The sequence below is a fragment of the Xanthomonas euroxanthea genome, assembly GCF_900476395.1.
Taxonomy (GTDB): Bacteria; Pseudomonadota; Gammaproteobacteria; order Xanthomonadales; family Xanthomonadaceae; genus Xanthomonas; species Xanthomonas euroxanthea.
The window spans coordinates 1036970-1148028 of sequence record NZ_UIHB01000001.1 but is presented as its reverse complement, the minus strand read 5'-3'; the positions used below and the strand labels follow the sequence as shown (position 1 = coordinate 1148028).

The window sequence follows — 111059 nt, the reverse complement described above, 5'->3', positions numbered from 1 at the left end:
TCGGCGACTACTTCTTGCTTCTGAGACAGATTGAGAGCCATTGCACTCCTCCGTTAAAGCCGGGATGGGTGATTGGTGATTGGTGATTCGTCGAAAGCCATGAAGCCGCTCCTGCAAATCCCCAATGCCGAATCCCTAATCCCCGCTTCAAACTACTCCGCTCGCGGCTCCTGCCGGTTGCGGTCCAGGGCAGCCTCCTTCCTGGAAGCCGGGAACATCGACCGATGTTCCTTTGGTGGCCGTTCTAGACCTGGAGTGGGCTCGATCCGGGATGTCCCAGACGCGCGTAAACCAGAAAGCTCCAGAAGGGCGACACCATCTACGCCGGCCGGCTCTTGCGAACCTGATTAAGCGATCCCGCTGCATCGACGGCGACTCCTTGCCAGTGCGAGCATCCGTGCCCGTCGTCGATCTGCGCTGACCGCGCCTGCGGTCTTTGACGGCTACCGCCGGACAAGCCGGCGATCGCCTTCAAAATGTCCGTTACCCCAAAGGAGGGAACGGACTCCCAGCACACGGTGACCCGGGCCGGAAAAACAATGCTGTACTCCATCGACGGGTCAGGCCCATGACAGGCCCGACCCCTCAACTCACTTCAGTGCAAGGCTCGACTGGTCGACCGTCACGCCAGGACCCATCGTCGAGCTGACCGACACCTTCTGCAGGTAGGTCCCCTTGGAGGTGGCCGGCTTGGCCTTGATCAGATCGACCAGCAGTGCCTGCAGGTTCGACTTCAGCGCTTCGTCATCGAAGCTGGCCTTGCCGATGGTGCAGTGGATGATGCCGGCCTTGTCGGTGCGGTAACGCACCTGACCCGACTTGGCATTCTTGACCGCTTCGCCCGGGTTGGCCGACACGGTGCCGACCTTCGGGTTCGGCATCAGGCCACGCGGGCCCAGCAGGGTGCCGAGCTTACCGACGACGCGCATCGCGTCCGGGGTCGCGATGACCACGTCGTAGCTCAGGTCGCCGGCCTGCATCTTCTCGGCCAGGTCGTCCATGCCCACCGCCTCGGCACCAGCGGCCAGGGCTTCGTCAGCCTTGGCGCCGGCCGGTGCGAACACCGCAACGCGCACGCTCTTGCCGGTACCGGCCGGCAGCACGGTCGAACCGCGCACCTGCTGGTCGGACTTCTTGGCGTCCACGCCCAGGCGCACGGCAACGTCGATCGACTCGACGAACTTGGCCTTGGCAACGGTCTTCAGGATCTTGATTGCCTCTTCGAAGGCATAGGTCTTGCCCGGAACGACAGCGGCCGCAATGGCCTTAACGCGCTTGCTCTGTGCCATGTCTTAGCCCTCCACCGTCAAACCCATGCTGCGGGCAGAACCCGCAATCGTGCGCACTGCCGCTTCCAGCTCGGCCGCCGTCAAATCGGCTTCCTTGACCTTGGCGATCTCTTCCAGCTGCTTGCGCGTCACCTTGCCCACCTTGTCGGTGTTGGGGCGCTTGGAACCGGAGGTCACGCCTGCGGCCTTCTTGAGCAGCACGCTGGCCGGGGTGCTCTTGGTGATGAAGGTGAAGGTACGGTCGGAATACGCGGTAATCACCACCGGCGTCGGCAGACCCGGCTCCAGCTTGGAGGTCGCTGCGTTGAACGCCTTGCAGAACTCCATGATGTTCAGACCGCGCTGACCCAGTGCAGGGCCGACCGGCGGCGCAGGATTGGCCTGACCGGCCTTGACCTGCAACTTGATGTAAGCAGTTATCTTCTTTGCCATTTCGATACTCTCCGGGTGCTAGCGCCTTGACTGCAGGCTCCCCATCGGACCGGGAAATCACGTGTCCCGGCTTCACGTTTCTGACCACACGCAGATGGCTGCCATGCGGCAGCCATTGATTCCCGGCGGTTCGCCAGGTGAGCGAGCCGCGCACTATAGCAGCATTCGAGGCGGGCGCCTAGACGGCGCCCAACCGACCTCAGCCCTTCTCGACCTGACCGAACTCGAGCTCGACCGGCGTGGAGCGACCGAAGATGAGCACGGCAACCCGCAACCGGCTCTTCTCGTAATTGACTTCTTCCACGACGCCGTTGAAGTCGTTGAACGGACCATCGGTGACGCGCACCATCTGACCCGGCTCGAACAGCACCTTCGGACGCGGCTTCTCGACGCCATCCTGCACACGCTGCAGGATCGCATCCGCCTCTTCGTCGCGGATCGGCAACGGACGGTCGGCGGTGCCGCCGATGAAGCCCATCACCTTGGAAGTTTCCTTCACCAGATGCCAGCTTTCATTGTCGATGCGCGGAATACCGGCTTCTTCGTGGGTCTCGATCTGCACCAGCACGTAGCCGGGGAAGAACTTGCGCTCGGACCGGCGCTTCTGGCCGGCGCGCATTTCGATGACTTCCTCGGTCGGCACCAGGACGTCGCCGAAGCGATCTTCCATTTCGGTGCGCGCGATACGGTCGCGCAGGGCCTGCGCAACGGATTTTTCGAAGCCTGAATAGGCGTGAACGACATACCAACGCTTCACTGCTTGATTCTCCTCAACGAGCCAGGAACCACTGCGTGAGCTTCTGGATGACGAAGTCGAAGCCGCCCAACAGCAAACTCAGAATGATCACAACAACAATCACGACCCAGGTCGTGCGAATGGCTTCCTGGCGCGTCGGCCAGACCACCTTGCGCAACTCGAACCTGGATTCGGACATGAATTCACGGGCTTCCCGGCCTTTGCCGGTCCCCAGAAACACAAACGCACCGGCCACCAACCCCACAATCACAGCCAGCGCGCGCAACTGCGGCGTCCAGGCTCCAAACTGCGTGGCACGCTCGGGTGCAGAAAACCAGAACCACACAAACAACCCCGCGATCACCAGGAGCGCGGAGATGACGTATTTCACGATATCGGCGCTGGCAGCAGACGCGCTTTTGGAAGGCTCGATTTTGCTATTCATCCGGCTCTAGTTACCGATCTGACCCGAATCGCTGGGCCGGAAAGAGGAGTGGCACGCCAGGAGGGACTCGAACCCCCAACCTGCGGTTTTGGAGACCGCTGCTCTGCCAATTGAGCTACTGGCGTATGTACTCGTTTACCGCAAACCCTAAGACAACGAAGGCGGACCGCGGTTTAGCCGGCCCGCCATTCGTTTGAATCCAGCCGCCGCAAGGCGACTGGACACAGGCACTTACTTGACGATCTTGGCAACCACGCCGGCGCCGACGGTACGACCGCCTTCACGGATGGCGAAGCGCAGACCTTCGTCCATCGCGACCGGGTTGATCAGGGTCACGACCATCTTCACGTTATCGCCCGGCATCACCATCTCCACGCCTTCCGGCAGCTGGCAGGCGCCAGTGATGTCGGTGGTGCGGAAGTAGAACTGCGGACGGTAGCCCTTGAAGAACGGGGTATGACGGCCACCCTCGTCCTTCGACAGCACGTAGACTTCGGCTTCGAACTCGGTGTGCGGCTTGATCGAACCCGGCTTGCACAGCACCTGGCCACGCTCAACGTCGTCACGCTTGGTGCCGCGCAGCAGCAGACCGGCATTGTCGCCCGCCTGGCCCTGGTCCAGCAGCTTGCGGAACATTTCCACGCCGGTAACGGTGGTCTTTTGGGTGTCGCGGATACCGACGATTTCGATTTCGTCGCCAACCTTGATGATGCCGCGCTCGATACGACCGGTCACCACGGTACCGCGGCCGGAGATCGAGAACACGTCTTCGACCGGCATCAGGAACGGGCGGTCGACGTCGCGGGTCGGCTCCGGAATGAACGAATCCAGCGCCTCGACCAGCTTCAGGATCGCCGGCACGCCGATGTCGCTCTGGTCACCGTCCAGCGCCAGACGCGCCGAACCGTGGATGATCGGCGTGTCATCGCCCGGGAAGTCGTACTTGCTGAGCAGCTCGCGCACTTCCATCTCGACCAGCTCGAGCAGCTCGGCGTCGTCGACCATGTCGGCCTTGTTCAGGAACACGACGATGTGCGGCACACCGACCTGACGCGAGAGCAGGATGTGCTCGCGGGTCTGCGGCATCGGGCCGTCGGCGGCCGAACACACCAGGATCGCGCCGTCCATCTGCGCCGCACCGGTGATCATGTTCTTGACGTAGTCGGCGTGGCCGGGGCAATCGACGTGCGCGTAATGACGGGTCGGGGATTCGTATTCGACGTGTGCGGTCGAAATCGTGATGCCGCGCGCCTTCTCTTCCGGCGCCGCATCGATCGCGTCATACGCCTTGAACTCGCCACCGAAACGCTCAGCACCGATCTTGGTCAGCGCGGCTGTCAACGTGGTCTTGCCATGGTCGACGTGACCGATGGTGCCGACGTTCACGTGCGGCTTGGTGCGCTCAAATTTAGCTTTTGCCATGGGTGCGTGTCTCGGTAATCGTTTGGAGTTGAAGACGATTGAGTAATGGTGCTCACGAAAGGAATCGAACCTTCGACCTCCTCCTTACCAAGGAGGTGCTCTACCGACTGAGCTACGTGAGCGAGTTTTGCATTATGCCATGCATTTGCGTTCAATGGAGCGGGAGACGGGAATCGAACCCGCACCATCAGCTTGGAAGGCTGAGGTTCTACCGTTGAACTACTCCCGCGCCGGGAACTGCATGCCACAACGTGAAACTGGTGGAGGGAGGTGGATTCGAACCACCGAAGGCGTAAGCCAGCAGATTTACAGTCTGCCCCCGTTGGCCGCTTGGGTATCCCTCCAGCTTTTACTACCGGACCGGTGCGCGATGAAGCGAATTCGGTTCGGGGTGAAGCAGCCCGTTATTTTGTTGTGGGACGCACCCGGTGTCAACAAAAATTTTGAACTCTTCGCCACTCCCGAAAGCGCGCGAAGACCAGCGCCGCGCGCACGGGATCAGACGTTGAAACGGAAGTGCAATACGTCGCCTTCCTGCACGCGATATTCCTTGCCTTCCAGGCGCAGACGCCCGGCATCGCGCGCACCGGCTTCGCCGCGGTGCTTGATGAAGTCGTCAAAGCCGATCGTCTCGGCGCGAATGAAGCCCTTCTCGAAATCGGTATGGATCACCGCCGCGGCCTGCGGCGCGGTCGAGCCAGCCTTGACCGTCCACGCGCGCACTTCCTTGACGCCGGCCGTGAAGTAGGTCTGCAGGCCGAGCAGCTTGTAGGCGGCGCGGATGACGCGATTCAGGCCCGGCTCGTCCAACCCCAGATCGGCCAGGAAGGTGTCGCGGTCCTCGTCGTCGAGCTGCGACAGCTCTTCTTCGATCGCTGCCGAGACCGGCACCACTTCCGCACCCTCGGTCAACGCATGCTTGCGCACTGCCTCCAGGTGCGGATTGTTCTCGAAGCCGTCCTCAAGCACGTTGGCGATGTACATCACCGGCTTGAGCGTCAGCAGGAACAGGTCGCGCACCAGCGCCTTTTCATCCTCGTCCAGACCGGCTGCACGCCCGGCCTTGCCATCGGCCAACGCGGCCTGCAACTTGGCCAGCACCGGCTTGCGCGCCGCTGCGTCCTTGTCGCCGCCCTTGGCGCTGCGCTCGGCACGGTTGAGTGCCTTTTCCACGCTGTCCAGGTCGGCCAGCGCCAGCTCGGTATCGATGGTTTCGATATCGGCGATCGGGTCGACCTTGTTGTTGACGTGGATGACGTCGTCGTTTTCGAAGCACCGCACCACGTGGGTGATCGCATCGACCTCGCGAATGTGCGCGAGGAACTTGTTGCCCAGCCCCTCGCCGCTTGCCGCGCCCGCCACCAGGCCGGCGATGTCGACGAACTCGACCGCGGTCGGAATCAACTTCTGCGGCTTGACGATCTCAGCCAGCTGATTGAGGCGCGGGTCCGGCACCGGCACGATGCCGACATTCGGCTCGATGGTGCAGAACGGGAAATTGGCCGCAGCGATGCCCGCCTTGGTCAGCGCATTGAACAGGGTCGACTTGCCGACGTTGGGCAGGCCGACGATGCCGCATTTGATACCCATGGGTTTTCCAGTGAATGGAGAATCGGGAATCGAGAATGGCAAGAGCAGCGCTCCTCCCATTCCCGATTCCCCATTCTCTATTTTTCCGTATGCAGGCGCTTCATCGCCTCGTTGAAATTACCTTGCATTGCCAGCGGCAGCACGTCGATGGCGGCGTCCACTGCAGTCCCGATTGCCGCGTCGTCGTCGCGCCCTGCCCGTCCCAGCACCCATGGCACTACGCGGTCCTTGTGGCCGGGATGGCCGATGCCGACCCGCAGGCGGTGGAATTTGCCGTGCCCCAGCAGGCGGATGGTATCGCGCAGGCCGTTCTGGCCACCGTGGCCGCCATCGAACTTGAGCCGTGCGACGCCTGGCGCCAGATCCAGTTCGTCATGCGCAACGAGCAACTGCTCCGGCTCGATCTTCCAGAACCGCAACGCGGCGGTGATCGATTTGCCGCTGAGATTCATGAAGGTGGCCGGCTTGAGCAGCCAGACCGGCTGGCCGGCGATCTCGACCTTGGCGGTCTCGCCGAACAACTTGGCATCCAGCCCCCAACGCGCGCCATGGCGCTGGACAAGGGCATCGACGAAACGAAACCCGGCGTTGTGCCGGGTTTGCGCGTGTTCCGGACCGGGATTCCCGAGTCCGACAATCAGGCGGAGTGCAGACATGCCAGCGACCGCGGCCGATCCCACGCAGTGCGAAGGATCGGTCAACGGCTTACTTGGTCTCGGCGCCGTCGCTGCCTTCTTCACCGGCAGCGTCTTCTTCCTCGACCCGCACGTGCTTGGCAGCAACCACCGCCACGTCGTGCTCCTTGCCCAGCTTCAGCTCCGGAATTTCCACGCCGGCCGGCAGCTTGATCTCGGACAAGTGGATCACGTTGCCCACTTCCAGGGCGCCGAGGTCGACCTCGATGAACTCCGGCAGGTCCTTCGGCAGGCAGACCACCTGGACTTCGTTGAGCTCGTGGGTGACGACCACTTCGCTGGACTTGCCGGCCGGCGAGGTTGCCTCGTTGACGAAGTGCAGCGGCACAGCGGCACTGAGCTTCTCGTTGGCGCTGACGCGCTGGAAGTCGATGTGCATGATCAGCTGCTTGAACGGATGGCGCTGCATGTCACGCAGCAGCACCTGCTGCACGTCGCCATTGAGATTCAGGTCCAGGATCGACGAGTAGAACCACTCGTTCTGCTGGGCAAGCCAGATCTGCTCGTGGTTGAGCTGGATGCTGACCGGCTCGAGTTCGCCACCGTAGACGATGGCCGGAATGACGCCAGCGTGACGCAGGCGGCGGCTCGCACCCTTCCCCTCGTCTGCGCGGCGCTCGACCTTGATTTCGTGAGTCTTTGCCATGTTGTTTCACTACCTAGATTGGAATACCGCCTCGCGGCGATGAAGCGTCTCACCCGCGACCAGGAGAGACGTGGTACCGGCACCCGCACACTGCGGGCACCGAATGGGGTTCAGTCGACGTAGAGCGAACTCACCGATTCGCCGAAGGCGATGCGGCGAATGGTCTCGGCCAGCAGTTCGGCCACGCTCAGCTGACGAATCTTGGCGCAGGTGCGCGCAGCTTCGGTCAGCGGAATCGTGTCGGTGACCACCAGCTCGTCGAGCTGCGAATTGTTGATGTTGTCCACCGCCGGGCCGGACAGCACCGGGTGGGTGATGTAGGCCACGACCTTGAGCGCGCCGCGCTGCTTCAGCGCTGCGGCGGCTGCGCACAGGGTACCGGCGGTATCGACCAGGTCGTCGACCAGCACGCAGGTCTTGCCCTGCACGTCGCCGATGATGTTCATCACCGTGGCCACATTGGCGCGCGGACGACGCTTGTCGATGATGGCCAGATCCGCATCGTCCAGGCGCTTGGCGACGGCGCGCGCGCGCACCACGCCACCCACGTCCGGCGACACCACTATCAGGTTGTCGGTGCCATAGGCGCGCCAGATGTCGGCCAGCAGCAGCGGCGAGGCGTAGACGTTGTCCACCGGCACGTCGAAGAAGCCCTGGATCTGGTCGGCGTGCAGATCGACCGTCAGCACGCGGTCGGCCTCCATCGCGCAGATCATCTTGGCGGCAACCTTGGCGGTGATCGGCACGCGCGAGGAACGCATGCGGCGGTCCTGACGCGAGTAGCCGAAGTACGGGATGACCGCAGTCACCGAGGCGGCGCTGGCGCGCTTGAGCGCGTCGATCAGCACCAGCAGCTCCATCAGGTTTTCCGCACTCGGCGCGCAGGTCGGCTGGATCACGAACACTTCCTGCCGGCGCACGCTCTCTTCGATTTCGACCTGCACCTCGCCATCGGAAAAGCGCGTGACCAGCGCCTTGCCCATGCGAACGCCGAGCTCCTTGCAGATGCTCAGGGCAAGCGGCTTGTTGGCATTGCCGGAGAACACCAGCAGATTACGTTGGTCTTGCATGAGGTCTCTCGGGCGGCGGCGAAGAGCGTGCGGGCGATGGTTGAGCTGGACAAACCGACCAAATGCCGGGCTTTCCTTGAATCCCCGCACATGGAGGTGCGGGCTGTTGCAGAAGGATCTGCATATACGACTGTTGCAGAGGGATCTGCATATTGGCAGGGGCGGTAGGATTCGAACCTACGAATGCCAGGATCAAAACCTGGTGCCTTGGGCCTCTTGGCGACGCCCCTGCATCAAACCTGTCTCGCGTCCAGTGCGTCGAGCAGTGGCGAGTGCGCTGCACCTTCCACGACCCACGCCCTCAGGCTGCCCGGCAACTGCGCCATGGCCTGCTCTGCAGCAGCGCGCGTGGCGAATTCGACGAAACACCCGCCCCCTGACCCGGTCAAACGCGGCGTCCCGATCCTGGACAGCGCCTGGAACACTGCCTCGATGGCGGGTTCACGGCGCCGCAGGACCGGCTCGAACGCATTGTCGAGCAGAGAACCCGAAGCGAAGTCCGCTATTTTCACGGGCGCAGCATCCCGCGTCAATTCCCGTGACTGAAATAAGGCCGGGGTGGGCACGTGGATTCCCGGATCGACCAGCACATAGGACGCTGCCGGGAGGCTGATTGGCGTCAGTTGCTCGCCGACACCCTCGGCCCAGGCATTGTGCCCGCGCACGAACACTGGCACGTCGGCACCCAGCCGCAATCCCAGCCCGGCCAGCGTATCGACCGGCAAACCCAGGCCCCACAAGGCGTTCAGCGCGACCAGTACGGTGGCGGCATCCGACGAGCCCCCCCCGAAACCACCGCCGGCGGGGATGCGTTTGTCGACCCGGATGTCGGCGCCGGCCTGCGTGCCCGCGCTGGACTGCAGCAGGCGCGCGGCACGGATCACCAGGTCGTCGTCTTCCGCCACGCCGGGCAGGCTGTCGCCGATACGCCGGATCAGCCCGTCATCGCGCAGGCGAAGATGAATGGTGTCCCCCCAGTCCAGCAGCCGGAACACGGTCTGCAGCAGGTGGTAACCATCGGCGCGGCGCCCGACGATCCGCAGGAACAGGTTGAGCTTGGCCGGCGCAGGCCACGCCGACCAGCCCGCTTGCGCCGCAGGCATCAGGGCGACACCGCCCAGTGGTCGACCAGCAGACGCACCTTGGCCTCGCCATTGCGGGCTTCGATGCGCTGCGGCAGCTCGGGTTGGCCTTCGCCAGCCGGCGCCCAGGCGAGGAAATCGATCGTCCAGCCATCCTGCTGTACGGTCCGCGGCCGACCGGCTGCATCCAGGTCCACGCGTTCGGCGCCCGCGTCGGCGATGCGCAGCGCACGGACCCAGTCCGGCATCTGGTTGACCGGGATGGTCCAGCCGGTTGCTTCCAGCAGTACCTGCTCGGCATCGGGGCCGCTGCGCGGGCCACCCTCCAGTCCTTCCAGGCGTCCGGCGCCAGTGGTGGTGTCGCCGGTGAGCACCCAGCTCTGCCGGGTCACCGGCGCGCTGAGCTGCACGCGGTATTGCGCACCGTCCTGCTGCCAGTCGATGCGGCCGCTCCCGCCCTGACTGCCCTTGCTGATCGCCACCCGGCCCTGGAACGACCAGTTCGGATGCGCCTGCAGCCAGGCCTGGCGCGCAGCTTCGGCCTGGCGCGCGCGCTCGGACACCTGCTCCACCACGGCCGCGCCACTGCCCTGCCCGCGCGGCACGCTGACGCAGGCCGACAGCCCGACCAGCACCAGCCCGCTCAGGGCCAGTGTTCGGATCGCCTTGCTCATAGGCCGAATTTTTCCACGGCGCGTTGCAGCGCGCGGTTGTCCGGGTCCAGACGCCGCGCTTCATCGAAGTAGCGCCGCGCTTCGTCCTGCTTGCCACTGACCCACAGCACCTCGCCCACATGCGCGGCGATTTCCGGGTCCTTGACCAGGGCCCAGGCACGGCGCAGCTGCACCAGGGCCTCCTTGGCGCGGCCCATGCGGTACAGCACCCAGCCGTAGCTGTCGACGATGGCCGGGTTGTCCGGGTCGGCGGTGCGGGCGCGGTCGATCAACGCCAGCGCTTCCTTGTAGCGGGTGGTGCGGTCGGCCAGGGTGTAGCCCAACGCATTCAGCGCCGCCACGTTTTCCGGCTCGGCGACCAGGATCTTGCGCAGGTCGGCCTCGGCACGTGCGACATCGTCGCGGCGCTCCCAGGCCAGGCCGCGGGCGTACAGCAAGGCTCCGTCGTCCGGGTAGGCGGCCAGGCCGCGCTCGAAGGCATCCAGTTCGCCCGGTGCGTCGCCGGCGCGCTGGTGCAGCTCGGCCTCGAGCACATAGGCGTCTCGACGTGCGTCGTCGTCGGCAGTGGCATCGCTCTGCAAGGCGCGGACTTCGGCCAGTGCCTCGGGCTTGCGGCCCAACTCGTACAGCGCACTGGCGGCGCGCAGACGCGCTTCGCTCAGCTGCGGGCCGCCGGGTACGCCGCGATACCACTCCACCGCCTCGTCGTAGCGCTTGAGGAATTCGGCGATCTTGCCGAGCAGCAGGCGGCGGTCCGGGTCGGGCTTGGCGGCAGTGCTCTTGAGCTCGCCGTACAGCGCCTCCAGCGCAGTGCGATCCTTTTCCTTGGCCAGCATGGAGGCACGTAGCCCGTAGGTCTGGGTGTCCTGCGGTCCGGTCGACAACACCCGCGCAGCCGCTTCGGTCTGCCCCATGGCATCGTAGGCAAAGGCCAGCGCGCCACGCAGCTCGGAATCCTTGACCGCCTGCGGCTCGACAGTCTTCAGCAGCGCCAGCGCCTCCTCGTTCTTGCCTTCCTGCTGCAGCTGGGTGGCGTGCAACAAGGCCACGCGCGGCTCCTCGGGGAAACGGCGCACCACTTCGTCGACGATGCGCTTGGCCAGCGCCGGGCGCTCCATGCGCAGGGCGAGCCGGCCGAACTCCTGCCAGGCTTCGATCTGGTTGGGAATGGCGCCGGCCTTGACCAGGTCCTCGAGCACGTCGGCCGAGGCTTCCGGCTCGCGTCCGCCATTGGCCAGGGCGATCAGGGCGAAGCGCCAGCCGCGCGGGTCGGATTCCTTGAGCAGGCCGAGCAGATCACGGCGGGCGGTCCGCAAGTCGTTGCGGCGCAAGGCCAGCGAGGCTTCGGTACTGCGCATGGACATCGACGACGGTGCGCGGGCGCGCCACAACGCCAGGGCCTCGATCGCACGCGGGTCGTCGTTGGCCAGCATGGCGATGCGGGCAGCGCGTTCGGCCAGCCCGGCGTCGCCGGCCTCGGCCTTGGCAGCGTCCAGATAGGCGCGGGCGGCCTCGTCCAACTGCCCGGCCTGCAAGGCAAATTCGCCGGCGAGCACCGGCTCCAGCGAGGTGGTGCCGGCACCCTTGGGCGGCGGCGCGGGCGGTGCTTTCTTGGGTACTGCGGTGGCACTGGTGGAGACTGCGACCAGCAGAAGAACACACAGGATGCGAATCGGTACAGGCATCGGGGGCAACCGGGCCGTAAAATGGGGCCCTGAATGGCCGCCAGCTTATCGCAAGCAACTGAACAATGACGTTGTGGGTGCTCGGACTGAATCACCAGACGGCACCTGTGGACCTGCGCGAACGCGCGGCGTTCGCAGGTGACGCGTTGCCGCGCGCGCTCGAATCCCTGCGCGCGTTGCCGCAGGTGCGCGAGGCCGCGTTGCTGTCCACCTGCAACCGCACCGAGCTGTATGCGATGGCCGACGACCCGCACAGCCTGGTGAGCTGGCTGGAAACCCACGCCCCTGGCTTGAGCGGCTATCTGTATCAGCATCAGGAGGAGCAGGCGGTACGCCACCTGTTCCGCGTCGCCACCGGGCTGGACTCGATGGTGCTGGGCGAGCCGCAGATCCTGGGCCAGGTGAAGGATGCCTGGGCAGTGGCGCGTGCGCACGGCGCGCTGGGAAGCGGACTGGACCGCTTGTTCCAGCAGACCTTCTCGGTGGCCAAGCGGGCACGCACCGACACCCGCGTTGGCGCCAACCCGGTGTCGGTGGCCTCCACCGCGGTGCGGCTGGCACAGGAATCCTTCGCACGGCTCAACGAATCCACCGTGCTGTTGATCGGCGCAGGCGAAACCATCGAGCTGGCCGCCAAGCATCTGAGCGAAGGCCGCGTGCGCCGCCTGTTGATCGCCAATCGCACGCTCGCCCATGCGCAGGCGCTGGCCAGCCAGCACGGCGGCTACGCACTGCCGCTGACCGATCTGGACCGCCACCTGGCCGAGGCCGACGTGGTGTTCTCGGCCACCGCCGCGCGCGAGCCGATCGTCACGCGCGCGCAGGTGGACCAGGCGCTGCGCGCGCGCAAACGCAAGCCGATGCTGCTGTTCGACCTGGCGGTGCCGCGCGACATCGAAGCCTCGGTGGCCGAGCTGGGCGATGCCTACCTGTACACCGTGGACGACCTGGAACGCGCGGTGGAAGACAACCGCCGTGGCCGCCGGGAAGCCGCCGACCAGGCCGAGGCCATCATCGACCTGCAGGTGGCACGCTATGTCGAAACGGTGCAGGCCAATACGCGCCAGGCGCCGCTCAAGCGCTTGCGCGCGTTCGGCGACAGCACCCGTGACGAGCTGCTGGCCAAGGCGCGCCAGCAATTGCACAACGGCAAGCCGGCCGACGAGGTGCTGGAACAGCTGGCGCACGCGCTGACCAACCGGCTGCTGCATCCGCCCACCGCCGCGCTGCGCGATGCTGCGCTCAACAACGACCTGGAATTGACCAGCGCGGCCGACCGGCTGTTCCCGGAAAAGCCCGGTTACCAACATCCCCCTGTCACTACCCCGATCGCGAGGACCGATGACGCCGACCCTGCGCCGTAAGCTCGAAGCGCTGGCCGAGCGCCGCGAAGAACTGCAGCACCTGCTCTCCGACCCCGATGTGGTCAGCAACAACGACAGGTTCCGCACGCTGTCGCGCGAACTGTCGCAGCTGGAGCCGGTGGCCGTGGCCCTGGAAGACGAGGCGCGTGCCAAGGCCGACCTGAGCGCGGCCGAAGCGATGCGCAACGATCCGGAAATGCGCGAGCTGGCCGAGGAGGAGATCGCCGCCGCCCAGGCGCGCCTGGAAGAACTGGATGCGCAACTGGCGTTGCTGCTGGTGCCGCGCGACCCGCGCGACGACGGCAACCTGTTCTTGGAAGTGCGCGCCGGCACCGGTGGCGACGAGGCGGCGATCTTTGCCGGCGACCTGTTTCGCATGTACGCGCGTTATGCCGAGCGCCAGGGCTGGAAGGTGGAGATCGAGTCCGACAGCCCCGGCGAGCACGGCGGCTACAAGGAGGTGGTGGCACGGGTGGTCGGACGCGGCGCCTATTCGCGGTTGAAGTTCGAATCCGGCACACACCGTGTGCAGCGCGTGCCGGCGACCGAATCGCAGGGCCGCATCCACACCTCGGCGGCCACGGTGGCGATCATTCCCGAGGCCGACGACGTGGAAGAGATCGTGATCAACCCGGCCGACCTGAAAGTGGACACCTTCCGCTCCTCCGGGGCCGGCGGCCAGCACGTCAACAAGACCGAGTCGGCGATCCGCATCACCCACGTGCCCAGCGGCGTGGTGGTGGAATGCCAGACCGAGCGCAGCCAGCACGCCAACCGCGACAAGGCGATGAAGCGGCTGAAGGCGCAATTGGTGGAAGCCGAACGCAGCAAGGCGGCCGCCGCCGAAGCGCAGACGCGCAAGTTGCAGGTCGGCAGTGGCGACCGCAGCCAGCGCATCCGTACCTACAGCTTCCCGCAGGGGCGCATCACCGACCACCGCGTGGAAGGCCTGACGCTGTACGACCTGCCCAACATCATCGAAGGCGACCTGGATGCACTGATCGCACGCCTGCTGCACGAGCATCAGGCCGACGAACTGGCACGGTTGAGCGACAGCCCGTGAGTGCGCAGGTCCCGCGCGAGCTGCTGCAGCTGCGCGAGGCAGTGCGGCGCCAGCCGGGCGATTTCGTCGCCTGGCTGATGCTGGCCGATGCAGAACTCGGCATGGGCGCGATCGTTGCGGGCGAGGCCGCGGTGCAACGCGCGCTCGCGCTGCAGCCGGGCCACCCGGAAGCCGTGGCCCGGCTTGGCCGGGTGCGTTGGACGCAGCAACAGCATGCCGAGGCGGCAGCGTTGCTGCGGCAGGCATCGGACCTGGTGCCGCAGCATCCGGGCATCGCGTTATGGCTTGGGCATGCATTGGAAGATGCGGGCCAGGCCGAAGCTGCGGCGGCCGCGTACACGCGTGCGCATCAGTTGCTGCCCGACGAGCCGTATATCACTGCGCAACTGCTCAACTGGCGACGCCGCCTGTGCGATTGGCGCGCGCTGGATGCACTTGCTGCGCAGGTGCGCAATGCCGTGGCGCGGGGCGCTGCGGCGGTGGAACCGTTCGCCTTCCTGAGCGAGGACGCCAGCGCAGCCGAACAGCTGGCGTGTGCACGGACACGCGCGCAGGCCGTCGCCGCGATGCTGCGCCCGCTGGCGCCGACTGCCGTGCGCAGCCGGGGTGCGCTGCGGCTAGGCTTCGTTTCCAATGGGTTTGGCGCGCACCCCACCGGCTTGCTGACGGTGGCGTTGTTCGAAGCGCTGAAGCGCCGGCAGCCGGCGCTGCAACTGCATCTGTTCGCCACCAGCCACGACGACCGCAGCGCGATCCGCACGCGCCTGGCGCACGCCACCACGCTGCACGATGTCACCACGCTCGGGCACCCGGCCACCGCGCAGCACATCCGCGACCAGGGCATCGATCTGCTGTTCGACCTGCGCGGCTGGGGTGGCGGCGGGCGCCCGGAAGTGTTCGCGCTGCGGCCGGCGCCGGTGCAGCTGAACTGGTTGGCCTACCCGGGCACATCGGGCGCGCCGTGGATGGACTACGTGCTGGGCGATGCCTTTGCGCTGCCGCCGTCGCTGGAGCCGTTCTATCGCGAGCGCGTGCTGCGCCTGAACGGTGCGTTCCAGCCGTCGGATACCTCGCGCGTGGTCGCCGAACCACCATCGCGGGCGCAGTGCGGCTTGCCCGAGCATGGCGTGGTGCTGTGCTGCTTCAACAATAGCTACAAGCTCAATCCACGCAGCATGGCGCGCATGCTGGCGGTGTTGCGTGCGGTGCCGGGCAGCGTGCTGTGGCTGTTGTCCGGGCCGGGCGAGGCCGACGCGCGCCTGCGTGCGGTGGCGCAGGCGCAAGGCGTGGATACGCAGCGCCTGGTGTTCATGCCGAAGCTGCCGCATGCGCAGTATCTGGCGCGCTACCGGCATGCCGACCTGTTCCTGGATACGCATCCATACAACGCGCACACCACCGCCTCGGATGCGTTATGGGCGGGTTGCCCGGTGCTGACAACGCCCGGCGAGACGTTTGCCGCGCGCGTGGCCGGCAGTCTGAATCATCACCTGGGGCTGGATGAGATGAATGTGGCCGACGATGCCGCGTTTGTGGCCAAGGCGGTGGCGTTGGCGAGTGATCCAGCGGCATTGAGTGCGTTGCGTGCGCGGGTGGCGGAGCGTCGGCGCGAGTCGGGCGTGTTCGATATGGATGGGTTTGCCGACGGGTTCGCCGACCTGATGCAAGCACTCGCGCGCCAACATGGTTGGCCAGGTAACTAGCGGCCTGCTTGCCTTTCCAAGGTAGATGGCTGTCTTCTGCTGTACCCCAATCCAACTCCCGCTCCGTGCCCCGGCCCGCGCTTGCGGCGCGGGCGCTCCAAGGCACGCGCGCCCAGCTGTGCCTCCTCGCCCCTGCGGGAGAGGTGCTTAAAAGCGTCATTGAATTTCTTCGAGACCTTTTCAGGTCATGGAAACAACGTGCAGAGCGGCAGCGTGGCCGGGGATTGGCGGAGAGCGGCACACGGATGTGCCGCGGCGGCGAGTCAGACAGGATGTCTGCCGAGCCGAGGAGCCGATCCCCAGCCGCGCTGCCGCCCTCACCGAAGCGAGTACCGACAGGCGTCTTGCTTCGCCGTACCCTCACCCCAACCCCTCTCCCGGCGGGAGAGGGGCTACAAGCGGCGCTTCATTAGCTTGTTCAAGCTTTTCAGGTCATGCAAACAACGCGCCGAGCGGCAGCGTGGCCGGGAATTGGCGGAGAGCGGCACACGGATGTGCCGCGGCGGCGAGTCAGACAGGATGTCTGCCGAGCCGAGGAGCCGATCCCCGGCCGCGCTGCCGCCCTGACCGAAGCCAGCAGCTGGGTTTTGCGGCTTCACGCCGTGGTGCTGTACCCGCGCGTCCCGGCTCGCTAGGCTTGGGGCATGCCTTCCAATCTCGACTTCATTCCCTTGCACCTGTGCGTGCTGACGGTGTCCGACAGCCGCACGCTGGCCGATGACCGCTCCGGCGACTATCTGGTCGATGCCCTGACTCACGATGGTCACGTGCTGCACGAGCGCGCCCTGTGTCCGGACGACCGTTACCGCATGCGCGCGATCGTCTCCGCGTGGATCGCCGATGCGCAGGTCGACGGCATCCTGATCACCGGCGGCACCGGCTTTACCGGCCGTGACAGCACGCCGGAGGCAATCACGCCATTGCTGGACAAGACCATGCCCGGTTTCGGCGAATTGTTCCGCGCGGTCAGCGTCGACGAAATCGGCACCTCTTCGCTGCAGTCGCGCGCGTTTGCGGGGCTGGCCAACCACAGCTTCGTGTTCTGCCTGCCCGGCTCCACCTCGGCCTGCCGTACGGCCTGGGAAAAGATCGTGCGTGCGCAGCTGGATGCACGTACCAAGCCCTGCAATCTGGCGACACTGCGTCCACGCCTGGGCGAATAGCCTGCGCGCTTCATCGCTGTCGGAACGCGCATGTCGCACCTGAAACGCAAGGCCTACAAGAAGCTGTTGGCACCGCTGCAGCTGGAACTGGTCAACATGGCCCGCTGGCTGCGCCACACCAACCAGCGCGCGCTGGTGCTGGTGGAAGGCCGCGACACCGCCGGCAAGGGCGGCGTGATCCAGGCCATCGCCAGCCATCTGAACCCGCGCCAGTGCCGGGTGGTGGCATTGCCGACACCCAACGACCGCGAAAGCACGCAATGGTATTTCCAGCGCTATGTGCCGCACCTGCCGGCGGCCGGCGAGTTGGTGTTGATGGATCGCAGCTGGTACAACCGCGCCGGCGTGGAACGGGTGATGGGCTATTGCACCGACGCCCAGTACGAAGCGTTCCTCGATCAGGCGCCGCGTTTTGAACAACTGCTGGTCGACGACGGCATCCTGTTGTTCAAGTACTGGCTGTGCGTGGATCAGGCCGAGCAGGAACAGCGCTTTGCCGAACGCCAGGAAGATCCGCTCAAGGGCTGGAAGTTGTCGCCGGTGGACCTGCAGTCACGCAGCAAGTACGAGGACTACACCGCCGCGCGCGAGCGCATGCTCGAGGTGACGCATACGCCGGACGCGCCGTGGACGCTGGTGGATTTCAACGACCAGAAGCGGGGCCGACTGAGTCTGATCCGCAACCTGCTGGATCGGCTCCCGGACATCGCGGTGCCCGATGACACGCTGCAGCTGCCACCGCTGGATGGCAAGCCGCACAAGGAACGTTACGGAGTACTGGAACCGATCGACGATTACGCCGGCCAGTCCTGAGAGATCTCGTCGCTGGCCGTGGCGCGTGGCAGGGGATACAGGCCGGACTGGCGTTCGGCCTGTTCGGCCTGCAAGACCAGCTGGCTCAGGCGCTGACTGAACAGCTGCATGAACCCGCGGTGCAGCGGGCGCATCGCTTCGATGTAATCCACATCGTCGGCCTGCGGACCGAGCGGGCTGCAGGACGATAGCAGCACTTCGTCCAGGCGCAGCGCGCTGTCGGGCAGACGCACCAGCGCAGCGCGGCGCAACCAGTCGCGCATGCCCTGGCGGTACTCGGCGGCCAGGATGTAGGCCACTTCGACCTGATCCAGGTCCACGTCCGGATTCCACGCCAGCACCTGGATGACCTGCGATCGCTCGTCCAGCATGCGGCTTTCGGCAACCAGGCCGTGCAATTGCTGCAGCAGACGCCATTGGACGCCGGCGGCTTCGCGTTGCGGGGCCGGCAGGCTTTCGATCGCCAGCGCCAGGCGGCGGGCGAACAGTGCAGGCACCTCGGCCAGGACGACCGGGCCGGCATCGGCGCCGAGCAGGAAACGTTCGGTGCGCAGCGTGGCGGTGTCGGGCAGGTAGCCGTCCTGCAGCGGCCGCATCACGCCATGGTCGAGCAGCGACAGCACCACATCCAGCCAGTAGCGACGCTCCTGTTGCAGCGCGCGGTTGGCGGTGGCGTTCTGCCAGGCCGGACGGACATCGTCCAGACGCGCGATGCAGGCCTGGGCATCGAGGTTGTCCCAGGGCGCACGGGTGGCGTCATTGGGATCGAAATTTTCCACGCTGAGCATGCCGCCGCCGAAACGGTGCCAGGCTGCGCCGCGCTGGGTGCCGGCAGGATCGGGCCTGGACGCGGTCATCGGCGCGGCGGTGGCCGGGCACAACAGGGCAGCATAGGCATCTGCCCAGGAATCGGGCAGACGCGCCGACAGCGGATAGCCAGCCGCCGACGGGCCCAGGCCGCGACGAGCAAGTTTCAGGCTCCACAGCACCGCACCGATCGCGATGCCGCCGAAGATCCAGGCCAGCAGCCAGCTGGTGGCCGCCTGCCCAGGCTGCAGCACACGGGTCTGCGGCTGCAGGAACAACAACCAGCCGCTGCCCGCCACGACGCCCAGGTACAGCCATGGCGCAAGCTGCGCCAGGCGGCGGTTGCGATGGTGGGCAGGCGGTTCGTGCCCGTCGGTGTGATCTTGAGATGGAGCGGCCATATAGTTCCCCTGCGCGCCTGATCGCGCTGACAAGGTTATCGGCGACGCATCGCAAGTCTGTTGGCCTGCGCCGGCGGCAGCGACTCAGCCAGTTACACATTCTTCAGTCGGCGGCTGCGCGCAGGGCATGCGTGTCACCGCCGCGACCCGGGCCGCCGGCGGGCCTTGCCACAACCAGGTTTCCAGCGCATCCAGGGCGGCGTCGGTCCCGGCAGCGACCACCTCCACACTGCCATCGGGCAGGTTGCGCGCGTGTCCACGCAGGCCCAGCGCAACCGCGCGCTCGCGGGTGGCCGCACGGAACCACACACCCTGCACCACGCCGGTGACGATAAAGCGCGCCGCCTGCATCAACCGGCCTTGCCGGTGATGCCAACCGCTGTCTCGATATCGCGTGCGGTTACCGGGCCGAGGAACTGCTTGGCGACCTTGCCGTCCGGCCCGATCAGATACGTCATCGGTAACCCGCGCGGCGTGGCGAAGTCCTGGGGCGGCTGGTAGGGGTCGAGGACGGCGATCGGGTAGGACACCGGGTGGTCCTTCAGGAACGCCTGCATGTCGGCGCTGCTGATGTCTTCATAGGCCAGGCCCACCACTTCGATGGTGTCGCGCATGGTATGCAGCGCCGACAGCTCGGGCATCTCCTTCAGGCACGGCGCGCACCAGGTGGCCCAGAAATTGACCACCACCCACTTGCCGCGATGCGCAGCCAGGTCGTAGGCCTCGCCGGTCACGGTCGGCAGCGACAGCTTGGGCATCTCGGCGGTCTGCTGCACCACCGAGGTATCGGTTGCGCCTGCCGGGTCTGCGGGGGCAGCAGGCGTCTGCGCGGTGGGCGCAGGCGCTGCACCGCCCGCAGCGGGCGTGCCCTCGCTGGCGGGCTTGCAGGCGGTCAGCAGCAACAGCGGCAACAGCAGCGCACAGGCGCCGCGCACGAGGCGCACGGTCATGAGGGGTCTCCGGGAAGGTGGGTGTAGAGGTCGCCGACCGGTTGCGCCAGCACGCTGCGCAAGGGTTGACGCAGTTGTTCCAGCGCAGCGGACGCGGCCTGGCCGTAGGCATCGTCGCGGCACGGCAGGGGGCGGTCTTCGATCGGCACGCGCAGCTGGCAGTTTTCGTAGAGTTCGGCCAGCGGCACCACGTCCAGATCGCGCGCCAGCAGCCATTGGCCGCGCTCGTCGCGGCGCAGCAGGCGGATGCGTTTGAGTTCGCACAGCAACTCCTGCATCAGCGTGTCGGTGAGCATCGGCTCCAGCGCCAGGATGCGGTCTTCGTCCAGCCCGTTGCCATGGATGCGTGCCTGGCGGAAACGACCAAGCAGGCGCAGCAGGCCATAGATCTCAAAGCCCGGCGGCAACCGCATCGCTTCGGGCTGGTAGCGAAACGCAGACATCGACGAGGCCAGCGAAGCGCCCAGCAGCACCGACACCCAGCTCAGATAGATCCACAGCAGCAGGATCGGCAGCGCCGACAGTGCGCCGTAGATGCGCTGATAGGTCTGGAAGTTGCCCAGATAGAAGCCGAAGCCCCATTTGACGATCTCCATCAGGATCACCGCCAGCAATGCGCCCGGCAGCGCGTGCCGCAGGCGCACCGCATGCTGCGGCACCACGCGGTAGATCAGCACGATGCAGACGAACTCCACTGCCATCGGCGCCAGCCGCCAGGCGAATTCGGCCAGCCACTGGCCTTCGGTGGTGCGGAACAGCGGCAATGCGAACACGTAGGCGGCCATCGCCATCGAAGCCGCTGCCAGCATCGTGCCCAGGGTCAGCACCGTCCAGTAGATCAGGAAGCGGGTCACCTTCGGCCGTGCGGCGGCCACCCGCCAGATGCTGTTGAAGGTCTGCTCGATGCTGTGCAGGGTGATCAGCAGCGAGGCCACCAGCGCGACCATGCCGGCCACGGTGAACTTGCCCAGATCTTCCAGCGAACGGTTGAGGTAGTTCTGCACCGAACGCGCCGCACCGGGCACGAAGTTGTTGAAGATGAAGTCGGTCAGCGCGTCCTTCCATTCGTTGAAGGCCGGAAACGCCGACAACACGCCGAACACCACGATCGCCAGCGGCACCAGTGCGAACACCGTGGTGTAGGCGAGCGAGGCGGCCGCCTGGAACAGGCGGTCATCGAGAAAGCGGCGCCACAGGAAGCGCCCGAAGCTCACGGTCCGCGCGCGGTCGCGCAGCCGTTCCTTCCATTGGTGGAGTTTGTTCACGCGCGACATCGCGCAAGGGTACCCGATGCGCCGTCATCGCGGCCTTGCCGCAGCCGCAGCGTGCAGCGAGGTGGTGGCTTGGCCGATACTGCGGCAACTTACACAGGCGGTGGATGCGCGATGGCGGAGATTCTGGTGCTGTATTACAGCCGTGGCGGTTCGGTGGCGCGGCTGGCGCGGCAGATCGCGCGCGGCATCGGCGAAGTGCCCGGCATGAGCGCGCGGCTGCGCACGGTACCGCCGGTGGCGGCGGTGACCCAGGCCAGCGCCCCGCCGGTGCCGGACGAGGGCGCGCCGTATGTGGACAAGGCCGATCTGGCCGAGTGCAGCGGGCTGCTGCTGGGCAGCCCGACCCGCTTCGGCAACATGGCCGCGCCGATGAAGCATTTCCTCGATAGCCTGGGCGCCGAATGGGCCAGCGGCACCCTGGCCGGCAAGCCGGCAGGCGTGTTCACCTCCACCGCCGCGATGCACGGCGGCCAGGAATCCACCTTGCTGTCGATGCACCTGCCGCTGCTGCACCACGGCTGCCTGATCGTCGGCATTCCGTTCACCGAGCCGGCACTCAGCCACACCACGAGCGGCGGCACGCCCTATGGCGCCAGCCATGTCTCCGGCGCCGGCGGCGACCCGCAACCGAGTGAGGACGAAGCCGTGCTGGCGCGTGCGCTGGGCCGGCGGGTGGCCGACATCGCCCGGCGCCTGGCCAGCCCGTGAGCCTGCGCGCCACGCACTGGTTGCTGACCGCCGCGCTGATCGCGCTGACGGTGTTGTTCGTGACCTGGTTTCACGACGACCGCCACCGCGCCGCGGCGCTGCTGGTGTTTGCACTGCCGCCGGCGCTGATGGCTGCGCTGGCGCTGCGGAGCGCGCGCGCGCGTTTCTGGGCCGGCGTGTTCGCGCTGGGCTGGTTCAGTCACGGCGTGATGGCCGCCTGGAGCCAGCCGCAGGCGCGTGCACTGGCGTGGCTGGAAGTGCTGCTGGCCCTGCTCGTGGTGGCACTGGTGGGTGGCCCCGGGATGGCGGCGCGCTTCGGCCGCCCTCGCCCTCCGCGTTGACCGGCTTGGGCAACGCATGCGCCGGGGTCGTATCATGACGGCCCTCGCGCGGCCTGCACCGCGCCCGTTTGAAGGACCGGCAGCAATGGAAGACCTCCTGATCGTCACCACCGGTGGCACGATCGACAAGATCTACTTCGACGACAAATCGGACTACCAGATCGGCGACCCGCAGATCGGCCAGATCCTCAAGGAGCTGGGCGTGACCTTCCGCTTCTCGGTGATTCCGATCATCCGCAAGGATTCGCTGCACATCACCGATGCCGACCGCGAACTGGTGCGCGCCACCATCGCCGCCCAGCCGACGCGCCATGTGCTGATCACCCACGGCACCGATTCGATGGTGGAAACCGGCAAGGTGCTGCAGTCGATCGCCGACAAGACCATCGTGATGACCGGCGCGCTCAATCCGGCGCGCTTCCGCGGCTCGGATGCCGAGTTCAATATCGGCTGCGCGGTCGGCGCGGTGCAGTCGCTGCCGGCCGGCGTGTACATCGCCATGAACGGGCGCATCTGGAATCCGGAAAAGGTGCGCAAGAACGTCGCCGCCAACCGCTTCGAGTCGCTCTGACGCCATGAGCAAGGCCACCCGCGCGACCAGGGCCCTGGATGCCGCCGGCGTGGCCTATGTGTTGCACCCCTACGTATACCAGGCCGATGCGGACGCCAAGGGCGTGCAGGCGGCAACCGCCCTGGGGCTGGCGCCGCACATGGTGCTGAAGACACTGATGGCCTGGGTCGACGACCAGGCCGTATGCGTGGTGATCCCGTGCGATCGCCGGGTGTCGTTGAAGAAACTGGCCAGTGCCTGCCACGGCAAGTCCGCGCGCATGATGGAGGTGGCCGATGCCGAGCGTCGCACCGGCTACAAGGTCGGCGGCATCAGCCCGCTCGGGCAACAACGCCAGGCGCCGGTGCTGATCGAAGCCAGCGCACTGGATGCCCCGTCGCTGTGGATCAACGCCGGGCAACGCGGTTTGCTGCTGGAATTGCCGGGCGACGGCATCGTCGCCGCATTGCAGGCGCGGCCCTGCAGTGTCTGCGACTAGACGCGGCGATCCCCGTGCCGCGTGCATGTCGGCTGGTGCCGGCCAGCACCTGGGACATGCAAAAAGTGCCTTCTGCTTGCGGCAGCGATCACGCACGTGCCAGGAGACGTGAGTGATGCGCCGGTGCCACGTGCCCGACGCGCGATCACGCGCATAGGCCGGGCGCAGCCCTGCACCCACCGGCGCGCAGGGCCGCGCGCACGTTCAGTACGTGGCCACCAGCGTGACCGCCGAAAATGCCAGCGTGGCCTTGAGCCGCACGTAATACACCCCTGCCGCAGGCGCGGTCAGCGTGCAGCTGTCGGCGTTGCCCACCACCGCGGTACGGCAGCCATAGGCGGTATCGCTAGGCAATGCGCCGGCGCGCAGCGACAGATCGGCATTGCCGCTGCCTCCGCTGAGCGCCACCCGCAGGCTGCGCGTGCCCGCAGGCACATTGACCTGGTAATACAGCGAACTACCGGTCGCCGCGGCCAGGCCGCTGCGCGCTGCATTGCTGGTCAGGGTGGTCGAGGCGATCACCGCAGCCACCGCACCATCGGCATTGACCAGCCCTGCCCCGCACCCCTGCGGACATGCCACCGGCAATGCACGCGCAGTGCTCTTGAGCATGGCTTCGACGCTGGCCGCACTGAGCGGATTGAGCGCCACCGACTGCATCAACGCCACCACGCCGGCCACGTGAGGCGCCGCCATCGAGGTGCCGCTGTAGACCGCGTAACTGGGATTGCCCGCCGCGGTGGTGCCGCTGTTGAGCGTGGACAGAATCGCCTGGCCGGGAGCGGCGATATCCACGCCCTTGCCGAAGTTGGAAAAACTGGCCTTGGCCCCGGACGACGTGGTCGCCGCCACCGCGATCACGTTCGGGCAATTGGCCGGCACGCTGTTGGAGACATCGACATTGCTGTTGCCGGCGGCCACCACCACGCTGGTGCCGCGTGATACCGCGCTGGCGATCGCATTGCTCAAGGTGGTCGAACAGGTGCCGATGCCACCCAGCGACAGGTTGATCACCTTGGCCGGGGTCGGATTGGCCGGCACACCGGACACCGTGCCGCCGGAGGCCCACACGATCGCATCGGCGATATCGGACAGATAGCCGCCGCAACGGCCCAGCACGCGCACCGGCAGCACCTTGGCATTGAATGCCACGCCTGCCGTGCCGGTGCCATTGTTGGCGGCGGCCGCGACAATGCCGGCCACATGGGTGCCATGCCAGCTGGAGCTGGACGCACTGGCACCGCTGCCGCAGTCGTTGGCCGCGGCCCAGTCGCCCACATCGGCGGCGCTGGTGTCGCGTGCGTTGCCGTCGCGGGCGATGAAGGCGTCGCTGATGAAGTCGTAGCCGGCCAGCACATTGGCCGACAGCTCCGGATGCGTGGTGACGCCGGTATCGATCACGGCCACCACCGCGCCCTTGCCGGTCGCCTTGTCCCAGGCCGGCCGCACGTTGATGCCGGCGGTCGTGGTGCCCAGCGCCCATTGCTCGGACAGGCGGGTGTCATTCGGCACCAGCATCGGACGCATCAGCATGTCCACTTCCACGCGCTTGACCGACGGGTCGGCCGCCAGACGCCGCATCAGCGTTTCCGCGTCGACCCGGTCCAGCGCGCGGTCGGCCACCAGCAGTTGCGGCCCGACGCCCAGCCAGCGCGACGACGACAGGCCGAGCGCGCGCCCGCGCCGCGCCGGCACTGCGCGGGCGATCTCGCGCAGCGAGCCGCTCAGACGCCCGCCACGGTTGCCGGCGCTGCTGTCCTTGTAGCTGACGATGAAACGCTGATGGGCCGACGCCGACCCCAGCCCCTGCAGGCTGACATCGCCGGCGAACGCGGGCGCAGTGCCGCACAGCAGTGCACAGGCCAGCGCGACATGGCGTAACCCTTTGAATGATAGATGGTGCATGGATCGACCCCTCCCCAAGATGTCGTGGTGCAAACGCGGGCACAGGTGTGCCGCTTCGCATCGTGGTGAGGCGCGCCGACTGGCGTCGCTGCCCACCTGCCCACGCTATCGACCCGGTACGAGCGGACCTGAGCGGGGATGGCCAGCCAGACGTGGCGAACCATGGGATTCGTTAAGGCGGCGGCTTGAACGGTAGATGCCGGCGGCGACCGGAACTGAGCCGACCTGCCCTCCCCGTACACCCCAAAAACGCCATTGCCCCGCGTTTTGGCGGGGCAATGGGGATACCAAGCGTGCTGCAGCCACACTGCATCACGCAGACCGACGCGGTGCCAACGGTCCGGCCGCTGGCACCGCGCGTGGCTTACGGGGTCTGGCTGACGGCACCGGCCGCGTTGACGATGCCGGCACCGCAGCCACCCGAGCAGGCGCCCGGCAGCGGACGAGCGGTGTTCTTCAACAGGGTTTCCACCGCCGCCGGGGTCAACGGACGGCTGGCCGCCGACTGCACCAGCGCCACCACGCCGGCCACGTGCGGGGCCGCCATCGAGGTACCGTTGTAGGAAGCGTAGCTGGCGCTGCCCGGGGTGGTGGTGCCGCTGTTGAGCGTGGACAGGATCGCCGAGCCGGGGCCGGAGATGTCGATGGTGCTGCCGAAGTTGGAGAAGCTCGAACGCGCCCCTGCCGAGGTGATCGACGCCACCGAGATCACGTTGGCGCAGCTGGCCGGGGTGAAGTTGGCCACGTTGGCATTGCTGTTGCCGGCCGCCACCACCACCGTGGTGCCGCGCGACACCGCGCCGTTGATGGCGTTCTGGTAGGTGCTGGAGCAGGTGCCGTTGCCGCCCAGCGACATGTTGATCACCTCGGCCGGGTTGGCGTTGGCCGGCACCCCGGACACGGTACCGCCGGACGCCCAGACGATCGCATCGGCGATGTCGGAAGTGGTGCCGCCGCACAGGCCCAGCGCACGCACCGGCACGATGCGCGCATTGAACGCGGTGCCGGCCACGCCGGTGCTGTTGTTGGTGACCGCGGCGATGGTGCCGGCCACGTGGGTGCCATGCCAGCTGGAGTTGGCCGCTGCCACGCCGGAGCCGCATTGGTTGGCAGCGCGCCAGTCGCCCTGGTCGGCCGGATTGCTGTCGCGACCGTTGTTGTCGCGCGCGCGTGCCGCGTCGCTGATGAAGTCGTAGCCCGGCAGCACGTTGGCATTGAGGTCCGGGTGGCTGGTGATGCCGGTGTCGATCACCGCCACCACCACGCCGGTGCCGGTGGCCGTATCCCAGGCCGGACGCACGTTGATGCTCGAGGCGGTGGTACCGAAGCCCCACTGCTCGGACAGACGGGTGTCGTTGGGGGTCAGCGTCGGGTACATGATCTGGTCGACTTCCACGTACTCCACGCTCGGGTCGGCGGCGATCCGGCGCATCAGCGTCTCGGCCTCGGCGCGGTCCAGGCCGCGGTCGGTCTTGAGCACTTCCGAGCCCAGCGCGGTGCGACGCACGTGATTCAGGCCCAGCGCACGGCCGGCGCGTGCGGGCACGGCGGTGGCGACCGACCTGAGCGATGCACGCATCGAGGTCGGGCTCACCGCGGCGCTGGAACCGTCCCTGTACTTGACGATGAAGCGATCCAGGGTGGGCTGCGAATCCAGGCCGGAAAGATTGACCTGACCGGCAAACGCCGGCACCGCCAGCAGCGAGGTCAGCGCGGACACACCCAGGACCACTAGCGCGCGCGTGGGCGCACGACGTTGCGACACATTGGACATCGATCGTTCCTTATTTGAGAGGGTGCCGCAGGTGCGGCGAGATGGCCGAACCATCCCCGCGTGCTGCGGATCGGGTCGGGCGGTGCACGGGCGCGTGCGCCCGGCGAGACAACTGACCGATGTCCATTCCGGTCGAGCGGCAACACATCACCGGCGCCTGCCGATGCGGCAGACGTGGGCGATACGTCGCTGATGGGGTAAAGCCGCTCTGCGGCACCGGATCGGCACTGCCCGGCCATGGCCAGGCAGTGCCAACGTGCCTCAGTAGCTGGCGCGCAAGGTCACGCCGGAGAACGTGCTGTACGCCTTGACCCGCACGTAGTACGTGCCCGACGGCGCGCTGATGCTGCAGGTCTCGGCATTGCCGCTGCGGTACGGGCGGCAGGTGTAGGTGGTGTCGGTCGGCGCACTGCCGGCACGCACGTACAGGTCTGCGTCGCCGCTGCCGCCGCTGATCGCCACGGTCAGCGTGCCGCTACCGGCCGGCACCGCGATGGTGTAGTTCAGTTCCGCACCCGTGGCCGCACCCAGTCCGGTAACCGGCGTGCCGTTGGTCAGGGTGTTGCCGGTGCCGCCACCGTTGCTGCCACTGATGGCGGCGGTCACCGCCGCATCGGCATTGACGATGCCGGCACCGCAGCCGCCCGAGCAGGCGCCCGGCAGCGCACGCGCGGTGTTCTTCAACAGGGTTTCCACGGCGGCCGGCGTGAGTACACTCGGCGCGACCGACTGCACCAGCGCCACCACGCCGGCCACATGCGGCGCCGCCATCGAGGTGCCGTTGTAGGAGGCGTAGCTGGCGCTGCCCGGCGTGGTGGTGCCGCTGTTGAGCGTGGACAGGATCGCCGAGCCCGGCGCCGACACGTCGATCCCGGTGCCGAAGTTGGAATAGCTGGCCTTGGCGCCGGCCGAGGTGGTGGCTGCCACTGCGATCACGTTGGCGCAGTTGGCCGGCAGCGAACCGGACACGTTGACGGAATCGTTGCCCGCCGCCACCACCACCGTGGTGCCGCGCGAGACCGCACCGCTGATCGCGTTCTGCATGGTGGCCGAGCAGGTGCCGCCGCCGCCCAGCGACATGTTGATCACTTCGGCCGGGTTGGCATTGGCCGGCACGCCGCTGACGCTGCCGCCGGACGACCAGACGATGGCGTCGGCGATATCCGACAGCGAACCGCCGCACTTGCCGAGCACGCGCACCGGCACCACCTTGGCGTTGTAGGCAGTGCCCGCTACGCCGGTGGTGTTGTTGGTCACCGCGGCCACCGTGCCGGCCACATGGGTGCCATGCCAGCTGGAAGTGGCGGCGGGAATGCCGGTGCCGCACTCGTTGGCGGCGTACCAGTCGCCTTCGTCGGCGGGATTGCTGTCGCGTCCATTGCCGTCGCGCGCCGTGGTGGCATCGCTGATGAAGTCGTAGCCCGGCAGGATGTTGGCGTTGAGATCGGCATGAGTGGTGATGCCGGTATCGATCACGGCCACCACCACATTGGCGCCGGTGGCCTTGTCCCAGGCCGGGCGGATATTGAGGCCGGCGTTGGTGGTGCCGAAGGCCCACTGCTCGGACAGCCGGGTGTCGTTCGGGGTCAGCGTGGCGTGCAGGATCTGGTCCACCTCCACGCTCTGCACGTTGGGGTCGGATGCCAGCTGGCGCATCAGGGTTTCGGCTTCGGCGCGGTCGAGTGCGCGGTCGGTCCTGACCAGCTCCGGTCCCAGCGCCAGGCGGCGCACCGAGTTCAGGCCCAGCGCCTTGCCGGCCTTGGCCGGAACAGCGCGCGCGGCGGTGCGCAGCGACGTGCTCAACGCGGTGGGACTGGCCAGCGCGGTGCTGCCGTCCTTGTAGGTCACGATGAATTTCTGGTGGGTCTGGGCAGTGGCCAGGCCATCCAGATAGACCTCACCGGCAAAGGCCGGGGTCGCCAGCAACAACGAGGTCAGCGCAGCCGCGCTCAGGATGGTGAGTGCGCGGGGGCACTTGCGGAAAGACTCGTTCGACATCGAATTCCCTTCTAGATCAAAGAGCACCGCCGTGGCGGTGGTAGCCGGTGCCGCCTTCCATAGGTCAGCACCGAGGTCCCGGATCGACCCCCTGTTATCGATCCGTTCAGCGAACCTACCGCACTACAACCAGACTGGACAATAAGAAGTTCGCACTTTCTACAAATCAAATATCAGATTTGTGACACCGTACGGCACCGTTCAGTCAGTTGAAGACATGTTCGGACATGCATAGCCACGCCCCTGCTGCGCTGCGCCCAAAAAAAAGGCCCCTGCGCGACTGCGCAGAGGCCTTTTTTGACGCGATGTGTTGGCTCAGGACAGACGCACCAGCCAACCATGACGATCCGGGACGCGCCCATATTGGATATCGGTCAGCTCCTGGCGCAGCGACATGGTCACCTCGCCAGCCGGGGCGGACAGATCGCCGACCGCAAAGCCATCGCCCTTCAACTCGCCGATCGGGGTGACCACGGCGGCGGTGCCGCAGGCGAACACCTCGGTGATCTCGCCCGACGCCACGCCCTGCTTCCACTCGTCGATGGCGACCTTGCGCTCGATCACCTGCATGCCGCGGTCGCGGGCCAGTTGCAGGATGCTGTCGCGGGTGATGCCTTCCAGGATGCTGCCGGACAATTCCGGCGTCACCAGCGTGCCGTCCTTGTAGACCAGGAACACGTTCATGCCGCCCAGCTCTTCGATGTACCTGCCTTCGACCGGGTCCAGGAACAGCACCTGCGAGCAGCCCTGTGCATAGGCCTTCTGCTGCGGCAGCAGCGAGGCGGCGTAGTTGCCCCCGCACTTGGCCGCACCGGTGCCGCCCTTGGCCGCACGTGCGTATTCGGTGGACAACCAGATCGACACCGGCGCCACGCCCTTGGCGAAATACGGACCGGCGGGGCTTGCGATGACGTAGTAAGAGGCCTTGTGCGCGGCACGCACGCCCAGGAACGCCTCGTCGGCGATCATGAACGGGCGGAAATACAGGCTGGTTTCCGGGGCCGACGGGACCCAACTGGCATCCACCGCCACCAGCTGGCGCAGCGATTCGACAAACAGGTCGACCGGCAGTTCCGGCAACGCCAGCCGGCGCGCCGAGCGCTGCAGGCGCTCGCCATTGGCCTGCGGGCGGAAGGTCCAGATCGAACCGTCGGCATGCCGGTAGGCCTTGATGCCTTCGAAGATCTCCTGGCCGTAATGCAGCACCGAGGCGGCCGGATCCAGCTGCAGCGGGCCATAGGCGCGCACCTGCGCGTCATGCCAACCGAGCTCGTTGGTCCAGGAAATGGCGACCATATGGTCGGTGAAATGCAGCCCGAAGCCGGGCGCGGCCAGGATCACGGACAGCTCGTCGGCACTGCGCGGCGACGGGGAACGGGTGGAAGCGAAGGACACGGACACCGGAAGATTCCTGTATGGCGGGCGAAAGGACGCGGCGCCACCTCTTGGACATGGCGCCTGATGATCAGAGCATGCCGGTCTCGAGACGGGCTGCTTCGGACATCATATGCCGGCCCCACGGCGGGTCGAAGACCAGCTCGACGTCGGCTTCGGCAATGGTCGGGATCATTTCCACCTTGCTGCGCACGTCGTCGACCAGGATCTCGCCCATGCCGCAACCGGGGGCGGTGAGGGTCATCTTGACGTCCACCCGGCGCTGATCGTCTTCCTCGCGATGGCTGACCACCGCCTCGTAGACCAGGCCCAGATCGACGATGTTGAACGGGATCTCCGGGTCGAAGCAGGTGCGCAGCTGCTGCCACACCAGCGCCTCCACCTCTTCGTCGCTGGCATCGGCGGGCAGTTCCAGCCCCGGCGGGGCCTCCTTGCCGATCGCATCGCCATCCTTGCCGGCAATGCGGAACAGGTTGCCTTCGACAAAGACGGTATAGCTGCCACCCAGCGCCTGGGTGATATAGCCGTAACTGCCTGCGGGCAGGGTCACCGAATCGCCCTGCGGCACCATGACGGCATCGCAATCGCGTTCGAACTGGACGGGTTCGCTGCTACGGGAATACATGGGCTGGATATGGGGCCGCGGCGGGTGCGCGCAAGTCCGCCATTCTAGCCGACCACGGCAAGGCCGCTGCCGGTTGCCGGATGGAGCCAGCGACGACGCTGCATTCCATCGGCGCGCCCATCACCGCGCAAAGCACGTCGCGCGCCTTATCATGTGCGCACTGTCAGGAGCTCCAATGCCGCCCACCACCGCGTCCGCCAGAACCGCCCACTGGCTCTGGCCCCCGCTCCTGCTGCTGGGATGCGTCACCGCCCTGATCGCCTGGATGCTGATCGCGCTTGCCGCCGGCAACCAGGCCGGCTGGATGGCGGTACTGACGGCCCTGGAAATCGTCTGGATGCTGCGCCTGGGCACGCTGGGCGCCGGCCCGCTGCGCACCGGCGTTGCGATCGTGGCGACCGCGCTGGTCATCGTCGGTGCCAACTGGGGTATCGCCTCGGCGCACCTGGGTGGTGCACTGGGCCTGGACCCGTGGACCTCGGCGCAGAAGATGGGCACCGGGCTGGCCTGGACCCTGCTGCAGCTGGCCAACAACGGTTTCGACCTGCTGTGCTATGCCGCCGCACTGGTCCTGGCGTGGTGGACGGCGCGCTGAGCCAGGCGCGTTTTGTTGCAATCGCCGGCGCACAGATGCGTTGAAGCGGCGGCCGCGCAGCTTCGGGTAACGCTACTGCTACTGGGTGCTATGCGCTTTGTTGCGCTGACGCAGCGATGCCTGGAGAACTGTGCGACTTGGCTACAGGGCCCTTTACCTGGCTGCGGAGCTCTTTACCTGGCTGCGGGGCCCTTGTCCGCCCACCATCGCGGGACACGCCGCAAGTACGTCCTTGTAGGCTCCGGCGCGGCATCCATGCCGCTCAGGGTCCCGCGACGGTGAGCGGGCAAGGACCAGTCGAGAGGGTCGGTGTGCATGGCAAGAGCGGTGCTGGATGCGTCTCGTTCGATCGTGAAGCATCGGTTTCACCTCTGGTGCAAGCCTCACTACAGATAGCTTTTCAAGTGAGCGCCGAACACCTGTCTGGTGCGGTGTCCTCACCGGTTGCGGGACCGTGTGGCGGCATGGATGCGGCCACCGAGCCCCCAGGGACGGGTTCAAGGCGTGTCCCGCAAGCGGTGAGGGCGCCGCGCCCTCGACTAGCCAGGCTTTTGACTATCTGCAAAAACACCGCTGCGAATCGAAAGCCCGGTGTTTTTCTTAAAGCCCCGCGTCCTGCTCGGGACTGGCTGGACACGGCGAAGAGAGCGACTTGGCGCAGCTGTCCTGCAACGCCGCTACACGGGCCCAGGTGCAGAGGACGGCGCCGCTTCCACGCATGACGTCACAGACGCATCCACCTGATCCGTCGCACGAGGCCTCAGTGCCCGCCCCCGTCCAGCGCCTTCAGCTCGCTGACCAGCGCACCGGCCGCTTCCGCGCCATCGCCGTACAGCATGCGGGTGTTGTCGGCGTAGAACAGCGCGTTTTCGATGCCGGCAAAGCCGGTGCCCTTGCCGCGCTTGATCACCACCGTGTTCCTCGAATTGACCACGTCCAGGATCGGCATGCCATAGATCGGACTGGCCGGGTCGGTCCTGGCCACCGGGTTGACCACGTCGTTGGCGCCGATCACCAGCGACACATCGGTGCTGGCGAACTCGGGGTTGATGTCGTCCATGTCGGCGATCAGGTCGTAGGGCACGCCGGCTTCGGCCAGCAGCACGTTCATGTGCCCGGGCATGCGCCCGGCGACCGGGTGGATCGCGAACTTCACCTTGACCCCGCGCGCGATCAACCGCTGCGCCAGCTCCCAGATCTTGTGCTGCGCCTGCGCCACCGCCATGCCGTAGCCGGGCACGATCACCACCCGCTCGGCGAACGCCATCATCGCCGCCACGTCGCCGGCCTCGATCGGCTTCTGCGCACCGCCGATCTCCTGCGCCTGGCCGCCGCCACCGAAGTTGGAAAACAGCACGCCGCTGATCGGCCGGTTCATCGCCTTGGCCATCAAGCGGGTCAGCAGGATGCCGGCCGCGCCGACCATCATGCCGGCGATGATCAGCGCCTCGTTGCCCAGCACGTAGCCCTCGAACGCCACCGCCAGGCCGGTGAAGGCGTTGTACAGCGAGATCACCACCGGCATGTCGGCGCCGCCGATCGGCAGCGTCATCAGCATGCCCAGCGCCAGCGCCACCACGAAGAAGGCGACGATCGCCAGCGGCTGCAGACTGCTGGCCGCCCAGATGCCGAGCACCAGCACCGCCAGTGCCACCAGCAGATTAAAGGCCTGCTGGCCCGGAAACGTCACCCGGCGGTCGAGCCGGCCATCCAGCTTGGCCCAGGCCACGATCGAGCCGGACAGCGACACCGCGCCGATCGCCGAGCCCACCACCGCCAGCACCACGGTGGTGGTATCCGGCCGCCGCGCCGCCAGGTCGGCGATGGCCTGTGCACTCCAGTGGGTGGTATCGCGGTTGGCGAAGAAGGCAAAGCGCAGCAACTCCACTGCCCCGATCGCCGCCGCCGAGCCGCCGCCCATGCCGTTGTACAAGGCCACCATCTGCGGCATGTCGGTGATGGCGACCTTCCTGGCCGACCACCACGCCACCCCGGTGCCGATCGCCAGCGCGGCCAGGATCAGTGGCACGTTATGCAGCTCGGGCAGGAAGAACGTCGCCACCGTGGCGATCAGCATGCCCAGCCCGGCCCAGCGGATGCCGCTGCGCGCGGTCAGCGGCGAGGCCATGCGTTGCAGCCCGAGCAGGAACAGGGTCGCCGCGACCAGATAGCTGGACTTCACCAGCCACGCCAGCAACGCGGCGATGGAGACGTTCATGGCGCGTCCCCGCCCGGCGGCTTCCTGCTGGGCCTGAACATGTCCAGCATCCGCTCGGTCACCACGTAACCGCCGGCCGCATTGCCCGCACCCAGCATCACCGCGACAAATCCCAGCGCCTTTTCCAGCGTGGTGTCGGCATGCCCGAGCACCACCATCGCGCCGATCAGCACGATGCCGTGGATGAAGTTGGAGCCGGACATCAGCGGGGTATGCAGGATCACCGGCACCCGCGAGATGATCACGTGGCCGGCGATGGCCGCCAGCATGAAGATGTACAGCGCTACGAATCCGTCGCTCATCGTCGTTCGCTCCACTGGCCGGTGTGGCCCGCCGATCATACGCACGCCATGCGTGCCTGGGCGCGTGTCAACCGAATCGGCGCTCGCCCGTTGACGTCGTATCGTCTCCGCGGAAGCTACGCTGTGCTGGTGGGAACCCCTTTCGATCCGCAACCTGCCGCACCGGCCGCCACCGCACCGGTTTCGCTGGACGCCTTCCTGGCCGGCATCGGCCCGCGTGCGTTCCGCTTTGCCGAGGCCGGCCTGCGTCACCGCGAGGATGCGCTGGACGCGGTGCAGGACGCCATGGTGAAGCTGCTCGGCTACCGCGAGCGCCCGGCCGCCGAATGGACGCCGCTGTTCTGGAGCATCCTGCGCAGCCGCATCATCGACCTGCAGCGGCGGCGCAGCTTCCGCCTGAAGTTCTGGGCACCGGCCGAGCGCGCCGACGACGAAGGCACCATCGACTGGGCTGACCCCGGCACCGGGCCGGTGGACGAACACCAGCATCAACAGGCCTACCAACGGCTGGTCGAGGCCTTGCGCAGCCTGCCGGCACGCCAGCGCGAAGCGTTCACGCTGCGGGTGCTGGAAGACCTGGACGTGGCCACCACCGCCAAGGCGATGGGTTGCTCGGAAGGCTCGGTCAAAACCCACCTGTCGCGTGCGCGCGACGCGTTGCAAACACAGTTCGAGGATTTCCTGTGAATCGCTCCCACGACCCGGCCAAGCTGGATGCGCACCTGCGCCAGCTGCATGCCACCGCCCTCACCAGCCTGCCGCCGCAGACCCTGGCGCGCCTGCGCCAGGCCCGTCATGCGGCCGCTCCCACGCGTGCCCGACGCGGTTACTGGTTGCTGGCAACCGCGTGTTCGGGGCTGCTGGCGGTCGGCATCGGCCTGCAACTGCGTCCGGGCGAGCCCACCTCGCCTGCCTCCACCCCGACCCAGGCAATGGCCGGCACCACCACCGATACCGACGACATGCTGACCCAGAATCCGGACCTGTACGTCTGGCTGGGGTCCGACACCGCACTGGCCATGGAATAAGCACGATGACCCGCACCACCCGCCTGTTGTTGACCCTGCTGCTGTGCGCGGCGCCCTGCGCCTCCTTGCTGGCCCAGGCCCATTCCCCCGGACCGCCGGGACCGCCACCGCCGGATGGCCCCGGCCCGCGAGGCCCCGGCCCGCGCGCGGCAGACACGCCGATGCCCGAGTGGGACGCGCTCACCCCGCAACAGCGGCAGGTGCTGATCGATGCGCTGCGCGAGCGCTGGAACGATGTGCCGGAAGAACGCCCGCGCATGTATCGCCACGCGCGCCGCTGGCTGGACATGACCCCGGAGCAGCGCAAGCAGGCCAAGGCCGGCATGGACCGCTTCCGCAACATGAGCCCCGAGCAGCGTCGCGAGGCCAAGGCCTTGTTCGACCGCATGCGCACGCTCAACCAGCAACAACGCAACGAGCTGCAGCAACGCTGGCAGAAGATGAGCCCGGCCGAGCGCAGCACCTGGTTGCGCGAGCATCCGCCAACCGACGACTGACGGCAGCGTCGCCGCGGCGAGCGCGGCACGCCATCGCACGGGTGCATCCCGGTCCCAGGTGGACGTGCGTGCGGCCACTGTAGGAGCGCGCTGGCGCGCGATGGAGCTTCATCGGTAACGCTCCATCGCGCGCCAGCGCGCTCCTACCCGGAAACGCCGACGCGCAAGGCGCATGGACGCGGCGGGGCTATGCAGTCGCTGGCGCCGACCAGCGTGTCTTGGCCAGCAGTTCGTCGTCCCAGTCGAACGACAGCGCGCCATCCTTGATCAGCAATGCGGCGAAGGCATAGACATTGCGCGCGAACATCTCGCTGGCGTGCACCGCGCCCTGGCTGGCCAGATCGAGCGGGCCGGCGATCACCACGCCGTCGAGCTCATACGTTTCGCCCGGCCGGGTGGCGGCGCAATTGCCACCGGTCTCCGCGGCCAGATCGACGATCACGCTACCGGCCCGCATGCCGTGCAGCATCTGCATGCTCAGGATCTTCGGCGCCGGCCGGCCGGGCACGGCGGCGGTGCAGACCACCACGTCCACGCCCTTGAGATGGTCGGCAAGACGGCGTTGCTGTTCGGTACGCTCCTCGTCGGTGAGCTGGCGCGCATAACCGCCCTCGCCGGCCGCGCTCACGCCAAGATCCAGGAAGCGCGCGCCCAGCGAGGCGATCTGTTCGCGCGTTTCCGGGCGCACATCGAAGCCTTCGACCTGCGCGCCCAGCCGTTTGGCAGTGGCGATCGCCTGCAGCCCGGCCACGCCCGCACCGATCACCAGCACCTTGCACGGGCGCATGGTGCCGGCGGCCGTGGTCAGCATCGGAAAGAAGCGTGGCGCCAGCTGTGCGGCGATCAGCATCGCCTTGTAGCCCGCCATGCCGGCCTGCGAACTCAAGACGTCCATCGATTGCGCACGCGTGGTGCGCGGCAGCCGCTCCAGCGGGAATGCGATCAATTCATGCTCTGAAAAGGCCTGCGCGCGTGCAGGGTCGGCATCGGGCGAAAGCATGCCGATCAGCACCGTGTGCGGCTTGCACCGCAGCAGGACATCGATCGGCGGTCCCTGCACGCACAGCACCACGTCGGCCTGTCCCAGTGTGTGTGCCCCGGCCAGTTGCGCGCCGGCCTGCTGGTAGGCCGCATCGTCCATGCTGCTGGCGCGTCCGGCGTCCGGCTCGATCCACACGCTGGCGCCAAGCGCGACCAGTTTCCTGATCGTTTCCGGCGTTGCCGCCACGCGGCGCTCGCCGGCCGCCCGTTCTTTCAGCACCAGCACCTGCACAGCCATGGATTGCTCCGGTCTCGCGCTCCAGTGGCGGCGATGCTAGCAGAGCCACGCACCGCCGCCGGGCGTGCGAACCGGCAAGCGGCCAGCCAGGCCATACCCGAGCAGGTCCGGCCCGTGTTTCAGGGTTCGAGCACGGCGTGCAGCAACGGCGCAAACACCACCTCCGGTGCGAAGGCCAGCAAGGCCGTGTGCTTGCGGTCGATCGCAAGCGAGGCATAGCCATGCACCGCGCTCCAGGCCAGCAGCGTGCGTTGCTGCAGCACGTCCGTGGCCGGAGCATGGCCGTGACGGGCGATCCACTGCGTCCGCACTGTCTCGCGCAGGCTCGCCATCGCCGCATCGCTGGCCTGCACGAGCCGCGGCAGGCTGCGCGAGCTCACCTCCAGCCCCAGCATCAGCCGAAACTGCTGCGGGTAGTCCAGCGCAAACCGCACATACCCCAGGCCACAGCCGAGCAAGGGGTCGGCCAGTTCCTGCTGGGCGGCACGAATGCAGGCGAGCATGCGTTCGTAGCCGTCGGCCGCCAGCTCCGCGAGCAATCCGTCCAGCGAACCGAAGTGATGCGCCGGAGCCGCGTGCGAGACGCCGGCGCGCCGCGCGCATTCGCGCAAGCTCAACCCACGCACGCCGGATTCGCTCAGCAGCTCCCAGCCGGCGCGCCGCAGCGTGGCCGGCAGGTCGCCGTGATGATAGGCAGCAGACGCATCGGTGCGCGACATGGCGGCTTCATTTTTCGGGATTCCAGTGGAGCAGATCATCTTGACGATGACAAGATCCAACTGCAGACTCGCTGATCTTGTCACCAGCAAGATACAGCGCTTCCTCCTCCACAAGGATCCTTCCCATGAGCGCGTCCATCGCCAAACTGCGTCTCCGGATGCTTCGCGGTGTGCTGGCCGGCGCCAGCCGCCTGGCCCCTGGCCCGACCGGGCGCTATCTGGCGCGCCGTTTCGTGACACCTGCGCGTGCAGGGCGGCAGCAGGCGGCCGCCCTCGCGGCAACCTTGACCGACGTGCAACGCCAGACGCTGCACATCGACGGGTTCGACATTGCGGTGTACCAGTGGGGCGAGCTGAGCCAGCAGCCGTATGTGCTGCTGTCGCATGGTTGGTCCAGTTATGGGCTGCGTTTTGCTGCATGGGTGCCGCAGCTGCGCGCACTCGGCTACGCGGTGCTGGCGTTCGATCAGGCCGCGCATGGCCTGAGCGGCGGACAGATCAGCAACATGCCGCATTTCGTGCAGGTCCTGCGCCAGATCGGCAGCCGTTTCGGCCGCCCTGCCGCCTTCATCGGGCACTCGATCGGCGCGGCAGCGGCGGTGTTTGCCAACGACCCGACATGGCGGCCCGAGCGCTACGTGCTGATCGCGCCACTGGTCGAACCCAGTGCCAGTGCGCACCGCCAGTTTCGTGCCTCGGGGATCGCACCCGCCGCGTTTGCGCCATTCGAAAACTGGCTGTGCCAGCTCACCGGCCTGCGTTTTGCCGATCTCGACGCGAGCCTGCACCTGCCACAGTTCGATCGCCCGGCGCTGGTCATCCACGACCGCCGCGACCGCGAGACGCCGTGGGAGGAAGGCGCGCGCTTTGCCGCATTGTGGCCGGGCGCGCAGCTGTTCAGTACCGAGGGCCTGGGCCATAACCGCCTGGTCGATCACGCTTCGGTAATGGCGCGGGCGCTGGAGTTCATCGGCCCGGCAGCGCAGTAACTGCACGCGCGTTGTGCCGCAGGCGCGTGCTGCGGTGGTGCGATGCCCCCGGCACACATGCTGGACGAAGCCTCGCTTGCGCCGGTTGCGGTGCGCTGCATCGCAATCGTACGGCCCTGTGCTGATCAACCACGACGCGGCAACGCGGTGACTGCCGCTCAGTGCACCGTGCTGTTATGCAGCGGATCCAGCCGATCGATCACGCCCTGCATCGCGCTGTCGAACGCGCCATCGTTGATGTGTTCGCGCAGCCGGCCCAGGCGCACCATCACCGCCAGTTCCTCCGGCGAGGCGACGCAGAAGCGCACGCCGCGGCGATTGACGAACAGCAGCCGCTGCGAGATCGGACTCACCCACGACAGCTTGCCTGCCTGCACCTTGCCGTCCTTGTCGACGAAATCCAGCCAGGTGCCGATATCCATCGCGCGGAAACGCTCGGCATCGGCGCTGTCGATGCTCTGCGCCACCGCTTCGGCGCCGAGCACCACGCTGACGCTTTCGGCAGCCGGCGGCGGCAGATTGACCTGCGGCAGCTCCGGCAAGGCCTTTTCCAGCTCCGGACGCGCTTCGGCGATCGCCTGCAGGGTGTCGTGCAGCGCGCTGATCGCCACCACCACCGCATCACCGTGCAGGCCGATGCTGGCGAACACGCGATGCAGGGCCGGCTGCCAGACCTGCAGCCACGGCTTGCCGACGATGTGGCGACGTGCCTCGGCCAGTTCTTCGAGCACGCCGTCGGCCAGGGCGAGGGCCTCGAGGGTGCCGGGACCTTCGTCGCCGTCGCGCAGGATCGCCATGGTCAGGTGGTGCAGCCACGGCTGACGCAGGAAATCGTCCACCGCCCCGGGCAGCGGCGTGCCGGCCTGGGTGCGCTGTTCCAGCTCCGACAGCGCGCGGCTGCGCGCCAGCTCGAGCTTTTCCTGGCCCCGCTGGGTTTCGGTGGCGCGGCGCTCGGCGATCTCCACCCGGCGCCGGTGCTGGGACAGGAAATCGCGGAATTCCTCTTCCAGGGTCATGAAGATCGCCAGGTTCTCGTTGAACTCGGCCACCAGGCGGTCGACGATTTCCTCGACCTTGCCCATCAGCACGCGCTCGGCGGCGCTGTCGCCGTTGTTGCCTTCGCAGGCCTCGGCCAACGAGTTGAGCAGGCGCCGCGCGGGATGGGTCTTCTGCACGAACATCTTGCGGTCCAGCAGCGCGACCTTGACGAAGGGCACCACCAGGCGGCCGATCATTTCGCGCGAGCGGTTTTCCAGGTCGCGTTCGTCCAGCATCACGTCGAACAGCATGCCGACCAGATCGATCGCATCCTCGTCCATCGGGTCCAGGCGCGCGGTGGCCGGATCCACGCCCAGCCGGGTGGCGCTGGACAGCACTTCGTTCTTCAGCCGCTGGGCCAGCGATTCGGTGTCGTCGCCGATGGCCGCCTGCAGCGTCGCGCTCGGCGTAGCCTGCAGCAACGACAGCACCGACATCATTTCGCGCTGGCTCAGCGGGCGTTGCTGGCCCACCGCCACCGAGGCGGCAGAGGCGGCGTTGTCGCGCACGCTGCGGGTCTGCTGCAGCAGTTCGTGCAGCGCTTCCAGCAGCATGCCCTGGCTCCCGCCGGGATGATCGGCCTCGCCACCGTCCATGCCGCCCGCACTGCCGCCGTCGGCCTGGCCACGCTGGGCGGCAGCCTGCATGCGGCCGCGGCTATGCGCCCAGCGGTCCAGAAAGCGGTTGGCCCAGGCCGGTGCGTACTGGTCATTGAGATCGTCGCCGCCCATCTGCGCAGCAGCGCCCTGGGCCTCGGCCTGGACGCGCTCTTCGGGCGTCTCGCCCCGGGGCTGCGCGCGCGGCGGCGGGCGCTTGGGCTGGGAGATTTCCGGCATGACGCCGGCCTTGGCCAGCGTCTCGTCCAGACGCGCATACAGCTTGCCGATCGATTCGGCCAGGTCGCGCTCGCACAGCTTGATCAGCACCAGGCGCACTTCCGGCGCCAGGTCGCAGGTGGCGAAGGCTTCGTGGATCGCCACGCCCAGATGTTCCGGACCCAGCGGATTGGTATCGGCCACCAGCTCCAGGCCGCCGGCAATCCAGCCCAGGCGGCGGTCCACCCGCGCCAGCACCTGCTTGAAGTCGCGCAGCAGCACGGTGGCCAGATTGCGCACCGCCAGCCGCGATTCGAGCACGTGTTCGGGCACCAGGCTCAGCGGGCCGGTGCCGATGTCCCCTGCCAGGACCACCTCGGCCGACAAGGGCTCGCCCAGCAGCAGCGCCTGCCAGCCGTCGTCCAGCTGCTGGCGGAACTGCGTGGTCACCTCGTCGCGCTTGCGGCGCAACTCGCGCATGCCATCGAGAAACAGCAGCTGCGATGCGCCGGCGGACTCGGCGCGATCGAACAGCACATCGTCGAAGTGTGCGACGGCAGCTGCGAACACCTGCGCGAGTGGGGGCACGAACACGGCGTGCGCCTGTTCGAGCAAGCGTTGGTCACGGCCCGGATGTCCCGACGGACTGGGCTGAAAAGTCATGCGCAAAGGCTCCCCGCCCCTGCAGGCGTGAAAATATTCAAACGAGAAACAGCAGACGCGGCCCCAAATTCCGCCACCGCATGGTAGGCGTTTCGCTCGTTTGTTAAGTGTGACACCGTTCGCACTTTACTCGTGACCGCCCAAGGTTTGCGTGTCAAGCCAACATCCTAGCTGCATCGTTGCGGTGGCGCTTGCCCACGCGCGTTCATCGCCTGCGGGGGTTAAGCCTCCAGCCTGTACGGCCGCTCCAGCGCATCGACCACGTCCTGCATCGCGCCGTAGAAGGCATCGTCGTCGCGATGCAGGCGCAGCCGGTCCAACCACGCCATCATCGCCAGCTCCTCCGGCCAGGACACGCACAACCGCCCGCCGCGCCGGTTGACGAACATCAGCCGCCCGGAAATCGGGCTGATCCACGACAGCTTGCCGGCCTGCGCACGGCCCTGCCGGTCGATGAAGTCCAGGCAGGTGCCGACCGGCATGGCACGGAAGAAATCGGCGGTGACGCGATCGAATGCCACCTGCGCGCTGGCGTCCAGCATCGGGGTAAGCGGCGCGCCGACCGGGTCGGCCGGAGCGGGGCTCGGGGGCAGCGCGGCCAGGGTTGGCGCGCGCAGGACCGGATCGGGCGGCCCGGTCACCGCGATCGGGGGCGTGGACACCAGCGCATGCTGCAACTCCTGCACGGCCCGCCCGGCCTCGCATGGCGCCAGCCCGGCCAGGGTGAAGGCCTGCAGCAGCTGCGCGCGCTGCGCCTCCAGCGCCGTGTCGCCAGGGGCAGCCGTCAGTTGCGCCAGTACCGCGTCGCCCAGGGCCACCGCGGCCTCCAGCTCCGGGCCGCCGCCGTCGCCGCGCAACGCCGCCTGTTGCACATACGGCTGCCAGACGCGGCCGAGAAAATGCGCGACCAGCGGCGGCAGCGGCCCACGCGCCAGGCGTTCGGCCAGCGCCTGCGCGGCGGTGCGGCGTGCGCGTTCGCGGCGCTCTTCGGCGTGCTGCAATTCGTTGGCACGGCGCTCGGCGATCTCCACCCGACGGCGGTAGTGCGCGTAACTGGCACCGAACTCGGCTTCCAGCGTCAGAAACACCCCCGGATGCTCGTCGAAATCGCGCACGAGCGTGTCGACCACCGCCTGCACCTGGCCGAGCAAGGCCTGTTCTGCCGCGGTTTCGCCGGCATTGCCGTCGCAGGCCTCCACCAACAGGTTGAGCAGGCGACGCGCCGGGTGGCCATCGCGCACGAACAGGAGGCCGTCCAGCATCGCCAGCTTGGCCATCGGCACCAGCAACTGGCCGAGCACACTGCGCTGCGCATCGGACAGATGGCTTTGCACCAGGATCGCGGTGAACAGCAGGGCCACCAGATCCAGCGCGTCGTCGTCGTCGGGGTTCAGGCAGGTGGTGGCCGGATCCACGCCAAGCGCGGCAGCGGCACGCCTGAGCTGCTGCCGCAGGCCACGCGCCAGGCCCAGGCCGGCACCGTCGATGGCGTCGAAACCGGCCGCAGGCATGGTCTGCAGCAGCGACAGCGCCGAGACCACCTCGCGCGGCGACAGCAGACGCCGCTCGGCAAAGCCGGGCGTACCGATATCCGCATCGGGTTCGCGTTGGCGGCGTGCATGCTGCAGCAACTGGTGCAGGCCCGCCGGCAGCAGCGCGCGGCCGCTGCGCAGATGCACGTCGATCGCCCCGCCGCCGGCCAACGCCCCCTGCCCGCCCGACCAGCCGGCAAAGAAGCGCGCAATCCAGTCCGGCGTCTCGGCGGCCTGCGCGCCTGCGCCGTCGTCCTGGCGCGGAATGCCACGCCGCCGGCTGCGTGGCTGCGGCAGCTCGCGCAAGCGCGCCACCTGCACCAGCGCCTGTTCCAGCGCGCCATAGCGCTGGCCGATGCGTTCCATCAGGTGCTGCTCGCAGACCTTGATCACCGCCAGATGCGCCTTCGGCGCCAGCGGCACTCCCTGAAAGGCCTCGTACAGGGCCACGCCCAGATGCTCCGGCCCGAACGGATTGCTGTCGCCGTCGATACGCAGCCCGCCGGCAATGAAGCCGAGATAGCGATTGAGCCGCATCAGCTCCGGGCGCCACTGGTGCTGCAGCGCGCCGGCCAGATTGCGCACCGCCAGGCGCACCTCCAGATCCTGCTCGGGCAGCAGGGTCAGCCCGGCCGCACCGCGCCCCAGGCTGCGATCGGCCGACAACGGCCGCCCGGCTTCCAGCCCCTGCCAGGCCTTGGCCAGATGCCCGCGAAAACGCGCAGTGATCGGCTCGCGCTGCTGCCGCACCGCCTGGATGGCTTCCAGGAAGTCGTTCTGGGCCGTGCCGGCATCGGCCGCCAGCCGGAACAGTGCCTCGGCCAATGCATCCTGGAATTGGACAAAGGCATCGGCCAGCGGCACCAGCACGATCTCGCGTACCTGATCGAGCAGCTGCGGGTTGCGGCTGGGAAGCACGGGGGTGGACACGAACTGGGTCATCGGGCAGCGCACAGGACGAACACGGAAGGGATGTCACGACCGGGCCGACCTCGGCCCGCCGCCCATGATGCGGCGGACGTTGGGAAGGCCCCGTCTATACTTGCCCGCATCCTCGCCTCGACCCGAAATTATGCACGCACCGTATTCGCTCCAGGCGCTGGACGCGCGCCGCTCGGTCCCATCCAAACAGCTGGGCGAACCCGGCCCGGATGACGACACCTTGCTGCGCATGCTCGCCTCGGCAGTGCGCGTGCCCGACCACGGCAAGCTGGTGCCGTTCCGCTTTCTGCGCATCAGCGGTGACGCACGCCAGGCACTGGGCGATTTCCTGGCCGAGCGCACTCAGGCCGCCGACCCGCTGGCGCCGCCCGCAGCAGTGGAAAAAGACCGCAACCGTTTCAATGATGCGCCGCTGGTGGTCGTGGTGATCGCCGCGCTGCGCCCCGGGCACAAGGTGCCCGAGCAGGAACAGCTGCTCACCGCCGGCTGCGTGTGTTTCGCGCTGCTGCAGGCTGCGCAGGCGCATGGCTTCGGCGCACAGTGGCTGACCGCATGGATGGCCTACGACCCGGCGGTGACTGGCTATCTTGGCCTGGAGCAGAACGAGCGCATCGCCGGTTTCATCCATATCGGCACCCCGCGCATGCAGGTGCCCGAGCGCGAGCGCCCGGACCCGCGTGCGCTGCTGCGCGACTGGGCCCCGTGACCACGCACACCCCCACGCTTGCAGGCGCGCCCCTGGCGGTCACTCGCCCGACCCCGCTGTATCTGGTCGATGCCAGCCTGTACGTGTTCCGCGCCTGGCATTCGATCCCGGACGAATTCCAGGATGCGCAGGGCTGGCCGACCAATGCCGTGCACGGCTTTGCCCGTTTCCTGCTCGACCTGCTCGAGCGCGAGGATCCCGCGCACATCACCATCGCCTTCGACGAGGCGCTGGACAGCTGTTTTCGGCATGCGATCTACCCGGCCTACAAGGGCAATCGCACCCCGGCACCGGATGCGTTGCGGCGCCAGTTCGCGCACTGCAAGGCGCTGTGCGCCGCGCTGGGCCTGAGCGTGCTGGCACACCGCGACTACGAGGCCGACGATCTGATCGGCAGTGCCCTGCACAGCGTGCGTGCGCACGGCCTGCGCGGGGTGATCGTATCGGCCGACAAGGACCTGTCGCAGCTGCTGCTCGAGCACGACGAACAGTGGGATTACGCGCGCAACCTGCGCTGGGGCATGGACGGGGTCAAGGCGCGCCACGGCGTGCATGCGCATCAGATCGCCGACTACCTGGCGCTGTGCGGCGATGCGATCGACAACATTCCCGGCGTCACCGGCATCGGCGCCAAATCGGCGGCGGTCCTGCTGTCGCATTTCGGCAGCCTGGATGCGTTGCTGGAACGCATCGACGAGATTCCGTTCCTGCGCCTGCGCGGCGCGGCGCAGATGGCCGCGCGCCTGCGCGAGCAACGCGAACACGCATTGCTGTGGCGCCAGCTCACCACCATCGCCCTTGACGCGCCATTGGCGCTGACCGCTGCCGGTTTCACGCGCACGCAAGCCGATACGGACATGCTGGGCGGATTGTGCGAAAGCCTGCGCTTTGGCCCGCTCACCCGGCGCCGGTTGCTGGCCGCATGCAGTGGCGCGCCGGCACCGCGCACTCCCGTTTCCCTGGAACAAGGTCTGCATCCATGAACCGACACGACACCCCGCCCACCGTGGTCTACGAAGGCAAGTACCAGCGCATGGTCGTGCGCGGCACCTGGGAATATTCCGAGCGCGTGCATGCCGGCGGCCTGGCCGCGATCATCGTGGCGGTGACCCCGGACGATGCGATGTTGTTCGTCGAGCAGTTCCGCGTGCCGCTGCAGGCGCGCACCATCGAAATGCCGGCCGGCCTGGTCGGCGACGTGCATGCCGACGAGTCGATCGAGCTGTCGGCCATTCGCGAGCTGGAAGAAGAAACCGGCTGGACCGCCGAGCACGCCGAAGTGCTGATGATCGGCCCCACTTCGGCCGGCGCCAGCAGCGAGAAGATCGCCTTCGTGCGCGCCACCGGCCTGCGCAAGGTCGGCGCGGGCGGCGGCGATGCCAGCGAGGACATCACCGTGCACGAGATCCCGCGCGCGCAGGTCGGCGCCTGGCTGGTGCAGAAGATGGCCGAGGGCTACCAGATGGATCCCAAGCTGTGGGCCGGGCTGTATCTGGTGGATCACGCATTGGACGGCACCCCGCGTGGCTGAAGCGACCGCTGACCGCCTGCTGGGCGCCGACGATCCGGCAGCCTTCAGCGTGCACAACCCGCAGGCCGCCTCGCCGTGGCTGTTGATCGCCGACCACGCCGGTCAACGCGTGCCGGCGCGGCTGGCCAATCTCGGCCTGCCACAGCATGCGCTGGACCGCCATATCGGCTGGGATATTGGCATTGCCGGGGTCACCCGCCTGCTGGCCGATGCGCTGGATGCCATCGCCATCGCGCAGACCTATTCGCGCTTGGTGATCGACTGCAATCGCCCGCACGGTTCGGCCACGCTGATGCCCGAGGTCAGCGACGGCACCTCGATTCCGGGCAACCTGCAGCTGTCGGCCGACGCGCGGCAGCAACGCATCGACGAGATCTTCGCGCCGTACCACGCGCGCATCGCGGCGGAGCTGGATGCGCGTGCACAGCGCAGTCAACCGACCGTGCTGGTGTCGATGCACAGCTTCACACCGATCATGGCCGGCACTGCGCGGCCCTGGCATGCCGGCGTGCTGTACAACCGCGACGCCCGGCTGGCGCACCGGCTACTGCAGGCCTTGCGCGAGGAGCTGGATCTGGTGGTCGGCGACAACCAGCCGTATGCGGTCAGCGACAGCAGCGACTACGCGATTCCGGTCTACGGCGAAGGCCGCGGCCTGCTGCATGTGGAGCTGGAGATCCGCCAGGACCTGATCGCCGACGCGACCGGCCAGCAGGCCTGGGCACGGCGACTGGCACGCATCCTGCCGCCACTGGCACAGGCATTGCTGCCGCCCTGAAACCGACAATCACGGTAGGAGCGCGCCCGCGTGCGATGGGGCGTCATCGGTAACGCCTCATCGCGCGCAGGCGCGCTCCTACGGGGCATGCGGCGGCCGCGCTGATCCGCAGCCTCGGTGACGACGGTTGCCTCGTAGGAGCGCACCCGGGCGCGACAGGCCGTCCCGTTACCCTACGTCGCGCCCGGGTGGGCTCCTACCGCTGGCGCGCGAGCGCTGCTGCAGCTTCCCGTGCACGCTCCCGGTTGCGCTCAGGCAAACCCATCGGCCGCGCGCACCAGCGCATCGACGTTTTCCGGCTCGAATGCCGAATGACCGGCGGCCGGGCTGACCTGCAGCTGCGCCTTCGGCCAGGCCTTGTGCAGATCCCAGGCGCTTTGCATCGGGCACACCACGTCGTAACGCCCCTGCACGATCACGCCGGGGATATCGGCGATGCGGTGCGCGTCGCGCAGCAGCTGGTCTTCGACCTCGAAGAAACCGCCGTTGACGAAGTAGTGGTTCTCGATGCGCGCGAACGCCAGTGCAAAGTGCGCGTCCTCATGCCCGGTGACGAAATCATCGTCCACATGCAGGAAGCTGGTGGCGCCTTCCCATACGCTCCACGCCTTGGCCGCGGCCAGCCGCGTGGCTTCGTCGTCGCTGGTGAGGCGGCGATGGAAGGCGGAGATCAGATCGGCGCGCTCCACCAGCGGAATCGCGTTGATGTAGTGCTCCCAGGCATCCGGGAACAGCCGGCTGGCGCCTTGCTGATAGAACCATTCCAGCTCGAAGCGGCGCAGCAGGAAGATGCCGCGCAACACCAGCTCGGTGACCTGTTGCGGATGGGTCTGCGCGTAGGCCAGCGCCAGCGTCGAGCCCCAGCTGCCGCCGAACACCTGCCAGCGCGCGATGCCCAGGTGCGTGCGCAGGCGTTCGATATCGGCGACCAGGTCCCAGGTGGTGTTGTTCACCAGATCGGCATGCGGGGTGGAGCGGCCTGCGCCACGCTGATCGAACAGCACGATGCGGTACTTGGCCGGGTCATGGAAGCGCCGCATCTTGTCGTTGCAACCGCCGCCGGGGCCGCCATGCAGCATCACCACCGGCTTGCCCTGCGGATTGCCGCACTGCTCGAAATACAGGGTGTGGCGGTCGTCGACCTGGAGGGTGCCGTGGTCGTACGGCGTGATCTCGGGATAGAGCGTGCGCATGCGTCGGTCCTGCGGGAAACCGCTAGTGTATCGGCAGCCGGCACACCCACGCCGGGCGCACCCACGCGATCAACCAGGCAAGGTGCACGGCGGTACCCGAAGGCCCGGTGCAGCTGATCCAAGACGCCCGCAGGCGCCGCCAGGCAGGCGCGGTCGCCGCCCGGAACGGACTGCCCCCTGCGCCTGGCCCGGGGCAGAGCGCGCCGTCTGCACACACCTGACGACCGCTTTTCACCGTGGCTAGCCTAACTGTGGCTAGCCGCCCAGCCCGTCCGCAGCGCGCGACCAGCGCCCTGACGTCACCCGATCGCGCTGTTCCAGGTCCTGATGGGTCGCCACCGCATCGAAGCCGCGCGCCCGCAGCAGCTCGGCCACCGCCGCGCCCTGGTCCCAGCCATGTTCGAGCAGCAACCAGCCGCCCGGCAGCAGATGCGCGGGCGCATCGGCAACGATCAGGCGGATGTCGTCCAGGCCGTCGGGGCCGGAGGCCAGCGCACTGGCCGGCTCGTAGCGCAGATCGCCCTGGCGCAGATGCGGATCCTGCGCGGCGATATACGGCGGATTGCTGGCAACCAGATCGAAGCGCTCTCCGGCCAGCGGCGCGAACCAGCTGCCCTGCCGGCAGTCGACATTGCGCAACCGGTGGCTGTCGGCATTGCGCTGGGCAACCGCCAGCGCCGCCGCACTGGCGTCGGTGGCGATCACCTGTGCCTGCGGCCGCTCGCTGGCGATGGCCAGCGCGATCGCCCCGCTGCCGGTGCCCAGATCGGCAATGCGGCGGCCAGGCAGGTTGTCCAGGCGCTCGAGTGCCAGTTCAACCAGCAGCTCGGTGTCGGCGCGCGGGATCAGCGTGGCAGTGGAGACCGCCAGCTCCAGCGTCCAGAACCCACGGCTGCCGGTCAGATACGCCACCGGCTCGCCGCCCTGGCGCCGCTGCACCAATGCGTCGAACGCCCGCGCCACGGACAGGTCGACCGGGTCACGGCCATGCGCGAACAACCAGGCGCGGTCGCGGCCCAGCGCGTGCAGCAGCAGCGGCTCGGCATCGCTGCGGTCGATTCGCTCCACTGCCCGCCGCAACAACTGCTCAGCGGCAAGAGCGTACGGGTCCTGGCTCATGCGGTTCATTCACTCCTGCGCAACATCGGCCGACCATTATCGGAGATGGAATCTGCCCCTGCAGCGGCAGACGCCGTCTGCGCACTCGATAGCCACAGCCTATCTATACAATTCCATCAATCGATTTGAGAAATCTATCGATCCTGCCTACCATGGCGACTGTTCCATCCCCCGTCCCCTTCACCGCACGAGGAAACTCAATGTCTCTCATCAACACCCAGGTCCAGCCGTTCAAGGCGAATGCGTACCACAACGGCAACTTCATCGAAGTCACCGAGGCCAGCCTGAAGGGCAAGTGGTCGGTGCTGATCTTCATGCCGGCCGCCTTCACCTTCAACTGCCCGACCGAAGTGGAAGACGCCGCCGACAACTATGCCGCGTTCCAGAAGGCAGGCGCCGAGGTCTACATCGTCACCACCGATACGCACTTCTCGCACAAGGTGTGGCACGAAACCTCGCCGGCCGTGGGCAAGGCGCAGTTCCCGCTGATCGGCGACCCGACCCACAAGCTGACCCGTGCCTTCGGTGTACACATTGAAGAAGAAGGCCTGGCCCTGCGCGGCACCTTCATCATCAATCCGGAAGGCGTCATCAAGACCCTGGAAATCCACGACAACTCCATCGCCCGCGACGTCACCGAGACGCTGCGCAAGCTGACCGCTGCCCAGTTCGTCGCCAACAACCCTGGCCAGGTCTGCCCGGCCAAGTGGAAGGAAGGCGCCAAGACCCTGGCTCCGTCGCTGGACCTGGTCGGCAAGATCTAAATCGACCATCCCTTGCGGCCTGTCCTCAGGCCGCAAGGACATCTCCGGCCCAGCACTGGGCCGGGGGTGAACCGGAGCCGGTGCCGGGCTGCCCGCCAGCCATCGCCAGCACGCATTCCCGACATCGCGCCGGCTGCGGTTCATCCCCTCCTCCCCGGCGACCTGCCCCACCGCAGCGACGCCACGCCCTCCCCTTGCCCATTCCCAGGAGTTCTCCATGTTGGATGCCAACCTCAAGACCCAGCTGACCGCCTACCTGGAACGGGTCACGCGGCCGATCCAGATCAATGCCTCGATCGACGACAGCGCCGGCTCGCGCGAAATGCTCGACCTGCTCGAAGACCTGGTGCTGCTGTCGGACAAGATCAGCCTGGACATCCACCGCGACGACAACCAGCGCAAGCCCTCGTTCGCGCTGACCACGCCCGGCCAGGACATCTCGCTTCGCTTTGCCGGCCTGCCGATGGGCCACGAGTTCACCTCGCTGGTGCTGGCGCTGCTGCAGGTGGGCGGGCACCCGTCCAAGGCTGCCGCCGAGGTGATCGAGCAGGTGCAGCATCTGGATGGCGACTACCAGTTCGAGACCTATTTCTCGCTGTCGTGCCAGAACTGCCCGGACGTGGTGCAGGCGCTGAACCTTGCCGCCGTGCTCAACCCGCGCATCAAGCACGTGGCCATCGATGGCGCGTGGTTCCAGGACGAGGTGGAAACCCGCCAGATCATGTCGGTGCCCACCGTGTACTTGAACGGCGAGCTGTTCGACCAGGGCCGCATGACCCTGGAGCAGATCGTCGCCAAGCTCGATACCAATGCGGCCAAGCGCGATGCCGCAAAAATCGCTGCGAAGGACGCGTTCGACGTATTGGTGGTCGGCGGTGGCCCGGCCGGCTCGGCAGCGGCCGTGTACGCCGCACGCAAGGGCATCCGCACCGGCGTGGCCGCCGAGCGTTTCGGTGGCCAGGTGCTGGACACCATGTCGATCGAAAACTTCATCTCGGTGCCGGAAACCGAAGGCCCGAAGATGGCTGCCGCGCTCGAGCAGCATGTGCGCCAGTACGACGTGGACATCATGAACCTGCAGCGCGCCGAGCAGCTGATCCCGGCCGGTGCCGATGGCCTGATCGAGATCAAGCTGGCCAATGGCGCCTCGCTGAGGAGCAAGACCGTGATCCTGTCCACCGGCGCGCGCTGGAGGCAGATGAACGTACCGGGCGAAGACCAGTACAAGAACAAGGGCGTGGCCTATTGCCCGCATTGCGATGGCCCGCTGTTCAAGGGCAAGCGCGTGGCGGTGATCGGCGGCGGCAATTCCGGTGTCGAGGCCGCGATCGATCTGGCCGGCATCGTGGCGCATGTCACGCTGGTGGAGTTCGACGACAAGCTGCGCGCCGACGAAGTGCTGCAACGCAAGCTGCGCAGCCTGCACAACGTGCGCATCATCACCAGTGCGCAGACCACCGAAGTGCTGGGCGATGGACAGAAGGTCACCGGCCTGGTCTACAAGGACCGCACCGGCGGCGACATCCAGCACGTCGATCTGGAAGGCGTGTTCGTGCAGATCGGCCTGCTGCCCAACACCGAATTCCTCAAGGGTTCGGTTGCGTTGTCGCCACGCGGCGAGATCATCGTCGACGATCGCGGCCAGACCAATGTTCCGGGCGTGTTCGCGGCCGGCGACGCCACCACGGTGCCGTACAAGCAGATCGTGATCGCGATGGGCGAAGGTTCCAAGGCTGCGTTGAGCGCGTTCGATCACCTGATCCGCTCCAGCGCACCGGTCAGCGCCGACAACGTCGCCCAGGCTGCGTAAGCGCACTCGAGCCAGCGCCCGGCCCGGCCGGGCGCTACGCTCCAGGCGTCCCCCGTCACCGCAATGAGGGCTGCTGCACATGAATCTGCGTGACCTGAAATATCTGGTCGCCCTGGCCGACCACAAGCATTTTGGCCGTGCAGCGACGGCGTGCTTCGTCAGTCAACCGACGCTGTCCACACAGATCAAGAAACTCGAGGACGAGCTTGGCGTGCCGCTGGTGGAACGTGCGCCGCGCAAGGTGATGCTGACCCCTGCCGGCCGCGAGGCGGCGATGCGCGCACGCGGCATCGTGGCCGAAGTGGAACAGATGAAGGAAGCCGCGCGGCGCAGCCAGGATCCGGAAGCGGGCACGGTGCGGCTGGGCATCTTTCCCACCCTGGCGCCGTACCTGTTGCCGCATGTGGTGCCGCGGATCCGCGAGCGCTTCCCGCGCCTGGAACTGCTGCTGATCGAGGAAAAGAGCGATCAGCTGGTGCACCAGCTGCGCGAAGGCCGCCTGGACGCGGCGCTGCTTGCGCTGCCATTGCAGGATGAGCAGCTGCATGCCGAATTCCTGTTCGAGGAACCCTTCGTGCTGGCCGTGCCGGAAGGTCATCCGCTGTCGCGCCATGACAGCATGACGCTGGACGATCTGTCCGAGCAGCGGCTGTTGCTGCTGGAAGATGGCCACTGCCTGCGCGAGCAGGCGCTGGATGTCTGCCATCTTGCCGGCGCCCTGGAAAAATCCGAGTTCCAGGCCACCAGCCTGGAGACGCTGCGCCAGATGGTGGCCGCCAACGTCGGTGTGACCTTGCTGCCGCTGCTGGCGGTCAAGCCACCGGTCGCACGCTCGGAGAACATCCGCCTGATCCGCTTCCGCGAGGACAAGCAACCCAGCCGCCGCATCGCCATGGCCTGGCGCCGCAGCTCGGCCATGACCGCGTTCCTGGAGCAGCTGGCGCAGTTGTTCAAGGAGTTGCCGGAGAGCCTGTTCACGCTGGACCAGCCGGTGACGGGTCCCAAAGCGGTTGCGGCCTAGGAATCGGGAATCGGGATTCGGGATTCGGGGATCGTGTCACGGCTGCGGTTGCTTGGCGTGATGCGTTTTCACTTGCTAGTGGACAGAAGCGACGCGCAAGCGTCGTTTTTTGTTTGGCCGCTGGTGACGGTGCGATGCATCTGGACACGGCCGGCAGCTGCGGCGTCATTGACGCGCGACGGACTCACCCCCGTCGCTGGGCGCTGACGTGCGCGGCGGTGTGCTGACGCATTGCGGCGCTTGCCGGATCCCCGGCCACGGGCCACGACGCGCGGTGCCGCGCCGGCCTCAACCGGTGGCATGCGCTGCCCCATCTCGCCATGCATTGCGATCGGGCAACGGCGCCCTCATCTGGTGAGTGACGCTCACCATGTCGGCGAGCGGTAGTCGTCAAGGAGATTGCCATGACTTCGCAGCACCACAGCGGCTTGCCGCCGTCCATCCTGGTTTCCAGCCATGACCTCGCCCGGCTTGAGGCCCTGCTCGATTCCCCCGCATTCAACAAGCACCCGGCCGCCACCGCGCTGAGTGACGAACTGGGCCGTGCACGCGTCGTGCCGCCCGACCAGATTCCCGGCGATGTCGTCACCATGCACTCCCGCATCGATTGCGAAGATGAGCTGCATGGCGAACGGCATACGCTCACCCTCGTGTATCCGCACGAGGCCGATGTGCAGCACGGCCGCATCTCGGTGCTTGCGCCGGTCGGCAGTGCGCTGCTCGGCCTGTCGGTCGGCCAGAGCATCGACTGGCGCACGCCCGACGGGCGCGACCTGCGTCTGCGCGTGAGCGCCGTGCACGATCAACATGCGCTGGCCGGCGCCTGACTTCCCACGCCAGGCGCGCTACCGTAGCGCGCTGCGTCCTATCCACGACCCGTTCCACGATTCGAGAGAACCCGCATGACTGCATCTCCCTCCAAGCTTGCCCAGCTGCGTGACCTGTCCGTCGTCGTTGCCGACACCGGCGACTACGACGCCATCAAGCGTCTGAAGCCGGTCGACTGCACCACCAATCCCACCCTGGTCAAGAAGGCCCTGGACCTGCCGGTCTATGCCGATCTGATCGAGCGCGAACTGGCCTGGGGCCGCGAACATGGCGGCGAAGACCGCACCGCCACCGTCAACGAAGTGGCCGACCGCCTCACCATCGGTGTCGGCGTCAAGCTGGCCGAGCTGGTGCCGGGCCGTGTCTCCACCGAGGTCGATGCCGACCTGGCGCACGACACCGAGGCGACCATCGCCAAGGCGCGCAAGTTCATCGCGATGTATGCCGAGCGTGGCGTGTCCAAGGACAAGATCCTGATCAAGATCGCGGCCACCTGGGAAGGCATCGAAGCGGCCCGCCAGCTGCAGCGCGAGGGCATCGACTGCAATCTGACCCTGATCTTCAACCGCTCGCAGGCACTGGCCTGTGCCGAGGCCGGCGTGTTCCTGATCTCGCCGTTCGTGGGCCGGATCCTGGACTACTACGTCGCCCAGGGCCAGACCCCGGCCAGCATCGACGAAGACCCGGGCGTGGTGTTCGTGCGCACGGTCTACAACGAGTTCAAGCAGCGTGGCTCGTCCACCGTGGTGATGGGCGCCTCGTTCCGCTCCACCGCGCAGATCGAAGCGCTGGCCGGTTGCGATCGCCTGACCATCTCGCCGGAGCTGCTGGAAAAGCTCGATGCCGAACACGGCCAGCTGCCGCGCAAGCTCTCGCCTGCGCAGGCCGACAACGCGCAGATCACCCCGATCGACAGCGACCGCTTCGCCACCGATCTGGCGGCCGACCCGATGGCCACCGAAAAGCTGGCCAGCGGCATCGACGCCTTCGCCAAGGATCTGCAGGCACTGCGCAAGACCATCACCGACAAGCTCGCCGGCTGATTGCAGCGCCACGGGTCGCACCGACGACGCCTGCAGCCTCCTGGCTGCAGGCGTTTTGATTTGCATCGTCTGGCTGCATGACATGCTGACGCCACCACGCGTGGCGATGCCGGCCGATCGATGGCTTTCTCGAAGGCGAATACACCCGTTCCACCGCGGCCATTTTCGCCCAGCTCGGCGTGCGAGACTGGCGCGGGAACTACAGCCGGCCAAGGGGGCCTTGCCGGGCATCGCTGAGCGTGCGGGCATGTTGACGCCTGCGCGGCCGCCACCGGGCTGCCAAGCGTCTGTTTGGTCTGATCGAAGAGCACATCGACGTCGCTCTCCACACATCGCTTACACCCGCCCGACCCGCACTGCCTAGAATCCGGGTTCCTCAACTGGCGTAGCGGACAATGGCAAACATTGCAGTGGTGATGGTCGACGGCGTGGCCGACTGGGAAATTGGCATTGTCCTGCCGGCGGCGCGCGAATGGTTCGGCGACCAGGTCGCCATCGCCAGCATCGATGGTCAGCCGGTGCAGTCGATCGGCGGGCTGCGCATCACCCCGGACTTCGCCCTCTCCGATCTGGCGCCGCTGGATGCCGATCTGTGGATCCTGCCCGGCAGCGAGCGTTGGCAAGCAGGCGAAATCCCCGGACTGAGCGGCCTGCTGGTCGAGCGCGTGCAGCACCAGCGCCCGGTCGCCGCGATCTGCGGTGCCACCATCGCCCTGGCCTATGCCGGCCTGCTCGACGAACGCGCGCATACCAGCAACGCGCTGGCCTTCCTGCAGGAACACGTGGTGCCGTACGCCGGTGCTGCGCAATACCGGCACGAAAAGGTGGTGACCGCCGACGGCGTGATCACCGCGCCCGGCACCAGCCCGGTCGGCTTCGCGCTTGCCTGCATGCGACTGCTGCATCCGGAACGCACCGACATGCTGGCCCAGCTGCGCGGCATGTTCGCCGGCGAGTTCGTCTGATCCAGCGGATTCAGTCGCACCCGGCGCATTGGCTGCGCTGAGGCGCATTGGCTGCGCTGGACTGGATGCAGCGGGTCGCCGCACCGATCCATTGCACCGATTGGCCGCCGGGATTGACCGCAATGATCCGCCGGGCCGGTTCGCCGCTCGGCCGCCCGCAGCGGCGCCGGCGCGTCTTGCGTACGCCCCACACAAAAAAGATGGCCACGTCGTCTCCGACGTAGCCATTCGAGTTGCCTGGCATGCACTCCCATGCGCTGCCTGATCGTGAGAACGCTGCCGGTCACTGTTGGCCATCGGCACGCCGCCACGATCACGTGGATGACAGCGCTTCAATCCGGCCCGCCTTTCCGTCAGGCATCCAGCCCGATCGGGCAGCTCACTCCCGTTCCGCCAAGCCCGCAATAGCCGTTGGGATGCTTGGCGAGATACTGCTGGTGATCGTCTTCGGCGTAATAGAACGTGGGCGCCGGGAAACGGATCTCCGTGGTGATGGCGCCATACCCGGCGGCGTCCAGCTGCTGCTGGTACGCATCGCGGCTGGCTAGCGCGGCGTCGTATTGTGCCTGTGTCGTGCAATAGATCGCCGAGCGGTACTGCGTACCCACATCGTTGCCCTGCTGCATGCCCTGGGTGGGGTCGTGGCTTTCCCAGAACGTGCGCAGCAGTTGCGCGAACGACACCTTCTCTGCGTCATAGACCACCAACACCGCCTCGGTGTGGCCGGTCTGCCCGGAACACACTTCGCCGTAGGTGGCGTTGGGTGTTTCGCCGCCGGCATAGCCCACTGCCGTGGTGTACACCCCTGGCAGGTTCCAGAACTTGCGTTCTGCACCCCAGAAGCAGCCAAGCCCGAATTGCACCTGGGCCAGGCCGGTGAACTCCCCGCGCAACGGATGGCCGTTGATCAGGTGGGTGTTGTGGAGCGGTAGTGCCTGCTCGCGTCCGGGTAACGCCTCGCCCGGACGTGGCATGCGTTGTTTGAAAGCGCCGATTCCCAGCATGGTGCAACTCCGCAATCGTGAGGATTGCCTGCTGGATGGCGCCGGCCGTAGCGGCTTTCAAGCCACTACGGCCAATGCGGCATCACTTCCTGGTCAACGAGGCGGTGGCGGTGTCCACTTCCGGCATTGCCGAGCTGTGGTGGTTGATGATCAGCCACTTGCCGTCGCGCTTTTCGTACACGAAGGTGTAACGCGCCTGCACCTTGCTCTGCTTGCCGTCCTTGTCGGTCAGCGTGAAGGTATAGACGCCGGCATCCACTGCGCTGTCGTCATCGAGCACGCGCACGGTGCGGTAATTCACCACGCCCTGCGGCTTCTTGGTCAGGAACATCTCGAAGTACTTTTCGATCTGCGCGCGCGAGGCGCGCACCTCGTTGGAGACGGTCGGCAGCAGCACGCCGTCCGGGGCGTACAGATCGGCCACCTTGTCCGGATTGCCGGTGGCCAGCGCCGCGTTCCAGGTGTCGAACAGGGACGCGACTTCGCGTTCTTCGCCGCCTGCCGGCAACGTGGCCTTGTCGGTGTAGTGCATCACGCCGCCAGCCAGCGCCGGGGTGGCAGCCAGAGCCAGAACCAGAGAGAACAGAGTGCGACGCATGGGAAATCTCCGTGTGGTGGATGGGGGTGCCTCATCGGGCAAGCGCAGTATCGAAACCAAGCGGCCCCAACAATTCTGCCGGGTGGCATATACTCAAATATGCTGATCGGCCTAGAGCGAACCTATGGAAACCCCTACCAACGCTGGCGATTGGCGCCTGACGCTGCGACGCGAGGCATCCGACAGCGCACGCTGGCAGGCGCTGTGGGAGGCGGCGGTGGCGCTGCGCCAGGCACAGACGCCGGAGCAGGCCTGCGACGCGGTGCTGGGCCGGGTGCTGCTGTTGCTGGGCCTGGAACATGGCGCGGTGCTGGCACAGCGCGGGCCGCGTGCGCAGGTGCTGGCCAGCCGCGGCCGCGCATTGCCGCCCGGAGCCAGCGCGGCCGGCGACAGCCATGAGGCGGCGTGGCTGATGCCGCCGCGCCCGGCCGAAATCCGCGAGGCCAAGATGCCGATCCATGCGCTGGGCAGCACCCTCGGCATGCTGTGCGTGGCCTGGAACGACAACCGCCCCGCCCCCGGCAACGATGACGTCCAGGCGCTGCAGGCCTTCGCACTGCTGCTGCCGGCGATGGTGGCCGAACCGGCCAAACCGCTCGCCACGCGTCGGCGCAAGCCGGTGCAGGACGACCGCCTCGATACGCTCAGCAAGCGCGAGAAACAGGTGTTGTCACTGCTGCCGCGCGGCCTCACCAACGCCACCCTGGCAGCTGAACTGGGGATTTCTCCCGGCACGGTCAAAGTGCATGTGGAGCGAATCCTGCAGAAACTTGAGGTAAAAGATCGCACCCAGGCCGCGGTGTACGCGGTCCAAGCCGGACTCGCGCTATGAATGCAGTGGCGGTGCGTTGGAACGATTGGCCGATCACCCGCAAGAGCCTGGCGGTGGTGACCCTGCCCTTGCTGCTGCTGGCGGTTGCGTTGATGGCGATCTACAGCGTGGAGCGGCAGAACATCGCTGCCGAAAACGATGTGCGGCAAACGCTGGAAGTGCTGAGCGATCTGTACGAAGCCCACGCGCTATTGGCCGAAACCGCAGCCGGCGTGCGCGGCTATCGGCTGGTGCGCCGCGATGAATTCCTCACCCCGTACCGCGATGCCGAGCCGCGCCTGCAACGGGTGGCCGAGCGGCTGTCGCAACGCATCACCGACCCGGGGCAGGCGCAGCGGTTCGCGCGCATCAAGCCCTTGTTTGCGGAAAAGATGCAGGGCTGGCGCCGTCTGCTGGCGCCGGATCTGAGCCGCGAGGAAGAGATCCGCCAGCTGTGGGACGGCAAGTACAAGCTCGACATCCTGCGTGCCGAACTGCGCGAACTGCGCAATTACGAAACCGCGCAATTGCAGGTACGTACCGCCAAGGCGCAAGGGCTGCGCCAGCGCAACCTGATCATCACCCTGAGTGCGGCAATGCTCGGCGGCCTGGGCGCGGTGTTTGCGGTGGCGTGGTTTGCCTCGGCGCTCTCCGGGCGCCTGCGCACGCTGGCCGCCAATGCCGACCGGCTGGGCGAAGGCCTGCCGCTGGCACCACAGCCGCGTGCCGGCGATGAGCTGGGCCAGGTCGGCCAGCGCCTGGCCCAGGCCAGCGAGCTGCTCGCCGCACGTGCGGCCGAAGCGCAACTGGCGCGGCGCGAGGCGGAAACCGCCAACCGCGCAAAGACCGAATTCCTGTCGCGCAGCAGCCACGAATTGCGCACGCCGCTCAATGCGATCCTGGGCTATGCGCAGGTGCTGGAAATGGATCTGCCCGAACCCGGGCACCGCCGTCATCTGCAGCATATCCTCGGCGCCGGCCGGCACCTGCTGGGGCTGATCACCGAGCTGCTGGACATCGCGCGCATCGAGGCCGATCAACTGGACCTGAGCCCGGAGCCGATCTCGGTGCGTGCGGCCGTCCACGAGGCCCTGGGCCTGATCGCGCCGGACGCGGACAAGCACGGCATCGCGCTGCAACCGGCGGCCATCGACGGGCCGTGGACGGTGCGCGCCGATGCGCAGCGGCTGCGCCAGGTGCTGCTCAACCTGCTGTCGAATGCGGTCAAGTTCAACCGCACCGGCGGCCAGGTGCAGGTGAGCGCGCAACCGGATGGCGAGCAGGTGCGCATCACGGTCGCAGACCAGGGCGCGGGCCTGACGCCGGCGCAGATCGAGCGGCTGTTCACGCCGTTCGAGCGGCTGGGTGCAGAGCGCTCGGCGGTGGAAGGCACCGGGTTGGGCCTGGCACTGAGCAAGCGGCTGATCGAGGCGATGGGTGGGCGCATCGGCGTGGACAGTAGCCGCGATGGCGCACGCTTCTGGATCGCGCTGCCGCAGGGCGAACCGCAGCGCCGCGAGCCGGCGCGCGCCAGCGTGCCGCCGAGTAACACGGGCAGCGGCGTGTGCCGGCTGCTGAGCATCGAGGACAACCCGTCCAACCAGGCCCTGATCCGCACCCTCAGCGAACGTCGCCCGCAATGGCAGCTGCTGGAGGCGGCCAGCCTGGCGCAGGCGCGCGAACTGCTGCAGCACGGTGTCCCGGACCTGATCCTGCTGGACCTGCATCTGAGCGATGGCAGCGGCGAAGACCTGCTGCACGAGCTGCAGGCGCAGCCGGCCACGGCCGGCGTGCCGGTGGTGGTGATCAGTGCCGATGCCACCACCGCCACCCTGGCGCGCGTCGGTAACCAGGGCGTGCGTGCGTATCTGACCAAGCCGCTCGACGTGGCGGAATTCTTCACTGTGATCGACGGACTGCTGGCATGACACGCGACGAAATCCTCGGCTCGCGCATCCTCATCGTCGACGACGAGCCGGCCAATGTGCGGCTGCTCGAAGACCTGCTGCAGCGCGAAGGCTTCCAGCAGGTCATCGCCACCACCGACCCGCTGCGGGTGATGGGGCTGGTGTCGGCATTCGCGCCCGACCTGATCCTGCTGGACCTGAAGATGCCCGAGCTCGACGGCTACGCGCTGCTGGAACAACTGGCGCGGCTGTCCGATCCGGGCCACTTCCTGCCGGTGATCGTGCTCACCGCCGACCCCAGCCGCAGCGCGCGCCACCGCGCCCTCGGCCTGGGTGCCAAGGACTTTCTGACCAAGCCGCTGGACACCTTCGAGGTCGCGCTACGGGTCTGGAACGTGGCCGAAACCACCGTGCTGTTCAAACGCCTGCGGGCGCTGGCGGCGCCGGAGGCCGCGCCGCCCGGGTGGCGTCAGCCAGGATGATGGGTGCATGTCGTAGGAGCGCACCCGGGCGCGACGAGGCTTTCCCGGTAACGCCCGTCGCGCCCCGGTGCGCTCCTACGACTGGTACTTCGCTACAGCGCGGGTGGCCTCGCCGCACTGACCGAGGGCCGCCAACGGGTAGCATCAGCCGGGATGATGCGCGCCATCAATCCCGAGCGCCTACCAGCGTAGGAGCGCACCCGGGCGCGACGAGGCTTTCCCGGTAACGCCCCGTCGCGCCCCGGTGCGCTCCTACGACTGGTGCTGCGCTACAGCGCGCGGGTGACCTCGCCGCACAGGCCGATGTCTGCCAGCACCGCCTGCGCCTGGCTCAGGTGCAGGTCGGCCACGCAGACCTGCAGCACGCCGAAGGCGGGCAGCTCGCCGGCACCGCCCAATAGCGATTCGCCGAACACGAAGGCGGTGATGCCGGCATCTTCCAACGCGTGCTTGGCCAGGTGCGCGTCGATGATGTGGCTGGCGCGGTACGCGATCTGCATGTCAGCCGCGCTCCAGGCGTTCGCGCTCGGCGCCCTGCGTCCACTCGCGCAGTGCCGGCAGCGCATCCAGCGCGGCCAGGTAATCCCCGGCAGTCTCGAACAGTGGTACGCCGTAGCTGGCAAAACGCAACGCGACCGGGGCGAACATGGCATCGACAATGCCGAAGTCGCCACACAGGAACTGCCCGGCATGGCCGTGCTCGGCGCGCAGGCTGGCCCATAGCGCCTGGATGCGGGTGATGTCGCGCTCGGCGGCCGCGTCCCAGTGGGCGGGGCCGGGCTGACGAGCAAGGTTCATTGGCAGCTGGGTGCGCAACGCGACGAAGCCCGAATGCATTTCAGCCGCAGCCGCGCGCGCCTGCGCACGCACGGCCAGGTCCACGGGCCAGCCGCGGCCGGCGAGCCAGCGCTCGTTGACGTACTCGCAGATCGCCAGCGAGTCCCAGACATGCGGGGCGTCGTCCCACAGCACCGGCACCTTGCGCGTCGGCGAATAACCGGCAATGCGCGCCTGGAACTCGGGCGTGTCCAGCGGCAGGCGGACTTCTTCGAACGGTACCTGGAAGTGCCGCAGCAGCAGCCACGGGCGCAGCGACCAGGAAGACAGGGTCTTGTCGCCGATCACCAGGCGGGGCAAAGGCATGCGCTGCTCGCTGCAGAAGGTCGGCGCAGCGTACGCGTCGGGGCCGGCGACCGCCAGCCGTGGCCGATCGGGCGCTCCCGGCCCGCCTTCACCCACCGGCGCGACCGTCTCGCCGACAGCCACATGTTTCAGCCAATAGCGGACTTGAGCAGGCCCATGGCCCCACCGGGTGGCGTTGGTGGCACCGGCCAACGGGCCTGCTGGCGCTTCACGCCACAGCGGAAAGCACCGGCCCACCACGCAACATCCCCCGCCGCCTACCCCTAAACCGGTGCCACCGCCTAAACTTGCGGTTTACCTATTGCTGATGCGCGCATGTCCGAGACCCTAGCCACCGACGCCACCGCCCCGGCGGAGAAGAAAGACTTCATCCGCCAGATCGTCCGCGAGGATCTGGCCAGCGGCAAGCACACGGTCATCCGCACCCGCTTCCCGCCCGAGCCCAACGGCTATCTGCACATCGGCCACGCCAAGGCGATCTGCCTGGATTTCGGCCTGGCGGCCGAATTCGGCGGGCTGTGCAACCTGCGCCTGGACGACACCAACCCGGCCAAGGAAGACCCCGAGTTCGTGGTCGCCATCCAGGACGACGTACGCTGGCTGGGGTTCGAATGGGCGCAGCTGCGCCATGCCTCGGACTACTTCGAGGTGTACTACCTGGCTGCGGAAAAACTGATCCGCGACGGCCATGCCTTCGTCTGCGACCTGTCCGCCGAACAGGTGCGCGAGTACCGCGGCACGCTGACCGAGCCCGGCCGCAATTCGCCGTTTCGCGAGCGCAGCGTCGAGGAAAACCTGGACCTGTTCCGGCGCATGCGGGCCGGCGAATTCCCCGATGGCGCGCGCACCCTGCGCGCCAGGATCGACATGGCCAGCGGCAACATCAACCTGCGCGACCCGGCGCTGTACCGCATCAAGCATGTCGAGCACCAGAACACCGGCAACGCCTGGCCGATCTACCCGATGTACGACTTCGCGCATTCGCTGGGCGATGCGGTGGAAGGCATCACCCATTCGCTGTGCACGCTGGAATTCGAAGACCACCGCCCGCTCTACGACTGGTGCGTGGACAAGGTGGACCTGGCCGGCCATCCCGAGCTGCTGCAGCCGCTGCTGGACAAGGGCCTGCCGCGCGAGGCCGCCAAGCCGCGCCAGATCGAGTTCTCGCGCCTGAACATCAACTACACCGTGATGAGCAAGCGCAAGCTCACCGCGCTGGTGGAAGAACAGCTGGTGGACGGCTGGGACGACCCGCGCATGTACACGTTGCAGGGCCTGCGCCGGCGCGGCTATACGCCGGCGGCGATGCGCCTGTTCGTGGACCGGGTCGGCATCAGCAAGCAGAACTCGCTGATCGATTTCTCGGTGCTGGAAGGCTGCCTGCGCGAGGATCTGGATGCGGCCGCGGCGCGCCGCATGGCGGTGGTCGACCCGCTCAAGCTGGTGCTGACCAACCTGCCCGAGGGCCACGCCGAGACGCTGCAGTTTTCCAACCATCCCAAGGACGAGAGCTTCGGCACGCGTGAGGTGCCGTTCGCACGCGAGCTGTGGATCGAGCGCGAGGATTTTGCCGAGGTTCCGCCCAAGGGCTGGAAGCGTCTGGTGCCCGGTGGCGAGATTCGCCTGCGCGGTGCCGGCATTGCGCGCGTGGACGAAGTGATCAAGAACGCTGCGGGCGAGATCGTCGAGCTGCGCGGCTGGCTGGACCCGGAATCGCGTCCGGGCATGGTCGGTTCCAACCGCAAGGTCAAGGGCACCATCCATTGGGTCAGCGCCGCACATGCGGTGGAAGCGGAAATCCGCCTGTACGACCGCCTGTTCTCGGTGGAAAAGCCCGATGACGAGTCCGAAGGCAAGACCTACCGCGACTATCTCAACCCGGAGTCCAAGCGCAGCGTGCGCGGCTATGTGGAGCCAAGTGCGGCGCAGGCGGTGCCCGAGCAGTCGTTCCAGTTCGAGCGCACCGGCTACTTCGTGGCCGATCGCCGCGACCACAGCGCTGCCACGCCGGTGTTCAACCGCAGCGTGACCCTGCGCGACACCTGGGCCAAGTGAGTCGGAACCGCGCCGGGGGCCAGCCGTCCGGCGCGGATATGGCGTCAGGCAGCCAAGCCGGCGTGGCTGGCGCGATCGGCCGCTGATGGCTGTCACCGCAGATCAGGCAAGCAGCGCGAAGCCACCGCAGCGCGGTGTCTTTTGAAGTAATGAACAAGCGCAATGGAGACTGCGTGCCGCACTTCATTGCATGGCGCATGGCATGAAGGAGCAGCACGATGCGTGAGCGCTTGATGGTCGGTGTTGCCTGCGGCATCGGTGCAGGCGCGTTATGGGGACTGGTGTTTCTGGCGCCGCAGTTGCTTGCGGCATTTACGCCGTTGCAACTGGCCGTTGCCCGTTATCTGTCCTATGGCGCGGTCGCCGCCCTGGTACTGGCACCGCGCGCGCGGCAGACCGCTGCACGGCTGGGGCGGGCCGAATGGTGGGCGCTGGTGCGTCTGAGCCTGCTGGGCAACCTGATCTATTACGTGCTGCTCGGCAGCGCGGTGCAGTGGGCCGGCAGCGCGGCGACCGCGCTGATCATCGGCCTGTTGCCGGTGGTGGTCACCGTGATCGGCACGCGTGCCGCAGGCGCGGTGCAGCTGCGACGCCTGGCTGCGCCATGCGTGTTGTGCGTCATCGGCGTGGCGCTGGTCGCCCTGGACACCTTGCAGCACGATGCCGGTCACCACGCCAGCGATCGCGCCACCCGCATCGCCGGCCTGCTTTGTGCGTTCGGTGCGCTGGCGTCGTGGTCGGCCTATTCCATCGGCAATGCGCGCTGGCTACGACGGCGGCCGGACCTGTCCGGGGGCGATTGGTCGCTGCTGACTGGCGTGGTCACCGGCGCATTGGCACTCCTGCTGGCGCCGGCCGCCCTGCTCGGCAGCGCACCACATGCGCCGATCGACTGGGCGGGTTTCTGGGGCATTTCGCTGTTGCTGGGCATCCTGGCCTCGGTGATCGGCAACGCCTTGTGGAACCGGGCCAGCCGCGTGCTGCCGCTGACCCTGGTGGGCCAGATGATCGTGTTCGAAACGGTGTTTGCGCTGCTGTACGGCTTTGCCTGGGAAATGCGCCTGCCCACGCCGCTGGAGCTGGCCGCCATCGCCTGCCTGCTGGTCGGCGTGCTGTGGTGCGCAGCACTGCATGCGGAAGCGAAATGACGCCGGCGGCTGATGCGCGCAGCGGCCTAGATTGCAGGCTGTGTCCGTCAGGAACGCCGCCATGTGCCTCCCCCAACCATGTTCACGCCCGCCTGCAAACACGCTGCGCAGCGCGGTGTTTTCGCTGTCGATCGGCCTGGCGGCCTGCTCGCCGCAGCCACCCGCCTCGACCGCGGTGACCCCGGCCGAGGTGTTCTGCACGCTGCTTCCGGGCCGGTCTGAGGACGATCTGCCCAGCGATCGCCGCGACGAAAGCATGCAGCAACTGGACCTTGCCACCCGCTGCAGCCGGGCACTGCGCAGACAGCGCTGACTGCACCGACGCTGCAGGCGTGTCCCGGCCACGCGCCAGCCACAGCCGGCGCCATCGGGCGCAACGCGCGCAGGCCCCGGCGCCCCGGAGGTGTGCCGGTGCCCAGGTCCAGCCGCACTCCACGCAGCAGGGGCTTACCATGGCCGCTCACCTGTCCTGATCGGAGCGGCCGCATGTCCCGTCTTTTATCCCGGTGTCTGAGCTCGATGCTGTTGCTGGCCTGTCTGATGTCGGTCGGCTGCGCCGCACCGCCGGCCGATACGGCCACGCCGCCTCCAGCGACCGGCTCGGCAACCGGTCCGGCAAGCGGCAAGCCGATCACCGTCACCACCACCTGTCGCACCGACGCCGACTGCACGGTGAAGAACGTCGGCAACTGCTGCGGCGCATTTCCGGCCTGCGTCAACGTCAACAGTGCCACCGACCCCAAGGGCGTGCAGGCGCAATGCCAGGCCAGCGGCATGATGAGCGTGTGCGGCTTCCGCGAGATCAGCGCCTGCCAGTGCGTGGCCGGGCAATGTGCCGCAAAGGACGCCCAGGCCGATACACTGCGCCCCGCTCCCCCCTCTACAGAAATGGTCCACTGATGCTTTACGCGCAAGTCCACCTCACGCTGCCCGACTGGATCCACGCGCATGTCGACGACAGCCGCGCCTATCCCAGCGACGAGGACAAGGTGGCGCTGGCAATCGACCTGTCGCGGATGAACGTGCACGAGCGCAGCGGCGGCCCGTTCGGGGCGGTCGTGTTCGGCCCGGACCACCGCATCATCGCCGCGGCGGTGAACCGCGTGGTGCCGCAGACCACCTCGCTGGCGCACGCCGAAAACATGGCCTACATGCTTGCCCAGCAACGCCTGCAGACGCCGCGCCTGAACGATGTGCTGTCGCCGGTGACGCTGGCCACCTCGGCGCAGCCGTGCTGCCAGTGCTACGGCGCCACGGTGTGGGCCGGCATCGACCGCCTGCTGATCGGCGCACGCGCCGAAGACGTGATGGCGCTGACCGAATTCGACGAAGGCCCCTTGCCGGCCGATTGGGTGGGCGAGCTCACCCGTCGCGGCATCGAGGTGGTGCGCGACGTGCATCGCGACCAGGCCTGCGCGGTGCTGCGCACCTATGGCGAGGGCGGCGGTGACCATTATTGACCTGCCCCGCAGCGATCGCGCACGCCAGGCCCTGCGATGAGCGGCCTGCTGTGCTACTGCCGCCAGGGCTTCGAGCCGGAGCTGGCCGCCGAGTTGAGCGCGCGCGCCGCCTTCGTCGGCATCGCCGGCTATGCGCGGACCCAGCGCAACGACGGCTATGTGCTGTTCGTCTGCGATGAGGCCGCGCAACTGGCCACCAGGCTGCACTGGCGCGAGCTGATCTTCGCGCGGCAGAAGCTGGTGGTGGTCGCCGAACTCAAGGGCATCGACCCCAAGGACCGCATCACGCCGATCCTGGCCGCCCTGGAAGGCCAGCCGCGTTTCGGCGACCTGTGGGTGGAACACCCGGATTCGGACGCGGGCAAGCCGCTGGCCGGGCTGGCACGCAGTTTCGGCAATGCCTTGCGTCCGGCCTTGCGCAAGGCCGGCTTGCTGACCGACAAACCGCAGCCGCGCCTGGCGCGGCTGCATGTCTGCTTTCTCGATGGCGACCATGCCTTGCTGGCGGTGGCCGACAGTACCGACAGCGCGCCGTGGCCGTTGGGCATTCCGCGCCTGAAGCTGTTGCCGGAGGCGCCATCGCGCTCGGCGCTCAAGCTCGACGAAGCCCTGCTCACCCTGCTTACACCGGAAGAACGCGAGACGCTGGTCAAGCCCGGCATGCGCGCCGCCGATCTGGGCGCGGCCCCCGGCGGCTGGACCTGGGTGCTCACCCGCCAGCACCTGCATGTCACCAGCGTCGACAACGGCCCGCTCCGCGAGCATGTGCTGGAAATCGGCCTGGTCGAACATCTGCGTGCCGACGGCTTTCACTGGAAGCCTGCGCAGGCGCTGGACTGGATGGTCTGCGACATGGTCGAGCAACCGCGCCGCGTGGCCGAACGCATGGCCACCTGGATCCGCGAAGGCTGGTGCCGCAACACCATCTTCAACCTCAAGCTGCCGATGAAAAAGCGCTGGGACGAAACCCGGCTATGCCTGGACCTGTTCGAACAGCAGGCCGAAAAATCGCTGATCGTGCGTGCCAAGCAGCTGTATCACGATCGTGAGGAGATCACGGTGCTGGCGATGCGGGGCTGAGGGCCGGGAATCGGGAATCGGGATTGGGGAATCGTAGGAGCCGGGATTCGGGATTCGGGAATCGTAAAAGCGGTGATTGGCGGCGGAATTGCTGTGGGTACTGGCCAGTGGCAGCGTGCCGATGTGCATGACACCACTCCTGGGGCCCATGCAGAGCACCTGAGTAGGCGTGCGGCTCGCAGCAGGCGCTGGTCCCGCACGATGGCATGGCATGTGCTCCAGCGTCGGATTGAAAAGGCCTCCTCGTACGCGAAGGCCTTTTTAGCCCTGGATGGCGGCAAGCTGGCTTGAGCCAGTCTGCTGTCTCAGATCAGGCCCTGCCCGCTCCGTCGCTCGACGGAGCGGGCCGCGATTACAGCACGATCCGCTTGCTGCCCTCGCGGGCCGAGCGGTAGATCGCATCGACGATGCGGATGTCGCGCAGGCCTTCTTCGCCGGGTGCGCGCAGCGGCGTGCCGTTGATGATCGCCAGCGCGTCCTCGTCCATCTGCAGTGCCTGCTGGTGCGGCACCTTGGCGTCGAACACGCGCCCGTCGCTGGCCTTGCCGGTCACGCCCTGGTAGCTCTGGAACGGCGACAACTCATACCAGCCGCGCTCGCACTCGGCGCGCAGCACATTCATGTTCTTGCCGAAGCTGGTTTTGCACTCGGCACGCACCGCATTCGGAAATTCCAGCGTGAAGTCCATATGCTCGTCGACTTCATCGAACAGCTCCGGGCGATCGGTCCAGCGCTTGGCGGTCACGGCCAACGGTTCGCTGCCCGCCGTGTAGCGCGCGGCATTGAGCGGATACACGCCCATGTCGTACATCGCCCCGCCGCCGAACTGGGAACGCAAGCGCCACGGACGATCGGCCTTGGTCGCATCGTGGTAGCCGTTGTACCCGGCCTCGGCACGCACGCGTTGCATCGCGCCGAACGGCTTCTCGCTGGCCATCGCGATCAGGCGGCGCGTATTGGGTTCGTGCTGCATGCGGTAACCGATCGCCAGCGCCACCTTGTTGCGCCTGCATGCCGCGATCATGGCCTCGCATTCGCCGGCATGCATGGCCATCGGCTTTTCGCACCAGACATGCTTGCCGGCCGCCGCCGCGCGCAGGGTCAGCGGCGCATGCAGGTGGGTGGGCGTGACGATGTACACCACGTCGATGTCGTCGTTGTCGGCGATCCGGTCGAAGTTTTCGTAGCTGTAGACGTTGCGATCGGCGATGCCGTACTTGGCCTGCCACTGCGGAATCTTCGAGGGCGTGCCGGTGACGATGCCCGCCAGCTTGCAATGCTTGGTCAACGCCAGGCCCGGCGCGAGTTGCTCGCTGGCATAACTGCCCAGGCCGGCCAGCGCCACATTCAGCGGTTTGCCCGGCTTTTTCTTCGGCAATGCCCAGCCGGGCGCAGCCAGCAGGATGCCTGCACCGCCGAACGCGGCAAGCAGACGGCGACGTGTGATCGATTCCACGGACATGCAAACCTCCTTCGCAAGATTGAGAGCGGCTGACACCATCGCGTGCGGTCATCAGTCGATGACGACGCACGCGCACCGGAGTGTCAGTGGATACATGCCGCACCACGTCCCAATCGCACTGCCCGCAGATGGGCGCAGTGGTGCTGTTGGTCGCTGGTCGGCCAATACTGCCCGGGCACCTTACTTGATCGTGCGTGATCACCGCCATGGCCGCTGCGCGCGTTCTGGCACACTGGCAACGATCCCATCTGGAGCATGCCGCATGACCGCTGTCGCCCGCCGTCGTTTCCTGCCCCTGGCGTTGCTGTTGTCCAGCTCGCTGGCAATCGCTGACGATGCGCCCTTCGTTGCGCGCGACCTGATCGGCGATGGCGCCTTCACCCACAATGCCGAAGGCCCTGCGGCAGGGCCGGATGGCGCGCTGTATGCAGTGAATCTGGGCAAGGACGGCACCATCGCGCGCATTGCACTGCACGTCGATGGCAGCGCGAAGGCAGAGGTCTTCGTGACCTTGCCCGACGGCAGCACCGGCAATGGCATCCGCTTCCGCGACGGGACGATGTACGTGGCCGATTTCACCGGCCACAAGATCCTGCAGGTGAACCTGCGCACGCGTGCGGTCAGCACCTTCGCCTCGCTGCCCGACGCCGATGGTCCCAATGACCTGGCGCTTGCGCCCGATGGCAGCTTCTATGCAAGCGACCCGAACTGGAAGGACAACAGCGGCCGCCTGTGGCACATCAGCCGCGAGGGCGTGGTCCAGTTGATGGAGTCGGGCATGACCACGCCCAACGGGCTGGACGTCAGCCCCGACGGCAAGCATCTCTACGTCAACGAAAGCATGTCGCGCAAGGTCTGGGTGTACGACCGCGTCGATGGCGGCCTGCGCAACAAACGCCTGCTGATCAGCTTCCCGGACTTCGGCATGGATGGCATGCGTTGCGATGCCGACGGCAATCTCTACATCGCCCGCTACGATGCCGGGCAGATCGCGGTGGTCTCGCCGCAGGGCACGTTGCTGCGCACGGTCGCGTTGAAGGGCCGCAAGGCCAGCAACGTGGCGTTCGGCGGCAGCGATGGCAAACAAGTGTTCGTCACCCTGCAGGATCGTGGCGCAGTTGAAACGTTCAGGTCCGATCGCCCGGGGCGCGAAACCGGACACTGAAACTGCTGCGCGCGTCGCAACGGTTCTCAGGTCGCGCAACAGCGCGCTGGCATCCTGCAGGTCACCCGTGGAGGACTCCCCATGCAACCGATCGAACTCAAGGACGCGGCCGCCTTCGGCAACGAATTCCTGCGCCTGACCCTGCTGCAGGGATTCCAGTCGCTGACCAAGCGCGACCTGGAATTGCTGATCTTCGTGCTGCTCGAACGCGATGGCGCCATCTCGCGCAACAGCTCCAACGCGATGGTCGCGCTGCAGCTGCGGGTGACCTCGGCCAAGGTCAAGGCATTGCGTCGCGACGGCTATGCGCGTTGGCGCTCGCTGGTGCCCGAGGAAGGCGACGCGGCGATGCAGCGCATCGTCGCCAACGTGCTCACCGAAGACAACCTGCGCTCCGGTGCCAAGCACGTCAGCGAACGTAGCCGCAAGGAAGGGTTTCTGGCGGTGCGCATCGAACACCCCGATGACGCGCAGCAATTTGAGCAGGCCATCCTGGATGTCGGTGCCTTGCCGGTGTACGAGCGCAATCGCGAAGTGGTCGCGGTGCGCTTCGACACGCTGCTGAAAGTCGCCGAGCGCTGGGGCTATCTGCAGCCGGATCCGCAGGCCACCGTGCGCGAACTGCAAAAGCTCACGCCCACGGCAGAGGAAGTGGCGGATCTGCTGAAGAAGGACATCGCGCAACTGCGTTGGGAAGATGTCCGGCGCGCGCTCAACAGCCTCGGCGCCAAGGCGGTGGCCAGCACTGCCGAGGGTGGCCTGAAGGGCTTGTTGAAGATCGTGTTTCCGTTCATCCCGGGCTGAGCGGCGGAGCCGGGTGCACTGTCCGAAGCTGCGGTGCGGCAGTGAGTTCCGGCTCCGGTCCCGGTTGGCCGATGCCGCATTTCGTGCCGCACCGACGGTCGCCTGGCACACGCAGACGCTGTCGCCGTACGCCGGGCGCAGCGTGCACGCACCTCAACACGCCCGCCAGCCTCTATGCTTGCGGGCTGTTCCACATCAGGGGGATCTGATGACCACCGTTCGTATTGCCTCGTTTTCCGTACTGCTGCTGTTCGGCGGCCACGCGCTCGCGCAACAGACGCCGACGCCGGCCAGCAGCGTGCCGCTGATCGAGGTTCCCAATGTGATTCGCACCCAGCCGCTGTCCAGCGGCGAGGTCACCCATCAGGCCCAGCTGGAGCGTCCACGCGGCGAGGCCAGCGTGATCGTGCGCTCGATCCAGCCCAATAGCGTGGTCGGCAGCTACCGCATCGACTTCCAGGCGCTGGATACCGATGGCGACGGCCGCATCAGTCGCGCCGAGGCCCAGGCCAACCCGGCACTGGCAGAGGAATTCGACGCGCTCGACACGCGTCACAGCGGCCACCTGAGCCGCGAGCAGCTGGCCGGCTGGCTGATTCAGTAAGGTATTGGTCAGCAGTGTGCGCGGCTGCGCTACGCAGGCGCGCACGCTGCTTCGTTTGTGACCGCGACAACCTCTTGCAGTGCCCGCTTCGGTCGGCTAGATTGTATTTAACGGATACAATTTGGACGGATCGATGACTGCTCGCCTGGCCCTTGCCGCAGACCTTGGCTATCAATTGCAACTGGCGACCCTGGCCTCCAGCCACGCCGCGCGCCAGGAACTGGCCGAACTGCATCTGACCCCGGCGCGCGTCACCGCCTTGATCCATATCCGCGACCAGCCCGGCTGCGACCAGACCGAACTGGGCAACCGCCTGCTGGTCAATCGCGCCGCCGGCATGAAGATCGCCAACGCGCTGGCCGAGCAGGGCCTGATCGAACGCCTGGCCGGCCGCGACCGACGCAGCAAGGGCCTGTATCTCACCTCGCTTGGCGAGCGCACGCTCGCCACTGCCCAGGGCTGCCTGGCACGGGCGGTTGCGCGTACCTGCACCGGCCTGCAAGCCAGCGAGCAGCAGACCCTGCTGCGCCTGCTCTGCAAGTTGAACGCCAGCGCCACGCTGGAACGGGCAAACGTGGCGGACACCGCGCTCGCCGAAGACCTGTGATTCCCACCTTGTACCGACTCGAAGGAGACGCCGCTTGAACGAGCATGACGTGGTATCGGTCCGCATCGAAAACCGCATTGCCTGGGTGAAGTTCGCACGCCCCGACAAACGCAACGCGATGAGCCCGGCGCTCAACCGCCGCATGATGGACGTGCTGGACGAGCTGGAATTCGACGACAACGTCGGCGTGCTGGTGCTCGGCGGCGAAGGCACGGCCTGGTCGGCCGGCATGGATCTGAAGGAATACTTCCGCGAGACCGAGGCACAGGGCCTGCGTGGCGTGCGTCGCTCGCAGCGCGAGTCCTACGGATGGTTCCGCCGCCTGCGCTGGTATCAGAAACCCACCATCGCAATGGTCAATGGCTGGTGTTTCGGCGGCGGCTTCGGGCCCTTGTTCGCCTGCGACCTGGCGATCGCCGCCGACGAGGCGCAGTTCGGCCTGTCGGAAATCAACTGGGGCATCCTGCCCGGCGGCGGCGTCACCAAGGTCGCGGTGGAGCTGCTGTCCATGCGCGATGCGATGTGGATGACGCTGACCGGCGAAATGGTCGACGGCAAGAAGGCCGCCGAATGGCGCCTGGTCAACGAAAGCGTGCCGCTGGAACGGCTGGAAGCACGGACCCGCGAAGTGGCCCAGTTGCTGCTCAAGAAGAACCCTGTCGCCCTGAAGTATGCAAAGGATGCCGTGCGTCGCGTCGGCACCATGACCTACGACGAAGCCGAAGATTATCTGGTGCGCATGCAGGAAGCGGCCAATTCGTTCGACAACAACGCCCGCAAGGAAGGCATCCGTCAGTTCATCGACGAGAAGAGCTACAAGCCCGGCCTGGGCGAATACGACCTGACCAAAAACAGCGCCTGAGCAGTTCCCAGGGCGCCTGAAGCGATGCGTGCACCCCACGCATCGCTGGCGCTGCCAGTGGTTTTCTGCACCGAGGAGGGAGTATGGAAGCCTTGTCCGCAACCCTGCGCGGGATCGCTGCGCGTGGGCCATTGAGCCTGTTCATCGACGGCCAGTGGCGCGCAAGCAGCGGCGATCGCGACGTCGATGTGATTGCACCGCACACCGAGCAACGCCTGCTGCGCTACACCGAGCCCGCGCCTGCCGACACCGAGGCGGCCATCGCCGCCGCGCGCGCCGCGTTCGACACCGGCCCCTGGCCGCAGCTATCGCCGCAAGAGCGTGGCGTCGTGCTCAAGCGCGTGGCCGCGCAGTTGCGTGCGCGCCTACCGGAACTGGCCGAAGCCTGGACCGGACAGGTCGGCGCCACCATCGGCTTCAGTCGCCGCGCCTCGCAGCAGGCGCCCGGCCTGTTCGACTATTACGGCGACCTGATCGCGACCCATCCGTTCGTGGAGCCCCGTGCACGCGCCAACGGCGGCCGCGTGCACATCGTGCAGGAGCCGGTGGGCGTGGTCGCCACGATCACCCCCTGGAACGCCCCGCTGGTGCTGCTCTGCTACAAGGTCGCTGCCGCCCTGGCGGCCGGTTGCACGGTGGTGGCCAAGCCCTCGCCAGAAACGCCGATCGATGCCTACATCCTGGCCGAGTGCATCAGCGCGGCCGGCGTGCCCGATGGTGTGTTCAATCTGCTGCCGGGCGGTCGCGAGGTCGGCGAACACCTGATCCGCCATCCGCAGGTGGACAAGGTGAGTTTTACCGGGTCCACCCAGGCCGGGCGGCTGATCGGGATGGCCTGCGCCGAGCGTCTGGCGCGGGTCGGGCTGGAGCTGGGCGGCAAGTCCGCCGCGATCGTGCTGGACGATGCAGACATCGCCAAGGTGCTGCCCAGCCTGGTGCCCTACTCGATGCCGATCACCGGCCAGGTGTGCTTCGCCCTCACCCGCGTGCTGGTGCCGGCGCAGCGACGCGACGACATCCTGCAGGCGTATTGCGCGGCCATCGGCGCGCTCAAGCTCGGCGATCCGTTCGCTGCCGAGACCGGCATGGGTCCGTTGGCGCTTGGCCGCCAGCTCGAACGCGTGCAGTCCTACATCGCACACGGCCGCGCCGAGGGTGCGCGCCTGGTCATGGGTGGCGGCCGCCCCACGCATCTGCCGCGCGGCTTCTTCCTCGAACCGACGGTGTTTGCCGGGGTGACCCCGGACATGACCATCGCCCGCGAGGAGATCTTCGGCCCGGTGGTGAGCTTTATCGATTATCACGACGAGGCCGACCTGATCGCCAAGGTCAATGCCAGCGACTTCGGCCTGCACGGCACGGTCTACAGCGAGGATCCCGATCGCGCCTACCGCATCGCCCGCAGCGTGCGCAGCGGCAGTCATGCGATCAATGGCATGTGGGTGGACTTCGACATGCCGTTCGGCGGGGTCAAGCACTCCGGGATCGGCCGCGAAGGCGGCATCGAAGGACTGCATGCCTTCCTCGAGACCAAGACCATCTATCTCAGCTAGGCCCTCCAGCCCACCGACCGCGCACGTACCAGAGCAAGCAACGTCGTATCGCGATGCGGCAGCCACCGCCTCGTCCATCGCCTCCTGCGGCGCACCCGCACTCTCTGGTGAACGTTCGCCAGGTGGATCGGGTGCACGTATCAACCTTCAGCCGTAGCCGTCGCACTCACGCCAGTCACTCCCCATCTGCATTCGGAAGACAGCGCCATGACCATGCCGACCGACTCGATCTCCTTCCACGCCCGCCTCACCCCGCACCGGCTTGCCGCCCGCGACCTGCTGCTGGACCAGCAATGGACGTACGCAGAGCTGGACGCCTTGATCGGCCGTCTGGCCGCGTTGCTGCAGAGGCGCGGCTGCATCGATGGCGAACGGCTCGCCGTGCTGGCACGCAACTCGGTCTGGCAGGTGGCGCTGCATTTTGCCTGCGCACGCGTCGGCGCGATTTACGTACCGCTCAACTGGCGGCTGAGTGCAACCGAACTGGATGCATTGCTGCAACGCGCAGAGCCGCGCCTGCTGCTGGGTGACGACGTTGCTGCGGGGCGCGCCGATGTCGAAGCGCTGGCCGATTTCGTCGATACGGCGAAGACGCTGGAACCGGCAGACACGGCGGCGATTCCCCCTGACCGCGTCAGCCTGATCCTGTTCACCTCAGGCACCTCCGGCCAGCCCAAAGGCGTGATGCTGAGCGAGCAGAACCTGCAGCAGGTGGCACACAACTTCGGCGTCACCACGCGCGTGGAGGCCGGCAGCAGTTTCCTGTGCGAAGCGCCGATGTTCCACATCATCGGCCTGGCCACCAACGTGCGCCCGGTGCTGGCGGTGGGCGGCTCGATCCAGGTCTCCAACGGCTTCGAACCCAGGCGCACGCTGGGCTGGCTGAGCGACCAGTCGCTGGGCATCACCCATTACGTCGGCGTGCCGCAGATGATGCAGGCCTTCCGCAGCCAGCCCGGTTTCGATGCAGCCGCGCTGCGGCATCTCACTGCGCTGGTCAGCGGCGGCGCGCCGCATGCCAGCGATGACCTGCTCGGCTGGCTGGACGATGGCATCCCGATGGTCAGCGGCTTCGGCATGAGCGAGGCCGGCACGGTGTTCGGCATGTCGGTGGACTGCGCGGTGATCCGCGACAAGCTGGGCGCGGTCGGCATTTCGGCGCCGTCGGTGCAGACGCGCGTGGTCGATGGCGATGGCAACGACTGCCCGGTCGGCGTGCCCGGCGAGCTGTTGTTGCGCGGCCCCAACCTCAGCCCCGGCTACTGGCGCGATCCGCAGGCAAGCGCCGACGCGCGCGACGCCCACGGCTGGTTCCACACCGGCGACATCGTGCGACGCGATGCCGATGGATTTTTCTGGATCGTCGATCGCAAGAAGGACATGTTCATCTCCGGCGGCGAGAACGTGTATCCGGCCGAGATCGAGGCGGTGCTTGCCGACCATCCGCAGGTCCGCGAATGTGCGGTGGTGGGGATCGCCGACCCGCAATGGGGGGAAGTGGGCTACCTGGCGATCGTGCCGGCCGACGACGCGCCGGATCTGGAGCAGATCCGCGCCTATCTGATCGAACGACTGGCCAAGTACAAGGTGCCCAAGCATCTGCGCGTGGTCGAGGCGCTGCCGCGCACCGCGACCGGCAAGCTGCAGAAAGCGCGCCTGAAAGATGCCCTGGCCAGCGAGGCGTGATGCATGCCGGGCGATCGCGCCGCGCGCAGCTGGCAACGCCCCGCGTTTTCGCACTGCCCAGGTGCGGCAGCGACCAACGCCCCGACAGCACGACGGGCAGCCTGCGCTGCCCGTCGTGTGCATCCGGCGCTCCGGCGGCTTGCGACGCAGCCGCAGCCTGCTGCCGCGGTTGCAGCGCTCAATCGATCACGCGGACTCGTCCAGCAACAGGTTGTCCTCGCTGATCTGGTCGTCCACCCACACCGCACCCTGCCCGGCCATGACCGCCAGCTGGCGCTCCAGCTCACGCATCAGCAAGCGCACGCCGGGCTTGTGGATGGCACTGCCATCGCGATAGATCACCCCGCCTGCGCGCGCCTGCGACGGCTGTTGCAGCTGGAAGGCCCGCAGCTCGCCACGTGCGATATCCCCGGCCACCATCATGCTTGGCATCACGGCAACGCTGTCGGTGCCGAGCAGGATCTCGCGGGTAAAGCTGGCCGAACTGGAACGCAGTTGATCGCGCGTGGCCAGCCCGTGCTCGCGCATCACCTGCGCCACGTCACGCTCCACATGCTGGCTCAGCGTCGGCAGCACCTGGCGATACGCGGCGGCTTCGCCGATACGCACCTGGCCGTTGGCAAACAGCGGATGATCGCTGCGCGCCACCAGCGCGATCGGATCCTGGTACAGCACCTTGCGGATCAATGCGTCGTAGCGGGCCAGCGGATACAGCCGGCCCACCACCAGGTCGATCTCGTTGCCGGCCAGCTTGGGCAGCAACTCGTCGGTACGCCCATGCAGCAGGCGCACCCGCAGCGTGGGTTCGGCGCGATACAACGCGGCCAGCACCGCCGGCAACAGGCCGCTCGCCGCGACCGGCAAGGCGCCCACGGTGATGGTGAGTGCGTCATCCTGCAGCAGACCCTCGAAGGTGTCCTGCGCACGGCGCAACTGGCCGAGCACGACGTGCGCGGTCTGTACCAGCACCTCGCCCATCGCGTTGGGGCGCACGCCACGCGAGTGACGCTCGAACAGCGGCGCGCCGACGATCTCCTCGATCTCCTGCAGGGCGCGCGTCAACGCGGGCTGGGTGACGTTCAATACGCGTGAGGCGCGCAGCAGGCTTTTCTGCCGGTCCAGCGCCTCGATGACACGTAGATGCCGGACCTTGATGCGGTGTTCGAAGAACACGGAGGACATGGTCATGGGGGTAGACCTTACGTTGGGAAGTCGGGTAGTGCGGCGCGACGGCACCTGGCCGCCGCCTGCAGATCAGCGTGCATCGGGCACACGCCGTGTCTGCATGAAGTCTTCGAAGGACTCGCCACGCATGATGGCGTAGACCTGCAGATTCGTCATGCGCACCACGCGTGCGAATTTTTCGATGACGAAGAAGTTGGCGCCGTACTGCACCAGGCCGAGCCAGTCGCGTGCACGGATCAGCGCCTTTTCGTGCTCGGTGAGGCCGGCTTCCTGCATCAGGGTTTCGGAATCCTCAAGAAAGCGATCGCGCCACGGGGCGCGGATCATATGCCAGAAGAATCGGTTGATGCGCAACGCGCGGTTGCTGGTGCGCAAATCGAACAGGTAGGTCCCGCCGATCTGGTCCATGCCCTGTACTTGCGGATTCATGGGTCGGCCCTCATGCCGCGTTTGCGGTATGCGCGGTGTGTGCGAGCAACTGCGCCGAAGACGGCGCGTCAGCAGCTTCGACACCCGGCTCGTACAGCACCACCGTCATCGCGGTGGTGGTCATCAGGTAGTAGTTCTGGTGCAGCTTGCGGATCGGCCCGCCCAGCGCGCCACGCATCGCCAGCCACATGATCTGCTCCACGCTCTCGGCCCCACCCAGGCGCACGTAATCGGTGTGGGTCAGATCGGTCAGCGTTTCCGGCGCATGCTGGAAGCGGTCCAGAAATTCCATGTCCCACTCGGTGTTGTTGAAGCCGGTGCGCTCGCCGTGGATCTGGTGCGACAGCCCTCCGGTGCCCACCACCACCACCCTGAGATCCTCCGGATAGGATTCGATCGCCCGCCGCACTGCCTGGCCCAGGCGATAGCAGCGGCGCGCGGTCGGCAGCGGGTACTGCAGTACGTTGATCGCGATCGGCACCACCGTGCCCGGCCAGTCCGGCACGTGCGGCCACAGCAAGGGCAGCGGCGCCGCGCAGCCATGGTCGATCGGCTTGTCCTGAAAGACGGTCAGATCGAATTCGTCGTTGACCAGGCATTCGGCGATATGCGCCTGCAGCTGCACATCGCCGCGGATCGGCGGCAGATTGCGCAGCCCTGCGCCTTCATCGGCCACCGGGAAGCGCTCGCCGATGCCCAAGGCGAAGGTCGGGTACAGGTCGAAGAAGAACGTCGTGCAATGGTCGTTGTAGAAGAACACCAGCACGTCTGCCTGCTGCTCGGCCAACCAGGCAGCCACCGGTGTGTAGCCGTCGAACAACGGCTTCCACAAGGGATCCTGCTGTTTGCCCTTGTCGTAGGCCACCCCGATGGTGGGAACGTGCGAGGTTCCGATGCCGCCGATGATGCTTGCCATGCTGCACTCCTGCGATACGTGCCGGCCACTGGCAGTGACCGATTGCGCATCATTGATTGAGCCGAAATCCGTCCTGCCACGGGATCCCAACAGCGCCGACTGGCCACTCGGGATCCCCAAAACGGTATCCTTGGGATCCAAAGTGCCACCAAGCGATCTGATCTGCAAGGTTTTTTATACCGGGATTGCGAGTTTTCCCCTTCGAAGGAACGTGCGCCGCAGTACGGCGCGAGAGAATGGAGCCAATGGCGAACAACCACCGATTGCAAGCGGTCCAGCAGCTACGCGAACTGATCCTGTGCGGCACCTTCGCCCCGGGTGAGCGCATCACCGAGGCCGCCCTGGCCGAGCGACTGGCCATCTCGCGCACTCCCATCCGTCAGGCCCTGCCCGCGCTGTGCCAGGAAGGCCTGCTGGTACAGGCAGGCAACCGCGGCTATGCAGTGCGACGCTTCAGCCAGCAGGAAAGCCTGGACGCATTGGCGGTGCGCGCCTTGATGGAAGGCATGGCCGCACGCGCCGTCGCCGAACGGGGCGCTTCCGCCACGCTGCTGGCCACCTTGCATGCCTGTCTCGCCGAAGGCGACCGGATCCTGGCCACGCGCAGCCTCAATGCCGACGACGAGCAGGCCTATGGCGCGATGAATGCCCGCTTCCACCGCGCCATCGTGGTGGCCGCCGACAAACCGATCCTGACCGAGACCGTGGACCGCTGCACCGTGGTGCCCTTCGTCAGCCCGGTCAATGTGGTGTTCGGTCAACGCTCGCCCACGCTGGCCTACGACGATCTGTACTACGGACATCGGCAGCACGGCACCATCGTCTCGGCCATCGAACAACGCGATGGCGCGCGTGCGGAGCTGTTGTTCCGCGAGCACGCCAATACCCAGCGCCACAGCATGGGCATCTGACGCGCGCAGGGGTTTGGTGCGGACAGCGTGCACTGGCCTGGCGCAGCAGCCTGCACAGCTCAGAACTCGAACGTAGGACTACCCGGGCTTGCGCTGCATGCAGCGTTGCCTGCAGCAGCGTGCTGCATCCGTCTGCGCCGCAGCACGCACGCGGACGCGCCGGCGTGCATGCTGCGCATATGTGCGTGCTTCCACGTTAAAGGGAATGCACGAACATCAGATTGACACTGGTGCCGGCCACCGAGTTCTTCACCTCCACCGGCAGGTAGACATTGAAATTCAGCAGATTGTTGGCATCCAGCCGCCAGGACAGCCCCGGCCCGAGATAGAACTGCATGCGCTTGCTGTCGGGTACACGCTGCCCGTTGGTGCGGTTGTCCTGCAGCTGCTGCAGGTAATACCCGTTGATGCCCAGGCGCAGATGTTCGCTCACCTTCACCGAGCTGGCCAGATTGGCCCACACCAGATCGCCGGCCTGACCATTGCGAAAACCGAACCCCGGGATCGGCGGTACGCCGCCGGCGCGATCGGTGCGGAAGTTGTAGAGATAGTTGACCCGCATGCTGATCTCCCAGGTGTCGCTGGGCTGCACGGTGAATGCCCAATGCGGCGCCACCGACCAGAATCCGGTGCTCTGGTTGATGGCGGCATCGCGATCGAACTTGCCCACCGGGGCGAACGCATCGATCGCAAAGCGCTGGAAGAACAGGACACGTCCGTTGCGCATCACCGGGTCGATCTGCAGCGCCGGCCCGAAGGAGATATCGCCGATCCCGAACCCGTTGCCGCGTAGCTGCACCGGGCTGTCTGCAGCGAAGGACGTGTCGTAGTTGACCAGCGGCACGATCGTATTGAAGCTCAGCGACGCGCGCTTCCAGCGATAGGGCGTGACGTAGATCAGCTGGGTCAGCAGGACGCTGACACCGACCTTGGGATCGCGGAAGGCGGCCGCATCGTCGCCGCGCGCGTCCTTGATCGCGTCGAAGTCGTAATGGCGCAGATATTCGATCACCGTCCAGCCTGGCGTCGAGGAGCCGAAGCCATCGAGAAAACTCGTCCCGCCCAGATTGATGCCCTGCGGCGGTGCAGCGGTTTCCGGCACCGCTTGCGCGGACGCCGCAACGGGCAGGCCGGCACCCAGCAGGGTGACCAGGGTCAGGACACGCTGCCGATGCGACGACAACCGTGGCAGTGCAACGGCACAACGGGCAGATGAGCTCACGCGTTCCACTAGGCGATTCTCCAATGCGATGGATGGATGACTGCGGGCGCGACGTGGGGGAGGAAAGCGGTGCTGCGGCAGGCGACGACGAGGGTGCCGTCCGCCTGTGCGTCCAGGCACGGATGCGAGGCAGTTGATCAATCGGCGCCGATACGCATCAGCAAGGCGCCAAGCCGCTGCTTGAACAGCCAGCGCTCCTGCTCCCGCACCAGCACGTCGTCGAAACTGCCGAGCAACGCAGGCGACTGGGCCGTCCAGGGCGGTGCGGTGGAGGTGTCCGCGGCGGTATAGAGCAGGACCTTGCTGTGCGCGTGCGCCACGGTCGGCGATTGGATGCTGACCAGGGTGTTGAGCATCAGATGGCAAGTGGTGCGCGGCGGGCGGGCGCGGAAGGAGTGCAGGATCGCCTCGCGGCCGTGCACCGGCAGCTCCGGTGCGCTGGGCCGGGCGAACACGCCGTCGGCAGTGAACAATGCGGCAAGGCCTTCGTGGTCATGCCGATCGTTGAGCAATGCGAATTGGCGAATCACCTGCTCGCAGGCAATGATGATCGATGCATCGTCGTGCATGCAGCCTCCTCAAGTCGCTGCTGATAAACCGGCAATCCTGGTCAACGACAGCGCGCGCGTCGCCGGCCGGACCGGATCGCCATCACGCCTCCTGCAACCAGTCGCGCATTGCTGCGCTGACGGCGGCGGGGGCTTCCAGCGGCGCCATATGCCCGCTGTTTTCGAAGACCACCAGCCGCGCGTGCGGGATCTGCTGCGCCATCTGCTGGTGCTGGGCCAGGGGACTCCAGGCGTCCTGCCGGCCCACGCCCAGCAGGGTCGGGCAGCGAATCTGCGCCAGCACCGGCGCGGCGTCGGGGCGCTCCAGCAACGCATGGATCTGCCCGGCGTAGGCCTGCACGCTGTGCCGCTGCACCATCGCGATCAGGGGATTCATCAACCCGGCATCGTCGTGCCGGTCCGGATGCAGCATCGGTGGCAGCCATTGCCGTGCGAGCGCCTGCATGCCCTGCGTGTGGGCAAGCTGCACCAGTGCCGCGCGCTGTTCACGCTCGCCATCGCGGCGTGGCGCAATGCCGGTGTCCAGCAAGGCCAGGCGCTGCACGCGTTGCGGCGCCTGGCGCATGATTTCCAGCGCCACCCGCCCGCCCATCGAATGGCCGGCCACGGCGAACTGCGGCGGAGCGACGGCCAGCACGTGTGCGGCCATACGCGCGATGCTGTCGAAGCCGGCGAAGTCCAGCACCTGCACCGCGGCGAGATCGCTCAGCGCCTCGCGTTGCGGCTGCCAGATGGTGGCATCGCAGAGCAAACCGCAGAGCAGCAGCACGTTGGGCCTGGACGAACGGGTGGCGAAAGATGACATGGCTCGACTGTAGCCACGCCGGCTGCGCCCGTCGTATGGAACATGCTGCCTGCGCTATAAGCGCATCGACATACAAAGACGGGGCCGACGACGGTGGCGTCGGCCGGCATGTCGGTCACGCGCTGCCGGAGGCGCGCTTCCACAGCACATCCACCAGCGGCGGCAACCTGCCGGCCAGCCCGAGGACCGACCCGCGCAACAGCGTCAGATGCATCTCGTCGTTGGAGAACACCGTGTTGATCGCATCGAAGCCATAGGCGGCCACGGTGTTCTCGCTGCGGCGGGCGCGTGCCCAGCGCTGCAGCCGATGCGGGGCGGCCCAGTCCGCACGCTTTGCCAGCGCATGGCGCACCTCCGCGCGCAACGCGGCGACATCGCGCAGGCCCAGGTTGACGCCCTGCCCGGCCAGCGGATGCACCACGTGCGCGGCATCGCCCAGGGTCAGCACGCGGCCGCTGACGTATTGCTCCACCAACTGCCGCTGCAGCGGAAACGCTGCACGTGCAGACACCACGCGCACCTGCCCCAACCGCGCCGCGAAGGCCTGGGTCAGCTCGCGCGCGAAGTCGGCATCGTCCAGTGCCAGCACGCGCGCGGCCTCGGCATCCGGCAAGGTCCATACGATCGAACTGCGGCCATCGGCGAACGGCAGGAATGCCAGCGGGCCGGTGGTCAGAAAGCGCTGCCAGGCAGTGGCCTGATGCGGCTGCTCGGTCTCCACGAAGGCAACCACGCCACGCTGCGCGTAGGCATGCCGCGACACCGGCAGGCCGGCGAGCTCGCGCAAGGTCGATGCGGCGCCATCGGCAGCGATGGCGACCGCCGCTTCCAGGCGGCTGCCATCGTCCAGGCGCAGGCGCACGCCGTGTGCATCCTGTTCCAGCTCGACCACGCGTGCCGGGCAATGCACCTGGATGCCGGCCGCATGCACCGCCGCCCACAGGCGATCGACCAGCACCGCGTGTTCGATGATCCAGCCCAGTTGTTCGCGGCCCAGGGTATCCGCGTCGAAGCGCAGTTCGCCGCCACCGCCGGCGTCCCAGACCCGCATGCGCCGGTACGGCTGCACGCGGGCAGCGCGCACGGCGGCCCATACGCCCAGGCTGTCGAGCAGCGCGGCATTGTCGGCAGCGAAGGCATACACGCGCAGATCGGGCTGGTCGGCCCGCCAGCGCGCGGGTTCGCGGCCTTCGACCAGGGCCACGCTCAGGCCGGCATCGGCCAGGGCCAGCGCGCAGGCGGCACCGACCACCCCGCCACCGACGATCAACGCATCGCGGCTACCACGGCGGCTCATGCCACGCCCCTGCACAACTGCGGCACATCGCCACGGAACCCCATCGCCCCGCCGACCAGCATCGACTGCAGCGGCGCCGCCTGCGAGGTCGCAAGCAGGCCGAGGCTGCGCAGCGGCCGCAACAACGGCGCCGGATTGCCGGTGAGCCGCGCCAGCCCGCTGGAAAAGCCGATGGTCTGTTCGCGGTCCACGCGTCGGCGTGCCAGGTACTCGGCCAGCAACGCGCCCGCACCGGCATCGCGGCGATCGTGCTCGATCAATTCGGCCAGTGTCAGCGCATCGCGCAAGCCGAGGTTGAAGCCCTGCGCGCCGATCGGATGCAGTGTCTGCGCGGCGTTGCCCAGCAGCACCACGCGCTCGGCGACCAGCGCGTTGGCCAGCACCTGCACCAATGGATATGCGCTGCGCTCGCCGCTGGCGACAAAACGCCCGGCGCGCCATCCGGCTGCCCGCTGCAATCGGGCAAGCCAGCCGGTCTCGTCGAGCGCGGCCACCGCCTCGGCCTCGCCGCGCGCCACGCAGTGGATCGCGCCGTAATGGCGGTCGCCGCGCGGCAACAGCGCGGTCGGCCCATGCGCGCCGAAGCGCTCCCACGCGGTGCCATCCGGTGGGCGGGAGGCGCGCACCCGCGCCACGAACAAGGTCTGCAGGAAGTCGTGCGCGTCGCTGCCGATATGCAGCAGCTCGCGCACTGCGCTATGGGTGCCGTCGGCGCCGACCACCAGCCGTGCCTGCACGCGCTGCTCGCCGTCATCGGTGGCGATCCGCAGCGTGCGCAGACCGTCCTGTACCGGCTCGACCCCGATGCAGCGTGCCGGGCGATAGCGGCGCAGCCGGGTCAGCTCGTCCAGGCGGGCCTGCAACGCCTCGCCGAAATCGCGCGCTACCACCACCTGGCCGAAGCTGTCGCGGCCGTAATCGGCCGCGTCCAGCTGCACGCGGCCAAAGTCGCCGGCGCGGCTGACGTGGATGCGCCGGATCGGGCCGGGCGCGCTGCGCAGCTTGGCCATCACCCCCAGCACGCCCAGCGCATTGACGGTGGCGGCGGCAAAACTCAGGTTGCGCTGGTCGAACACCGCTGGCGGCGTGCCGGCCGGGGTGGCTTCCACCAGCCCGACATCCAGGCCGATGCGGTCCAGCGCAATCGCCAGGCTGGAGCCGACCAGGCCGCCGCCGACGATCAGAACGTCATGTGGATGTGTCATCGCCACATGATAAGCCTTCGCCCATGACCCGTTGCCGCGTCCGGGTGGGACAGCTTGCCGCGCCCGGGCCGGCGTAGCGCGGCCGGCTGCTCACCCAGGTCCGCTGCCCGACCCTTGCCGCTGCAGGGCACACCCAGGCGCCCACCGGTCTGCATCCGGGGTGGGCGGCGGCAACGGCAGCGCTGCCACGGTCGCTTGCGCCAGCCACTCCCGCAGGACCGCCAAGGCGCGGGCGTGCCGGGTTCCACGCTACACTCGCCAGCCTGTGATCCGGCCACCTCCGCGCATGACTCCTCGCTCGCACGACACCCTGATTTTGAGCCTGCTTGCCGTCCTGATGGCGGTCACGCGGATCAATCACTTCGCGCCGGTCCCGGACGCGTCCTGGGCGGTGTTCTTCATCGGCGGCTTCCATCTGGCTGTGCGCACCAGGCTGGCCTTCCCGCTGCTGATGCTGCTGGCAGTAGCGGTGGACTGGCTGGTGATCACCCGCCAGGGCCTGAGCTTCTGGCAGCACTACTGCGTATCGCCGGCGTACTGGTGCCTGGTGCCGGCGTATTTCGCGCTGTGGGCCGGTGGGATGTGGTTGCGCCGGCAGTACCACGGCGCGCAATGGAGCGCGCTGGCCAGGCTGGTGCCGGCGCTGTTGCTCTCCGTGGCGCTGTGCCAGTTGATCGCCCAGGGCAGCTTCTACTGGATCAGCGCCAGCGTGGCCGAGCCGACCGTGGCCGGCTGGTTCAAGAACTACAGCGACTGGCTGGGGCCGTATCTGCGCAGTGCCGCGCTGTATGTGGCCGCCGCCGCGGCGATCCAGATGGCAGCCGAGCGCCTGACCAGCGCGCCCGGCCAGATCCAGGCCGGCTGAGATGGGCAACCGGCTCTCGCGGATCTATACGCGCACCGGCGACGACGGCAGCACCGGCCTGGGCGACGGCAGCCGTACCGGCAAGGACGCGTTGCGCGTCAACGCCTATGGCAGCGTGGACGAGGCCAACTCGGCCATCGGCGTGCTGCTGGCCGCCCCCGGCGTGCCGGAACCGGTTGCCGAGCTGCTGACCACCCTCCAGCACCAGCTGTTCGATCTGGGCGGCGAGCTGTGCATCCCGGGCCATGCGGCGATCGATAGCGCCGATATCGCTGCACTGGAGCGCCAGCTGGATCTTTTCAACGACACGCTCCCCCCGCTGAAGGAGTTCATCCTGCCGGCCGGTGGCGAGGCCGCCGCGCGCTGCCACCTGGCCCGCACCATCGTGCGCCGGGCCGAGCGCGAGACCGTTGCGCTGTCGCGCCAGGAGACCGTGCGCGGCGAGGCGATCGGCTATCTGAACCGGTTGTCGGACCTGCTGTTCGTGCTGGCGCGCGTGCTGGCGCGTGCCGATGGCCAGCAGGAAGTGCTGTGGCGGCACGACCGCCGGCGCGGCTGACCTGCACATGGCACGGCGGACAGGCTAGATTTGCCCTATGTTGGTCTTTACCCATCCCGCCTGCCTCGGTCACGACGCCGGCCCCGAGCATCCCGAGCGCCCCGCCCGTCTGGAAGCGGTACTGGAGGCGCTGCGCGACGCCTTCCCGGACCTGGACTGGCGCGAGGCGCCGCTGGCCAAGCTCGGCGACCTGTGCCGTGTGCACGAGCGCGAACAGGTGGATGCGGTGCTGGAAACCGCCTTCGACGGCCACCATCGGCTCGACGTGGACACCGTGATGTCGCCCGGCTCGCGCGCGGCGGCATTGCGCGCGGCCGGCGCCGGCGTCGCCGCGGTAGACGCGGTGATGCAGGATGCCACCCGGACCGCCTTTTGCGCAGTGCGCCCACCCGGTCACCACGCCACCGCGCAGGTGTCGATGGGCTTTTGCCTGTTCAACAACGTCGCCGTGGCCGCCGCGCATGCGCGCGACCGGCATGGGCTGGAACGCATCACCATCGTGGATTTCGACGTCCACCACGGCAACGGCACGCAGGCGATCTTCGAGCGCGACCCGGCCGTGCAGTATCTCAGCACCCACCAGTCCGGGCTCTATCCGCACTCGGGCAGCGTTTACGAGCGCGGCATCGGCAACATCCACAATCTGCTGCTGCAGCCAGGCAGCGACGGGCTGCGCTTCCGCAATGTGTGGGAAGACGAGATGCTGCCGCTGATCGACGCCTTCCGCCCGCAGCTGATCCTGATCTCTGCCGGCTTCGATGCGCATCTGCGCGATCCGCTAGCCGATCTGATGCTCGATGCCGACGATTTCGCCTGGCTGACCGGCGCGCTGCGCACCCTGGCTGACCGCCATGCGCGTGGCCGGGTGGTGTCCATGCTGGAGGGCGGCTACGACCTGCAGGCCTTGCGCGAGAGCAGCGTGGCGCACGTGGCCGCGCTGCGGTGAACCCCGACGGCGCGCTGCTTGCGCCCCCATCGCGATGAACCTCGCCCCCCCGACCCGGGAGCTCTTCATTGCCCCTATGCGGGGTATGCGGCAAGCTAGTCGCCATTTTATTGGTTGAATCACGCGTGCGCCGAGTTCTCCGCCTGCTGCCCCTGCCTTTGAGCATCGCCATCTGCCTTCCGGCCATGGCTGCCGACAAGCCGTTGAACTGGGGACTGTGCCCGGCGGTGGATCCGCTGCCCGGCTTCGACGGCGCCCCCGCCGCCGATGCCAAGGCCGCCGAAATGCGCCAGGAGTTGCCGACCGACATCGAAGGCGACCAGCTCTCCGGTACCGATACCACCCCGCAGTACCAGGGCAACGTGGCGCTCAAGCGCGGCGACCAGTTCCTGGGTGCCGACAACCTGCGCATGGACACCGAGACCGGCAACTACATCGCCGAAGGCAATGTCCGCTACCAGGACACCTCCTTCCGCATGGTCGCCGACCGCGCCGAAGGCAATCAGGACACCGACGCCCACAAGGTCACCAACATCCAGTACCAGTTGGTGGACCGGCGCGGCAATGGTGCGGCCGAATCGGTGGATCTGCAGGGCCAGGTCGGGCAGATGCACCGCTCGACCTACACCACCTGCGATCCCTCGCAGCCGATCTGGCGCGTGCGCGCGCCGGAGATCGACGTCGACAACGAAGAAGGCTTCGGCACCGCACGCAACGCCGTGCTGCAGATCGGCAAGGTGCCGGTGCTGTACTTCCCGTGGTTCAAGTTCCCGATCGACGACCGCCGCCAGACCGGCCTGCTGTTTCCGCAGTTCGGCCTGTCCGGCCGCAACGGCTTCGACTACCTGCAGCCGATCTACCTGAACCTGGCGCCGAACTACGACGCCACCCTGCTGCCGCGCTATATGAGCAAGCGCGGTTTCATGTTCGGCACCGAGTTCCGCTACCTGTACGAAGGCGGCCGCGGCGAGATCACCGGCAACTACCTGCCCAACGACGACCTGCGGAAAAAAGACCGCGGCAGCGTCTTCTATAGCGGCTATCACAACATCAATGATCACTGGCAGGCGCGCAGCAGCATCTCCTGGGTCAGCGATACCCGCTATGTGGAAGACTTCACCAGCCGCCTGAACGGCATGGGCTCGGCCTCCAGCCTGCAGAGCACCATCGGCATCTACGGTACCGGCGAGACCTGGACCGCCGGCCTGATGGCCGACCGCTGGCAGCTCACCGACTACACGCTGGACGAGCAGTCGCTGCCGTACAACCGCCAGCCGCGCGCCTATTTCACCTGGGACAAGCCGTTCGGCATCTTCGAGGCCGGCGTGTATGCCGAAGCGGTGCGCTTCACTCACGACGATTCGTACTTCGTCAGGCCCCCGGTGAACGGGAGCACCAGCGGCGATGACGATGATGACGACTATGTCCGCACCAACATCCGCAACAAGGAATATGGCAGCGGTTCGCGCCTTGACATCAAGCCCTACATCTCGATGCCGTTGTCCGGCGCGGCCTGGTTCTTCACTCCGACCGTGGCATGGCGCTACACCACGTACCAGCTGGATTCGACGCTGGCCAACACCGCGCCGCTGACCGGTGATCGTTCGCCCTCGCGCAGCCTGCCGATCGCCTCGCTGGATGCCGGGCTGTATTTCGACCGCGAGACCTCGGTGTTCGGCACCAACTATCTCAATACGCTGGAACCGCGCCTGTACTATTTGTACGTGCCGTACCGCGACCAGGACGATCTTCCGGTCTTCGATACCCGCCCGTTCACCTTCAGCTACAGCCAGTTGTTCCGCGACACGCGCTACACCGGTGCCGACCGCCAGAACGATGCCAACCAGCTGACCCTGGCGGTGACCTCGCGCTGGCTGCGCCAGGACGATGGTCGCGAGAAGCTGTCGCTGAGTGCAGGCCAGATCCTGTATTTCAACGATTCGCTGGTCACCATCAACAACAGCACCAATTCGGCCGCCGGTAGCGAACAACCCATCGAGCAGGGCAAGTCCGCCTGGGTGGCCGATGCCAACTACATGATCAACGACCGCTGGTCGATGGGCGCCACCTACCAGTGGAACCCCAACTCGCGCAAGGAAGACCTGGCCAGCCTGCGTACGCGCTATCTGCTGGGCAACGACGGCATTGTCAATCTGGCCTATCGCTACCGCCGCAATCCGACCAACAACACCGACCAGCTCGAGCAGGCCGATTTCTCGTTCCTGTATCCGATCAACCCCACCTGGAGTGCGGTCGGCCGTTACTACTACTCGCTGCTGGATCGCAAACCGCTGGAAATGATCGGTGGCGTGCAGTGGGACAGCTGCTGCCTGGCGGTGCGCGCGCTGGTGCGCCGGTTCGTGCGCAACCGCGATGGCGAGATGGACAACTCCATCCAGTTCGAGTTCGTGCTGAAGGGCCTGAGCTCGTTCGGGCAGAACACGGACCGCACTTTGCGCCGTGCTATTCTCGGCTATTACCGCGACGACCTCTACCTGGTCCCGCCCAGCAACACCACGACTAATCCGGACGATTACGATCCGAACTTGATTCCATGACCAAGCCTTTCTCCGTTGTTCTCGCCTCGCTGCTGGTACTCACCAGCACGCTCTCGCCGTTGGCCTCGGCGCAGCAATCCCAGCCGCTGGATCGCATTGCCGCCATCGTCGACGAAGACGTGGTGCTGCAGAGCGAGCTTGATCGCGCAGTGCGCAACGTCAAGTCGCAGTACGCCGGCCGGGAGAACCAGCTGCCGCCGGACGATGTCCTGCAGCGTCAGGTGCTCGAGCGTCTGGTCCTGGTCAAGCTGCAGGTCGGCCGCGCCGATGGCAGCGGCATCCGCGTCAGCGACGAGGAACTCAACCGCGCCATCGCCAGCATCGCCCAGCAGAACGGCACCACCGTGGACGGCCTGCGGCAAAAGCTGGCGGCCGACGGCATGGGTTATGGCGACTTCCGCGCCTCGGTACGCGACGAAATCATCGTGCAGCGGTTGCGGCAGAGCTTTGCGCAGAGCCGCATCAGCGTGAGCGAAGGCGAAGTGGATACCGCGCTGGCGCAGCAGGCCACCACCGGCAGCCAGTACCACCTGGCGCACATCCTGGTGGGCCTGCCGGAAGGCGCAACCGCCGATCAGATCGCCACCGGCCAGAAGAAGGTCGATGGCGTCAAGGCATTGATCGACAAGGGCGAGCTGGATTTCTCGGCAGCCGCGGTACGGTATTCCGACAGCCCCAATGCGCTGGAAGGCGGCGATCTGGGCTGGCGCAGCCTGGACGAAATCCCGAACGCATTCGCCCAGTTGATCCGCGACATGCAGCCTGGCCAGGTGGCCGGTCCATTGCGTGGTCCGAGCGGTTTCCAGCTGCTCAAGCTGGTGGAAATGCGCGACGCCAATGCCGGCGGCGAGAAGAAGCTGGTCACCGAGTACAACGCCCGCCACATTCTGGTGCGCATCGGCGACAACCAGACCGAAGCGCAGGCAAAGGCCAAGATCGACACGCTGCGTGCGCGTATCACCGGCGGCGCCGACTTCCAGGCGGTTGCGAAGGAGTCGTCCGAAGACACCAACAGCCGTGGCCAGGGTGGCGATCTGGGCTGGTTCCCGGCCGATGCGTTTGGCCCGGACTTCGGCAAGCAGGTCGAAGGCCTGGCCGATGGCGCGGTGTCCGAGCCGTTCCGCACCCAGGCGGGCTGGCACATCGTGCAGCGCGTGGGCAGCCGTCAGACCGACGTCAGTGCCGAGAGCCAGCGTGCGCAGATCCGTGAAACGATCGGCCGCCGCAAGCTGGAAGAAGAGTACAACCGCTACCTGCAGGAGCTGCGCGGCGAAGCCTACGTGAGCTTCCGCACCGGCGACCGCGCCGATGGCGATGCCACTGCGGCACCAGCCAAGCCGGCCGATCCTGCCGCACCGCCCCCGCCGCCGGCACAGCCGACGCGCTGATTCGATGCTCCCGTCGCTCGCGCTGGTGCCAGGCGAGCCGGCCGGGATCGGGCCGGAACTATGCGTCCGGCTTGCCCAGCGGCCGCGCTCGGACGCCCACCTGGTCGCCTACGCCGATCCGGACACCCTGCACAGCGCCGCAAAGGCGCTGTCCTTGTCTGTGCGGTTGCTCGATCCGGACCAGCGCGCGCGTGCGCCCGGCGACCTGCCGCTGCATCCGATCCGCCAGGCCGTGGCGACCCGCTTTGGCACGCCCGACCCCGCCAACGCGGCAGCGGTGATTGCCGGCCTGCGTGGCGCCGCCGGCGACTGCCTGTCCGGCAGGCTGCAAGGCATCGTCACCGGCCCGGTGCACAAGGCGGTGATCAATGCCGGCGGCATTCCCTATACCGGCACCACCGAGCTGCTGGCCGAACAGGCGGGCTGCCCGGTGGTGATGATGCTGGCCAATGCCATCGTGCGCGTCGCCCTGGTGACCACCCATCTGCCGCTGCGCGCAGTGGCCGATGCGATCACCGCCGACACCGTCACGCGCTGCCTGCGCATCACCGACGCTGCACTGCGACGCGACTTCGGCCTGGAGCGCCCGCGCATCGCGGTGCTTGGCCTCAACCCGCATGCCGGCGAAGACGGGCACCTGGGCCGCGAGGAACTGGACATCATCACTCCGGTGCTGGAGCAGCTACGCGGCGACGGCATGCAGCTGATCGGCCCGCTGCCGGCCGATACCGCATTCTTGCCGCAGAAGCTCACCGGTTTCGATGCGGTGGTGGCGATGTATCACGATCAAGGCCTGCCGGTGCTCAAGTACAGCGGTTTCGAGCAGGCGGTCAACATCACGCTCGGCCTGCCGTATCCGCGCGTGGCGGTCGATCACGGCACCGCGCTGGAACTGGCCGGGCGCGGTCTTGCCGACCTGTCCAGCCTGATGGCGGCCACCGACCTGTGCGCGCGTCTGGCGAAACGCGACTGAGCAACGGCGATTGCCGCGCTCAACGGTGCGCCGCGTGCACGCAGCCCGTCTGTCGCGTCTTGCAGGCGCAGAACCGGCACCGCGTGCAGGCGCTGCCACGTTAAACTGCGCGCATGAATCATTCTTTCAGCGCACCGGCCAAGAAGTCGCTTGGCCAGCACTTTCTTGCCGACCGGTATTACATCGACCGCATCGTGCAGGCGGTGGACCCGCGCGCCGGCCAGCACCTGGTCGAAATCGGCCCTGGTCAGGGCGCGATCACCTTTCCGCTGCTGCGCAAGCACGGCGCCCTGACCGTGATCGAATTCGACCGCGACCTGATCGCCCCATTGACCGAGGCGGCCGCACCGATCGGCGCGCTGAGCATCATCCATCGCGATGTGCTCAGTGTGGATTTCACTGCGCTGGCCGATGGCACGCCGATCCGCTTGGTCGGCAACCTGCCCTACAACATCTCCTCGCCGATCCTGTTCCATGCGCTGGACCATGCCGCAGCGGTGGCCGACATGCACTTCATGCTGCAAAAGGAAGTGGTCGACCGCATGGCCGCCGGCCCCGGCAGCAAGGTGTACGGGCGGTTGAGCGTGATGCTGCAGGCGTATTGCGAGGTGACCGCACTGTTCGTGGTGCCGCCGGGCGCATTCCGGCCGCCACCGAAGGTGGACTCGGCGGTGGTGAGGCTGGTGCCGCGCGATCCGGCCACGGTGCTGATCAGGGATCGGCGGCGCTTTGCCGACGTGGTGCGCGCCGGCTTCGGCCAGCGTCGCAAGACCCTGCGCAATGCCTTGTCCAACGTCTGCGTGCCCGCCCATTTCGAGGCCGCGCAGGTCCGCCCGGATGCACGCGCCGAACAACTCGAGGTCGCGGATTTCATCCGTCTGGCCAATGTCGAGCTGGCTTGAGCGCCGCTCCCACACGGTTTTCTTTAGACTTTCCGCATGCACGATGATCCACGCTACCGGGTCGAGGTCGAGGTGTCGCCCCGCTTCCTCGCCCATCAGTCGACCCCCGACGAAGGCCGCTATGCCTTCGCCTACAGCATCCGCATCCAGAACGCGGGCGCCGTGCCCGCGCGCCTGGTCGCGCGTCACTGGCAGATCACCGACGCCAACGGACGCACCGAGCGGGTGGATGGCGAAGGCGTGGTCGGCGAGCAACCCTGGCTGCGTCCCGGCGAGGCGTTCAGTTATACCTCCGGCGTGCTGCTGGAGACCGAGCAGGGGCAGATGCAAGGCCACTACGACATGGTGGCCGACGATGGCACCGAATTCACCGCCCCGATCGCCTCCTTCGTGCTGAGCGTACCCAGGACGCTGCACTGATGGATGCTGGACTGATGGAGCGCACGCGATGAGCGTCTGGGCAATTGGCGATCTGCAGGGGTGTTACGACATCACCCAGCGCTTGCTGGAAAAAATCAACTTCGATCCTGCGCAGGACACCTTGTGGTTCTGCGGGGACCTGGTCAACCGCGGCGGTCAATCGCTGGAAACGCTGCGCCTGGTGCATTCGCTGCGCGCACATAGCGTGGTGGTGCTGGGCAACCATGATCTGTCGCTGCTGGCGATCGGCGCGCGCTCGGAAGAAGAGCAGCGCAAGGTCAATCCGGATCTGCTGCGCATCGTGCTGGCCGAAGACCGCGACCTGCTGCTCGACTGGCTGCGGATGCAGAAGCTGGCACACGTGGACCGCGACCTGGGCTGGATGATGATCCATGCCGGGCTCGCGCCGAAGTGGACCACGCAGATGGCCGAGAAACATGCACGCGAGGTCGAGCAGCAACTGCAGGGCGGCGGCTACCGCAAACTGCTGCGCAACATGTACGGCGACCAGCCGGGCTGGTCGCCGGGCCTGAGCGGGTACGACCGCAGCCGCGCGATCATCAACCTGTTCACGCGCATGCGCTATTGCACCCCACGTGGGCGCATCGCCACCGATGACAAGGGCACGCCGGGGACGCAGGCACAGGGCCTGTACCCGTGGTTCGAAGTGCCGGGCCGGGTCGAGCGCGACCTGAAGATCGTCTGCGGGCATTGGTCCGCGCTCGGGCTGACCATCACCCAGGGCGTGCATGCCATCGATACCGGCGCCGTGTGGGGCGGCAAGCTCACTGCGCTGCAGCTGGATACCGACGAATTGCGCGTGGTGCAGGTACCGGGAATCCCGATCACGCAGCCGGCGCAGGCCGCGCAGCGCAACCGGCCACCGCGCCGGCGGCAACGCCAGCGCGGTGGCGGCGGGGACCATGCGAACGCGAGCGCCGGTTCCACCACTGCTCCCGATACCGCCCCGCCCGCTCCTGCTGCTGACTGAGCTGAGAGACGGGTCTGGTCAGATGAATCGAACCAAGCGCTGAGCCACCCGCGCTTCAGTCGAAGCACACGCCTCAGCGTCGCCGATAGTCCACGTAATCGAATGCGAAGGCATGACGGGCATCGGCCGCATGCGGTTCGCGCTGCACGGCTTCCCACACGGCCGGGTCGATCGGCGGAAAGTAGGTGTCGGCCTGCTCCACGCTGGTGTCCACGTCGGTCACCGCCAGCAGGTCGGCACGTTCCATGGTCAGGCGATACACCTCGCCGCCACCAATGACGCACAACTCCTGTGCGCCGGCCGCCTCGGCCTGCGCAATCGCGGCATCGACCGACGTCACTGCCTGCATGTCCGCAAACGGCACCTGCCCCGAACGTGTCAGCACCAGGTTCAAACGCCCCGGTAGGGCACGTCCCAACGACTGCGCAGTCTTGCGCCCCATCAGGATCGGCTTGCCCAAGGTCAGCGCCTTGAAACGCTTCAGGTCGTCAGGCAATTTCCACGGCAGCTCGTTATCGCGGCCAATGGCGTTGTTGCGGTCGAAGGCGACGATCAAGGTCAGTTTCATCGGTCCGGATACAGTGCGTTGTAGATTTTCATCGCGGCGTGCCGGCCCATCATTCCGAGGCAGAAAGCGGCGAGGTACAACACTGCAATGATCGCCAGCACCGCTGAAGACTGACTGCCTAATACGTTCGTCAGCTGCAGGGGCTCGCCCTTGTACAAGGCAATACCAAAAAAGCCGATCGGTGCGATGAGCAGGATGCTCGTGAGATTCACCAACAAGCTGGCCTGCATTGCCATCAGCGAATCAGCCAGTTTTTCCCGTGCCTTGATCGAATGCTTGGTCATGACAGTCCTGTTGTCCCAGGTAATACCAACGAACCATGCCGCAACTCGCTCGTCACACCGCCACCGGTGCCTTGATCGCCGGATGCGGGTCGTAGCCCTCGATGGCGATGTCGTCGAAGCGGAATGCGAACAGATCGGTCACGGCGGGATTCAGGCGCAAGGTCGGCAGCGCGCGCGGGGTGCGTGTCAGTTGCTCGCGTGCCTGCTCGAAGTGGTTCGAATACAGGTGCGCATCACCGAGGGTATGCACGAAATCGCCCACGCCCAGGCCGGTCGCCTGCGCCACCATATGCGTCAGCAAGGCATAGCTGGCGATATTGAACGGCACGCCCAGAAAGATGTCGCCGCTGCGCTGATAGAGCTGGCAGCTGAGTTTGCCGTCGACCACGTAGAACTGGAACAGGCTGTGGCATGGCATCAATGCCATCTGCGGCAGTTCGCCGACATTCCAGGCGCTGATCACCAGCCGGCGCGAATCCGGGTTGCGCTTGATCTCGTCCACCAGCCATTGCATCTGGTCGATCTCGACCCCGTCCGGGCCGGTCCAGCGCCGCCACTGCTTGCCGTAGACCGGGCCGAGATTGCCATCGGCGTCGGCCCACTCGTCCCAGATGCGGACCTGGTTGTCCTTGAGATACCCGATATTGGTATCGCCCTGCAGGAACCACAGCAGCTCGTGGATGATCGAGCGCAGATGCAACTTCTTGGTGGTGACCAGCGGAAAGCCGTCGTTGAGGTCGAAGCGCATCTGCCAGCCGAACACGCTGCGCGTGCCGGTGCCGGTGCGATCGGACTTCTCGGCGCCGTGTTCCAGCACATGCTGCAGCAGGTCCAGATAGGGCTTCACTTGGCCGCCTCCACGCCCGCAGGCTGCACCCGCACCGGCTGCAACACCGGCGCGCGGCGCGACATCGCCAGCAGCACCAGGCCCACCGCAATCAACGGCAGGCTCAGGATCTGCCCCATCGTCAGCCAGTTGAAGGCCAGGTAGCCGATCGGTGCATCCGGTACCCGCACGAATTCCACGATGAAGCGGAACACGCCGTACAGCAGCGCGAACAACCCGGACACCGCATAGCGGGCGCGCGGCTGCATCGAGAACGCCCACAGCACCACGAACATCACCACCCCTTCCAGCGCCGCTTCATAGAGCTGCGACGGGTGCCGCGCGAACTGGGTCAACGCACCGGCAGCGTATTGCGCCTGGATTTGCGCTGGTGCGACATTGGCCAGCTCCGGCGCATGCGGAAAGATCACGCCCCAACCGGCCTGGGTGAACTTGCCCCACAACTCGCCGCCGACGAAATTGCCCAGCCTCCCGAAGCCCAGCCCCAACGGGACCAGCGGCGCCACGAAATCCATCACGTCGAAGAAGTGCAGCCGATGCTTGCGCGTCCACAATCCGCAGGCGATCAGCACGCCCAGCAGGCCGCCGTGGAAGCTCATGCCGCCTTGCCATACCTTGAACAGGATCAATGGGTTGGCCAGCAAGCTGTCGAACGCATAGAACAGCATGTAGCCGATGCGCCCGCCCAGCACCACGCCGAGCATGCCGTAGAACAACAGGTCGGAAAATCCGTCCATGTCCACACCCGGCAGGCGGCCGCGCAGGATGCGCGAGCGTCCCAGTGCCCAGGCAGAGAAGAATGCGGCCAGGTACATCAACCCGTACCAGTGCACCTGCACCGGTCCAAGCGAGAAGGCGATGGGGTCGATGGCGTGCAGATAGATCATGCGGACCGCGGATCACAAAAAAGCGAGGCGTCTATTCTGACACCTCGCGCGCGCTCAGCCTAAGAGCTGGGGACGATCGGGCAGCTCGTCTTCATGCTGGGAGCCGGGGACGGCGGGGAAATGCTCGGTCAACAGCGCGGTCACCGCCTCGATCCCGGCCAGCACCGCCGCCTCGTACTCGCCATCGCGCAGGAACTGCTGCATGCGCCGGCACACCTCGGCCCAGTGCGCCTCCGGCACCCGGCTGCGCAGGCCGCGGTCGGCAACCACTTCGATGGCGTGGTCGGCCAGCAGCAGATACAGCAGTACCCCGTTATTGGCCTCGGTGTCCCAGGTGCGCAATTGCGCGAAGACCTGTTCGGCGCGCTGGCGCGCGGTCTGCCCACGCCATAGCGCCTCCAGCGGCAGGTCGGCATCCACCGCCACCATGATCTGCCCGGTGTGGGTGCGCTCGCTGGCGGCCACTGCCGCGGCGATCGCATCCATGCAGCTGGCCGGGAAACTGCGCTGCGCCGAGGGCGCGAAAACGTGTCTGAGCCACCGCATCACCAGCTCCCCGAGGCGCCACCGCCTCCCGATGATCCACCCCCACCACCCCAGCCGCCGCCACCGAAACCGCCGCGACCACCGCCTCCAAAGCCGCCGAATCCACCACCGCCCCAGCCACCGCCGCCGACAAAGCGCCCCGGTGAACCGGACGCCAGGCCCGCCAGCAGCCCGATCACCGCAGCGCCGGCGCTGGCAAACAGCAGCGAGGTAAACAGCAAGGCAGCGCCGCCGGCCGCGACGCCGGTCAGCAACGCGCGCAGCGGCCGCGGCAGGGCGCCGAGGATGCCACGCGCCACCATCGCGACCACAAAGCCGATGAACAAGGCCATGATCCAGCCACCGCCTCCGCCCGAACCATTGCCCGTGCCGGCAGCGGCGTGCCCGCTGACCGGCGCCGGCAAGGGCTCGCCCTCGATCAGGCCGGCCAGCGTCGCAGTCGCAGCGCCGATGCCGCCAGCGTAGTCGCCCTCACGGAAGCGCGGTGCCAGGTACTCCTGAATGATGCGATTGGCGGCAATGTCGGGGATCGCGCCCTCTAGGCCGTAACCGGGCTGGATGCGCACCCGGCGATCGTCCTTGGCCACCAGCAGCAGCACGCCGTCGTCCACGCCCTTGCGACCGATCTTCCACTGGTCGAACACGCGCTGGGTGTACTGCTCGATCGCCTCCGGCTGGGTGGTGGGTACGATCAGGATCTGCAACTGCGCGCCCTTGCGCTGCTGCAGGGCCAGCGCTTGCTGCTCGAGTTGCCGGGTCTGCGTGGCGTCCAATGTGCCGGTGGTATCGACCACCGGCGAGCGCAGTGGCGGAATGGCTGCAAGGTCCTGCGCCAGCAGCGAGGCCGGCAGCAGCAACAGCGCCAACATCCAGAACACCCAGCTGTGCGTTTGCCGCATTGCCTGACTCCTGCCTGGTAAGCGCTGTTACTGCGCAGGCTGCGGTTGCTGCGCAGGCTGTTGCTGCGGCGCCTGCTGGTTGCCGAAATCCACCTGCGGTGCGCGTGAGATCTGCGCCTCGTTTTCCACGCTGAAGTTGGGTTTGGGCTGGTAGCCGAAGATCTTGGCGGTGATCACCTGCGGAAACGAACGGATGTAGGTGTTGTAGTCCTGCACCGTCTGGATGTAGCGACCGCGCGCCACGGTGATGCGGTTTTCGGTGCCTTCCAGTTGCACCTGCAGATCGCGGAACGACTGGTCGGATTTGAGCTGCGGATAGTTTTCGCTGACCACCATCAGGCGCGACAGCGCGCTGCCGAGCTCGCCCTGCGCCTGCTGGAACCGTTTCAGCGAGGCTTCGTCATCGGCATTGACCTGGATCTGCCCGACCCGCGAGCGCGCGTTGGTCACTTCGGTCAGCACCTGACGCTCCTGCTGGGCATAGCCCTGCACGGTGCGCACCAGGTTGGGAATCAGGTCGGCACGACGCTGATACTGGTTCAGCACCTCCGACCAACCTGCCTTGACGCCTTCTTCCTTCTGCTGGATCGCGTTGTAGCCGCAACCGGACAGCGAGACGGTCAGCATCAGCAACACCAGGGCGCGAATCAGGACGGGCATGCAGGCGATTCCGTTGAAAGAGAGCCGCAGCATGCCACGCGGCGAGTCAACCCGGCATGCACATGCGCCCGCCAGGCAGCTGATCCCGGCCAGATGCGAGAAAGCCTGCAACCGCGGCAGTCACCGCTGGCTCCGTGGCGGCCGCCACGACCGCCGGCGCGCTCTGGTGCGTCGCTCGCACGAACGTCTCCACCTCCGCCTATCCAATCGCCTGCAGAAGCTGATCGGCGGCTGTGGCCTGCGCAGACGCACGGGCCGTCAGAACCACCGCGGCAGCAGTATCAGTCCCCAGCAGAGCAGCACATTGATCAACAGCAGGAACACCGCCGCCGAACCCATGTCCTTGGCGCGGCCGGCCAGCACATGGTGCTCGGGGCCGTAGCGCTCGATCACCGCCTCGATCGCCGAATTCAGCAATTCGGCCGCCAGCACGATCAGCAATGGCGCCACCAGCGCGATACGTTCCAGGCCGGACTGGCCGAGCCACAGCCCAAGCGGCGACATCACTGCCGCCAGACACACCTCCAGCCGAAACGAGGATTCATGCAGCCATGCCGCGCGCAATCCCTGCCATGACCAGATCGCCGCCTTGAGCATGCGGCGCGGACCGCGCGGCACGTGTCCCAGTTGATCGGCCATGCGGTCAGTGCTTCCGGCCGCAAGGGCATGTCTGGGGACGGCTAAAACGCATGGCGGGGTCACTGCTGAGGAAAGTGCGAATCTTGCACCGTCGTGCAGCGCGCCGCCAGGGCGCTGCCACGCGGTCGAACAGCTGACGTTGGGCCTGCCGGGCCGTCAGGTGCTGCCGCATGGCGCAATCTTCGCCACAGCGTCGGTGCAGGCACGGCGAGGCGATCTGCACGCACGGCGATCGCGGGTGCTGGAAACAATGGGTTTGCCCTGCGCTTCCAGCCTGTCGCACCATGATGGCCCGTTTTACTGTTGCAGGTTCCTTCGCATGACCAAACATCCCTTGCGCACGCTGCTGTGCGCCCTTGTGCTGTTGTCCGGCCAGCTACACGCCGCCACCCCGCACACCACGCCGCAGATACCGGCGCAGGTGTCTAATGCCGCCTGGGAAGCGGATATGCAGCGCTTCGCCGACAGCGACGCGCAGCAACCGCCCCCCAGGCACGGCATCGTCTTCGTCGGCAGCTCGTCGATCCGTTTCTGGGACACGCTGGCACAGGATTTCCCCGGCATGCCGGTGATCAATCGCGGCTTCGGCGGGTCGGAAGTGCGCGACAGCACCTGGTACGCCGACCGCATCGTGATCCCGTATGCGCCGCGCCAGGTGGTGCTGTATGCCGGCGACAACGATCTCAACAGCGGCCGCACGCCGCAGCAGGTCCGCGACGACGTGCTGGCATTCGTGACGCGCATCCGCCGCGATCTGCCCAGCGCGCGCATCAGCTACCTGTCGATCAAACCCAGCCCCTCGCGCGCCCATCTGCTGCCGGCGATCGTGACCGCCAATCGCCTGATCAAGGACGCACTCGCGCCGCTGCCGCAGGTGGACTACGTGGACGTCTACACGCCGATGCTCGATGCCACCGGCAAGCCACGTGCCGCGTTGTTTCGCGACGACATGCTGCACATGACCGCCGATGGCTATGCCATCTGGCGCAAGGCCGTGGCACCGGTGTTGGAGCAGAAGTAACGCTTGGCGGGTCGATCTGGCGTCGCACTCGCCAGATCAACCCATTGCGTCACCGATCCCGCAGAGGCACCTGGCGTCTGCGGGATATCGGCACGGCACGCAGCCTCGTTGCCATGTGGTGGAAAACAGCAGCATCGGCAGCCGCAAACGGCGCCCTGGGCGCATGCGACCCATCTCCCTGGTCAGTGGCAGATTGCAGGCAGCCACATGCCGCTACGGCCACTACTCCCTCAGGCCACCACCACCGCAACCGAGGTGCCCACACCGGACTCGCTATGCAGTTCGATCCGCCAGCCGAAGCGATCGCACAACCGGCGCACGATCGACAGGCCCAGGCCGGTGCCCTGCGGGCGGGTGGGATCGGCGCGGAAGAACGGCTCGAACGCGCGCGCACGCGCCTCTTCGCTCATGCCGATCCCGGTATCGCGCACGATGATGCGGTCCTGGGTGACTTCCACCTCGATGCTGCCGGTATCGGTATAGGCGCAGGCATTGCGCAGCAGGTTGCTGAGCACCACGCGCATCACCCGCGGCGGGGCGAACATCTGCAGGCTGCGGTCACCGACCATCGTCAGGGACACCGGCTTGTCGCCCAGCAACTGGCGGGCGCTATCGACTTCCTCGCTGGCCAGTTCGGCGGCATCGAAGGTCTCGCTTTGCGGGTCGATCTCGGCTTCGCGCGCCAGGATCAGGAAGGCGTCGATCACCGCTTCCATGTCACGGCCGGCGCGCTGAATCCGGCGCAGGCTGCGCTGGGTGCGTTGCGACAATTCGTCGTCGGCCAGCGCCATGTCGCTGGCCACCCGGATCACCGTCAACGGTGTGCGCAGTTCGTGGCTGGCATCGCGGGTGAAGTTGCGCTCGCGCGCGACATGGTCGCTGACCTTCTGCCCGAGCGTATGCAGGGCAGCGGCCAGCTGCCGCGTTTCACCTTGCAGGTCGGCGGGCAACCGCTCCGGTGCCAGTTCGTCGACATCCGGGTTGCGCGGGTCCCACTGCGAGACGCGCCGTGCCAGCCAGCTGATCGGCGACACCAGGCGTTTGGAGATCCGGTAGGTCACCCAGAACACGCCATAGATCGCCAGCAGCACCAGCATCGCCGGCACGATTCCGAACCAGAGCGTCAGATGGGCCGCACGCGAGCGTGGGAACACCAGGTACAGACGCCCTTCCGGACGTTGATCGACGTACACCAGGGCATCGGCGGCAGCCACTTCGCTGAAGCCTGGCGACAACCGCTGCAACTCCGCCGGCGCCGTGTCGCGGCCCTGGCCGGCAGGCAAGAAATAGCCCTGGATATTGCGTGTATTCGGCGGCGGATTGTTCGGTGCGTCCTTGTGCACGCGCCAGAAATGCACCGCCTCGTCGGCCAGCACGGTCCGCACCAGGCTGTACTTGATGACGAAGGACAGCAGATAGCCACCCAGCACGATCGCCAGGCTCGCCAGAGCGACCTGCAGGAGGAAGGCCAGACGTATTTTTCGTGGAAGCCCGTGCGGCATTGCTGCATCCAGGGGAGAGCGCCGGATTATAGGCAACGCTTCCTAAGCCCGTCGTGCAGCCAGACGGCAGCGCGCGGAAACGAGCGGCGCGTGGGCGCCTACAGGTGGCCGGCCGCCAGCATGGCGGCCGGCCGGCGACATCAGGCCATCGGCTGGGCGATGTCGGCAATGCGATAGCCGGCGCTCTGCACGGTGTGCAGCAGCGGGCGATCAAACGGCTTGTCGATGATCTTGCGCAGGTTGTACAGATGGCTGCGCAGGGTGTCCGAATCCGGCAAGCCGTTGCCCCAGATCTCGCGCTCGATTTCCTGGCGGGTCACCACCCGCGGCGACTCGCGCATCAGGATGGTGAGCAGCCGCAGACCGATCGGCGAGAGCTGCAGCTCGGTACCGGCGCGGGTGGCGCGCATGCTGACCGGATCGAGCACCAGGTCGGCGACCTTGAGCACTTCCGACCCGACCTGGCGGCGCTCGCGACGGATCAGGGCACGCAGGCGCGCTTCCAGTTCCTGGATCGCGAACGGCTTGGTCAGGTAGTCGTCGGCGCCGAAACCCAGGCCGGTGAGCTTGTCGTCCAGCGTGTCGCGGGCGGTCAGCATCAGCACCGGGGTGGACTTGCGTGCGTCGTTACGCAGGCGGCGGCACACTTCGATGCCGTCCAGACGTGGCAGCATGAGATCCAGCACGACCACGTCGTAGCTGTTCTCGGCGGCCAGACGGTAGCCGTCGAGTCCGTCCTGCGCATAGTCGACCTCGAAGCCACGGCCTTCCAGGTACTCGCCGATCATTTCAGAGATATTGCGGTTGTCTTCAACGACCAGCACGAGGCCGGACGTTTCCTTGGTCTGACGCATGGACTTTCCTCGGTCTTCAGCTTTGTGAAACATGCCGGATCGGCAGTGGAAAGGGCGTGAAGACCATCTAACGTTTTGTGACGGCGGGCGTTGCCCGCCGGCCGTCAACGGCCGAGCAGGGGGCGCAGCGCGGGCCACACCGTTTCCAGCACCCTGGGCTGGGCCGTGGCAGTGGGATGCAGGCCGTCCGCCTGCATCAGGCCTGGCTGCAGCGCGACCTTTTCCAGGAAGAACGGCACCAATGCGGTCTTGTACTGGCTGGACAGGTCGGCATAGGTCGCCTTCAGGCGTTCGCGATAGGCGGGGCCATAGTTGGGCGGCACATCGATGCCGAGCAGCAGCACCTTCGCGCCGGCCTGCTGGCTGAGCTGGATCATCTTTTCCAGGTTGCCCTTCAGCTGGGCCGGGGTCAGGCCGCGCAGCGCATCGTTGCCGCCGAGTTCGATCACCACCACGCCGGGGTGGTGCTTCTGCAGCAGGCCGGGCAGCCGCGTCAATGCACCGGAGGTGGTCTCACCGCTGATGCTGGCATTGACGACCGCCGGTGGCGTCGCCATGTCACGCTTGAGGCGTTGGTCCAGCAAGGTGACCCAGCCAGACTGCACCGGGATGTTGTGCGCAGCGCTCAGGCTGTCGCCGACGACCAGGATCGGGGCGGTCGCCACCGGACTTTTGGCAGAGGCAATTCCCGGCGCGAGCAGGGACAGTGTCAGCAGCCACAGGACCAGCACGCCATATCGCAGTGTTCTTTCACGCATTCGGAGATTCCTCATCGACAGTCTGGCCCCCCACTCCAGTACCCGCATTGCCATCGACGTCCGCGACGTCGGCAAGTCCGTCAGTGGACCGGAGGGAACACTCCACATCCTCGACAAGGTCAGCTTGACGGTCAGTGAAGGCGACAGTATCGCCATCGTCGGCGCATCCGGCTCGGGCAAGACCACCCTGCTCGGCCTGCTGGCCGGGCTGGACCTGCCCAGCCGCGGCAGCATTGCGCTGTCCGGCCAGGAGTTGGGCCAGCTGGACGAAGAGGCCCGTGCCGCCTTGCGCGCGCGCGAGGTGGGCTTCGTGTTCCAGAGCTTCCATCTGCTGCCGGCGCTGACCGCCGAAGAAAACATCGCGCTGCCGCTGGAACTGGCCGGGCGCGAGGACCCGGCGCGGGTACGCGAGGTACTGGAGGCGGTCGGCCTGAGCGCGCGTGCGCGCCACTACCCGCGCCAGCTGTCAGGTGGCGAGCAGCAACGCGTGGCGCTGGCACGCGCATTCGTGGCCAGACCGCGCATCCTGTTTGCCGACGAGCCCACCGGCAGCCTGGACCAGACCACCGGCGCGCAGATCAGCGACCTGTTGTTCGCGCTCAATGCCACCAGCGACACCACCCTGGTGCTGGTGACCCACGACATGACGCTGGCGCAGCGTTGCAAGCATATCTACCGCATCGACAGCGGCCGCCTGCACGCCCAGACCGGTCCGGCCGCATGAACGTGCTGCGTCAAGCCGCACGCGCGGTGCGCCGCGAGTTCCTGGCCGGCGACCTGCTGACCGTATTCGCCGCGCTGGTGCTGGGCGTGGCGGTGATGACGGCGGTTGGCACGCTGGTCGATCGGGTGACCCTGGCGCTGACCTCCAGCGCGGCCGAGGTGCTCGGTGGCGATCTGGGCGTGACCGGCCGCCAGGAAATCCCGGCCGACTTCGCCGCCGAAGCGCAACGCCGCGGCCTGCAGAGCACGCGCATGGTCAGCTTCCCCAGCGTGCTGTTTTACGGCGAGGCCAGCCAGATGGCCAATATCCGCGGTGTCGGTGCCGGCTACCCGTTGCGCGGGCAGTTGCTGGTGTCCAGGGACAGCGCCGGCATGCAGGGCACGCCTGCGGGCGCACCGCCGCCGGGCCAAGCCTATGCCGATCCCCGCCTGCTGGAGGCCCTGGGCCTGCGCGTGGGCGAACAGCTGGAATTCGGCGCCGGCCACCTCACCATCACCGGCGTGCTGCGGGCCGAACCGGATGCGTCCGGCGAGCTGATGCAGCTGTCGCCACCGCTGCTGGTCAATCGCGCCGATATCGATGGTGCCGGATTGCTTGGCCCCGGCAGCCGCGCTTCGTACCGGCTGATGTTCTCCGGTGCGCCCGATGCCATCGCCGAACTGCGCGCCTGGCTGAAACCGCGCGCCAGCGAATTCCGCCTGGTCGGCATCGAGGACACCCAGCGCGGCATGCGCGCGGCGTTCGATCGTGCGGGGCGCTTTTTGGCCTTGTCGGCCTTGCTGGCGGTGCTGTTGTCCGGTGTGGCGACCGCGTTGGCAGCGAACCGCTTTGCGATGCGCCGGATCGACACGGTGGCGGTGCTGCGCTGCCTGGGCGCACGCCAGCGCGACATCCTGGCGATGCTGTCGCTGCAATTGCTGCTGACCGCGATTCCGGCCTGCCTGGTCGGGATCGGGCTGGGCATGCTGGCGCAGGAAGGCCTGGTGCAGGCGCTGGGCAGCCTGATCCCGGACCGGCTGCCGTTGCCGCAGGCCACCCCGGCCCTGGCCGGTGCAGGCATCGGCCTGGTGCTGTTGCTGGGCTTCGGCCTGCCGCCGCTGCTGCGGCTGCGCAACGTGCCGCCGATGCGTGTGCTCAACCGCAGCTTTGCCGCGGTGCCGCCGAGTTCCCTGCTGGTCTACGCCGCGGCATTGGCGGCCACGCTGGCGCTGACCGTGTATGCGACCGGCAACCTGGTGCTGGCCGGCTGGGTGCTGGGCGGGCTGGCCGCCCTGGCGTTGGTGGCGATGGCACTGGGGCTTGGCCTGCTGGCCTTGCTGCGGCCGATCCAGCACCGCCTGCGCGGCGCGTGGAAGCTGGGGCTGGCTTCGCTGACGCGGCGACGCGGTCTGAGCGTGGTGCAGCTGGTCGGGCTGTCGCTGTCGTTGTGCGCGCTGCTGCTGCTGGCGGTGGTCGGCCCCGGCCTGCTCGGGCAATGGCGCGACCGCCTGCCGGCGGAGACGCCCAACTATTTCCTGATGAACATCCAGCCCGAGCAGACCGGGCCGGTGCTGCAGACGCTGCGCGGCCTGGGCGTGGACGATGCGGCCGTGGAGCCGTTTTCGACCGGGCGGCTGGTGGCGATCAACGACAAGCCACCGCTGCGCGGCGACCGCGATCCGGCCGACGATGGCGACGGCGACAACCGCCCGGTTAACTTCTCCTGGCGGCACGCATTCCCGCCGGCAAACACCTTGCTGGAAGGCAGATTCTGGGCGGCCGACAGCACTGCGCCGGAGGCCTCGGTGGAAGAAGGCTGGGCGCAGCGGTATCAGCTCAAACTCGGCGATCGCATCACCTTGCTGCTGGGCGAGCAGCAGCGCAGTTTCACCGTCACCAGCATCCGCAAGGCCGACTGGGATTCATTCCGGGTCAATTTCTTCCTGCTGCTCAACCAGGGCGCGGTCGGCGATGCGCCGTACAACCTGATTTCCAGCTTCCATCTGCCGCCCGGCAATGCGCCCAAGCTGGCGTCGTTGAGCCGCGATTACCCCAACATTTCGGTGCTGGATATCGATGCCATCCTCGGCCGCGTGCGCGAGGTGATCGACCAGGTGGCGCAGGCGGTGCAACTGGTGATGGGCTTCAGCCTGCTGGCCGGTGTGTTGGTGCTGCTGGCAGCCCTGCAGGCCACCGCCGGCGAGCGTCGCTATGACAGTGCGGTGCTGCGCACGCTGGGCGCGCGGCGCGGCCAGTTGCGTGGTGCGGTGCTGGTGGAGTTCGGCGCGCTTGGCCTGCTGGCAGCGACACTGGCGGTGACCGCCGCGGCGGTGATCGGGGCAGTGGTCGGACAGAAGGCATTCGAGATTGCATTGACGCCGGATTGGCCGCGCCTGCTGCTCGGCGGTGCGTTTGGCCTGGCGTTGAGCCTGCTGGCCGGCTGGTCGGGCACGCGCCGCATCCTGTCCACGCCGCCGGCGCTGGCACTGCGGACCGACTGAGGCCGGGTTGGCTGGACACGTGAGCAGGGCGGCGCGCAGGCGTCGCCCTTTTGCGTTCCGTCGCACCGGTGCATATACCGGCAGCGCATAAGCACCTTGCCAATCGTACGTTCGCAGCGGCGAGCGGACTGCCTACAGTGGTGTGTCCGGCCGCCGGCCCAGGCGGCCCTTCGTTGCCGTCGAGGTGCCACCGTCATGGCCAGCGTCCCTTCTGCTGCACGTGCGCAGCCGCCGCGCGATGCGGTTTCCGCCGAACACGCTTCCAGTGTCCGGATCGTGCCGTTCGATGCCCCGCTGGGCGCCGAAGTGATCGGCCTGGATCTGTCGCAGCCGCTGGATGCGGAGACCTTCGCGCGCATCCACCAGGCGCACCTGGACTACCACGTGCTGGTGTTTCGCGAGCAACGCATCACGCCGGCGCAGCAGGTCGCCTTCAGCCGTCGCTTCGGCCCGCTGCAGATCCATGTGTTGCGCAATTTCCAGTTGCGCGGGCATCCGGAGGTACTGGTGGTCTCCAACATCAAGGAAAACGGCGAGCCGATCGGCCTGGGCGACGCCGGCCACTACTGGCACTCGGATCTGTCCTACAAGGACACCCCCAGCCTGGGATCGCTGCTGCACGCGCAGGAACTGCCCAGCGAAGGCGGCGACACCTTGTTCGCCAACCAGCACCTGGCCTGGCAGACCCTGCCCGACGCGCTCAAGCAGACGGTGCAGGACCTGCGTGCCGAGCACAGCTACCTGGCCAAGTACGAGGAACTGCGTGCGCGCAATCCGTGGCGCCCGGCGCTGACGCCGGAACAGATCGCCGAAGTGAAACCGGTGCAGCATCCGGTCGTGCGCACGCACCCGGAAACCGGCCGGAAAGCGCTGTTTGTCAGCGAGCATTTCACCACCCGCATCGTCGGCCTGCCCGACGACGAGAGTGCCGCGCTGCTGCAGGCCCTGTTCGACCACAGCACCCGCGATGCCTTGGTGTACCGGCATCGCTGGCAGCCGCACGACATGGTGTTCTGGGACAACCGCTCGGTCATGCATCTGGCCGCCGGCACGCCCGATCACCTGCGGCGGCGCCTCAACCGCACCACCATCGAAGGCGATGCGCCGTTCTAGCAAGGTGCCGCCTCCCGCACGGTTTACAGCGCGTGATGCGCTGTGAAACGCGCCATCCCCTCCCCCTCCCGACTGGAGCGCCGCATGCGTTTGACCGTCACCTCTCACGCGCGTCCGCAGCGCCGACGCGTTTCCCGGCGTATTGCGCTGCTGCTCCTGGCCGCACTGCCGTTACTGCACACCGCACAGGCACAGGCCGAAGGAAAGCTGCGCATCGCCAAGCAGTTCGGCATCGTCTACCTGCTGCTGGACGTGGCGCAGGATCAGAAGCTGATCGAACAGCAGGGCAAGGCGGCCGGCGTGGACATCGACGTGCAGTTCCTGCAGCTGTCCGGTGGCGCGGCCGTCAACGACGCCCTGCTGACCGGTTCGATCGATATCGCCGGTGCCGGCGTCGGGCCGTTGTTCACCATCTGGGACCGCACCCATGGCCGCCAGAACGTGCGCGGCGTGGCATCGCTGGGCAACTTTCCGTACTACCTGATCAGCAACAATCCGCGCATCAGGTCCATCGGCGATTTCACCCCGCAGGACCGCATTGCGGTGCCGGCCACCGGCGTGTCGGTGCAGTCGCGCTTCCTGCAGCATGCCTCGCAACAGCGCTGGGGCGACAAGGGCACCCACCAGCTGGACCCGCTGCAGGTCGCCTTGCCGCATCCGGACGCGGCCGCAGCGATCATCCGCGGCCGCACCGAGATCACCGCCCACTTCGCCAGCCCGCCATTCCAGGAGCAGGAGCTGGCGCGCAATCCGGCCGCGCACATCGTGACCAGCTCCTACGAGATCGAAGGCGGCCCCTCGTCGGCCACCGTGCTGTATGCCACCGAGAAATTCCGCCGCGGCAATCCCAAGACCTACCGTGCCTTCGTCGCGGCGCTGGATCAGGCTGCGCGCTTTGTCACCGCCCATCCGGAGCAGGCGGCGGATATCTTCCTGCGTCGCAATGGCTCGAGCATCGATCGCGCGCTGGTGCTGCAGATCCTCAAGGACCCGAAGGTACAGTTCACCGTGGTGCCGCAGAACACGCTGGGACTGGGCAAGTTCATGCAGCACAGCGGCGCGATCAAGCAGGTCCCCAGCAAGCTGGGCGACTATTTCTTCGACGATCCGCTGATCGCGGGCGGGAGCTGAGCGATGGCCACGCCCACACCATTGCTGCAGGTCGACCACGTCAGCCTGGAATACGCCTCCGCGCAGCGCGTGGTGCGTGCCACCCACCGCGTGCGTTTCGACGTACATGAGGCCGATCGCTTCGTGCTGCTGGGGCCGTCGGGTTGCGGCAAATCCACCTTGCTCAAGGCGGTGGCCGGCTTCGTCACCCCGCGCGAGGGGCAGATCCGCCTGGATGGCAACGCGGTCACCGGACCCGGACCGGACCGGGTGGTGGTGTTCCAGGAATTCGACCAGCTGGCGCCCTGGAAGACCGTGCGCGAGAACGTGGTGTTCGGCCTGCGTGCCGCCCGCAAGCTGTCGCGTGCCGAAGCGCGCGAACGTGCCGACGACAGCCTGGCGCAGGTCGGGCTGAGCGCGTTTGCGCAGGCGTATCCGCACACCTTGTCCGGCGGCATGAAGCAACGCGTGGCGATTGCGCGCGCGTTGGCGATGCGGCCGCGCGTGTTGTTGATGGACGAGCCATTCGCCGCGCTCGATGCGTTGACGCGTTCGCGCATGCAGGAGCAGGTGCTGGAGCTGTGGGAGCAATCGCGCTTCACCCTGTTGTTCGTCACCCATTCGATCGAGGAGGCGTTGGTGGTTGGTAACCGCGTGCTGTTGTTGTCGCCACATCCGGGCCAGGTACGTGCCGAGCTCAACGCGCATGCGTTCGGCCCGCACAGCGCCGGCAGCGTGGCGTTCCAGCAGACCGCGCAGCGGATCCATCGGCTACTGTTCGACCTGCCCGACGACACCCTGGACGATGCCAAGGTGGCGCCATTGCGTCGCCCTGCCGAGCGCCAGCGCGAGGTGCTGCCATGAGCGGCGGCAACGCCACCGCGCTGCCGCCATTGCCACCGGTGCGGGCCGAGTACGAAGTGGCCCTGCAGCCGCTGGATCCCGCATTGGTTGCAGCCGCTGCGCCGACGCGCTGGCAGGCACCACCGTGGCTGCGCAAGGCGCTGGTGCTGGTGGTGCTGATCGCGGTGTGGGAGATCGCCGCACGCGTGGTTGGCGACGATCTGATGCTGCCCAGCGCGCTGCAGACCACACGCGCGTTCTACGACGGGCTGCTGTCGGGCGAGTTGTTGCGCCGCGTAGGCGCCTCGCTGCGCGTGCTGGCGCAGGGCTACGCGCTGGGCGTGGTGCTGGCCTTCGTGCTGACCGCGCTGGCCGCCTCCACGCGCTGGGGCCGCGACGTGCTCGGCACGCTGACAGCCATGTTCAATCCGCTGCCGGCCATCGCGCTGCTGCCGCTGGCCCTGCTGTGGTTCGGCCTGGGCACCGGCAGCCTGGTGTTCGTGCTGGTGCATTCGGTGCTGTGGCCGCTGGCGCTCACCACCTACGCCGGCTTCCAGGCGGTGCCGGAAACCCTGCGCATGGCCGGGCGCAATTACGGGCTGCGCGGGCCGCGCTACGTGGCGCAACTGCTGATTCCCGCCGCGCTGCCGGCGATCCTGTCCGGGCTGAAGATCGGCTGGGCCTTCGCCTGGCGCACCCTCATCGCGGCCGAACTGGTGTTCGGCGCCACCTCCGGCCAGGGTGGCCTGGGGTGGTACATCTTCCAGAACCGCAACGAGCTGTATACCGACCGGGTGTTCGCTGGCCTGGCGATGGTGATCGTGCTGGGCCTGCTGGTGGAAGGTGTGGTGTTTCAGGCCATCGAGCGGCTGACCGTGCGCCGCTGGGGCATGCAGCGCTAGCGGGATGACCGCGGGAGCCCCGGGCGCCGCGATGCGTGGGCAGGCGCTTTGCCTGGCCACGCTGCAGATGAACGTGCCGCGCCGGCCACCAACGGCCTGAGCCCGCGTGCCGGGCTCATCGGCACGGTCGCGTGCGCTTAACGGGCCTGGCTTATGCTGCCGGCCCCTTTCCTGCCGCCTGCCGTCATGCCTACCGCTCCTTTCACTGCCTATCTGTATCCGGTGCTGTTGCTGATCGCCAGCAATGTGTTCATGACCTTCGCCTGGTACGGGCACCTGAAGTACAAGAGCACGCCGCTGATGATCGCCATCCTGGTCAGCTGGGGCATTGCGTTCTTCGAATACTGCCTGCAGGTGCCGGGCAACCGGCTGGGCA

General features: G+C 67.2%; 112 protein-coding genes and 5 tRNA genes (2 of these 117 running past the window's edge). 58 read left to right on the top strand and 59 right to left on the bottom strand.

Annotated elements, in window-relative coordinates:
• The 18 genes from rplJ to CPBF1521_RS04930 form a co-directional block, all read right to left on the bottom strand.
• Positions 1 to 41, bottom strand: the beginning of a protein-coding gene (gene rplJ, locus CPBF1521_RS05015) for a 50S ribosomal protein L10 (protein WP_104582264.1). It extends 493 nt beyond the left edge of the window; 41 of the gene's 534 nt are visible here — the first part of the coding sequence; it begins with the start codon at positions 39 to 41; the stop codon falls past the left edge of the window.
• 549 nt (positions 42 to 590) lie between these two features.
• Positions 591 to 1289 (bottom strand): 50S ribosomal protein L1, encoded by a 699-nt coding sequence (rplA, locus tag CPBF1521_RS05010; protein WP_115676247.1) that lies wholly within the window; start codon positions 1287 to 1289, stop codon positions 591 to 593.
• A gap of 3 nt (positions 1290 to 1292) precedes the next feature.
• Positions 1293 to 1721, bottom strand: a complete 429-nt coding sequence (gene rplK, locus CPBF1521_RS05005) for a 50S ribosomal protein L11 (protein ID WP_016900682.1) — start codon at positions 1719 to 1721, stop codon at positions 1293 to 1295.
• A 199-nt stretch (positions 1722 to 1920) separates the two neighbouring features.
• On the bottom strand, positions 1921 to 2478 hold the full coding sequence (nusG, locus tag CPBF1521_RS05000; RefSeq protein ID WP_016900683.1) for a transcription termination/antitermination protein NusG: 558 nt from the start codon (positions 2476 to 2478) through the stop codon (positions 1921 to 1923).
• A 13-nt stretch (positions 2479 to 2491) separates the two neighbouring features.
• On the bottom strand, positions 2492 to 2902 hold the full coding sequence (gene secE / locus CPBF1521_RS04995; RefSeq protein ID WP_104560438.1) for a preprotein translocase subunit SecE: 411 nt from the start codon (positions 2900 to 2902) through the stop codon (positions 2492 to 2494).
• A gap of 49 nt (positions 2903 to 2951) precedes the next feature.
• Positions 2952 to 3027, bottom strand: a tRNA-Trp gene (locus tag CPBF1521_RS04990).
• A gap of 106 nt (positions 3028 to 3133) precedes the next feature.
• A complete protein-coding gene (tuf, locus tag CPBF1521_RS04985) occupies positions 3134 to 4324 on the bottom strand; it encodes an elongation factor Tu (protein WP_104582262.1) in 1191 nt (396 codons plus the stop codon).
• Between the two features lie 46 nt (positions 4325 to 4370).
• Positions 4371 to 4446 (bottom strand) — tRNA-Thr (locus CPBF1521_RS04980).
• Positions 4447 to 4479: 33 nt separating this feature from the next.
• A tRNA-Gly gene (locus tag CPBF1521_RS04975) sits at positions 4480 to 4553 on the bottom strand.
• Between the two features lie 29 nt (positions 4554 to 4582).
• A tRNA-Tyr gene (locus CPBF1521_RS04970) sits at positions 4583 to 4668 on the bottom strand.
• A gap of 154 nt (positions 4669 to 4822) precedes the next feature.
• On the bottom strand, positions 4823 to 5914 hold the full coding sequence (ychF, locus tag CPBF1521_RS04965) for a redox-regulated ATPase YchF (protein ID WP_104582261.1): 1092 nt from the start codon (positions 5912 to 5914) through the stop codon (positions 4823 to 4825).
• Between the two features lie 77 nt (positions 5915 to 5991).
• A complete protein-coding gene (pth, locus tag CPBF1521_RS04960) occupies positions 5992 to 6570 on the bottom strand; it encodes an aminoacyl-tRNA hydrolase (protein ID WP_104582260.1) in 579 nt (192 codons plus the stop codon).
• A 49-nt stretch (positions 6571 to 6619) separates the two neighbouring features.
• Complete coding sequence (locus CPBF1521_RS04955; protein WP_104582259.1) at positions 6620 to 7255, bottom strand: 50S ribosomal protein L25/general stress protein Ctc; 636 nt, start codon at positions 7253 to 7255, stop codon at positions 6620 to 6622.
• Between the two features lie 110 nt (positions 7256 to 7365).
• Complete coding sequence (locus CPBF1521_RS04950; protein ID WP_104582258.1) at positions 7366 to 8325, bottom strand: ribose-phosphate diphosphokinase; 960 nt, start codon at positions 8323 to 8325, stop codon at positions 7366 to 7368.
• Between the two features lie 153 nt (positions 8326 to 8478).
• Positions 8479 to 8555 (bottom strand) — tRNA-Gln (locus tag CPBF1521_RS04945).
• Positions 8556 to 8558: 3 nt separating this feature from the next.
• Positions 8559 to 9446, bottom strand: a complete 888-nt coding sequence (gene ispE / locus CPBF1521_RS04940; protein WP_115676527.1) for a 4-(cytidine 5'-diphospho)-2-C-methyl-D-erythritol kinase — start codon at positions 9444 to 9446, stop codon at positions 8559 to 8561.
• Entirely contained in the window at positions 9428 to 10081 is a 654-nt protein-coding gene (gene lolB, locus CPBF1521_RS04935; protein ID WP_115676246.1) for a lipoprotein insertase outer membrane protein LolB, read from the bottom strand. Before lolB ends, ispE begins: the two co-directional genes overlap by 19 nt.
• Positions 10078 to 11766: a tetratricopeptide repeat protein gene (locus CPBF1521_RS04930; protein ID WP_115676245.1), complete on the bottom strand. Its 1689-nt coding sequence runs from the start codon at positions 11764 to 11766 to the stop codon at positions 10078 to 10080. Before CPBF1521_RS04930 ends, lolB begins: the two co-directional genes overlap by 4 nt.
• A gap of 65 nt (positions 11767 to 11831) precedes the next feature.
• Between CPBF1521_RS04930 and hemA the strand changes: the two genes are divergently transcribed.
• The 5 genes from hemA (at position 11832) to ppk2 (ending at position 17872) form a co-directional block, all read left to right on the top strand.
• Positions 11832 to 13130 (top strand): glutamyl-tRNA reductase, encoded by a 1299-nt coding sequence (gene hemA, locus CPBF1521_RS04925; protein ID WP_115676244.1) that lies wholly within the window; start codon positions 11832 to 11834, stop codon positions 13128 to 13130.
• Positions 13108 to 14193, top strand: a complete 1086-nt coding sequence (prfA, locus tag CPBF1521_RS04920; protein WP_104582254.1) for a peptide chain release factor 1 — start codon at positions 13108 to 13110, stop codon at positions 14191 to 14193. Before hemA ends, prfA begins: the two co-directional genes overlap by 23 nt.
• Positions 14190 to 15896 carry an O-linked N-acetylglucosamine transferase, SPINDLY family protein gene (locus tag CPBF1521_RS04915; RefSeq protein ID WP_115676243.1) on the top strand — a complete coding sequence of 569 codons (1707 nt, stop codon included), beginning with the start codon at positions 14190 to 14192 and terminating at the stop codon, positions 15894 to 15896. Before prfA ends, CPBF1521_RS04915 begins: the two co-directional genes overlap by 4 nt.
• Before the next feature lie 644 nt (positions 15897 to 16540).
• Entirely contained in the window at positions 16541 to 17059 is a 519-nt protein-coding gene (gene moaB / locus CPBF1521_RS04905; RefSeq protein WP_039530503.1) for a molybdenum cofactor biosynthesis protein B, read from the top strand.
• Between the two features lie 30 nt (positions 17060 to 17089).
• Positions 17090 to 17872: a polyphosphate kinase 2 gene (ppk2, locus tag CPBF1521_RS04900; RefSeq protein WP_115676241.1), complete on the top strand. Its 783-nt coding sequence runs from the start codon at positions 17090 to 17092 to the stop codon at positions 17870 to 17872.
• On the opposite strand, the gene CPBF1521_RS04895 is transcribed toward ppk2, so the two are convergent.
• The 4 genes from CPBF1521_RS04895 to CPBF1521_RS04880 form a co-directional block, all read right to left on the bottom strand.
• Positions 17854 to 19080 (bottom strand): hypothetical protein, encoded by a 1227-nt coding sequence (locus tag CPBF1521_RS04895; RefSeq protein WP_115676240.1) that lies wholly within the window; start codon positions 19078 to 19080, stop codon positions 17854 to 17856. The two genes, ppk2 and CPBF1521_RS04895, sit on opposite strands and share 19 nt — an antisense overlap.
• A gap of 84 nt (positions 19081 to 19164) precedes the next feature.
• Entirely contained in the window at positions 19165 to 19431 is a 267-nt protein-coding gene (locus CPBF1521_RS04890; protein WP_115676238.1) for an acylphosphatase, read from the bottom strand.
• Positions 19431 to 20030, bottom strand: coding sequence for a TlpA family protein disulfide reductase (locus CPBF1521_RS04885; RefSeq protein ID WP_115676236.1), 600 nt, complete (start codon positions 20028 to 20030; stop codon positions 19431 to 19433). Before CPBF1521_RS04885 ends, CPBF1521_RS04890 begins: the two co-directional genes overlap by 1 nt.
• The gene (locus CPBF1521_RS04880) at positions 20027 to 21304 is read right to left on the bottom strand and encodes a YihY family inner membrane protein (RefSeq protein WP_104582248.1); all 1278 of its coding nucleotides are present in this window, start codon (positions 21302 to 21304) and stop codon (positions 20027 to 20029) included. The genes CPBF1521_RS04885 and CPBF1521_RS04880 overlap by 4 nt, the downstream gene beginning before the upstream one ends.
• 111 nt (positions 21305 to 21415) lie before the next feature.
• Between CPBF1521_RS04880 and wrbA the strand changes: the two genes are divergently transcribed.
• The 4 genes from wrbA to ybaK all read left to right on the top strand — a co-directional run bounded on the left by wrbA (position 21416) and on the right by ybaK (position 23402).
• Positions 21416 to 22012, top strand: coding sequence for an NAD(P)H:quinone oxidoreductase (gene wrbA, locus CPBF1521_RS04875; protein ID WP_115676235.1), 597 nt, complete (start codon positions 21416 to 21418; stop codon positions 22010 to 22012).
• Positions 22009 to 22353, top strand: a complete 345-nt coding sequence (locus CPBF1521_RS04870; RefSeq protein WP_115676234.1) for a DUF2069 domain-containing protein — start codon at positions 22009 to 22011, stop codon at positions 22351 to 22353. The genes wrbA and CPBF1521_RS04870 overlap by 4 nt, the downstream gene beginning before the upstream one ends.
• 85 nt (positions 22354 to 22438) lie before the next feature.
• Positions 22439 to 22924 (top strand): asparaginase domain-containing protein, encoded by a 486-nt coding sequence (locus CPBF1521_RS04865; RefSeq protein ID WP_016900703.1) that lies wholly within the window; start codon positions 22439 to 22441, stop codon positions 22922 to 22924.
• Between the two features lie 4 nt (positions 22925 to 22928).
• The gene (gene ybaK, locus CPBF1521_RS04860; protein WP_115676233.1) at positions 22929 to 23402 is read left to right on the top strand and encodes a Cys-tRNA(Pro) deacylase; all 474 of its coding nucleotides are present in this window, start codon (positions 22929 to 22931) and stop codon (positions 23400 to 23402) included.
• Between the two features lie 204 nt (positions 23403 to 23606).
• On the opposite strand, the gene CPBF1521_RS04855 is transcribed toward ybaK, so the two are convergent.
• The 5 genes from CPBF1521_RS04855 to sufT all read right to left on the bottom strand — a co-directional run bounded on the left by CPBF1521_RS04855 (position 23607) and on the right by sufT (position 31099).
• On the bottom strand, positions 23607 to 25307 hold the full coding sequence (locus CPBF1521_RS04855; protein WP_115676232.1) for a S8 family peptidase: 1701 nt from the start codon (positions 25305 to 25307) through the stop codon (positions 23607 to 23609).
• Between the two features lie 364 nt (positions 25308 to 25671).
• Complete coding sequence (locus CPBF1521_RS04850) at positions 25672 to 27081, bottom strand: S8 family peptidase (RefSeq protein WP_164740885.1); 1410 nt, start codon at positions 27079 to 27081, stop codon at positions 25672 to 25674.
• A gap of 261 nt (positions 27082 to 27342) precedes the next feature.
• A complete protein-coding gene (locus CPBF1521_RS04845) occupies positions 27343 to 29079 on the bottom strand; it encodes a S8 family peptidase (RefSeq protein WP_115676231.1) in 1737 nt (578 codons plus the stop codon).
• 315 nt (positions 29080 to 29394) lie between these two features.
• Positions 29395 to 30480 carry a branched-chain amino acid aminotransferase gene (locus tag CPBF1521_RS04840; RefSeq protein ID WP_104649489.1) on the bottom strand — a complete coding sequence of 362 codons (1086 nt, stop codon included), beginning with the start codon at positions 30478 to 30480 and terminating at the stop codon, positions 29395 to 29397.
• Between the two features lie 64 nt (positions 30481 to 30544).
• Positions 30545 to 31099, bottom strand: a complete 555-nt coding sequence (sufT, locus tag CPBF1521_RS04835) for a putative Fe-S cluster assembly protein SufT (RefSeq protein ID WP_016900709.1) — start codon at positions 31097 to 31099, stop codon at positions 30545 to 30547.
• A gap of 175 nt (positions 31100 to 31274) precedes the next feature.
• Here sufT and CPBF1521_RS04830 point away from each other — a divergent pair, with 175 nt between their 5' ends.
• Entirely contained in the window at positions 31275 to 31694 is a 420-nt protein-coding gene (locus tag CPBF1521_RS04830; RefSeq protein ID WP_115676230.1) for a hypothetical protein, read from the top strand.
• A gap of 760 nt (positions 31695 to 32454) precedes the next feature.
• Here CPBF1521_RS04830 and CPBF1521_RS04825 read toward each other — a convergent pair.
• On the bottom strand, positions 32455 to 33912 hold the full coding sequence (locus CPBF1521_RS04825) for an NAD(P)(+) transhydrogenase (Re/Si-specific) subunit beta (RefSeq protein WP_115676229.1): 1458 nt from the start codon (positions 33910 to 33912) through the stop codon (positions 32455 to 32457).
• Positions 33909 to 34214: an NAD(P) transhydrogenase subunit alpha part 2 gene (locus CPBF1521_RS04820; protein ID WP_115676228.1), complete on the bottom strand. Its 306-nt coding sequence runs from the start codon at positions 34212 to 34214 to the stop codon at positions 33909 to 33911. Before CPBF1521_RS04820 ends, CPBF1521_RS04825 begins: the two co-directional genes overlap by 4 nt.
• 123 nt (positions 34215 to 34337) lie before the next feature.
• Between CPBF1521_RS04820 and CPBF1521_RS04815 the strand changes: the two genes are divergently transcribed.
• From CPBF1521_RS04815 to CPBF1521_RS04805, 3 genes are read left to right on the top strand one after another with little or no spacing between them, the layout of a single operon-like run.
• Positions 34338 to 34901 (top strand): RNA polymerase sigma factor, encoded by a 564-nt coding sequence (locus tag CPBF1521_RS04815; protein WP_115676227.1) that lies wholly within the window; start codon positions 34338 to 34340, stop codon positions 34899 to 34901.
• A complete protein-coding gene (locus tag CPBF1521_RS04810) occupies positions 34898 to 35242 on the top strand; it encodes a hypothetical protein (RefSeq protein WP_115676226.1) in 345 nt (114 codons plus the stop codon). Before CPBF1521_RS04815 ends, CPBF1521_RS04810 begins: the two co-directional genes overlap by 4 nt.
• Before the next feature lie 5 nt (positions 35243 to 35247).
• A complete protein-coding gene (locus CPBF1521_RS04805) occupies positions 35248 to 35739 on the top strand; it encodes a DUF3106 domain-containing protein (RefSeq protein WP_115676225.1) in 492 nt (163 codons plus the stop codon).
• Positions 35740 to 35926: 187 nt separating this feature from the next.
• On the opposite strand, the gene CPBF1521_RS04800 is transcribed toward CPBF1521_RS04805, so the two are convergent.
• Both CPBF1521_RS04800 and CPBF1521_RS04795 read right to left on the bottom strand, forming a co-directional pair.
• On the bottom strand, positions 35927 to 37018 hold the full coding sequence (locus CPBF1521_RS04800) for an NAD(P) transhydrogenase subunit alpha (RefSeq protein ID WP_115676224.1): 1092 nt from the start codon (positions 37016 to 37018) through the stop codon (positions 35927 to 35929).
• 119 nt (positions 37019 to 37137) lie between these two features.
• Positions 37138 to 37737, bottom strand: coding sequence for a TetR/AcrR family transcriptional regulator (locus CPBF1521_RS04795; RefSeq protein WP_115676223.1), 600 nt, complete (start codon positions 37735 to 37737; stop codon positions 37138 to 37140).
• Between the two features lie 125 nt (positions 37738 to 37862).
• Between CPBF1521_RS04795 and CPBF1521_RS04790 the strand changes: the two genes are divergently transcribed.
• On the top strand, positions 37863 to 38726 hold the full coding sequence (locus tag CPBF1521_RS04790) for an alpha/beta hydrolase (protein WP_115676221.1): 864 nt from the start codon (positions 37863 to 37865) through the stop codon (positions 38724 to 38726).
• A 158-nt stretch (positions 38727 to 38884) separates the two neighbouring features.
• Here the strand turns inward: CPBF1521_RS04790 and CPBF1521_RS04785 are convergent, their stop codons facing one another.
• Together CPBF1521_RS04785 and CPBF1521_RS04780 are read right to left on the bottom strand one after the other, a co-directional pair.
• Positions 38885 to 41242 carry a DUF1631 domain-containing protein gene (locus CPBF1521_RS04785; RefSeq protein WP_115676219.1) on the bottom strand — a complete coding sequence of 786 codons (2358 nt, stop codon included), beginning with the start codon at positions 41240 to 41242 and terminating at the stop codon, positions 38885 to 38887.
• A gap of 221 nt (positions 41243 to 41463) precedes the next feature.
• Entirely contained in the window at positions 41464 to 43716 is a 2253-nt protein-coding gene (locus tag CPBF1521_RS04780) for a DUF1631 family protein (RefSeq protein ID WP_115676217.1), read from the bottom strand.
• 130 nt (positions 43717 to 43846) lie between these two features.
• On the opposite strand from CPBF1521_RS04780, the gene CPBF1521_RS04775 reads away from it, so the two are divergent.
• The 4 genes from CPBF1521_RS04775 to CPBF1521_RS04760 are packed head-to-tail and all read left to right on the top strand — an operon-like array spanning position 43847 to position 46731.
• Positions 43847 to 44422, top strand: a complete 576-nt coding sequence (locus CPBF1521_RS04775; RefSeq protein WP_115676215.1) for a nitroreductase family protein — start codon at positions 43847 to 43849, stop codon at positions 44420 to 44422.
• The gene (locus CPBF1521_RS04770; RefSeq protein WP_115676213.1) at positions 44419 to 45405 is read left to right on the top strand and encodes a 5'-3' exonuclease; all 987 of its coding nucleotides are present in this window, start codon (positions 44419 to 44421) and stop codon (positions 45403 to 45405) included. Before CPBF1521_RS04775 ends, CPBF1521_RS04770 begins: the two co-directional genes overlap by 4 nt.
• Positions 45402 to 45953 carry an NUDIX hydrolase gene (locus CPBF1521_RS04765; protein WP_005988855.1) on the top strand — a complete coding sequence of 184 codons (552 nt, stop codon included), beginning with the start codon at positions 45402 to 45404 and terminating at the stop codon, positions 45951 to 45953. The genes CPBF1521_RS04770 and CPBF1521_RS04765 overlap by 4 nt, the downstream gene beginning before the upstream one ends.
• Positions 45946 to 46731: an N-formylglutamate amidohydrolase gene (locus tag CPBF1521_RS04760; protein ID WP_115676209.1), complete on the top strand. Its 786-nt coding sequence runs from the start codon at positions 45946 to 45948 to the stop codon at positions 46729 to 46731. Before CPBF1521_RS04765 ends, CPBF1521_RS04760 begins: the two co-directional genes overlap by 8 nt.
• A gap of 251 nt (positions 46732 to 46982) precedes the next feature.
• Here CPBF1521_RS04760 and pip read toward each other — a convergent pair whose 3' ends face one another.
• Together pip and prmC are read right to left on the bottom strand one after the other, a co-directional pair.
• A complete protein-coding gene (pip, locus tag CPBF1521_RS04755; RefSeq protein WP_115676207.1) occupies positions 46983 to 47924 on the bottom strand; it encodes a prolyl aminopeptidase in 942 nt (313 codons plus the stop codon).
• Positions 47925 to 48179: 255 nt separating this feature from the next.
• Positions 48180 to 49043 carry a peptide chain release factor N(5)-glutamine methyltransferase gene (gene prmC / locus CPBF1521_RS04750; RefSeq protein WP_115676526.1) on the bottom strand — a complete coding sequence of 288 codons (864 nt, stop codon included), beginning with the start codon at positions 49041 to 49043 and terminating at the stop codon, positions 48180 to 48182.
• Positions 49044 to 49243: 200 nt separating this feature from the next.
• Here prmC and ahpC point away from each other — a divergent pair, with 200 nt between their 5' ends.
• From ahpC to CPBF1521_RS04720, 6 genes are all read left to right on the top strand, one after another.
• Complete coding sequence (ahpC, locus tag CPBF1521_RS04745) at positions 49244 to 49807, top strand: alkyl hydroperoxide reductase subunit C (RefSeq protein ID WP_003488826.1); 564 nt, start codon at positions 49244 to 49246, stop codon at positions 49805 to 49807.
• Positions 49808 to 50024: 217 nt separating this feature from the next.
• Positions 50025 to 51617, top strand: a complete 1593-nt coding sequence (gene ahpF, locus CPBF1521_RS04740) for an alkyl hydroperoxide reductase subunit F (RefSeq protein ID WP_115676205.1) — start codon at positions 50025 to 50027, stop codon at positions 51615 to 51617.
• Positions 51618 to 51696: 79 nt separating this feature from the next.
• On the top strand, positions 51697 to 52638 hold the full coding sequence (locus CPBF1521_RS04735) for a LysR substrate-binding domain-containing protein (protein ID WP_104649474.1): 942 nt from the start codon (positions 51697 to 51699) through the stop codon (positions 52636 to 52638).
• 404 nt (positions 52639 to 53042) lie between these two features.
• On the top strand, positions 53043 to 53465 hold the full coding sequence (gene rnk / locus CPBF1521_RS04730) for a nucleoside diphosphate kinase regulator (RefSeq protein ID WP_016900728.1): 423 nt from the start codon (positions 53043 to 53045) through the stop codon (positions 53463 to 53465).
• Between the two features lie 75 nt (positions 53466 to 53540).
• Positions 53541 to 54509 carry a transaldolase gene (gene tal, locus CPBF1521_RS04725; RefSeq protein WP_104585047.1) on the top strand — a complete coding sequence of 323 codons (969 nt, stop codon included), beginning with the start codon at positions 53541 to 53543 and terminating at the stop codon, positions 54507 to 54509.
• 395 nt (positions 54510 to 54904) lie between these two features.
• Positions 54905 to 55474: a type 1 glutamine amidotransferase family protein gene (locus CPBF1521_RS04720; protein ID WP_104585045.1), complete on the top strand. Its 570-nt coding sequence runs from the start codon at positions 54905 to 54907 to the stop codon at positions 55472 to 55474.
• Between the two features lie 353 nt (positions 55475 to 55827).
• On the opposite strand, the gene msrA is transcribed toward CPBF1521_RS04720, so the two are convergent.
• Entirely contained in the window at positions 55828 to 56478 is a 651-nt protein-coding gene (gene msrA / locus CPBF1521_RS04715; protein ID WP_104585043.1) for a peptide-methionine (S)-S-oxide reductase MsrA, read from the bottom strand.
• 82 nt (positions 56479 to 56560) lie between these two features.
• A complete protein-coding gene (locus CPBF1521_RS04710) occupies positions 56561 to 57076 on the bottom strand; it encodes an SgcJ/EcaC family oxidoreductase (protein WP_104649472.1) in 516 nt (171 codons plus the stop codon).
• 124 nt (positions 57077 to 57200) lie between these two features.
• Between CPBF1521_RS04710 and CPBF1521_RS04705 the strand changes: the two genes are divergently transcribed.
• From CPBF1521_RS04705 to CPBF1521_RS04695, 3 genes are read left to right on the top strand one after another with little or no spacing between them, the layout of a single operon-like run.
• The gene (locus tag CPBF1521_RS04705; RefSeq protein ID WP_115676201.1) at positions 57201 to 57908 is read left to right on the top strand and encodes a helix-turn-helix transcriptional regulator; all 708 of its coding nucleotides are present in this window, start codon (positions 57201 to 57203) and stop codon (positions 57906 to 57908) included.
• Positions 57905 to 59815 (top strand): ATP-binding protein, encoded by a 1911-nt coding sequence (locus CPBF1521_RS04700; protein ID WP_115676200.1) that lies wholly within the window; start codon positions 57905 to 57907, stop codon positions 59813 to 59815. The genes CPBF1521_RS04705 and CPBF1521_RS04700 overlap by 4 nt, the downstream gene beginning before the upstream one ends.
• A complete protein-coding gene (locus CPBF1521_RS04695) occupies positions 59812 to 60276 on the top strand; it encodes a response regulator (protein ID WP_104585035.1) in 465 nt (154 codons plus the stop codon). Before CPBF1521_RS04700 ends, CPBF1521_RS04695 begins: the two co-directional genes overlap by 4 nt.
• Positions 60277 to 60545: 269 nt before the next feature.
• On the opposite strand, the gene CPBF1521_RS04690 is transcribed toward CPBF1521_RS04695, so the two are convergent.
• Positions 60546 to 60776 (bottom strand): putative signal transducing protein, encoded by a 231-nt coding sequence (locus tag CPBF1521_RS04690; RefSeq protein WP_039409981.1) that lies wholly within the window; start codon positions 60774 to 60776, stop codon positions 60546 to 60548.
• A gap of 1 nt (position 60777) precedes the next feature.
• Positions 60778 to 61419 (bottom strand): glutathione S-transferase family protein, encoded by a 642-nt coding sequence (locus CPBF1521_RS04685; RefSeq protein ID WP_115676525.1) that lies wholly within the window; start codon positions 61417 to 61419, stop codon positions 60778 to 60780.
• A 315-nt stretch (positions 61420 to 61734) separates the two neighbouring features.
• On the opposite strand from CPBF1521_RS04685, the gene CPBF1521_RS04680 reads away from it, so the two are divergent.
• From CPBF1521_RS04680 to rlmM, 6 genes are all read left to right on the top strand, one after another.
• Complete coding sequence (locus CPBF1521_RS04680; protein WP_115676198.1) at positions 61735 to 63474, top strand: glutamine--tRNA ligase/YqeY domain fusion protein; 1740 nt, start codon at positions 61735 to 61737, stop codon at positions 63472 to 63474.
• 218 nt (positions 63475 to 63692) lie between these two features.
• Complete coding sequence (locus CPBF1521_RS04675) at positions 63693 to 64622, top strand: DMT family transporter (protein ID WP_104649468.1); 930 nt, start codon at positions 63693 to 63695, stop codon at positions 64620 to 64622.
• A gap of 61 nt (positions 64623 to 64683) precedes the next feature.
• Entirely contained in the window at positions 64684 to 64935 is a 252-nt protein-coding gene (locus CPBF1521_RS21450; RefSeq protein WP_166762325.1) for a hypothetical protein, read from the top strand.
• A gap of 173 nt (positions 64936 to 65108) precedes the next feature.
• Entirely contained in the window at positions 65109 to 65522 is a 414-nt protein-coding gene (locus CPBF1521_RS04665; RefSeq protein ID WP_115676194.1) for a hypothetical protein, read from the top strand.
• Positions 65522 to 66082, top strand: coding sequence for a nucleoside deaminase (locus CPBF1521_RS04660; protein ID WP_104585025.1), 561 nt, complete (start codon positions 65522 to 65524; stop codon positions 66080 to 66082). The genes CPBF1521_RS04665 and CPBF1521_RS04660 overlap by 1 nt, the downstream gene beginning before the upstream one ends.
• 36 nt (positions 66083 to 66118) lie before the next feature.
• Positions 66119 to 67162 carry a 23S rRNA (cytidine(2498)-2'-O)-methyltransferase RlmM gene (gene rlmM, locus CPBF1521_RS04655; protein WP_115676192.1) on the top strand — a complete coding sequence of 348 codons (1044 nt, stop codon included), beginning with the start codon at positions 66119 to 66121 and terminating at the stop codon, positions 67160 to 67162.
• Between the two features lie 352 nt (positions 67163 to 67514).
• Here rlmM and CPBF1521_RS04650 read toward each other — a convergent pair whose 3' ends face one another.
• Positions 67515 to 68624: a Gfo/Idh/MocA family protein gene (locus tag CPBF1521_RS04650; protein ID WP_115676190.1), complete on the bottom strand. Its 1110-nt coding sequence runs from the start codon at positions 68622 to 68624 to the stop codon at positions 67515 to 67517.
• 262 nt (positions 68625 to 68886) lie between these two features.
• Here CPBF1521_RS04650 and CPBF1521_RS04645 point away from each other — a divergent pair, with 262 nt between their 5' ends.
• The 7 genes from CPBF1521_RS04645 (at position 68887) to CPBF1521_RS04615 (ending at position 75905) form a co-directional block, all read left to right on the top strand.
• Entirely contained in the window at positions 68887 to 69789 is a 903-nt protein-coding gene (locus tag CPBF1521_RS04645; RefSeq protein WP_115676188.1) for an SMP-30/gluconolactonase/LRE family protein, read from the top strand.
• 81 nt (positions 69790 to 69870) lie between these two features.
• Positions 69871 to 70593, top strand: a complete 723-nt coding sequence (locus CPBF1521_RS04640; protein ID WP_104560559.1) for a hypothetical protein — start codon at positions 69871 to 69873, stop codon at positions 70591 to 70593.
• Between the two features lie 208 nt (positions 70594 to 70801).
• On the top strand, positions 70802 to 71197 hold the full coding sequence (locus tag CPBF1521_RS04635) for an EF-hand domain-containing protein (protein WP_104649463.1): 396 nt from the start codon (positions 70802 to 70804) through the stop codon (positions 71195 to 71197).
• A 133-nt stretch (positions 71198 to 71330) separates the two neighbouring features.
• Positions 71331 to 71804 (top strand): MarR family winged helix-turn-helix transcriptional regulator, encoded by a 474-nt coding sequence (locus CPBF1521_RS04630; RefSeq protein ID WP_104585082.1) that lies wholly within the window; start codon positions 71331 to 71333, stop codon positions 71802 to 71804.
• A 34-nt stretch (positions 71805 to 71838) separates the two neighbouring features.
• On the top strand, positions 71839 to 72666 hold the full coding sequence (locus CPBF1521_RS04625; protein WP_016900748.1) for a p-hydroxycinnamoyl CoA hydratase/lyase: 828 nt from the start codon (positions 71839 to 71841) through the stop codon (positions 72664 to 72666).
• A gap of 83 nt (positions 72667 to 72749) precedes the next feature.
• Positions 72750 to 74219, top strand: a complete 1470-nt coding sequence (locus CPBF1521_RS04620; RefSeq protein ID WP_115676186.1) for an aldehyde dehydrogenase — start codon at positions 72750 to 72752, stop codon at positions 74217 to 74219.
• Positions 74220 to 74426: 207 nt separating this feature from the next.
• On the top strand, positions 74427 to 75905 hold the full coding sequence (locus CPBF1521_RS04615) for an AMP-binding protein (RefSeq protein WP_104649461.1): 1479 nt from the start codon (positions 74427 to 74429) through the stop codon (positions 75903 to 75905).
• A gap of 186 nt (positions 75906 to 76091) precedes the next feature.
• Here CPBF1521_RS04615 and CPBF1521_RS04610 read toward each other — a convergent pair whose 3' ends face one another.
• From CPBF1521_RS04610 to CPBF1521_RS04600, 3 genes are all read right to left on the bottom strand, one after another.
• Positions 76092 to 77093, bottom strand: coding sequence for a LysR substrate-binding domain-containing protein (locus CPBF1521_RS04610; RefSeq protein ID WP_104585011.1), 1002 nt, complete (start codon positions 77091 to 77093; stop codon positions 76092 to 76094).
• 66 nt (positions 77094 to 77159) lie between these two features.
• Positions 77160 to 77519, bottom strand: coding sequence for a protocatechuate 3,4-dioxygenase (locus tag CPBF1521_RS04605; RefSeq protein ID WP_039523676.1), 360 nt, complete (start codon positions 77517 to 77519; stop codon positions 77160 to 77162).
• A gap of 10 nt (positions 77520 to 77529) precedes the next feature.
• Positions 77530 to 78435, bottom strand: coding sequence for a gallate dioxygenase (locus CPBF1521_RS04600; protein ID WP_115676184.1), 906 nt, complete (start codon positions 78433 to 78435; stop codon positions 77530 to 77532).
• A gap of 236 nt (positions 78436 to 78671) precedes the next feature.
• Here CPBF1521_RS04600 and CPBF1521_RS04595 point away from each other — a divergent pair, with 236 nt between their 5' ends.
• Positions 78672 to 79346 carry a GntR family transcriptional regulator gene (locus CPBF1521_RS04595; RefSeq protein ID WP_104585007.1) on the top strand — a complete coding sequence of 225 codons (675 nt, stop codon included), beginning with the start codon at positions 78672 to 78674 and terminating at the stop codon, positions 79344 to 79346.
• Positions 79347 to 79542: 196 nt separating this feature from the next.
• On the opposite strand, the gene CPBF1521_RS04590 is transcribed toward CPBF1521_RS04595, so the two are convergent.
• The 5 genes from CPBF1521_RS04590 to ubiH all read right to left on the bottom strand — a co-directional run bounded on the left by CPBF1521_RS04590 (position 79543) and on the right by ubiH (position 84444).
• On the bottom strand, positions 79543 to 80577 hold the full coding sequence (locus CPBF1521_RS04590) for a SphA family protein (RefSeq protein WP_115676182.1): 1035 nt from the start codon (positions 80575 to 80577) through the stop codon (positions 79543 to 79545).
• 128 nt (positions 80578 to 80705) lie between these two features.
• The gene (locus CPBF1521_RS04585; protein WP_115676180.1) at positions 80706 to 81137 is read right to left on the bottom strand and encodes a nuclear transport factor 2 family protein; all 432 of its coding nucleotides are present in this window, start codon (positions 81135 to 81137) and stop codon (positions 80706 to 80708) included.
• Positions 81138 to 81219: 82 nt separating this feature from the next.
• Entirely contained in the window at positions 81220 to 81942 is a 723-nt protein-coding gene (locus CPBF1521_RS04580; RefSeq protein ID WP_104649456.1) for an alpha/beta fold hydrolase, read from the bottom strand.
• A 115-nt stretch (positions 81943 to 82057) separates the two neighbouring features.
• A complete protein-coding gene (locus CPBF1521_RS04575) occupies positions 82058 to 83239 on the bottom strand; it encodes a UbiH/UbiF family hydroxylase (RefSeq protein WP_115676178.1) in 1182 nt (393 codons plus the stop codon).
• The gene (ubiH, locus tag CPBF1521_RS04570; protein WP_115676176.1) at positions 83236 to 84444 is read right to left on the bottom strand and encodes a 2-octaprenyl-6-methoxyphenyl hydroxylase; all 1209 of its coding nucleotides are present in this window, start codon (positions 84442 to 84444) and stop codon (positions 83236 to 83238) included. The genes CPBF1521_RS04575 and ubiH overlap by 4 nt, the downstream gene beginning before the upstream one ends.
• A gap of 286 nt (positions 84445 to 84730) precedes the next feature.
• On the opposite strand from ubiH, the gene CPBF1521_RS04560 reads away from it, so the two are divergent.
• The 9 genes from CPBF1521_RS04560 (at position 84731) to CPBF1521_RS04520 (ending at position 94046) form a co-directional block, all read left to right on the top strand.
• On the top strand, positions 84731 to 85309 hold the full coding sequence (locus CPBF1521_RS04560; protein WP_115676172.1) for a hypothetical protein: 579 nt from the start codon (positions 84731 to 84733) through the stop codon (positions 85307 to 85309).
• A 1-nt stretch (position 85310) separates the two neighbouring features.
• Entirely contained in the window at positions 85311 to 85868 is a 558-nt protein-coding gene (locus CPBF1521_RS04555; RefSeq protein WP_115676171.1) for a cob(I)yrinic acid a,c-diamide adenosyltransferase, read from the top strand.
• Between the two features lie 37 nt (positions 85869 to 85905).
• Positions 85906 to 86814, top strand: coding sequence for a histone deacetylase family protein (locus tag CPBF1521_RS04550; protein ID WP_104584989.1), 909 nt, complete (start codon positions 85906 to 85908; stop codon positions 86812 to 86814).
• A gap of 125 nt (positions 86815 to 86939) precedes the next feature.
• Complete coding sequence (gene lptD, locus CPBF1521_RS04545) at positions 86940 to 89372, top strand: LPS-assembly protein LptD (RefSeq protein WP_115676170.1); 2433 nt, start codon at positions 86940 to 86942, stop codon at positions 89370 to 89372.
• Complete coding sequence (locus tag CPBF1521_RS04540; RefSeq protein WP_115676169.1) at positions 89369 to 90760, top strand: peptidylprolyl isomerase; 1392 nt, start codon at positions 89369 to 89371, stop codon at positions 90758 to 90760. The genes lptD and CPBF1521_RS04540 overlap by 4 nt, the downstream gene beginning before the upstream one ends.
• A 4-nt stretch (positions 90761 to 90764) precedes the next feature.
• Positions 90765 to 91733 carry a 4-hydroxythreonine-4-phosphate dehydrogenase PdxA gene (pdxA, locus tag CPBF1521_RS04535; RefSeq protein WP_115676168.1) on the top strand — a complete coding sequence of 323 codons (969 nt, stop codon included), beginning with the start codon at positions 90765 to 90767 and terminating at the stop codon, positions 91731 to 91733.
• A 113-nt stretch (positions 91734 to 91846) separates the two neighbouring features.
• A complete protein-coding gene (gene rsmA / locus CPBF1521_RS04530; protein ID WP_115676166.1) occupies positions 91847 to 92635 on the top strand; it encodes a 16S rRNA (adenine(1518)-N(6)/adenine(1519)-N(6))-dimethyltransferase RsmA in 789 nt (262 codons plus the stop codon).
• A 36-nt stretch (positions 92636 to 92671) separates the two neighbouring features.
• The gene (apaG, locus tag CPBF1521_RS04525) at positions 92672 to 93055 is read left to right on the top strand and encodes a Co2+/Mg2+ efflux protein ApaG (RefSeq protein ID WP_115676164.1); all 384 of its coding nucleotides are present in this window, start codon (positions 92672 to 92674) and stop codon (positions 93053 to 93055) included.
• 28 nt (positions 93056 to 93083) lie between these two features.
• Entirely contained in the window at positions 93084 to 94046 is a 963-nt protein-coding gene (locus tag CPBF1521_RS04520) for a symmetrical bis(5'-nucleosyl)-tetraphosphatase (protein WP_104584972.1), read from the top strand.
• Positions 94047 to 94119: 73 nt separating this feature from the next.
• Here CPBF1521_RS04520 and CPBF1521_RS04515 read toward each other — a convergent pair whose 3' ends face one another.
• From CPBF1521_RS04515 to CPBF1521_RS04480, 8 genes are all read right to left on the bottom strand, one after another.
• Positions 94120 to 94614: a dihydrofolate reductase gene (locus CPBF1521_RS04515; protein ID WP_115676162.1), complete on the bottom strand. Its 495-nt coding sequence runs from the start codon at positions 94612 to 94614 to the stop codon at positions 94120 to 94122.
• A complete protein-coding gene (locus tag CPBF1521_RS04510; protein ID WP_115676160.1) occupies positions 94611 to 94898 on the bottom strand; it encodes a hypothetical protein in 288 nt (95 codons plus the stop codon). The genes CPBF1521_RS04515 and CPBF1521_RS04510 overlap by 4 nt, the downstream gene beginning before the upstream one ends.
• A 52-nt stretch (positions 94899 to 94950) precedes the next feature.
• Positions 94951 to 95745 carry a thymidylate synthase gene (locus CPBF1521_RS04505; protein ID WP_104649447.1) on the bottom strand — a complete coding sequence of 265 codons (795 nt, stop codon included), beginning with the start codon at positions 95743 to 95745 and terminating at the stop codon, positions 94951 to 94953.
• On the bottom strand, positions 95742 to 96632 hold the full coding sequence (gene lgt, locus CPBF1521_RS04500) for a prolipoprotein diacylglyceryl transferase (protein WP_104584965.1): 891 nt from the start codon (positions 96630 to 96632) through the stop codon (positions 95742 to 95744). The genes CPBF1521_RS04505 and lgt overlap by 4 nt, the downstream gene beginning before the upstream one ends.
• Positions 96633 to 96686: 54 nt before the next feature.
• Entirely contained in the window at positions 96687 to 97178 is a 492-nt protein-coding gene (locus tag CPBF1521_RS04495) for a TPM domain-containing protein (RefSeq protein ID WP_164739960.1), read from the bottom strand.
• The gene (locus tag CPBF1521_RS04490; RefSeq protein ID WP_115676158.1) at positions 97178 to 98077 is read right to left on the bottom strand and encodes a TPM domain-containing protein; all 900 of its coding nucleotides are present in this window, start codon (positions 98075 to 98077) and stop codon (positions 97178 to 97180) included. The genes CPBF1521_RS04495 and CPBF1521_RS04490 overlap by 1 nt, the downstream gene beginning before the upstream one ends.
• 27 nt (positions 98078 to 98104) lie before the next feature.
• Positions 98105 to 98737: a LemA family protein gene (locus CPBF1521_RS04485; RefSeq protein ID WP_104649654.1), complete on the bottom strand. Its 633-nt coding sequence runs from the start codon at positions 98735 to 98737 to the stop codon at positions 98105 to 98107.
• Positions 98738 to 98995: 258 nt separating this feature from the next.
• Complete coding sequence (locus CPBF1521_RS04480) at positions 98996 to 99376, bottom strand: diacylglycerol kinase (RefSeq protein WP_104533011.1); 381 nt, start codon at positions 99374 to 99376, stop codon at positions 98996 to 98998.
• Between the two features lie 319 nt (positions 99377 to 99695).
• On the opposite strand from CPBF1521_RS04480, the gene CPBF1521_RS04475 reads away from it, so the two are divergent.
• Positions 99696 to 100397, top strand: a complete 702-nt coding sequence (locus CPBF1521_RS04475) for an SGNH/GDSL hydrolase family protein (RefSeq protein WP_104649655.1) — start codon at positions 99696 to 99698, stop codon at positions 100395 to 100397.
• Between the two features lie 230 nt (positions 100398 to 100627).
• Here CPBF1521_RS04475 and CPBF1521_RS04470 read toward each other — a convergent pair whose 3' ends face one another.
• The 3 genes from CPBF1521_RS04470 to CPBF1521_RS04460 all read right to left on the bottom strand — a co-directional run bounded on the left by CPBF1521_RS04470 (position 100628) and on the right by CPBF1521_RS04460 (position 103526).
• On the bottom strand, positions 100628 to 101899 hold the full coding sequence (locus CPBF1521_RS04470; RefSeq protein ID WP_104649656.1) for a sensor histidine kinase: 1272 nt from the start codon (positions 101897 to 101899) through the stop codon (positions 100628 to 100630).
• A gap of 140 nt (positions 101900 to 102039) precedes the next feature.
• Positions 102040 to 102753 carry a response regulator transcription factor gene (locus CPBF1521_RS04465; RefSeq protein WP_002811889.1) on the bottom strand — a complete coding sequence of 238 codons (714 nt, stop codon included), beginning with the start codon at positions 102751 to 102753 and terminating at the stop codon, positions 102040 to 102042.
• A 104-nt stretch (positions 102754 to 102857) separates the two neighbouring features.
• On the bottom strand, positions 102858 to 103526 hold the full coding sequence (locus CPBF1521_RS04460) for an arylesterase (RefSeq protein ID WP_180708127.1): 669 nt from the start codon (positions 103524 to 103526) through the stop codon (positions 102858 to 102860).
• Positions 103527 to 103617: 91 nt separating this feature from the next.
• Here CPBF1521_RS04460 and CPBF1521_RS04455 point away from each other — a divergent pair, with 91 nt between their 5' ends.
• The 7 genes from CPBF1521_RS04455 to CPBF1521_RS04425 form a co-directional block, all read left to right on the top strand.
• Entirely contained in the window at positions 103618 to 104235 is a 618-nt protein-coding gene (locus tag CPBF1521_RS04455; protein ID WP_256359910.1) for an ABC transporter ATP-binding protein, read from the top strand.
• Complete coding sequence (locus CPBF1521_RS04450) at positions 104232 to 106715, top strand: ABC transporter permease (protein WP_115676157.1); 2484 nt, start codon at positions 104232 to 104234, stop codon at positions 106713 to 106715. The genes CPBF1521_RS04455 and CPBF1521_RS04450 overlap by 4 nt, the downstream gene beginning before the upstream one ends.
• A gap of 195 nt (positions 106716 to 106910) precedes the next feature.
• Complete coding sequence (locus CPBF1521_RS04445) at positions 106911 to 107828, top strand: TauD/TfdA dioxygenase family protein (protein WP_115676156.1); 918 nt, start codon at positions 106911 to 106913, stop codon at positions 107826 to 107828.
• A gap of 84 nt (positions 107829 to 107912) precedes the next feature.
• Positions 107913 to 108959, top strand: a complete 1047-nt coding sequence (locus CPBF1521_RS04440; RefSeq protein ID WP_115676155.1) for an ABC transporter substrate-binding protein — start codon at positions 107913 to 107915, stop codon at positions 108957 to 108959.
• 3 nt (positions 108960 to 108962) lie between these two features.
• Positions 108963 to 109802 (top strand): ABC transporter ATP-binding protein, encoded by an 840-nt coding sequence (locus CPBF1521_RS04435; RefSeq protein ID WP_115676154.1) that lies wholly within the window; start codon positions 108963 to 108965, stop codon positions 109800 to 109802.
• A complete protein-coding gene (locus tag CPBF1521_RS04430) occupies positions 109799 to 110683 on the top strand; it encodes an ABC transporter permease (RefSeq protein ID WP_115676153.1) in 885 nt (294 codons plus the stop codon). The genes CPBF1521_RS04435 and CPBF1521_RS04430 overlap by 4 nt, the downstream gene beginning before the upstream one ends.
• 186 nt (positions 110684 to 110869) lie before the next feature.
• Positions 110870 to 111059: the 5' portion of a DMT family protein gene (locus CPBF1521_RS04425; RefSeq protein WP_024938302.1), read on the top strand. 164 nt of this gene lie beyond the right edge of the window; 190 of the gene's 354 nt are visible here — the first part of the coding sequence; the start codon lies at positions 110870 to 110872; its stop codon lies off the right edge, out of view.

Excerpts from the sequence above, each read along its gene's own strand:
- rplA (WP_115676247.1), bottom strand. The coding sequence starts at position 1,289 with ATGGCACAGAGCAAGCGCGTTAAGGCCATTGCGGCCGCTGTCGTTCCG.
- rplK (WP_016900682.1), bottom strand. The coding sequence starts at position 1,721 with ATGGCAAAGAAGATAACTGCTTACATCAAGTTGCAGGTCAAGGCCGGT.
- secE (WP_104560438.1), bottom strand. The coding sequence starts at position 2,902 with ATGAATAGCAAAATCGAGCCTTCCAAAAGCGCGTCTGCTGCCAGCGCC.
- tuf (WP_104582262.1), bottom strand. The coding sequence starts at position 4,324 with ATGGCAAAAGCTAAATTTGAGCGCACCAAGCCGCACGTGAACGTCGGC.
- ychF (WP_104582261.1), bottom strand. The coding sequence starts at position 5,914 with ATGGGTATCAAATGCGGCATCGTCGGCCTGCCCAACGTCGGCAAGTCG.
- pth (WP_104582260.1), bottom strand. The coding sequence starts at position 6,570 with ATGTCTGCACTCCGCCTGATTGTCGGACTCGGGAATCCCGGTCCGGAA.
- CPBF1521_RS04955 (WP_104582259.1), bottom strand. The coding sequence starts at position 7,255 with ATGGCAAAGACTCACGAAATCAAGGTCGAGCGCCGCGCAGACGAGGGG.
- CPBF1521_RS04950 (WP_104582258.1), bottom strand. The coding sequence starts at position 8,325 with ATGCAAGACCAACGTAATCTGCTGGTGTTCTCCGGCAATGCCAACAAG.
- lolB (WP_115676246.1), bottom strand. The coding sequence starts at position 10,081 with ATGAGCAAGGCGATCCGAACACTGGCCCTGAGCGGGCTGGTGCTGGTC.
- CPBF1521_RS04930 (WP_115676245.1), bottom strand. The coding sequence starts at position 11,766 with ATGCCTGTACCGATTCGCATCCTGTGTGTTCTTCTGCTGGTCGCAGTC.
- hemA (WP_115676244.1), top strand. The coding sequence starts at position 11,832 with ATGACGTTGTGGGTGCTCGGACTGAATCACCAGACGGCACCTGTGGAC.
- prfA (WP_104582254.1), top strand. The coding sequence starts at position 13,108 with ATGACGCCGACCCTGCGCCGTAAGCTCGAAGCGCTGGCCGAGCGCCGC.
- moaB (WP_039530503.1), top strand. The coding sequence starts at position 16,541 with ATGCCTTCCAATCTCGACTTCATTCCCTTGCACCTGTGCGTGCTGACG.
- ppk2 (WP_115676241.1), top strand. The coding sequence starts at position 17,090 with ATGTCGCACCTGAAACGCAAGGCCTACAAGAAGCTGTTGGCACCGCTG.
- CPBF1521_RS04895 (WP_115676240.1), bottom strand. The coding sequence starts at position 19,080 with ATGGCCGCTCCATCTCAAGATCACACCGACGGGCACGAACCGCCTGCC.
- CPBF1521_RS04890 (WP_115676238.1), bottom strand. The coding sequence starts at position 19,431 with ATGCAGGCGGCGCGCTTTATCGTCACCGGCGTGGTGCAGGGTGTGTGG.
- CPBF1521_RS04885 (WP_115676236.1), bottom strand. The coding sequence starts at position 20,030 with ATGACCGTGCGCCTCGTGCGCGGCGCCTGTGCGCTGCTGTTGCCGCTG.
- CPBF1521_RS04880 (WP_104582248.1), bottom strand. The coding sequence starts at position 21,304 with ATGTCGCGCGTGAACAAACTCCACCAATGGAAGGAACGGCTGCGCGAC.
- wrbA (WP_115676235.1), top strand. The coding sequence starts at position 21,416 with ATGGCGGAGATTCTGGTGCTGTATTACAGCCGTGGCGGTTCGGTGGCG.
- CPBF1521_RS04865 (WP_016900703.1), top strand. The coding sequence starts at position 22,439 with ATGGAAGACCTCCTGATCGTCACCACCGGTGGCACGATCGACAAGATC.
- ybaK (WP_115676233.1), top strand. The coding sequence starts at position 22,929 with ATGAGCAAGGCCACCCGCGCGACCAGGGCCCTGGATGCCGCCGGCGTG.
- CPBF1521_RS04855 (WP_115676232.1), bottom strand. The coding sequence starts at position 25,307 with ATGCACCATCTATCATTCAAAGGGTTACGCCATGTCGCGCTGGCCTGT.
- CPBF1521_RS04850 (WP_164740885.1), bottom strand. The coding sequence starts at position 27,081 with ATGTCCAATGTGTCGCAACGTCGTGCGCCCACGCGCGCGCTAGTGGTC.
- CPBF1521_RS04845 (WP_115676231.1), bottom strand. The coding sequence starts at position 29,079 with ATGTCGAACGAGTCTTTCCGCAAGTGCCCCCGCGCACTCACCATCCTG.
- sufT (WP_016900709.1), bottom strand. The coding sequence starts at position 31,099 with ATGTATTCCCGTAGCAGCGAACCCGTCCAGTTCGAACGCGATTGCGAT.
- CPBF1521_RS04830 (WP_115676230.1), top strand. The coding sequence starts at position 31,275 with ATGCCGCCCACCACCGCGTCCGCCAGAACCGCCCACTGGCTCTGGCCC.
- CPBF1521_RS04825 (WP_115676229.1), bottom strand. The coding sequence starts at position 33,912 with ATGAACGTCTCCATCGCCGCGTTGCTGGCGTGGCTGGTGAAGTCCAGC.
- CPBF1521_RS04820 (WP_115676228.1), bottom strand. The coding sequence starts at position 34,214 with ATGAGCGACGGATTCGTAGCGCTGTACATCTTCATGCTGGCGGCCATC.
- CPBF1521_RS04805 (WP_115676225.1), top strand. The coding sequence starts at position 35,248 with ATGACCCGCACCACCCGCCTGTTGTTGACCCTGCTGCTGTGCGCGGCG.
- CPBF1521_RS04800 (WP_115676224.1), bottom strand. The coding sequence starts at position 37,018 with ATGGCTGTGCAGGTGCTGGTGCTGAAAGAACGGGCGGCCGGCGAGCGC.
- CPBF1521_RS04795 (WP_115676223.1), bottom strand. The coding sequence starts at position 37,737 with ATGTCGCGCACCGATGCGTCTGCTGCCTATCATCACGGCGACCTGCCG.
- CPBF1521_RS04790 (WP_115676221.1), top strand. The coding sequence starts at position 37,863 with ATGAGCGCGTCCATCGCCAAACTGCGTCTCCGGATGCTTCGCGGTGTG.
- CPBF1521_RS04785 (WP_115676219.1), bottom strand. The coding sequence starts at position 41,242 with ATGACTTTTCAGCCCAGTCCGTCGGGACATCCGGGCCGTGACCAACGC.
- CPBF1521_RS04780 (WP_115676217.1), bottom strand. The coding sequence starts at position 43,716 with ATGACCCAGTTCGTGTCCACCCCCGTGCTTCCCAGCCGCAACCCGCAG.
- CPBF1521_RS04775 (WP_115676215.1), top strand. The coding sequence starts at position 43,847 with ATGCACGCACCGTATTCGCTCCAGGCGCTGGACGCGCGCCGCTCGGTC.
- CPBF1521_RS04765 (WP_005988855.1), top strand. The coding sequence starts at position 45,402 with ATGAACCGACACGACACCCCGCCCACCGTGGTCTACGAAGGCAAGTAC.
- pip (WP_115676207.1), bottom strand. The coding sequence starts at position 47,924 with ATGCGCACGCTCTATCCCGAGATCACGCCGTACGACCACGGCACCCTC.
- prmC (WP_115676526.1), bottom strand. The coding sequence starts at position 49,043 with ATGAGCCAGGACCCGTACGCTCTTGCCGCTGAGCAGTTGTTGCGGCGG.
- ahpC (WP_003488826.1), top strand. The coding sequence starts at position 49,244 with ATGTCTCTCATCAACACCCAGGTCCAGCCGTTCAAGGCGAATGCGTAC.
- ahpF (WP_115676205.1), top strand. The coding sequence starts at position 50,025 with ATGTTGGATGCCAACCTCAAGACCCAGCTGACCGCCTACCTGGAACGG.
- CPBF1521_RS04735 (WP_104649474.1), top strand. The coding sequence starts at position 51,697 with ATGAATCTGCGTGACCTGAAATATCTGGTCGCCCTGGCCGACCACAAG.
- rnk (WP_016900728.1), top strand. The coding sequence starts at position 53,043 with ATGACTTCGCAGCACCACAGCGGCTTGCCGCCGTCCATCCTGGTTTCC.
- tal (WP_104585047.1), top strand. The coding sequence starts at position 53,541 with ATGACTGCATCTCCCTCCAAGCTTGCCCAGCTGCGTGACCTGTCCGTC.
- CPBF1521_RS04720 (WP_104585045.1), top strand. The coding sequence starts at position 54,905 with ATGGCAAACATTGCAGTGGTGATGGTCGACGGCGTGGCCGACTGGGAA.
- msrA (WP_104585043.1), bottom strand. The coding sequence starts at position 56,478 with ATGCTGGGAATCGGCGCTTTCAAACAACGCATGCCACGTCCGGGCGAG.
- CPBF1521_RS04710 (WP_104649472.1), bottom strand. The coding sequence starts at position 57,076 with ATGCGTCGCACTCTGTTCTCTCTGGTTCTGGCTCTGGCTGCCACCCCG.
- CPBF1521_RS04705 (WP_115676201.1), top strand. The coding sequence starts at position 57,201 with ATGGAAACCCCTACCAACGCTGGCGATTGGCGCCTGACGCTGCGACGC.
- CPBF1521_RS04700 (WP_115676200.1), top strand. The coding sequence starts at position 57,905 with ATGAATGCAGTGGCGGTGCGTTGGAACGATTGGCCGATCACCCGCAAG.
- CPBF1521_RS04695 (WP_104585035.1), top strand. The coding sequence starts at position 59,812 with ATGACACGCGACGAAATCCTCGGCTCGCGCATCCTCATCGTCGACGAC.
- CPBF1521_RS04690 (WP_039409981.1), bottom strand. The coding sequence starts at position 60,776 with ATGCAGATCGCGTACCGCGCCAGCCACATCATCGACGCGCACCTGGCC.
- CPBF1521_RS04685 (WP_115676525.1), bottom strand. The coding sequence starts at position 61,419 with ATGCCTTTGCCCCGCCTGGTGATCGGCGACAAGACCCTGTCTTCCTGG.
- CPBF1521_RS04680 (WP_115676198.1), top strand. The coding sequence starts at position 61,735 with ATGTCCGAGACCCTAGCCACCGACGCCACCGCCCCGGCGGAGAAGAAA.
- CPBF1521_RS04675 (WP_104649468.1), top strand. The coding sequence starts at position 63,693 with ATGCGTGAGCGCTTGATGGTCGGTGTTGCCTGCGGCATCGGTGCAGGC.
- CPBF1521_RS21450 (WP_166762325.1), top strand. The coding sequence starts at position 64,684 with ATGTGCCTCCCCCAACCATGTTCACGCCCGCCTGCAAACACGCTGCGC.
- CPBF1521_RS04665 (WP_115676194.1), top strand. The coding sequence starts at position 65,109 with ATGTCCCGTCTTTTATCCCGGTGTCTGAGCTCGATGCTGTTGCTGGCC.
- CPBF1521_RS04660 (WP_104585025.1), top strand. The coding sequence starts at position 65,522 with ATGCTTTACGCGCAAGTCCACCTCACGCTGCCCGACTGGATCCACGCG.
- rlmM (WP_115676192.1), top strand. The coding sequence starts at position 66,119 with ATGAGCGGCCTGCTGTGCTACTGCCGCCAGGGCTTCGAGCCGGAGCTG.
- CPBF1521_RS04650 (WP_115676190.1), bottom strand. The coding sequence starts at position 68,624 with ATGTCCGTGGAATCGATCACACGTCGCCGTCTGCTTGCCGCGTTCGGC.
- CPBF1521_RS04645 (WP_115676188.1), top strand. The coding sequence starts at position 68,887 with ATGACCGCTGTCGCCCGCCGTCGTTTCCTGCCCCTGGCGTTGCTGTTG.
- CPBF1521_RS04640 (WP_104560559.1), top strand. The coding sequence starts at position 69,871 with ATGCAACCGATCGAACTCAAGGACGCGGCCGCCTTCGGCAACGAATTC.
- CPBF1521_RS04635 (WP_104649463.1), top strand. The coding sequence starts at position 70,802 with ATGACCACCGTTCGTATTGCCTCGTTTTCCGTACTGCTGCTGTTCGGC.
- CPBF1521_RS04630 (WP_104585082.1), top strand. The coding sequence starts at position 71,331 with ATGACTGCTCGCCTGGCCCTTGCCGCAGACCTTGGCTATCAATTGCAA.
- CPBF1521_RS04620 (WP_115676186.1), top strand. The coding sequence starts at position 72,750 with ATGGAAGCCTTGTCCGCAACCCTGCGCGGGATCGCTGCGCGTGGGCCA.
- CPBF1521_RS04615 (WP_104649461.1), top strand. The coding sequence starts at position 74,427 with ATGACCATGCCGACCGACTCGATCTCCTTCCACGCCCGCCTCACCCCG.
- CPBF1521_RS04610 (WP_104585011.1), bottom strand. The coding sequence starts at position 77,093 with ATGACCATGTCCTCCGTGTTCTTCGAACACCGCATCAAGGTCCGGCAT.
- CPBF1521_RS04605 (WP_039523676.1), bottom strand. The coding sequence starts at position 77,519 with ATGAATCCGCAAGTACAGGGCATGGACCAGATCGGCGGGACCTACCTG.
- CPBF1521_RS04600 (WP_115676184.1), bottom strand. The coding sequence starts at position 78,435 with ATGGCAAGCATCATCGGCGGCATCGGAACCTCGCACGTTCCCACCATC.
- CPBF1521_RS04595 (WP_104585007.1), top strand. The coding sequence starts at position 78,672 with ATGGAGCCAATGGCGAACAACCACCGATTGCAAGCGGTCCAGCAGCTA.
- CPBF1521_RS04585 (WP_115676180.1), bottom strand. The coding sequence starts at position 81,137 with ATGCACGACGATGCATCGATCATCATTGCCTGCGAGCAGGTGATTCGC.
- CPBF1521_RS04580 (WP_104649456.1), bottom strand. The coding sequence starts at position 81,942 with ATGTCATCTTTCGCCACCCGTTCGTCCAGGCCCAACGTGCTGCTGCTC.
- CPBF1521_RS04575 (WP_115676178.1), bottom strand. The coding sequence starts at position 83,239 with ATGAGCCGCCGTGGTAGCCGCGATGCGTTGATCGTCGGTGGCGGGGTG.
- ubiH (WP_115676176.1), bottom strand. The coding sequence starts at position 84,444 with ATGACACATCCACATGACGTTCTGATCGTCGGCGGCGGCCTGGTCGGC.
- CPBF1521_RS04560 (WP_115676172.1), top strand. The coding sequence starts at position 84,731 with ATGACTCCTCGCTCGCACGACACCCTGATTTTGAGCCTGCTTGCCGTC.
- CPBF1521_RS04555 (WP_115676171.1), top strand. The coding sequence starts at position 85,311 with ATGGGCAACCGGCTCTCGCGGATCTATACGCGCACCGGCGACGACGGC.
- CPBF1521_RS04550 (WP_104584989.1), top strand. The coding sequence starts at position 85,906 with ATGTTGGTCTTTACCCATCCCGCCTGCCTCGGTCACGACGCCGGCCCC.
- CPBF1521_RS04540 (WP_115676169.1), top strand. The coding sequence starts at position 89,369 with ATGACCAAGCCTTTCTCCGTTGTTCTCGCCTCGCTGCTGGTACTCACC.
- pdxA (WP_115676168.1), top strand. The coding sequence starts at position 90,765 with ATGCTCCCGTCGCTCGCGCTGGTGCCAGGCGAGCCGGCCGGGATCGGG.
- rsmA (WP_115676166.1), top strand. The coding sequence starts at position 91,847 with ATGAATCATTCTTTCAGCGCACCGGCCAAGAAGTCGCTTGGCCAGCAC.
- apaG (WP_115676164.1), top strand. The coding sequence starts at position 92,672 with ATGCACGATGATCCACGCTACCGGGTCGAGGTCGAGGTGTCGCCCCGC.
- CPBF1521_RS04520 (WP_104584972.1), top strand. The coding sequence starts at position 93,084 with ATGAGCGTCTGGGCAATTGGCGATCTGCAGGGGTGTTACGACATCACC.
- CPBF1521_RS04515 (WP_115676162.1), bottom strand. The coding sequence starts at position 94,614 with ATGAAACTGACCTTGATCGTCGCCTTCGACCGCAACAACGCCATTGGC.
- CPBF1521_RS04510 (WP_115676160.1), bottom strand. The coding sequence starts at position 94,898 with ATGACCAAGCATTCGATCAAGGCACGGGAAAAACTGGCTGATTCGCTG.
- lgt (WP_104584965.1), bottom strand. The coding sequence starts at position 96,632 with ATGATCTATCTGCACGCCATCGACCCCATCGCCTTCTCGCTTGGACCG.
- CPBF1521_RS04495 (WP_164739960.1), bottom strand. The coding sequence starts at position 97,178 with ATGCGGTGGCTCAGACACGTTTTCGCGCCCTCGGCGCAGCGCAGTTTC.
- CPBF1521_RS04490 (WP_115676158.1), bottom strand. The coding sequence starts at position 98,077 with ATGCGGCAAACGCACAGCTGGGTGTTCTGGATGTTGGCGCTGTTGCTG.
- CPBF1521_RS04485 (WP_104649654.1), bottom strand. The coding sequence starts at position 98,737 with ATGCCCGTCCTGATTCGCGCCCTGGTGTTGCTGATGCTGACCGTCTCG.
- CPBF1521_RS04480 (WP_104533011.1), bottom strand. The coding sequence starts at position 99,376 with ATGGCCGATCAACTGGGACACGTGCCGCGCGGTCCGCGCCGCATGCTC.
- CPBF1521_RS04475 (WP_104649655.1), top strand. The coding sequence starts at position 99,696 with ATGACCAAACATCCCTTGCGCACGCTGCTGTGCGCCCTTGTGCTGTTG.
- CPBF1521_RS04470 (WP_104649656.1), bottom strand. The coding sequence starts at position 101,899 with ATGCCGCACGGGCTTCCACGAAAAATACGTCTGGCCTTCCTCCTGCAG.
- CPBF1521_RS04465 (WP_002811889.1), bottom strand. The coding sequence starts at position 102,753 with ATGCGTCAGACCAAGGAAACGTCCGGCCTCGTGCTGGTCGTTGAAGAC.
- CPBF1521_RS04460 (WP_180708127.1), bottom strand. The coding sequence starts at position 103,526 with ATGAGGAATCTCCGAATGCGTGAAAGAACACTGCGATATGGCGTGCTG.
- CPBF1521_RS04450 (WP_115676157.1), top strand. The coding sequence starts at position 104,232 with ATGAACGTGCTGCGTCAAGCCGCACGCGCGGTGCGCCGCGAGTTCCTG.
- CPBF1521_RS04445 (WP_115676156.1), top strand. The coding sequence starts at position 106,911 with ATGGCCAGCGTCCCTTCTGCTGCACGTGCGCAGCCGCCGCGCGATGCG.
- CPBF1521_RS04440 (WP_115676155.1), top strand. The coding sequence starts at position 107,913 with ATGCGTTTGACCGTCACCTCTCACGCGCGTCCGCAGCGCCGACGCGTT.
- CPBF1521_RS04435 (WP_115676154.1), top strand. The coding sequence starts at position 108,963 with ATGGCCACGCCCACACCATTGCTGCAGGTCGACCACGTCAGCCTGGAA.
- CPBF1521_RS04430 (WP_115676153.1), top strand. The coding sequence starts at position 109,799 with ATGAGCGGCGGCAACGCCACCGCGCTGCCGCCATTGCCACCGGTGCGG.